Below are 109,864 nucleotides of genomic sequence, written 5' to 3' on the forward strand. Positions count from 1 at the left end.
GCCAAGATGGTCCGTCGCCACCCGCATGTATTCGGCGAGCGTACCGCCGACGCCGCCGCGGTTCGCGACAGCTGGGAAACCATCAAGGCTGGCGAACGCCGCGCCGCGTCCGACGACGCCAGCGCGCTGGCCGGTGTCGCGCTGGCCCTGCCGGCGCTGCTCCGCGCGGAGAAGCTGCAGAAGCGCGCCGCTCGCACCGGTTTCGACTGGCCCGACGCCGACGGCCCGCACGCGAAGATTCTTGAGGAACTGAGGGAAGTCGACGCGGCCGAGGACGACGCGGCGCGGGTTGACGAGGTCGGCGACCTCCTGTTCGCGGCGGTTAACTTCGCACGCCATCTGAATATCGACCCCGAAGCGGCCCTGCGCCGGGCGAATGCCAAATTCGAGCGGCGGTTCCGGGCGATGGAGGTGAACGCGGGACAGGCATTCAGTGCCTTGCCGCTGGAGGACAAGGAACGGCTGTGGGTTGCGGCGAAGGCGGCGGAGTAGACGCGCTGATGGATTGCCCTGGCCCTGCGGCGCGCGCCATGACAGCGAGTGAGCGGTTTTAAGACGCCTGTGCTGTCGTCCGGCCCGCCCGGCGGGCGTTGAAACGGTGCCAGTCGGCATCGGACAGGCGGACGTCAACATGGACGCGCGTATCGCTGGCGGTGCTGGCCAGCACTTCGCCATGGGCGTGAAGCCAGGCAAGCGCGGCGCCGTCTGCACTGTCGAGATCGACATGGCGGACACGGTTGGCGGCGGTCAGCCGGGTGCTGGCGGTTGCGCGAAGGGCGTCGACCCCGGCCCCGGTCAACGCCGAGACCAGCACGACATCATCCCGTCGCGCCGCGATGTTGGCCAGCGCCTCCGCCTGTTCCGGCGCCAACAGGTCGATCTTGTTCCACGCTTCGATCCGGGGCGCGCCCCCTTCCCCGCCGGCACCGATTTCGGTTAGAACCCGCTCGACGTCAGCAGCCTGCGCGTCGCTGTCCGGGTGCGACAGATCGCGGACATGGACAATCAGATCGGCGGAGATCACCTCCTCCAGCGTCGCGCGGAAGGCGGCGACGAGCTGGGTCGGCAGATCGGAGACGAAACCGACGGTGTCCGACAGGATCGCCTTGTCGATACCGGGCAGCGTGATCTGCCGCATCGTCGGGTCCAGCGTGGCGAACAACAGGTCTTGCGCCATGACGTCAGCGCCGGTCATCCGATTGAAAAGCGTTGATTTTCCGGCGTTTGTGTAGCCGACGAGCGCGATCACCGGCCAGGGCGCGCGCTGACGCCGGTCACGGTGCAGGCCACGGGTGCGAGCGACGGTTTCCAGTTCACGCCGGAGCCGCGCCATCCGGTCGCGGATCAGCCGCCGGTCGGCCTCGATCTGGGTTTCGCCCGGCCCACCGAGGAAGCCGAAGCCGCCGCGCTGCCGTTCCAGGTGGGTCCAGCTTCGCACCAGCCGGCCGGCCTGATAGTCGAGATGGGCGAGTTCGACCTGGAGCCGCCCTTCGGCGGTGGCCGCCCGTTCTCCGAAAATCTCGAGGATCAGGCCGGTGCGGTCGATGACCTTGGCACTAAACGCCTTTTCGAGGTTGCGCTGCTGGATCGGGGTGACGGCACCGTCGACGATGACCAGTTCCGCCTCCGCCATGCGTGCCAGCGTTGCAATCTGTTCGACCTGGCCGCTGCCGAACAGCGTTGCCGCCTTGGGCGCGCGCAGCCTGAGCGCGATGCGGTCGCGCACGTCGATACCGATCGCGGCGGCAAGGCCCGCGGCCTCGTCCAGCCGCGCGTCGGCGCCACGCCCCCCGCCCGCCCCGATATCGGGATAGGCTAGGATCGCGCGCGCGCCACGGGCGAAGTCATCGGCCTGCCGGTTGAATCCGCTCAATCGGCGTCCTCGCCCTCCGCCGCCAGATTCAGCGGATGGGCCGGTTGCACGGTGGAGATCGCGTGCTTGTAGACAAGCTGGGTCATGCCGTCGCGCTGGAGCAGCATGCAGAACAGGTCGAACGCGGCGATCACGCCCTGCAGCATCACGCCGTTGACGAGGAACATCGTCACCGGCTCATCGGAGCGGCGCACGGCGTTCAGGAAGACGTCCTGCAGCAGCACCGGTTTGCGCTGGCCGTCCTCGAACGCCTTTTCGATCGGCGCGAAGTCCATCGGCTGCGCCGGCATCACCGTCGAGATCGCATGTTTGTAAACGAGCTGGGCATTGCCGTCGCGGCGCAGGAGCACCGAAAAATTGTCGAACCAGGTGATGATTCCCTGCAGTTTGACTCCCTTGACCAGGAACATCGTCACCGGGGTTTTGGATTTTCTGAGGGAGTTCAGGAAAATATCCTGAAGATTGTTGGTCTTTTCGGCCACTGCCGTTGCTCCGGTTGTTGGCGAGCCTTTTGGCCCGCTGGGTCGCGTTTTCGTCAACGTCTTCGCCGGACGCAACGGTCCGGCCGCCCCTAGATAGGACGGCGGACCGGGTTCGTCACCCCGCCTTGCTATTCGTCGTCGCGCGGATCGGACAGGCCGAGGACCTTCAACTTGCGGTGGAGGGCGGAACGCTCCATGCCGATGAAGTGCGCGGTACGTGAGATATTGCCGGAAAAGCGGCGGATCTGGATGCGCAGATATTCGCGTTCGAACGTTTCCCGCGCTTCACGCAGCGGCGCGCCCATGATGGCGCTGGTTGTTGCGCCCCCGCTGATCTGCGGCTGATCGCCCATGATTTCCGGCGGCAGCATGTCGATGTCGATCCGGCCGATCCGGTCGCCCGGCGCCATGATGATCGTCCGTTCAACGATGTTGCGGAGCTGGCGGACGTTGCCCGGCCAGTCATAGGCCTGGAGGGCGGCGACCGCGTCGTCGGCGATGCCCGGTGTCGGCACCCGCCGTTCCGCCGCGTAGCGGGCGACGAAATGATCGACCAGCGGCGGAATATCCTCGCGCCGTTCGGTGAGCGGCGGCAGGCGGATCGGCACGACGTTCAACCGGTAATACAGGTCTTCGCGGAAGCGGCCGGCGCCGATCTCCTCCGCCAGCCCGCGCGCGGTGGAGGAGACGACGCGGACGTCGACCTTGACCATCCGTTGCCCGCCGACGCGCATGAAGCTCTGGTCGGTCAGCACGCGCAGGATTTTGCCCTGCGTCGGCAGCGGCATGTCGGCGATCTCGTCGAGGAACAGGGTGCCGCCATGGGCCTGTTCGAACAGGCCCGGACGGGACAGTTCGCCGCCCTCCTCCACGCCGAACAGTTCTTCCTCCACCCGTTCCGGGGTCATCCGCGCCGCGCTGACGACGATGAACGGCGCGTCCGCGCGTGTGCTCCACGAATGGAGCAGGCGCGCGGCGACCTCTTTGCCGACACCGGCCGGGCCGGTGATAAGCACCCGGCTGCCGGTTTGCGCCACGCGTTTCAGCGTCGCGCGGACGCTGTTGATCAGCGAGGAACTGCCGGTCAGTTCCTCCCCCAGCCCGATCTGCGCCTTCAGCGCCGCATTCTCGCGCTGCAGCCGTTCGGTTTCGGTGGCGCGACGGACCAGATGGAGTAGGCGTTCGGCCTCGAACGGCTTTTCGATGAAATCGGCGGCGCCCCGGCCGACGGCGGCAACGGCGGTGTCGATATTGCCGTGGCCGGAAATGACCAGAACCGGGATCGTCGGGTCGCGGCGCTTGATCTCTTCGAGCAGATCGAGCCCGTCGAGCTTCGAGCCTTGCAGCCAGACGTCGAGCAGCGCCAGCGATGGTCGGCGTTCGTCGATCGCGGCGAGTGCGGCATCGCTGTCCGCCGCCACGCGGGTGCTGTACCCTTCGTCTTCCAGCACGCCGGCCACAAGTTCGCGAATATCGCGCTCGTCATCGACTATGAGGATATCCAGGGCCATGGTTTCAATCCGCCTTCATACGCTGGTGACAGGGGTGTGATCGGGGGTGTCGTCGTCCGCCGTGGTGTTTGGCGCGGGGTCGGCCAGCGGTGCCAGCGTCGCCGGATCGAGCGAGATGACGACGATCGTGCCGCCCCCGTCGCGATCGGCGAAGGCGATCGTGCCGAAATGTTCCTCGACGATCTTCTTGACGATGGCGAGGCCGAGGCCAGTGCCGCGCGCCCGCGTCGTCACATAAGGCTCTACCAGCCGGTCGCGTTCGGTCGGCAAGCCGATGCCGTCGTCGGCGACGGTGATTTCCAGCCGATGCTGTGCGGTTTCGGCGATGGTCATCGCCACCATGCCGCTGGCCGGCGCCGCTTTCTGCTCGATCGCTTCGACCGCGTTCTTGACGATGTTGGTCAGCGCCTGGCCGAGCTGGCGCCGGTCGCAGACCAGCGCCGGGTGGACGGCCGGCGCGTCGAGCGAGAAGCGGACGCCGGGATGGGCGACCTCGTGCAGGAATAGCGCCTGCCGGGCGATGTCGACGATCGATTCCGGGCGGAAAACCGGTTTCGGCATCCGCGCGAAGGACGAGAATTCATCGACCATCCGCCGCAGGTCACCGACCTGGCGGACGATTGTTTCGGTCAGCCGGCCGAAGGTTGCCGGATCGCTTTGCACTTCCTTGCCGTAGCGGCGCTGGAGCCGCTCTGCGGCGAGCTGAATCGGGGTGAGCGGGTTCTTGATTTCGTGCGCGATGCGCCGCGCCACGTCGGACCAGGCGGCGCGGCGCTGGTCGAGCAACTGCTGGGTGATGTCGTCGAAAGTGAGAACATGGCCGCCCTTGTTGGCGACGCGCTTCACCGCCAGCGTGCGCGGCTCGCCACGACTGACCAACTGGACGATCGCGTCGCGTTCCGGCGCGTCCAGCATCTCGCCCAGTTCCGGCGCGACATCGGCGAGCGGCAGGCCGACCAGCGAATCATCCTCGGTATCGAGCAGGGCGCGGGCCGATCGGTTCATCAGCCTGATCCGGTGTTCGTCGTCGACCGCGACGACACCGGCGGAGACGCCGGACAGCACCGCCTCAGTCAATGCGCGGCGGCTGTCGAGCTGGCTGTTGGCGGCGACCAGCGCGCCGGTCTGCTCCTCCAGCCGGCTGGTCATGCGGTTGAACGCATTGGCGAGGGTGCCAACCTCGTCGCGCGCCCGCGGCTCCGCCACCCGCGCCGACAGGTCGCCATTGGCCACCTGCCGCGCCGCGCGCACCAGTTCGCCAACCGGTCGGACCAATCGATCGGCGACCTTCAGCGCGATCCATACCGCCGCGCCGACAATCAGCAGCGACATCAGCAGCAACGCCGCGTTGAAGCGCAATTGTAGCAGGCGCGAACGTTTGAGCAGCGCGTCATAGTCGGCGATCACCGCGTTGGCCCGGGTCAGCCCCTTCGGGTCGTAGAGGCGCGAGGCGTAGAGGTAGGTGCCGCTTTGCGCGTCGAGGCGGGTCACCGCTTCCACCCGGTCCCTGGTCTCGCTGATCACCACCGGGTCTTCGCGCAGGCGGGCGATAATCGCCGGGGTCACCCGCTGCTCGATCTCCCGCTCTTCCGGGTTGATGATCGCCAGGGTCAGCGGCGCTTCGCCGGAACGGACGGAAACGATCGCCGATTCGTTCAGTTTGCGGCCGACGACCTGATAGGCATAGCCTTCGCGGAACTGGATGCTGTCCGACCGCCATTGCGACAGGTAGCTTCGCAGGTCCGACGCCATCGTCACCGTTTCGTCCGCAACTTCGCGCTGCTGCTCGCTGTAGAATTCGCGCGCCAGTTCTCCGGCGTTTTCCAGCATCCCGCGTGCCCGGTCCGAAAACCAGAATTCGACGCCGTACTGGAACAGCAGCGAGGCGAAGATCACCACCAGCAGCATCGGCACCGCCGCGATCAGCGAGAACAGCGCGACCAGCCGGACATGGAGCCGTCCGTTGCCGCCGACCGGCGAGCGCGCGGCGCGGCCATGGGCAACGCGGCGACCGAGCAGCACCAGCAGTGCCATTGTCGGCACCAGATTGGCGACGAGCAGCAGCGCCACCACCGGCGGGCTGAGCAGCCGCGGCGCGTCACCGGTGTTGGCAATGGTGTGGTAGCTGAGTGTGGCGATGACGATCGCGACGAGGAAGGTCAGGATTTCCACCGCCGGCATGTAGCGCCCGCGCCGATAGATGACGGTCAGCGCACGGCGCCAACGCGGCTGGTTATGAGTAGGATTGGCGGTCTGGGCATCCATCGTTGCATCGATACAACAAACTCGTTGCAAGCAAAACACAGCTTTCGATCGATGACACCATGGCGTCGATCAGCGTCGGCGCCATTGCCCCGCCTCTATTGCATGGTCGGTCAGCTTTTTGCGCAGCGTGTTGCGGTTGAGGCCGAGAAGCTGCGCCGCGCGCACCTGATTGCCGCGTGTCGCCTGCAATGCAAGCCGCAGCAGCGGCGCTTCGACCTGGGCGAGCACACGGTCGTACAGCCCGTCTTCCGGCAAGCGATCACCATGGCTGGCGAAATAGCGAGCGAGGTGGAATTCCGCCGCATCGGTCAGGCTGGCGCCGCCGGTGGCGGTGTTGCTCCCTTCCCCGCCGCCGCTGTCCCTGCCGTGCTCGGCCAGTTGCCCGGCGACTTCCGCCGCGCCGATGACATCGTCGCGGCCGAGGGCGGCCATTCGCCGCATCAGATTTTCCAGTTCGCGCACATTGCCCGGCCAGTCATGGCTGGCCAGCCGCTCGATCGCCGCCGCGTCGAGCCGACGCCGGGGCAACCCCTCCTGCGCGGCACGATCGAGGAAGTGGCGGGCGAGCGCACCGGCATCGGCCAGCCGGTCGCGCAGCGGCGGCAACGCGACCGGAACGACGGCGAGCCGGTAATACAGATCCTCGCGAAAGCCGCCCGCGGCGACCAGCGCCGGCAGATCCTTGTGAGTGGCGGCGATGATACGGACGTCGCTGCGGATGGTGCGGGCACTGCCGACCGGGGTAAATTCGCCATTCTGCAGCACGCGCAGCAGCCGGGTCTGCGCCTCCAGCGGCATGTCGCCGATCTCGTCGAGGAACAGCGTGCCGCCCTGCGCCTGTTCGAAACGGCCGGCGGCGCGGGCCTGGGCACCGGTGAAGGCGCCGCGTTCATGGCCGAACAGGTCGGATTCAATCAGTTCGCGCGGGATTGCCGCCATGTTGACCGCGACGAACGGTGCGGCACGGCGCGGGCCGAGATCGTGGATCGCGCGGGCGACCAGTTCCTTGCCGGTGCCGGATTCGCCGAGGATCAGCACGGTCAGATCATTACCGACCAGCCGGGCGATCGTGCGGTAGACCCGCTGCATCGCCGGCGAACGGCCGATCAGCGGCAGGCCGTCGGTCACGTCCTCGCCATCCGGCACCGCGCCGCCGCCCGCGCGCAAGGCCGCCGCGACAGCGCCGGTCAGTTCGTCGAGATCGAACGGTTTGGGCAGATAGTCGAATGCGCCGCGCTCGGTCGCGCGGACCGCGGTGGTGAGGGTGTTCTGCGCCGACAGGACAATGAACGGCACCGCGAACGGCGCGGTCGCCAGCCGGTCCAGCGCATTACCGTCCGGCAGCATGACATCCGTCACCACTGCTTCCGGCACGAATCCGGCGAGCAGCCGTTCGGCGGCAGCGATGGTCCCGGCGGTACGGACTTCGTGGCCGGCGCGGCGCAGCGCGGTGGCGACGACGGTGCAGATCGCCGCATCGTCATCGACGACAAGGATACGCGCCATGCCTAACCCTCCGTCGCGCGCGGCAGCAACAGCCGGAACACGGTGCGTTCCGGCATCCCTTCACGGGCGTACTGGACCAGTCCGCCCATGTCGCGCACCAGTTTGTCGACCAGCGCCAGGCCGAGGCCCCTGCCCTCCGGCCGCCCGGAGACGAACGGATCGAACATGTGTTCGGCCAGTTCCGGCGGCGCGCCGGGGCCGTCGTCGATCACGCAGAGTTCGATCGGCAGCGGCCGTCGGCCGGGGCTGTTGTCTATGCTGACCGATACGCCGTGGCGGTAGCCGGTGGTCAACGTAATATGCCCATTTTTTCCAGTCGCTTCAGAAGCATTTTTTATCAGGTTTATTAAAATCTGAACCATCGCGTCGCGGTTCAGCATCGCCGGGGGCAGCGACGGATCATAGCGTTCATGGATCGCGACGCCGGCGGCGAAACCGCGCGCGGCGAGTTGCCGGACGTGGTCGAGGATCGGATAGATATTTTCCGCCGCGACCGGCAGCGGGCGGGTGTCCGTAAAGCCTTCCATCTGGTCGATCAGGGCGGCGATACGGTCGACTTCGGCCCGGATCAGCCGGGTCAGGCCCTGCGCGTCGGCGGGCACGTCCTGTTCCAGCAATTGCGCCGCGCCACGAATGCCGGACAGCGGGTTCTTGATCTCGTGCGCCAGCATGCCGGCGGCGCCGATCGCGGCGCGGATGCCGCCGCCGCGTTCCAGCCGATGGCCCATGCTGTGCCCAGCGCCAGCATAATGCAGGCTCAACAGGCTCCACCCCGGCCAGTCCGGCACAGTGGTCACGATGAAATCGGCGCGGAACCGCCCGCCCCGCACCGTCATCAGCGGCACGTCGTAGAGCGCGATCGCCGCGCCCGGTTCGCCCCGCTCAACATAGGCGGTCGGCAACACCAACGTGTCGGCCAGCATGCGGCCGCACAGGGCAGCACGGCTGTGGTTCAGCAGATTTTCGGCGGCGGGGTTGGCATCGCGGACCAGTCCGTCCGGATCTATGACGAGCAGCGCCGCCGATAGGGCGTTGAAAAGCTCGCCGGGCGCAGGCGGCCCCGGCGGCGCGGTCAGGCGGCGGCGCGCGACAACCACGGCGCGTAGAACTCGGCGAGCATCGCCAGCACCGTCCTTGCCTCCGGCACCTGCGTCACGCGATTGCGGAACTCGGCCGATCCGGGCAGGCCCTTGGTGTACCAGCCGATGTGCTTGCGGGCCATGTTGACGCCGGTCATCTCGCCATAATGGCTAAGCATCGCCTCATAATGCTCTACGATAACACGATATTGTTCGTCGATCGACGGATCGGGCAGGCGCGTGCCGGTGGCGAACCAGTGCATCATCTGGCGGAGCAGCCAGGGCCGGCCATAGGCGCCCCGGCCGACCATGATCCCGTCGGCACCGGACAGCGTCAACGCCTGTTCGGCATCGTCGATCGAGCAGATATCGCCATTGGCGATGACCGGGATCGATACCGCGTCCTTGACCGAGCGGATGAACGCCCAGTCCGCCTCGCCCTTGTACATCTGGCAGCGGGTGCGGCCGTGGACGGTGATCATGCGGACACCAATGTCTTCGGCGATCCGCGCCAGTTCCGGCGCGTTCAGGCTGGCATGGTCCCAGCCCATCCGCATCTTCAGCGTAACCGGAACCGACACCGCCTTGACCGTGGCCGCGACGATGTCCGTCGCCAGTTTCAGGTCGCGCATCAGCGCCGATCCGGCGTCGCCGTTGACCACCTTGCGGACCGGGCAGCCCATGTTGATGTCGATGATCGCGGCGCCGCGATCCTCGTTCAGCCTGGCCGCCTCGCCCATTTCGCGCGGGGTGCAGCCGACGAGCTGCATCGACACCGGCTCCTCGATCGGGTCCCACGCCGCCTTTTGCAGCGACTGGCGGGTCTCGCGGATCGCCGCCTGGCTGGCGATCATCTCGGTCACGTTCAGGCCGGACCCATAGCGCCGCACCACCCGCCGGAACGGCAGGTCGCTGACGCCGGTCATCGGCGCGAGCAGCACGGGGCTGTCGATCCGGAGCGGACCGATCTGGATCGGGTTGAGTGTCGCCATCGGGAATGTGCCTGAAATTTAGGCAGAGCCTTAACCGCAAAGCGGCTGGCGGGCAAGCGCGGGCTGGTCTAGGGCCGCCGGCGATGAGGGACAGACGGGTCATCGGGCTGGTCGTAGCCGCCGGCGCGGGCGAGCGTGCCGGCGGCGGCGTGCCGAAGCAGTACCGGAGGGTGGCCGGGCGCGCGGTGATCGCCCGCGCCTGCGACGGGCTGGCCGCGCACCCGGCGATCGACGCGGTGCATGTGGTGATCGGCGCCGGGCAGGAGGCGCTGCTCGCCGAGGCGTTTGGTGGCAATCCGCCGGCGTGGACGATCGGCGGGGCAACCCGCCGGGATTCGGTCCGCGCCGGGCTGGCGGCGATCGACGGTACCATTGTGCTGATCCACGATGCGGCGCGCCCGTTCCTGCCGGCGGCGGTGGTCGACCGGCTGCTCGCCGCGCTCGACGATGCAGACGGCGCCGTCCCCGCCCTGCCCGTTGCCGATACGCTGGCGCGCGGGGACGCGGCGCTGGGCGACACCGTGGCGCGCGCCGGCCTCAACCGCATCCAGACGCCGCAGGCCTTTCCGCTTCCGTTGATCCGCGCCGCCCATGCCGCCTGGCCGGAGGGTGAGGAAGCGACCGACGACGCGCAGGTCGCCCGCGCCGCCGGGCATGGCGTGGCGCTGGTCGCCGGGGATGCCGCGCTCGACAAGCTGACCACCGCCGACGACATCGCCCGTGCCGAGGCGCGGCTGGCGGCGAGGCTCGTCAGCCGCACCGGCAGCGGCTTCGATGTCCACCGGCTGGAAGCCGGGGCGGAATTGTGGCTGGGCGGGGTACGGATCGCGCATGACAAGGGGCTGTCCGGCCATTCCGACGCCGACGTCGCGCTGCACGCGCTGACCGACGCGATTCTCGGCGCGATCGGCGACGGGGACATCGGCAGCCATTTCCCGCCCAGCGACCCGCAATGGCGCGGTGCCCCGTCCCGCTTGTTCGTCGAACATGCGGCGGCGCTGGTCGCGGCGCGCGGCGGGGTGATCGACCATGTCGACGTGACGATCATCTGCGAGGCGCCGCGCGTCGGCCCGTATCGCGACAGCATCCGCGCGACGATCGCGGCGCTGTTGCGGCTGCCCGAACGCAGGGTTAGCATCAAGGCGACGACGACGGAGAGGCTGGGTTTCACCGGCCGGGGCGAAGGGATCGCGGCACAGGCGATCGCCACGGTCAGACTGTCGGAGGATCAGTGAGCGAGAAACAGGACAGCCTGCTGCCGGCCGCGCTCGTCGAGCGGGCGCGGGCGGTGATTGCGGCGAACCGCGCCGCCGGCCTGCGCGTCGCGGTGGCGGAAAGCTGCACCGGCGGGCTGGTCAGCGCGGCGCTGACCGAGATTCCCGGCTCGTCCGACGTGCTGGAGGCCGGCTGGGTCGTTTACGCCAACGAGGCGAAAACCGGCATTCTGGGCGTGAGCCTTGACGTGCTGGAGACGTTTGGCGCGGTGTCGATCGCCACCGCCTGGGGCATGGCGCAGAACGCGCTCGCCAAGAGCGACGCCGACGTCGCCGTCGCGATCACCGGCATTGCCGGGCCGGGCGGCGGCGACGAGAAGAAGCCGGTCGGGACCGTCGTGTTTGCGCGGGCGGAAAAGAACGCCAACCCCGACAAGATCGTCGCCGACCGCAAGGAATTCGGCGATCTGGGGCGCGGCGGCGTCCGGCTTCAGGCGGCGCTGTGCGCGCTCGACTTGCTGATGCCGGAATCGCCGGCGCCGTAGAGCGCCGCTGCCCGCGTTTCGAACGCGCCGATCATCCGGCGCAGCGCGGTGTCGAACACCTGACCGGCCAGCGCCTCGAACAGCCGGTTGCGGAACGCGAAGTCGACCGAGAAATCGACGAAGCAGCCCCCCGCCCCGTCCGAGCGGAACTGCCAGTCGTTGCGCAGGTGTTTCAGCGGGCCGTCGACATAATCGACATGGACCTCGTCCGGGCGCCGCTTGACGACGCGCGAGGTGAAGGTTTCGCGCAGGCCCTTGAAGCCGACGATCAGGTCGGCGAGCATTTCGGTGTCGCTGTTCGACCGCACCCGCACCGCCGCGACCCACGGCAGGAATTCGCCGTAGCGGACGACGTCGGCGACCAGGTCGAACATCTGTTCCGGCGACCAGGGTAAATGCCGGGTTTCGGCGTGACGTGGCATGTCAGCCCGCCAGCTTCGCCTCGCGCGCCGCGCGCAGGCGGGCGAAATCGGCATCGGCGTGGTAGCTGGACCGCGTCAGCGGCGACGAGGCGACGAGCAGGAAGCCCTTGGCCCGCGCGATCGCGGCATAGGCGCCGAAGCTCTGCGGGGTGACGAATTCCGCCACCTTGGCATGGCGCGGCGTCGGCTGGAGATACTGGCCCATCGTCATGAAATCGATGTCGGCGGAACGCATGTCGTCCATCACCTGATGGACTTCCAGCCGTTCCTCGCCCAGCCCCAGCATGATGCCGGACTTGGTGAAGATCGACGGATCGTGGCGCTTGACGCTTTCAAGCAGACGCAGCGACGCATAATAGCGCGCACCGGGCCGGATCGTCGGGTAGAGCCGCGGCACCGTTTCCAGATTGTGGTTGTAGACATCCGGCCGGGCGGTGACGATCGACTCGATCGCGCTTTCCGCCTTGTTGCGGAAATCCGGCGTCAGGATCTCGATCGTCGTCTGCGGCGTCGTCCGCCTCAGCGCCTCGATCACCTTGACGAATTGCGAGGCGCCGCCATCGGGGAGGTCGTCGCGATCGACGGAGGTGACGACGATGTGCTGCAGGCCAAGCTCTGCCGCCGCGTCGGCGACATGCTGCGGTTCCTGCGCGTCGACCATGCGCGGCATGCCGGTCTTGACGTTGCAGAAGGCGCAGGCGCGGGTGCAGGTGTCGCCCAGGATCATCACCGTCGCGTGCTTCTTGGTCCAGCACTCGCCGATATTCGGGCAGGCCGCCTCCTCGCACACCGTGGCCAGGTTGAGACGGCGCATCAGCGCCTTGGTCTCGGCAAAACCGGCGGAGGTCGGCGCCTTGACGCGAATCCAGTCTGGTTTGCGGGTCCGTGCCGGACGGAGAACGGGGTCTGCTTCGCTCATCGCGTGCAGATAGCGTCGATAGGCGGGACTTGCCACCCCTGCCCTTTCGGAGTCATGCGGGCGCCCGACACCAAAAACAGGAAACGGGGCGCGACTCATGACGGACTACACCAACCTGCTTGCCGGATACCGTCGTTTCCGCGCCAATGGCTGGGCAACGCAGCGCAGCCGCTGGGCGGAACTGTCGGAAGGGCAGCACCCGCGCACGATGATCATCGCCTGTTCGGACAGCCGCTGCGACCCGGCCGAAATCTTCGATACGTCACCCGGCGAGATCTTCGTCGTCCGCAACGTCGCCAATCTGGTGCCGCCCTACGAGGTCGGCGGCGGGCGCCACGGCGTGTCGGCGGCGCTGGAATTCGCGGTGATGGAGTTGGAGGTGCGCGACATCGTGGTGATGGGGCACGGCATGTGCGGCGGCTGCGGCGCCTCGCTCAGCCAGTCGTTCAAGGACGCGAAGCCGGGCGAAGGCGGCTTCATCGCCCACTGGATCGACCTGCTCGACGAGGCGCGCGAACGGATCGTCGCCGAGCATGGCGACGACATCCACGGCCCGGCTCGTCGCGCGATGGAGCATGAGACGGTGCGCGTCGGCCTCAACAACCTCCGCACCTTCCCCAACATCGCCCGGCGCGAGTCGCTGGGGCTGGTGACGCTGCACGGCGCCTATTTCGCCATTGCCGACGGGATTCTGCACCTGCTTGACGAACAGACCGGCGCGTTCGAACCTGCCTGAGCCTGAAGTCAGGCGCGGAGAGGAATGATGCCAAATCAATTTCAGGCCTGGGCGCCCAGGCTGCTGAGTATCCTGCGTATCGTCGCCGCGTTGCTGTTCATCGAGCATGGCACCCAGAAACTGTTCGGCTTTCCGGCGGCGGAGATGATGCCGCCGGCCGGCAGCCTGCTGTGGTTCGCCGCAATTCTGGAGGTGGGCGGCGGCGCGTTGTTGCTGCTCGGCCTGTTCACCCGACCGGTCGCTTTCCTGCTGTCCGGCCAGATGGCGTTCGCCTACTGGATCGCCCATGCGCCGGGATCGCCGTTTCCGGCGCTGAACGGCGGCGACGCGGCGATCCTGTTCTGCTTCACCTTCCTCTACATCGCCGCCGCCGGACCGGGGCCGTGGAGCATCGACGAGGGACGAAGGCGCTAGGATGTCCAACGGACGGAACGCGGCGAGCGGCAATATCGCCCTGCTGATCGACGCGGACAATGCGTCGCCCGATGCGCTTGATCCGGTTCTGACCGTGCTGGTCGAACTGGGGACGGTGAATGTCCGACGCGCCTATGGAAACTGGAGCAAGCCGCAGTTGAAGCGGTGGTCGGAGATGACCCATCGCTACGCCATCGAGCCGCAGCAGCAGTTCGATATCACCAAGGGCAAGAACGCCACGGACATGAAGATGACCATCGACGCGATGGACCTTCTGTTCGGCGGTCGCGTCGACGGCTTCGGAATCATGTCGAGCGACAGCGATTTCATGCCACTGGCGATGCGGATCCGCCAGGCGGGCCTGCCGGTCTACGGTTTCGGCAGCCAGAAGACACCGGAAGGATTCCGGCAGGCCTGCACCCGCTTCATCGATGTCGACGCGCTGGCGAGCGCCATCGAACCGGATGATGTCGACCCGGCCGACGGCGCAGACGCGCAGGCCGGGGGAAGCACCGGCGCCAAAGCAATCTTCGACGACGACCTGATCAACCTGCTCGGCGCCGCGTTCAAAGCGTCCAAACGGGACGAGCGCGGTTATGCCAGCCTGTCGGAACTGGGGCAGCGCGTCGGCAACCGGTCGTCGTTCGACGCCCGCAACTACGGCTATTCGCGCCTGTCCGATCTTATCGCGGCAATACCGAATTTCGCCGTCGAAAGGCGCGAGAGCGGATTGGTCTACGTGAAGCGGGTGCGATAAGGCGGCGCCGTCGAGCGACGGGGTTTGCCGCGTTCCCGTACGGATATCGAAACAGGGCACCCGCCATACGCCCGGTTGCGCAGGCGTATGGCGGACGAAATCAGCGCGTCAGTTTCTTGTAGCTGACCCGCGTCGGCCGGTCGGCGGCGTCGCCGAGGCGGCGCCGCTTGTCTTCCTCATAGGCTTCGAAATTGCCTTCGAACCACTCGACATGGCTGTCGCCCTCGAACGCGAGGATGTGGGTGGCGAGACGATCGAGGAAGAAGCGATCGTGGCTGATGACCACGGCGCAGCCGGCGAAATTCTCCAGCGCCTCTTCCAATGCGCGCAGCGTTTCGACGTCGAGGTCGTTGGTCGGTTCGTCGAGCAGCAGAACGTTGCCGCCCTTGCGCAGCATCTTGGCCATGTGGACGCGGTTGCGTTCACCGCCGGAGAGCTGGCCGACCTTCTTCTGCTGGTCGGTGCCCTTGAAGTTGAACGCGCCGACATAGGCGCGCGACGCGATCTCGTGCTTGCCGAAGCGGAAAATGTCGAGTTCGTCCGACACCTCCTGCCAGACGTTCTTGTTCGGATCGAGATGGTCGCGGCTCTGGTCGACATAGCCCAGGCGCACCGTCTCACCGACCTTGATTTCGCCGGAGTCGGGTTGTTCCTGACCGGTGATCAGCTTGAACAGCGTCGTCTTACCGGCGCCGTTCGGGCCGATCACGCCGACGATGCCGCCCGGCGGCAGGCTGAAGTTCAGATCGTCGAACAGCAGCTTGTCGCCGAAGCTCTTGCTCAGGCCTTTCGCCTCGATGACGCTGCTGCCCAGCCGTTCGGGGATCTGGATAAGGATTTGGGCGGCACCGGGGCGGCGGTCCGCCTGTTTTTCAACCAGTTCGTCAAATGCACGGATACGCGCCTTGGACTTGGTCTGCCGCGCCTTGGGCGACTTGCGAATCCACTCCAGCTCTTCCTTGATCGCCTTCTGCCGGCCTTCCTCCTCGCGGTCTTCCTGCTCCAGCCGCTTGGCCTTCTGTTCCAGCCAGTTGGAGTAGTTGCCCTCGAACGGAATACCGCGGCCGCGATCGAGTTCGAGCACCCAGCCGACGACATTGTCGAGGAAATAGCGGTCGTGGGTGACGAGGATGACGTTGCCGGGATAGTCGATCAGGTGCTTTTCCAGCCAGGCGACGCTTTCGGCGTCGAGGTGGTTGGTCGGTTCGTCGAGCAGCAGGATTTCCGGCTTTTCCAGCAGCAGGCGGCAAAGCGCCACCCGGCGCTTCTCGCCGCCGGACAGGTTCTCGACGCTGGCGTCGCCGGGCGGACAGCGCAGCGCCTCCATCGCGATTTCCAGTTGGTTGTCCAGCGTCCAGCCGTCGACGGCGTCGATCTTTTCCTGAAGCTCGCCCATCTCGGCGAGGAGCGCATCGAAATCGGCGTCCTCCGGCGGGTCCGCCATCAGCATGCTGATCTCGTTGAAGCGATCGAGCATGTCGGCGACCGGGCGGACGCCGTCCATGACATTTTCCTTGACCGTCTTCTTGGGGTCGAGCTGCGGCTCCTGCGCCAGATAGCCGACACGGATGCCTTCGGCGGCCCACGCCTCTCCGCTGTAATCGGTATCCAGCCCGGCCATGACCTTCATCAGCGTCGACTTGCCGGCGCCGTTGACGCCGATGATCGCGATCTTGGTGCCTGGCAGGAACTGAAGATGGATGTTGTTAAGCACCGGTTTCTGCGCACCGGGGAAGGTCTTGGTCAGGCCTTTCATGACGAAGCTGTACTGGACGGCCACTTGGTCGGCTCCACTTGCAAAGATTATGATCGGAAATCCGCGCCGCCACTAGCCGGTTGGCGGCACATTGGCAAACCGGCTGCGCGGGTGGCGCGCCAATCGACTCGACGTGCGTTTTCCCGTTCTCTGACGGCGGCCGGGGCCTGAGATGCCGGGCCGCGCGGCGCGGGCCGGCGTTTCTCCACCACCGTTTCGGTTGCCACGCGACCGGCAGGCCGATTGGCCGGGACGGCGCGGAATGGCGCGGCGCGGCCTCCTTCGCTCCCTCCGCAAAGCGCCGCTTGCGACACCCCGAGGCATCCGTTACAGCGGTTTTGCGTTGACCGTATTGCAAATCCCTTTATTGGGGGCCGCTCGCGACGGCATTTCGGGCCGGCGTGAAATTTTGAATTTTGGGAGCAACACGAATGAAGAAGATCTCCTTTGTTCTGGCTGCCGCCGGCCTGATGACCCTGGCCGCGTGCAACAGTTCGCCGGAAGCCGCCAACGTTGAAGCCGAAGGCGACAACGCTGCCGCGCTGGTCGAGAACGCTGCCGACAGCCTTGACGCGCTGGCCGACAACGCCGCCAACGCTTCGACCGAAGCGGCCCTCGACAACGCCGCCGCCAACCTGCACGACGCCGCCAGCAACGTTGCTGACGTTGCGTCGGACGCGGCTGACGCGGTCGCCAACAAGTAATTCCAACCGGCCGCGCACCGCGTGGCTGGCCGGAAACGGGAAAGGGGCGGTCCACCGGATCGCCCCTTTTACTTTGCCCGCTAGACAGCGGCGGAGCCTCTCCGCTATCGCCGGCCCGCGCATGGCGGGGCCTGTAGCTCAATGGTAGAGCCGGCCGCTCATAACGGCTTGGTTGCGGGTTCGAATCCTGCCGGGCCCACCAGCGCATTGCCGCATGGCAAGCCGGTGGCCGGTCATGTCGTCGGGGAGTAGCGCAGTCTGGTAGCGCATCTGCTTTGGGAGCAGAGGGTCGCAGGTTCGAATCCTGTCTCCCCGACCATTAAATCCCATCTCTGCCGCGAACGAGCGCGACCAGCGCGTCCGTCGACAGCCGTTCTCCCCCTTCGCGGGCGAGGAAGGTGAACATCGCGTCCCACCAGCGCCAGAATTCGGCAAGCGCCGCCAGCGTCCGATCAGGCTGGTGCCCAGCGGCACCGCGAACGGGGCCCGCCCATAATCGGCTGTCGAAATCGGTGAAGTCCGGCCCGCCTTCCGCCGCATAGCTGAACAGCGGCCGGACTGACAGATCGAGCGCTAATCCTTGGCGGATGAGCGCGTCGGTGCAGATCGCGCCCCGCTCCGGCGTTGGCGGGCAATCGAGCCGGCCGGCGGAGGCGGGATCGGCCACGCCCGGTGTCAGCCCCGATCCTCGCGTTCGACGACCTCGCGCGTAACGGTAGGCAGGGTCAGGACGAAGCGGTCGGCGGCGATATCGAGTCGCCCACCGGCTGCCTCGGCAAGATTGCGGACCAGCCGCAGCGTGAAGCCAAGCCCCAGGGTTGGCGCGTCCGGCCAGTCGCCGTCGGGACTGTAGCCGGGGTCGAGCAGCGCGCGTTCGCCCTGCCCGGCGATGGCCGCCGGCCGGTCGACGCTCAGGCAGATGCGGGCGCGATCGGCGCTGTCGACATCCACTGTTGCCGCGATCCGCTCGCCTTCCGTCGCCAGCCCGACGGTGGCGGCGAGCAGGCGCGACACCATCCGGTCCAGCGGGGCCTGGTCGACGGCGATCGGGGCCAGCCCCGGCGCGATGCGCAGCGCCAGGGCGACGCCGCGCGTTTCGGTCAACTGATCCAGCTCGGCGCCGATCGCGGCGATCCGCGCGGCGATGTCGCTGCTGCCGTCGTGAGCGCTGGCCTGGCGCTGGGCGCTTTCGACCCGCGCGGCGACGTCGAGATCGTCGACGGTGTCGAGCAGCCGGCGCGCATCGCCCAGGATTGCGCCCGCTCGCCCGCGATAGTCGGCCGCCGCCGGGCCAAGCACCTGCTGGTCGATCATTTCGGCAAAGCCGATGATCGCGTTCAGCGGCGTGCGAATTTCATGGACCAGCTGGCGCAGCGATTCCCCGCCTAGGGTGGAACCGTGCAGGCCGTGGCCGGCGGTTTCCGCCCGCTCGTCGGCGCGGGGGCGCCGGGCGCTGCCGCGAAAGCCTAGAAACCGGCCGGCACGTGGATCGAAGCACGGAACCGCTGAAATCCGCCAGTCGCCGGCGGCGCCCGCTTCGCCCGGCACCCGCAAGCGCGCATCGCGGAACGGTGCGCGGCGCCGGAAGGCCCCGGCGGCGTGGCCGTCGACGCCATGGTCCCCCTCCCCCGTATCGGCGATCGACAAGCCGACGAGCTGGGCACGGGGCGCCCCGCCGCAGAAGCTGATCGCGCCGTCGGTATCGGTTTCAAAGGTGAAGGCGTGGCAATCCGGCAGTGCCGCGGCGGTTTCCGGCTGGGGTTCCGGCGGGCGCCGGTCGCGACGGAAAGCCTCGATCCGGGCAACGAGTTCGGCCAGTTCGCTGCCGGCGAAAGCCGCCGTGGATGGAGTCGCCGTGTCGATCGGCACTATCTGGGCCGGCGGTGTGGCCGGTGCAATCGCGCCCGGCAGGACGAAATCGGTGGCGCCATAACTGGCAAGGGCGCGGCCGACGGCAGCGCCGAGATCGCGACGATGGCGCAGCAAGGCGCGCGCAACCGGCGACAGGCGCGGCACCAGCGCAACCCAGTCGGCATCGGTCAGGCGGGCGCCGCCGATGACCGGCGCGGTGATCGCGGCATCGTCTTCGGCGAAAAAGGTGACGAGGCGCGCAGGCACCCGGCGGCCGGCCAGCGCCGCCGCCGCCGCATGCCGCCGGTCGCGGGGGACGTCGGCGCGCCATTCGCGCAGCATCGCATAGGCATCATCGAGGCAGGACAGCGAGTCGTCCCCGGCGGTTTGCGCAACGAGGTCGACGAGCTGGCACCACATAGCGATCCGCGCCGCCGCATCGGCGGGCGGCTGGGCCATCACGGTCGCCAGCCTGTCATCAAAGCGCAACCGAATTCCTCCACTTCCGCGCACCCGACGCGCTACCACGCCATAGGTTCACGGTCCTTAAACCTGCGGTGATTGTCGCGACAGTGTTCTTTTCGGCACGTCGCAATGTGGGACAATTGCTTTTGCCTGCAACTTTATTATGTTACCCGGCAGGATATGAATGGAAAAATACAGAAACATGGCCGCCCCGCTGCTTGACTCGATCGACCTGCAGATTCTCGCGGCGCTCCAGCGCGATGGACGAATGACCAATGTCGACCTGGCGGCGGAAGTCGGGCTGACCGCTCCGCCCTGCCTGCGGCGGGTGAGAGCGCTGGAGCAGCGCGGGGTGATCCGTGGCTATCACGCGGCGCTCGACCCGATCGTTCTTGGCTATGGCATCAGCGTGTTCGCGCTGGTCAGCCTCCGCAGTCAGGCGGAATCGGACTTGCGGGCGTTCGAGGAGCATGTCGCGACGCTGCCCAATGTGCGCGAATGCCACATGCTGAACGGCGAAATCGATTTCATCCTGAAGATCGTCGCCGAAGACCTTCAGGCATTTCAGAGCTTCCTGACCTCGTCCCTGACCACCGCGCCGAATGTCGCCAGCGTCAAGACGTCGCTGACCATCCGCACGTCGAAGGACGATCCGGGGGTTCCGATACCCGACCGGGGCTGACTCCGGCGGAGCCAGCCCCGGTGCGGGCGGGTGGCGTCAGGCGCCGGTGACCGGCTGTTCCAGCCATTCGACCCAAAACTTGGCCAGGTCGGTGCGGGCGCCGTTGACCGCGGCGAACGCGGCCTTCGCCTCTTCCTTGCTGCCGGACAGCGCCAGCGCGATGCCGAGGCGGGTGTTGACGACGTTGGTGTCGACATTGCCCTTGGCCAGCGCCATTTTGTACAGTTCCGCCGCCTTGGCGTAGTTGCCGTAGCTCAGAAACGCCTCGGCGGTGCTCTGGGCGATCTTGCCGTCCTTGCCGGTGGCGGACGCTTTCTCCGATGCCGGCAGCGATGCCTTGTCGGCCGACAGCTTTTCGCTCGACGATTTGTAGACGTCGGAGATGCCCGGCGTCGCCTTGTTGAGCTTGCCGCTGGCGGCGCCCTCGTCGATGACCGCGACCGCCTCGCCCGGCAGGCCACGATCGGAAGCAAGCTGCGCGTATTCATAGAAATCGCGTTCGCTGGTGATCGCCTTGCTCGCCCGCATCAGCCGATAGAGGTCAAGCGTCGCCGGGCTGTCGAGCGTGCCGGTGTCGCGATAGATCAGCAGCGCGCTGCGCCAGTTTTCCGATGTCGGATAGGCGGCGACCTGAAGCCTGGTCCATTTCGCCACTTCCGGCATCTGCTTGGCTGAATAGGCGACCGACGCCGCCCGCTTGTACCAGTCTTCCGGCGCCTTGCGCCCGGCGGCGGTTTCGATCTGCACCGCGCGCTCGACATAGCCGAGGCCGGCGGGGATCTGGTCCTGCTTGAAATAGGATTCGGCGAGCAGCAGATAGACGTCGACATTCTGGTTGCCGGCCTGCTCCGCCTCGCTCAGCCGGCGGATCGCCGTCGGGTAATCCTTGTTCGAATACGCGGCCTGCCCCGAATAGAACAGCAGCTTTGCGCGGTTCGGCGCCGCGGCCTGCGAGCCGGATTCGAGCATGCCGTCGATGCCCTTGAACTGCAGCGCCTGATCCTTGGTTTCCTGACCGAGCTGCAGCTGGAAATTGGCGACGTAGAATTTCTCGTCGGGGAGTTTAGCGACGGCCGCCGCTTCGCTCAGCTTGGTCTGGGCGGTCGCAAAATCCTTGTCCTTCATCGCCTTGTCGACCGGAGCGATCGCGGCGCGGAATTCCTTGCTCAATTCCGGCTTGAAGCTGTTGGCGTCCTTCGGCTCCTCCTTCTTCTTGGCGAAGGCCGGGGACAAGAGCGGGCTGCTGACCATGCCGAGCGTCAGAGCGGCGCCAAGCAGCAGGGTTGAAATCTTCTTCATCATGCCTCCTCAAGCGATCCCGTGGCCGATCGTCCTGGCCCGGTCATCGTCCTATGGTTCTGTCCCAAAGCACGCAAGGCGGAACCGGTTCCACCATCGGCGTTCGGGCATGAACCGCTATTGAATAGCGTGTTCCCAAGGATTCCGGCCTAAACCCGTCGTTCCGGCGCCGCCATCTCAAGCCGCTGCAAACCGTCGCTCGCTTGGACCGGTTCGTCGCGCGGGCGGTCTTGCAGCGGGCGAGGCCATCCTGGGCTCGCGCGCGCGCACGCCCCCGCGCGGGGTGGTCATAAGCATGGCGATCCGCTAATGCCGTGCATTCCGCATCACAGTCCGAAAGCCCTGACGTTGACCGACGACGCGACCTTGCTCGCCGACCCTTCCGATATCTCTCCCGTCAATATCGTCGACGAGATGAAGACCAGCTACCTCGACTATGCCATGTCGGTCATAGTTTCTCGCGCGCTGCCCGATGTGCGCGACGGGTTGAAGCCGGTCCACCGCCGCATCCTTTATGGCGCGCACGAAGCCGGGTTCGTCGCCGGCAAGCCTTATCGCAAGTCCGCCCGCCTGGTCGGTGACGTGATGGGTAAGTATCACCCGCACGGCGACTCCTCGATCTACGACGCATTGGTCCGCATGGCGCAGGACTGGTCGCTGCGCGTACCGCTGATCGACGGGCAGGGCAATTTCGGCTCGATGGACCCGGACGAAGCGGCGGCGATGCGTTACACCGAGGCGCGGCTGGCCAAGGTTGCCACCGTCCTGCTCGACGATATCGACAAGGACACCGTCGATTTCCAACCCAACTATGACGGGTCAGAGCGCGAGCCGCAGGTGTTGCCGGCGCGTTTCCCCAACCTGCTGGTCAACGGCGCCGGCGGCATCGCCGTCGGCATGGCGACCAACGTGCCGCCGCACAATCTGGGCGAGGTGCTGAGCGCCTGCGTCGCCTATATCGACAATCCGGCGATCACCATCGACCAGCTGATCGAACATGTGCCCGGCCCCGATTTCCCGACCGGCGCGCTGATTCTGGGTCAGGGCGGCGCGCGGGCGGCCTATAACAGCGGGCGCGGATCGATCATGATGCGCAGCCGCCACACGATCGAGGAAGGGCGCGGCGACCGCCGGTCGATCGTGCTGACCGAGATTCCGTTTCAGGTCGGCAAGAACCGGCTGGTCGAGAGCATTGCCGAGGCGGCGAAGGACAAGCGGATCGAAGGCGTCAGCGACATTCGCGACGAGTCGAACCGCGAAGGCGTCCGCATCGTCATCGACCTGCGCCGCGACGCGACGGCGGAGGTGGTGCTGAACCAGCTGTGGCGACACACCCCGGCGCAGACCAGTTTCCCGGCCAACATGCTCGCCATCCGTGGCGGGCGGCCGGAAACGCTGACCCTGCTCGACATCGTCAGCGCCTTCATCAGCTTTCGCGAAGAGGTCATCACCCGCCGGTCCAAGTTCGAGCTGGCCAAGGCACGCGACCGCGCCCATCTGTTGCTGGGTCTGGTCATCGCGGTCACCAACCTGGACGAGGTGGTGCGGATCATCCGTGGGTCGGCCAGCCCGGCGGAGGCGCGCGCCGCCCTGCTCGCCCGCGAATGGCCGGTCGAAGAGATCGCGCCGTATATCCGGCTGGTCGAGGCGGTCGAGGATGTGACCGGCGGTGACAGCTACCGCCTGTCGGAAGCGCAGGTCCGCGCCATCCTTGACCTGCGCCTGCACCGGCTCACCGCGCTCGGCCGCGACGAGATCGGCGACGAGCTGAAACAGCTGGCCGACAGCATCGGCTATCTGCTCGCCATCCTCGGCGACCGGGTCAAGCTCTACGCGGTGATGCGCGAGGAGCTGGAAGCGGTGCGCGACGAGTTCGCCACCCCCCGCCGCACCACCATTGCCCCGGCCGCCGACGGCATCGACGACGAGGACTTGATCGAGCGCGAAGAGATGGTCGTGACCGTCACCCTCGACGGCTATATCAAGCGCACCTCGCTCGACACGTTCCGCGCGCAGCGGCGCGGCGGCAAGGGCCGGGCCGGCATGTCGACCAAGGACGAGGATGTCGTCACCGAGCTGTTCGTCACCTCGACACACACGCCGGTGCTGTTCTTCTCCACCGCCGGCAAGGTGTATCGGATGAAGGTGTGGCGCCTGCCGGAAGGCGGACCGGCGACGCGCGGGCGGCCGATGATCAACCTGTTGCCGCTCGACAAGGACGAGACGATTTCAACCGTGCTGCCGCTGCCGGAAGACGAGGCGGAATGGGGCAAGCTGCACGTCATGTTCGCGACGGCGAAGGGCAGCGTGCGCCGCAACAGCATGGACGCGTTCACCAACGTGCCGTCAAACGGCAAGATCGCGATGAAGTTCGAGGGCGAGGATGCGGACGACCGGCTGATTGGCGTTGCGCTGCTCAACGAGCAGGACGACGTGCTGCTCGCCACCCGCCACGGCAAGGCGATTCGCTTTGCCGGCGACGACGTGCGCGAGTTCCAGAGCCGCAATTCCACCGGTGTGCGCGGCATGCGGCTGGCCGACGGCGACGAGGTGATCTCGCTGTCGATCCTCCACCGTGGCGGCATGCGTGACCAGGATGAGCGCGAGGATTACCTGCGCCACGCGCCGTGGAAGGCGGAAAAGGACAGCGCCCCCCAGATGGATGCCGAACGTTTCGCGGAATTGCAGGCGAAGGAGCAATTCGTGCTCACCGTTTGCGCCAACGGCTACGGCAAGCTGTCTTCGGCCTATGAATACCGCCGCACCGGGCGCGGTGGCCAGGGCATTACCAACATCGACAATATCGCCCGCAACGGCCTGGTCGTCGCCAGCTTCCCGGCGATCCAGACCGATCAACTGATGCTGGTTACCGATCAGGCCAAGCTGATCCGCATGGGGCTGGACAGCTTGCGCGTCATCGGGCGCGGATCGGCCGGGGTGCGGCTGTTCGACGTTGCCGATGCGGAGCAGGTCGTTTCCGCCGCCCGGATCGGCGACAGCCAGGACGATGAGGATGGCGACGGCGAGGCGGACGTGGCGGCGGATGGCGGCACGGCGGCCTGACCGCCGCCGCTATGCCTTTGCCCCTAAGCCTCGCTACGTAAGCTTAGCGTCGACCGGACGCCGACCGCGATCAGGGCCTGCCCGACGAAATAGCTGAGCCAGATGGCAAGGCCGAGCGCGCCGCCGCCGCCGGAGAGCGGCCCCATGCGCGCGAAGATCAGCAGGTCGGACGCGAGGAACAGCATCGCGCCGATGCCGGTACGATAGCGCGGGAAGCGGCTTGCCCAGGCGCAGGCGGCCATCGCGGCGACGAACAGCGTATAGGCGGCGGCCGTCGCCGCCATCGTCCGGTCGGCGGGCAGCAGGAAGGCGACCAACACCGCCAACGGCACGGTCAGCAGCGCCAATGCCCGCTGGGTGACCGTCAGCGCAGCCCGGCGGTTGCGCCAGTATAGCCGGATCGCGACGCAGTGGCCGGCGACGAATGCGGTCGCGCCGAGCACCATGTCGCGCTCCAGCAGCACGTCACCAAGCGCGCCGAACGCCAGCACGACGACAAGCAGCCAGCCGTCGAGGCTGCGCGCCTCAGCCGCCGCCCACAGCGCGAGCAGGCCGACGCCCGCACCTTTCCACGCCAGGCTGGCCGCCGCCGGCAGGCCCAGTGCCCAGCCGAGCGGATAGCTGAGCCCGGCGATCACCGCCGCGACCAGCAGCAGCCGCGCGCCGCTCACGGATAAAGATCCACGACGGTGGTGCCGGGCACCGCCGCCTGCAGCAGGAAGGTGCGGTGGCAGCCGGCGGGTTCGCGTTCGTAGCAGAGCAGCGCCGCGCGGTGGCTGGCGACAAGGTCGCGCAGGATCGCCGCCTCGGCTTGCGCTTCGGGCAGTTCGAGTTGCTGGTCGTAGATGGCGTGCATCGTCGCGACATCTCCTTTGTGCGCGGCGTCCCGCCCCGCCTTTGGCGTGCCGAGCGCGCGCAGGTGGCGATAGCCGATACCGGCCTCGGCCAGTTCGGCGGCGAGCGCGGACTTGGAGAAACCGGGGCGGCGCGAACTGGTGATCGCCCGCACGTCGACCACCAGATCGACATCGGCGGCGGCGAGCGCGCCGATCAGTTCGGGCACGGTTGCCTTTTCGTAGCCGATTGTGAAGACCGTTTGCGCCAAAGCCCCTCGCCTCTCCCCCGCCCACCCTCTATCGCCTTTTGCCATGACCGACAAAATTGAAATTATCGGCGGCGGCCTCGCCGGTTCGGAAGCGGCATGGCAGCTGGCCGAAGCCGGGGTGCCGGTGCGCCTGTTTGAAATGCGCGGCAGCGGCGAAGGTACGCCTGCCCACCAGACCGACCATCTGGCCGAGCTGGTCTGCTCGAACAGTTTCCGGTCCGACGATGCAGAGCGCAACGCCGTCGGCCTCCTCCATGCCGAAATGCGCGCGCTCGGTTCGCTGATCCTGCGCGAGGCGGACCGGCACCGGGTGCCAGCCGGATCGGCGCTGGCGGTCGACCGAGACGGATTTTCCGCCGGCGTGACCGCCGCGCTTGCCGCCCACCCGAATATCGAGATCGTCCGCCGCCGGGTCGACGTGCTGCCGGAGAGTGGCGCGACCATCGTCGCCACCGGCCCGCTGACCGCCGCGCGGCTGGCGGAGTCGATCGGCGCGCATACCGGGGCGAACGCCCTCGCCTTTTTCGACGCGATCGCGCCGATCATCCACCGCGACAGCATCGACATGTCGGTCGCCTGGTTCCAGTCGCGCTGGAACAAGGGCGACGGCAAGGATTACATCAACTGTCCGCTCGACCGCGACCAGTATGCGGCGTTCCATCAGGGGCTGATCGACGGCGAAAAGACCGCGTTCAAGGAATGGGAACGCGACACCCCCTATTTCGACGGCTGCATGCCGATCGAGGTGATGGCGGAACGCGGTTTCGACACGCTGCGCTTCGGCCCGATGAAGCCGGTCGGCCTGGACGACCCGCGCACCGGCCGCTGGCCCTATGCCGTCGTCCAGTTGCGGCAGGACAATGCGCTGGGCACGCTGTGGAACATCGTCGGCTTCCAGACCAAGCTGAAACATGCCGAGCAGGTCCGCCTGTTCCGCACGATACCGGGCCTTGAGAACGCCGAGTTCGCCCGGCTGGGCGGGTTGCACCGTAACACCTTCATCAACGCGCCGGCGCTGCTCGACCCCTGGCTGCGGCTGGAAAGCCACCCGCATATCCGCTTCGCCGGGCAGATCACCGGCTGCGAGGGCTATGTCGAATCCGCCGCGATCGGCCTGCTCGCCGGCCGCTTTGCCTGTGCGGAGGCCGAAGGACGCGACGCCGCCCTGCCCCCGCGCGAAACCGCGCTGGGCGCGCTGCTCGGCCATATCACCGGCGGCGCCGACGCGGCGACCTACCAGCCGATGAACGTCAATTTCGGGCTGTTCCCGCCGCTGGACGAGCGCGCGCGCAAGGCCGACCGCAAGGGATTGATCGCCGCCCGCGCCCGCGCCGCGCTTTCCGCCTGGGCCTGACGCCTTAGCTCAGCCTTCGTCGCCGTCGACGGCGCGTGGCGGCGGGCAATCGCGGCGGACCGGCGTCTTGCGGACCACCCGCGTCGTCAGGAATTCGGCGCGGGTCAGCGCGTTGGAATGGTCGGCGTCCGCACGGGCGAATTTATCGGTGGTCTTCTTCGCCCATTCGTCGAAATCCAGCCGGCCGTCATGGTTCAGGTCGAGCCGGGCAAAGGCCTTGCGGCGGCTGGCGAGATATTCCTCGCGGCTGATCGCCTGATTGCGGTCCTTGTCGTAGCGGTCGAAGCGCTTCTGCTCGCGACTCCGCTCATCCGCCTGTGGCGGCATGGCGAGCGGCTCTGTCGCCAGCGCGGCCGGCGGGGCGTCCGGCCGATCCACCGTGTCGCGCTGCGCCGCCCCCTGCCACCAGAAGAATCCGGCGGCGACCAGCAGCAATGTCGATCCCACCCCCGCCAGAAACCGCCCCATGCCGAACGCCCCCGCTCGTCGACTCAGCTAACGGCCTGATATAGCATGCCAAAGGCCACGGATCACGCGCCGGGGTGCACCCGGCCTTGGTCGGTGCGCCAGCCCGGCGCCGGCATCGCGGCGAGCGAGCACGGTCAGCAGACCAAGCGCGCGTAACGCGGAAGGCCAGCGGCGCGGCACCTGGGTGGAAACCACCCGTGCGGCCGTGATCGCCCGCTCTGCGGTCACCGGATCGCTGATGTGAAACGCTAGGTCGACCAGCGCCCATAGCTGCCCGGCGGCGTCGATCCCGTCCGGTGGATCGACGCCGATCAACGCGGCGGCGGCGCGGAACTGCCCGCCCCCCCTGCCCCGCGCATAGTCATCCAGCGCGTCAGGCTTCAACGGCAGTGGATCGAGCAGCGCTTCCCAGCCGTCGATCAGCGGAGTCAGCCGCGCCGGCGGCACACCGCGTTCCGGCAGGATGTCGGCGAACAGGGCGAGCAGCGGCTCGGCCGCCGGCGGCCCGTCATCCAGCGCGAGCAACGCATCGTACCACCAGGTCAGCCGCATCCGGCCGATCGTCGGCTCGGTCGTGGTGCGCACGACATCGGCCAGTGTCGCGTCCAGCCGCCACAGTGTCAGCAGCGCTCCACGCGCCCCTTCCGGCGCGTAGGCGACGGCGAGGCGGCGCTCCGGATCCACGGCTGCGGCTTCTGCGCTCATTTCGCAATTCGCGGGAAATGTGGAAAATGCGGCATTAACCGTCCCATTTCAGCCGTCATTAGCTGCGGATGGGGCATGGGGGCCCATTCAGGAAGAATTGCCTTCCCAGGGGTGGGGCTCATTCGCATGGCGTATGGACGGACAGATACACGGACGAAGCGCCGGCTCGGCAGGCTGATCTTCGACACCAGTGGCAATACCCTCGCGATCATGGCCGCGGCGATCTTTCCGGTGATGGGGATCGTCGGGTCGGCCTTCGATATCAGCCGCATGTACATGGTCAAGAGCCGCCTGCAACAGGCGTGCGACGCCGGTGCGCTGGCCGCCCGCCGGGCGATGACCAAGACCACGCTGGACGGCGCCGCCGAAACGCAGGCCCACAACTTCTTCAATTTCAACTATCCGACCGACAGCTTCGGCACCACCGGTATCGTGTTCACGCCGCAGGCGACGAACGAGGGCCAGGTGACCGCCGTCGCCGCCGCTGATGTGCCGATGACGTTGATGCGGATGTTCGGTGCCCCCACCAAGACCATTCAGGTCAGTTGCGATGCCAAGCTGGAAGTACCGAATGCCGACGTGATGTTCGTGCTCGACGTGACGGGATCGATGGATGGCACGATGCCCGGCGACAGCCGATCGAAGCTGGAGGCGCTGAAATCGGCGGTGGTCGGATTCTACGACATTCTGAACAATGCGGTCACCTCGAACGCGCGGCTGCGCTTCGGTATCGTTCCCTATTCGGCCGGGGTCAATGTCGGCGGATTGCTGCCGGCCGAGTTCCTCGCCGATTCGTGGACCTACCAGTCGCGCCGACGTATCCCTAACGGCACCTACACGACGTCGATTTCGTCCGATGGCTGGCCGGCCATCCCCAGCCCGACCGGATCGTGGACGACCTATTCCACCACCTACAATGTGCGCGAGAACAACTGTAGGTCGCCGAACGACTCGACGTCGGAAAGCAACAATACGACCAACTGGGGCGCGCCCACCGTGGATGCAGATGGCGTGCGCGTGTCGGGCGGCACGGAAACGCGGACGGTGACGGTCACCGAATATCGCGACAACTGGACGAGGACCGGCAACGACAGTCGCGGCCGTGCAATCGGCACCTGTGAGCTTCAGCGTCGCAGCGTGACCGAAACCCAGCAGCGTTCGACGACCAAGACGGAAACGCCGAATTATACCTGGTCCTACGAACCGGTGACGTTCGACACCAGCCGGTTCAAGCTGGGCGACACCGTCCAGACGCGGACCGGGAACAATTACACGATGCGCGACAGTTCGTGGAACGGCTGCATCGAGGAACGTCAGTGGGTGACGCAGGCGACGTTCTCCAACCCGGTCGAATCGACCGCGCCGAATGCGTTCGACCTGAACATCGATTCCGTTCCGAACTCGGAAGAGACGCGGTGGAAGCCGTCCTGGCCGGACATCATTTATGCCCGTTCCGGCACGCCGCAGGTCACCAACAGCAACAACAGCCGCCCGTCATCGGTTTGCCCGAAGGCAGCGATCAACCTGGACGAGATGACCCACTCGCAGATTTACAACTATGTCAACGCGTCGAACTTCACCGCCAGTGGCAACACCTATCACGACATCGGGATGATCTGGGGCGCGCGGCTGATTTCGCCGACCGGCATCTTCGGCGCCCGCAACGCGAGCGCACCGAACGGGCGGCCGATCAACCGGCACATCGTGTTCATGACCGACGGCAAGATGGAGCCGAGCACTTCGGTCTATGGCACCTACGGTTATGAGACGCTCGACCAGCGCGTATCCGGCGGCGACCTGAATTCGAGCAGGCTGGCCGATCGCCATACATCCCGTTTCCTGGCGGTGTGCGCGGCGGCGCGGGCGCGCAACATCACGGTGTGGACGGTTGGTTTCGGCACCGCCAACGCCGACAACGCGAAACTTGCCCAATGCGCCGATCCGGGCAAGGCGCTGACCGCGAAGAGCGACGAGGACCTGCAGATCACCTTCCGCCAGATCGCGACCAAGATCGCCGAACTGAGGCTGGCGAAGTGATCGCCCGGTTCCGTACTCTGCTGCGCCACGATGGCGACGACCGGGGGGTGACGATCATCGAATTCGCGGTGATCCTGCCGGTGATGCTGCTGCTCCTGATGGGTATCATCGAGCTGACCTACCAGGCCTATGTCCGGTCCACCCTGCAGGGGGCGCTGAACAAGGCCGGGCGCGATTCGACGCTGGAGAGCGCGACGTCGAGCGTTGACGAGATCGACGGCAAGGTGATCGCGATGGTCCGGCAGATCGCGCCCAGCGCGACATTCCAGACGACGCGGATGAGCTACGCCAGCTTCAGCGACGTTGGCAAACCGGAGGCGTTCAACGACGCCAACGGCAACGGCGTCCGCGACAGCGACGAATGCTTCGAGGATGTGAACGGCAATGGCAGCTGGGATACCGATCGCGGCAAGCAGGGGCTGGGCGGCGCCGACGACATCGTCAGCTACACCACCACCGCGAGCTACTCGACGCTGTTCCCGTTCATGGTCGCCGCCGGCTTCCCCGAAGTGCAGCAGGTGACCGCGACTACCGTGCTGCGCAACCAGCCGTTCGGGCAGCAGCAGGTTTCATCGAAAGTGATTTGTCCATGATGATGGCATCCCTCACCCGCCTGCGCGACGGCGCCGCAAGGTTGCGGCGTTGCGAATCCGGCGTCGCGCTGGTCGAGTTCGCTTTTTCGATGCCGATCATCCTCGGCATGGGGATGTATGGGCTGGAAGTGACCAACTATGCGATGACCCACATGCAGGTCAGCCAGATCGCGCTGGGGCTGGCCGACAACGCATCGCGGATCGGCCAGGACAGCGCGCTGTCGCTGACCCAGTTTCGCGAATCCGATGTCAACGATACGTTCGAGGCGGCGAAGAAGCAGGCCGGGAAGATGGACATTACCACCCATGGCCGGATCATCCTGTCCAGCCTGGAACGCAATGCCGACGGCGGCCAGTGGATTCACTGGCAGCGCTGCATCGGGCTGCGCCAGTATGATTCGAGCTATGGCGTCGAGGGCGACGGCGCCACCGGCACATCCTTGCCCGGCATGGGGCCGGCGACGGAACGGATCACCGCGCCCGACAAGAACGCGGTGATGTTCGTCGAGATCAGCTACGACTATCAGCCGCTGATCAGCGACACGCTGATCGGCAAACCGAAGATCCGCTACACGGCGGCATTCATCGTCCGCGACGAGCGCGATCTGTCAAAAATCTATAATCCGGCGCCGGAAGCCACGAAGGCAACCTGCAACAAATACACCACCTGATCCGGCGTTGCGGCCGGATCAGCGATAGCAGACCGCCCGTGCCGCCGCGACGACCCGCGCCGGGTTGACCAGCGCCAGCTTTTCCAGATTGGCGGCGTAGGGCATTGGCACGTCTTCGTTGGTCACGCGCAGCACCGGGGCGTCGAGATCGTCGAAACCCTCGGTCATCGCGATCGTGACGATTTCGGACGCGATCGAGCAGACCGGCCAGCCTTCCTCGACGACGACCATGCGATTGGTCCGCGCGAGCGAACCCAGCACCGTCGCCTTGTCCAGCGGGCGCAATGTGCGCAGGTCGACGACTTCCGCTTCGATCCCTTCCGCCGCCAGCGTTTCGGCCGCCTCCAGCGCCATGCCGACACCGATCGAGTAGCTGACGAGGGTGATGTCGCGACCAGGGCGGACGATCCGCGCCTTGCCGATCGGCTCGACATGGTCGTCGAGCTTCGGCACGTCGAAGCTGCGGCCGTAAAGCAGCTCGTTTTCCAGGAACACCACCGGATCGGTGCTGCGGATCGCAGCCTTCAACAGCCCCTTCGCATCCGCCGCGTCATAGGGCGAAATGACGATCAGACCGGGAACGCTGGCATACCATGGCGCGTAATTCTGGCTGTGCTGGGCGGCAACGCGGGCGGCGGCGCCGTTGGGACCGCGAAACACGATCGGGCAGCGCATCTGACCACCGGACATGTAGTTGGTCTTGGCGGCCGAATTGATGATGTGGTCGATCGCCTGCATCGCGAAGTTGAAAGTCATGAACTCGACGATCGGGCGCAGGCCGCCCATCGCCGCGCCGGTGCCGACGCCGGCAAAGCCGTATTCGGTGATCGGCGTGTCGATCACCCGCTGCGGGCCGAATTCGTCGAGCAGCCCCTGCGTGACCTTGTAGGCGCCCTGATATTCGGCGACTTCTTCACCCATCACGAACACGCGGTCGTCGGCGCGCATTTCCTCCGCCATCGCATCGCGCAGGGCTTCACGCACCGTCAGCCGGACCATTTCCGTCCCTTCCGGGATCGGCTGCGCCACCGGCGCCGGTACTGCCGCGGGGCGCGCCGGAGCCGGGGCTGGTGCCGGTGCCGCTTCAGGCGTTTCCGCCACCTGCGCTGTCGCCGGGGCGGCGGCCTTCGGCGCGGAATCACCCGCCGCCTCACCCTCGCCGGCGATCGTCGCGATCACCGTGCCGACCTTCACATTGTCGGTGCCCTCGGCGACCAGAATGCTGGCGATCGTACCTTCGTCGACTGCCTCGAACTCCATCGTCGCCTTGTCGGTCTCGATTTCGGCGAGGATGTCGCCGGACTGGACGGTGTCGCCCTCCTTGACCAGCCATTTGGCGAGGGTGCCCTCCTCCATCGTCGGGGAGAGGGCGGGCATCTTAAGCTCGATCGGCATCAGTAGGTGTCCACCACAACGTCGGTGTAAAGTTCGCCCTCGGGCGGCTCGGGTGTCGATTCGGCATAATCGGCGGCTTCGGCGACGATCGCGCGGATTTCCTTGTCGATTTCTTTCAGGGCGTCTTCCTTGAGCCCCATCGCCTCAAGCTCGCGCTTGGCATGTTCGATCGGGTCGGACTTGTCGCGCACCGCCTGCACTTCCTCGCGCGAGCGGTACTTGGCCGGGTCCGACATCGAATGGCCGCGATAGCGGTAGGTCTTCAGTTCCAGCAGCACCGGCCCCTTGCCCGCCTTCACCCATTCGCGCGCCGTTTCCGCCGCGCCGCGCACCGCCAGCACGTCCATCCCGTCGACTTGCAGGCCGGGGATGCGGAAGCTTTCGCCGCGCCGGTAGAGCTGGTCTTCCGCCGAGGAACGGTTGACGCTGGTGCCCATCGCATACTGGTTGTTCTCGATGACGAAGATCACCGGCAGCTTCCACAACTCCGCCATGTTGAAGCTTTCGTAGACCTGCCCCTGATTGGCGGCGCCGTCACCGAAATAAGCCAGGCACAGCCCGCCGTCATTGCGGTATTTATGCGTGAAGGCGAGGCCGGTGCCGAGCGGCACCTGCGCGCCGACGATGCCATGGCCGCCGTAGAATTTATGTTCGGTCGAGAACATGTGCATCGACCCGCCCTTGCCCCGGCTGATTCCCGCCTGCCGCCCGGTCAGTTCCGCCATGATGATCTTCGGGTCGATGCCGTAAGCCAGCATGTGGCCATGGTCGCGGTAGCCGGTGATGACCGAATCCTTGCCCGGCTCCAGCGCCGACTGCAGGCCGACCGCCACTGCTTCCTGCCCGATATAGAGGTGGCAGAAACCGCCGATCAGGCCGAGGCCGTACAGCTGCCCCGCCCGTTCCTCGAACCGCCGGATCAGCAGCATCTGGCGATAGAATTCCAGCAGCTGGTCCTTGCTGGCCTCGAACCGCTGCGGCTCGGGCGGCCGCTCGCGGTTGGGGGTGGCCGGCGTTGCGGCTCCCTTGGCGGCCTTGGCGGTCGATGCTCTTGCCAAGCTCTGCTCTCCATTCAGAAATGCGGTTCGGAACGTTTCCCCGCCTATAGGCGCACGCCGTTCGTTGAGGCAACATGTCGGGCGTGGGTGCGCCCCCGCCGATCAGTCGAGCGGAATGATGATCTCGTCGGGGTGGGCGACGCCCAGTTCCTTGCGGACCAGTTCGTCGACCATGTCGGGGTTGGCCTTCTTCGGGTCGAGCAGCGCAACCTTTCTGGTCAACGCGTCATGGCGCGCCTTCGTTTCCGCCAGGACCGCCTGCCGCTCGGTCAGTGCGCGGCTGTAGTCGCCATAGGCCAGTACCCCGTTGGGGCCGACCAGCGCATAACCACCGAAAAACGCGATCACCAGCGTACCGACCGCCGGGCCGGCGGCCGATCGCAACAGCGAACGGATTTTCGATTTCTGCGCCACGCCTCGTTGAATCACAGCGGAGTCGCCGAATCAAGCGCGATTTTGGCGGAATATCGCGCGCCCTGCATAACGCGCGACATCGCCCAGTTCCTCTTCGATCCGGATCAACTGGTTATACTTGGCCAGCCGGTCCGACCGCGCCAGGCTGCCGGTCTTGATCTGCCCGCAATTGGTGGCGACGGCGAGGTCGGCGATCGTCGCGTCCTCGGTCTCGCCGGAACGATGCGACATCACCGCCGTATAGCCGGCGCGCTGGGCGATGCTGACCGCCTCCAGCGTTTCGGTCAGCGTGCCGATCTGGTTGACCTTGACCAGCAGCGAGTTGGCCAGCCCGCCGGCAATGCCGTCGCTCAGCCGCTTCGGGTTGGTGACGAACAGGTCGTCGCCGACCAGCTGAACCTTGTCACCGATCCGGTCGGTCAACAGCTTCCAGCCGGCATAATCCTCTTCCGCCATGCCGTCCTCGATCGACGCGATCGGGTAATGCGCGACGAGATCGGCAAGGTAATCGACCATATCAGCGGAGGAGCGGACCTTGCCCTCGCCGGTCATCTGATAGGCGCCGTCGCGGAAGAATTCGGTCGAGGCGCAATCGAGGGCGAGCAGCACGTCGTCGCCCGGCGTGTAACCGGCGGCGGCAATCGCCTCCATGACGAAATCGAGCGCGTCGGTGGTCGAGCCGAGATTGGGCGCGAAGCCGCCCTCGTCGCCGACCGCCGTCGCCAGCCCCTTGGCATGGAGCGCCGCCTTCAGCGTGTGGAAGATCTCCGCACCGCAGCGCACCGCTTCCGCCAGCGTCGGCGCGCCGACCGGCATCACCATGAATTCCTGAAAATCGATCGGGTTGTCGGCATGGACGCCCCCGTTGACGATATTCATCATCGGCACCGGCAGGACATGCGCCGACACCCCGCCGACATAGCGGTAAAGCGGCAGGCCGCGCGCATCCGCCGCCGCCTTCGCCACCGCCAGGCTGACGCCCAGAATAGCGTTGGCGCCCAGCCGCCCCTTGTTGTCGGTGCCGTCGAGCGCGATCAGCGCCGCGTCCACTTCGCCCTGATCTTCCGCGTCGAAGCCGAGCAGCGCGTCGGCGATTTCCTCGTTGACCGCGTCGACTGCCGCCTGCACCCCCTTGCCCAGCCAGCGGGCTTTGTCGCCGTCGCGCTTCTCCACCGCCTCGAACGCGCCGGTCGACGCGCCGGACGGCACCGCCGCGCGCCCGAAGCTGCCGTCTTCCAGCGAAACATCGACCTCGACGGTGGGGTTGCCCCGGCTGTCGATGATCTGCCGGCCGTGGATGTCGAGAATCGCGGTCATGGAGGAGGCTTCCCTTGTGGACGGAACGTGGCTCGCGCTCTATCGAGGGGAGGCGCGCGAGGCAATGGAACCCGCGCGCCACGGCGATTGTTCATGACGCGTAACAGCACGTGTCTGAGGAAGGACTGGCATGACCGACGTACCCAGCAAGCAGGATGCTGCCCGACCGGCCCGACCGGTGAAGAAGGCGGCGACGCGCAAGGCGCCGGCGACCAAGCCGGCAAGCAAGCGCGCGACTGGCACCGCGACCAAGGCCGCTGCCAAGCCACGCAAGGCCGCCGCCGCCGCGACCGGCAAGGTGCGGGCGGAAGCGGCGCGGCTGACCGGCGAAGCAGGCAGCAAGGCGCGCAGCTACGCCAATCAGGGCAAGGATCGGGCGACCGATGCGCTCGACAATGTCGCGCGGATGATGACGGACGCCGCCTCGCAGGTCGATGACCGGATGGGCGAGCAATATGGCCGTTACGCCCGCACCGCCGCCGATGCGATCGCCGGGCTGGCCGGCAACCTGCGCAAGAAGGATGTCGACGAACTGATGGACGAGGCGCGCGATCTTGTCCGCAACAGCCCGGCCGTCGCCATCGGCGCGGCTGCCGCGATCGGCTTCGTGCTTGCCCGGCTGATCAAGGCGGGCGGCCCGGACCAGTCGGCCTGAACGGCGCGGAGCCGGGGGTGAGCGATAACGCGCCGGACACCGAAAGGCCGCCGATCGGCGAACTCTTCGCCGGACTGATCGAGGATACGGAGCGTTACGTCCGCGCCGAGCTGACGCTGCAGCGCGCGAAGCTGGTCGACCGGCTGCTGATGTCGCGTGCGGCGCTGGCGATGGCCGTCGGCGCGATTATTCTCGTCCAGGCGGCGATCAGCGCGTTGCTGGTCGGCATCGTTCTGGCGTTGGCGCCGCGACTGGGTGCGCTGGGCGCCGCGCTGCTCGTTACTGTGATCGCGCTGGCAATCGCCGGGGCGTTGCTCGCCGCCGCCTTTCGCTGGTTCGATCGGGCGACGCAGATCGCGGAGGAGCCATGATCGACCGCAAGCAGGTGCTGGACCGGGCGGAACGCCGCGCCCACGCCGCACGCGAGCGGCTGACCAGCCGCCTGGTCGAGATCCAGCAGCGCCTCGACCCCCAGACATTGATGATCGAGGCGGGGCGCGAGTTGCGCCAGCGCGCCGGCGAATGGGTAAACGACAGCGTCGATGCCGCACGGCGCAACCCCGCCGCTGCGTTCGCCACCGGCGCTACCGCCCTTGCCTGGTTGCTGCGCAAGCCGATTGCGCGCTGGATCATCCGGTTTTTCACCGAGGACAGGACCGTCCCGTCGGCAGAAGCGTTGACCGCGCAGGCGATCAGCGCCGCCGCGAACCGGCCCCCTGCCCCGTCATCATCGAGGAGCGAACAGCATGACGACGAACTCCAGCGGAAGCCCACGCGCCGCCGACGCCGCCCAGCGCCTGAAGGACAAGGCGGCGGCGGTGCGTGACAGTGCCGAGGGCACGGTCGAGGAAGCGCGCCACAAGGTTTCCGCCGCCTATTCCGCTGGCCGGGCGAAGGCCAGCCGCGTCGGTGAGCGGGCCAGTGGCGGTATCGAAAAGAATCCGCTGTCGATGCTTATCGGCGGTTTGGCGATCGGCGCGGCGATCGGGGCGCTACTGCCCCGCACCCGCAAGGAAGCCGACGCGCTCGGCGGTGTCGGCCGCAGCATTCGCGATGCTGCCGGCGAAGCGGCCAGGGCAGCCAAACGCGCAGGTTCCGAAACGCTCGATTCGCTTGGGGTCAACACCGACGCCGCGCGTGAACAGGCGCGCAAGCTGCTCGACAACGCGGTCAGCGCCGCGACCAACGCCGGAGAGGCGGCGGTGAAGACCGTACGCCGCAAGCAGGATTGACGCTGCCGCGCGGCTCGGCTGAAAGGGCGCCATGAGCAAGCTTCATCTCGTGTTCGGCGGCCGTGTCCGCGACCCGCAAACCCTGGAATTCAAGGACCTCGACACGATCGATATCGTTGGCCTGTTCCCTGACTACACGTCGGCGGAAGAGGCATGGCGCGCCGCCGCGCAGCGCACGGTGGACGATGCGGAGATGAAATACGTCGTCGTCCATCTCCACCGCCTGCTGGAGCCCGGCCTGACCGGCCCCGGCGGCGGCGAGTAACGGTGTCTGATCGGCGGGGCGGTTGCGCCCCGCCCCGCCATTTCCGTCAGTACGCGCGGCCGACGAGTACGCGCTCGACGGCCGGCGCGCCGGTGAATACGCAAACCCCGGCCGCCGGCGCCGCATCGAGCGGCACATTGCGCAGCGTCAGCTTCAGCGCCTTCAGCCGTTCGATCACCTGATCCAGTTCGGCGCCCGTCGGGCGCGCCCACTCGACTTCCAGCCAGCCCGGCCGGACCACCCCTTCCGCAAAGAACGCCTCGACTCCGGCAAAGTCGGTGACGTCGCGGCGAATCGCCACCTCCAGCCGCGCCTTGGCTTCGCCGTGGAGATTGGTCTGGATTTCCTCCAGCGTCGCAGCCACGCTGGCGGCAAACGCGTCACGGGCAACAATGGCCGAGGCCAGTTTGCCTTCCGGGGTGTACAGCCGGTCGCGGCGCAGCGCCGACACATTGCCGGCGGCCAGATCCCGGCCGCCGACTTCGACGATGATCGGCGCGCCCTTCTTCACCCAGCCCCAGCGTTTGCCGGCCGCCTTGGTCGCCTTGGTGTCGACCAGCACGCGCACCGGCTCGCCGAACGCGCTTTGCCGCGCCACGTCGGCGGCGATCGCCTTGCAGTAATCGAGGACCGCCTCGTCCTCGTCATTGTCGCGCAGCATCGGCACGATCACCACCTGGCGAGGCGCCACAACCGGCGGCAGGCGCAGGCCGTCGTCGTCGCCATGCACCATGATGATGCCGCCGATCATCCGAGTCGACAGGCCCCAGCTCGTCGTCCACGCAAAGGCGGTCTGGCCGTCCTTGTCCTGAAAGCGGATGTTCTGTGCGGTCGCGAAATTCTGGCCGAGGAAATGGGACGTGCCGGCCTGCAGCGCCTTACCGTCCTGCATCATCGCTTCGATCGAATAGGTGACGACGGCGCCGGGAAAACGCTCGTTTTCCGGCTTTTCCCCGGCAATGACCGGCATGGCCAGCGCGTCTTCGGCAAAGCTGCGATACATCTCCAGCGCCATCCGGGTCTCCGCCTCCGCCTCGTCGCGTGTGGCGTGGGCGGTATGTCCTTCCTGCCACAGGAATTCGGAGGTGCGCAGGAACATCCGCGTCCGCATTTCCCAGCGCACGACATTGGCCCACTGGTTGATCATCAACGGCAGGTCGCGCCACGACTGGGTCCAGCGGGCGAAGGCGGTGCCGATCACCGTTTCCGACGTCGGCCGCACGACCAGCGGTTCTTCCAGCTTCGCGTCGGGGTCGACGACCAGCCGGCCCGCTTCCCCTTTCAGCCGGTGGTGGGTGACGACCGCCATCTCCTTGGCGAAGCCCTCGACATGCTCCGCTTCCTTTTCGAAATAGGACAGCGGGATGAAGATCGGAAAATAGCAGTTTTCGTGCCCGCTCGCCTTGATCCGCGCGTCGAGCAGGGCCTGGATGCGTTCCCATATGCCATAGCCCCACGGCCGGATGACCATGCAGCCGCGCACCCCCGAATCCTCCGCCATGTCGGCTTCGGTGATGACGGCCTGATACCAGGCGGCGAAATCCTGCTCGCGGGTGACGGAAAGGGCGTGTTTCATGGCTACTCCCCCCTTCCATTTGGCGGAAGGGGCCGGGGGTGGTCGGAACCGGGGCGCGGCGGTGCCTTGCCCCGCGCCTCCTTGAAAGCGCCGGGCGCCGTCCGTCAACCCTTCCAGCCCGGCAGGCCGCCGTTTACTCCCCGCGCCAATGCCGCGATAAGCCGCGCATGAATCGGCGGGCGCATCGGGCAGCGGCACGAACGGCGGCAGGCGCATGAGGCGGGATACGCGCCTGGCCGGGATCGCCGCGCGCCTGTTTTCCATCCTTTGCCTGTCGATCATGCTGGCGCTGGTCAAGCTTCTCGCCATGCGCGGCGTGACGCTGTTCGAAAGTGTTTTCTACCGCCAGGCTCTTGCCCTGCCCCTGGTGCTCGGCTGGATCGTCGCCGGCCCCGGCCTCGCCTCCGTCCGCACCAGCCGGATCGGCGCCCACGCCTGGCGCACCGGCCTCGGCATGGTCGGCATGGTGCTGAACTTCGCGACCTTCATCCTGCTGCCGCTGGCGGAGGCGACGACGATCCTGTTCTCCGTGCCGATCTTCGCGACGATCCTGTCGGCGCTGGTCCTGCGCGAACCGACCGGCATCCACCGCTGGCTGGCGGTCGTCGTCGGTTTCGCCGGCGTCGTCATCGTCGCCCAGCCCGCCGGCACCCACCTGTCGCCGCTTGGTATTGGCGTCGGCCTGCTCGCTTCCATCGCGATCGCCGGGGTCAGCATCACCCTGCGCCAGATCGGGCGGACGGAGGACGCGACTACGACGGTGTTCTGGTTCACCATCCTGTCCACCGTCCCGCTTGCCTTCGCCCTACCCTTCGCCGGCCACGCCCACGACGCGGTCACCTGGGCGATGCTGCTGGCGCTCGGCCTTACCGGGGGTCTGGCCCAGTTTGCCCTGACAACCTCGCTGAAACTGGCGCCGGTGTCGGTGGTCCTGCCGATGGACTATTCCAACCTGCTCTGGTCGACGCTGCTCGGCTTTCTGCTGTTCGATACACTGCCGACGATGGCGATGTGGCTGGGCGCGCCGCTGATCATCGCCAGCGGCCTCTACATCGTCTATCGCGAGCGAATCCGCCGACAGGAGAACACCGCCGCCGCCGGGGCCGACGCCTGACCGTCACTCCGCCCGATCGCGAACCTTCGCGTTCAGGAAATTCTCTATCGTCGTATAGAGGTGGACACTGATCCCCGGCCCGGCGACGCGGTGCCCCTGCCCGGGATAGACCATGGTCTCGAACGGGATCGCCGCCGCCTGCAACTTCGCCATCAGCGCGGTTGAGTTGTCGAACACGACATTGTCGTCCGACATGCCGTGGACCAGCAGCAGCGGATCGGCGATCCGGTCCGCATCGGTCAGCGCGTCCGACCGCTGGTAGGGCGCCGGGTCGGTCGCCGGATTGCCCATGTAGCGTTCGGTGTAATGGGTGTCGTAGAGTTCCCACTTCGTCGGCGGTGCGCCGGAAACGCCGGCGGCAAAGGTGCCCGGCGCCGCAGCCAGCAGCTTCAGGGTCATGTAGCCGCCGTAGGACCAGCCGAACACGGCGATCCGTTTCGGATCGACGTCTGCCCGCGCCTTCAGCCAGGCGACACCGGCAAGCTGATCGGCAACCTCGACACCGCCCATTGCGCGGTGGATCTGGTCCTCGAACGCCTTGCCCCGGTCCGGCGTACCGCGATTGTCGAGCGAAAAGACGATCCATCCCTTCGAGACGAAATATTCCTGCAGCGGATTGACCCAGTCGTGCGTCACCTGCCGCCCCGCCCCCGGCCCGCCATAGACCTGCAGCAGCACCGGGCGCGGCCCGCTAAACCCGGTCGGCCGCATCAGCTTGTAATGGAGCGCGGAACCGTCCGCCGCCGCGATCGTGCCGAATTCCGGCACGACATGCGCCGCCATGTAGGGCGCATAGGGGTGGTCGCCGGCGACGCGATTCTCCTCGATCCACGCGATCCGCTGGCCGTCGGCGCCGGCCAGATAGGATTGTGGCGGCTGGCTGGGGCTGGAACGGGTGACGATCAGCCGGCTGGCCGCCCGGTCCATGACCGCGGCGTTGGTGTAGCCCGGTTCGGTCAGGCGGTTGACCTGCCCCGGCCGCACGATGTCGACGCTGTAGAGCTGCCATTCCAGCGGCGTGTCGCGATTAGCGGTGAACCACAGGCGCCCTTTCGCCTCATCGACGCCGACCAGATCCTTCACCTGCCACGGCCCCTTGGTCAGCTGGGTCCATTTTCCCGCTTTCCACAAAAAGAGGTGGCTGTACCCGTCACGTTCGGACGACCAGAGCAGCCGCCCGTCCTTCAGCGGCCGCAGGTTGTCGTTCAGGTTGATCCAGCTCTTCGCCGTTTCGCTGAACAGCACCGCCGCCTTGCCGGTCGCCGGGTCGACGCGCAGCACATCCAGCCGGGTCTGGGCGCGGTTCTGGCGCTGGACGAGCAGCGCGGAGCCGTCGGGCAGCCAGTCGACCCGCGCCAGATAGATATCCGTGTCGGCGCCAAGGTCGACTTTCACCGGCGCGGCGCCGTCCAGCGTCATGACATACAGGTCGACCCGGGCGTTGGGAGTGCCGGCCTTCGGATAGCGCTGGGCATATACCTTGGTGCCGTCGGCGCCGATCGCCGCGCGGGTGACGACGGCGACCGGGCTTTCGTCGACCCGCGCGACCGCGATCCGCCGGTCGTCCGGCGACCACCAGTGGCCGCGCCGCCGGTCCATTTCCTCCTGCGCGACAAATTCGGCGACGCCCCAGCTGAGCGTGTCGCCGCCGTCGCTGGTCAATTGCCGCTCCGTGCCGGTCGCGAGGTCGAGCACCACCAAATTCTGGTCGCGCACGAACGAGACATAGCCGCCCTTGGGGCTGGTCGTGCCGTCCAGTTCGCTGGTCGGCGTGTCGGTCAGCCGCCTGACCGAGCCGTCGAGCGCGGCGAGATAGAGGTCGCCGTCCAGCGGCACGAGCAGCGTCTTGCCGTCGGCGCTCCAGCTATAGGAGACGATGCCCTTGAAGTCGGCGATGCGCGCCCGCTCGCGCTGCATCTTCTCCGCCTCCGACAATTCCGCGCCGCTGCCCAGCTTGCCGGAATCGACCAGCATATGCGCGGCGCCGCTGGCGGTATCGACCGCCCACAGGTCGTAGCGTTCCTTCTCGTCGGCGCGGTTGCGCAACGAGGTCAGCCATTTGCCGTCGGGCGACAGGGCGACGGCGCGCGGCGTCGGGCCGGACAGCGCCGGGTTGCCGAAGATGCGTTCAAGGGTGAGCGGGGTCTGGGCTGTTGCGGGCATGGCGGAGACGAGCAGCGCGGCTGCAGCAAGGAAGTGACGGGTCATGGCCACTTATGTTGCCGCTGCCGCAGCAGATCAAGCGCGGACGATCACCCGGTGGATCAGCGTGCGGCGGAAGGCGAAGCCGAGCGACGCGTAGAGCGCGACGGTCGGGAGATTGTCGGTATAGACGTGCAGGAACGGCTGTTCGCCTCGTGCCAGAATGCGCATCGCGATCAGCCGCGACAGCCCGCCGGCATAGCCCCGCCCGCGATAATCGGGGTGGGTGCAGACGCCGCTCACCTCGACGAATCCGGGCACGCGCAGCCGTTCCCCGGCCATCGCCACCAGCCGCCCGCCGTCGCGCACGCCGATAAAGCCGCCGAGCCGGTTGGTCCGCCGCGCGACCGGGCCGGGTTCGGTGAGTTGCGCCAGCGCCAGCATCTCCCCCGCATCGGCATCGGTCAGCTCGACGGTTTCAAATGTCGGCGCCGCACCGTGGACTGCCTCGGCGATCATCTGGTCGCAGCTCGCCTCGAACGCGACGGCGGTGCCCGGCGGCAGCGGCCATGGCTCCCCCTCCAGCATCGACAGCCTTTCGCCGGGCGCGACCAGCGCGGCGGCGGCGGTAAGGCATTCTTCGGTCGGCTCGGCGGCGGCGAGGAACACGCCGTAATCGGCGTTCAGCCGCACGGCCCGCCCGCCCCCCTCGGCAAAGGCGGCAAGCCCGGTATTGAGCGCGGTCCAGAGCGGGCGGTCGAGCAGGTGCGATCCGGTCATCCCGGCGCTCTACGGCGGAGCGGGCACGCAAGGCCAGACTTTTGTGCATGAAAAGGGCGCGGAAGCTATTGCTTCCACGCCCCTTCTTGCCTGGTGGAGGACAGAGCCGCTTAGTCGGCCTGCGTCTCGCGGGTCTCGCGCCGCTCGGCGATACGGGCGGACTTGCCGCGCCGACCGCGCAGATAATAGAGCTTGGCGCGGCGGACGACGCCCCTACGCACAACTTCAATCGAATCGATGTTCGGCGAATACAGCGGGAAGACGCGCTCGACGCCCTCACCGAACGAAATCTTGCGGACGGTGAACGACGAACCCATGCCGCGATTGGCGCGGGCGATGCACACGCCCTCATAAGCCTGCACGCGGGTGCGTTCGCCTTCGACGACCTTCACGCCGACGCGCAGCGTGTCACCGGGGCGGAATTCCGGAATCGTCTTGCCGGTCTTGATCTGCTCGATCGCCTCGGCCTCGAGCGTCTGGATGAGGTTCATTTACCTCTCGTCCTTCCTTTTCGCCTGCGCGCCAGAGGGCGACTGGTCCCGAGCGCCACTGTAGCGCTCCCAAAGGTCCGGCCGCCGTGACCGTGTATCATCCTCCGCCTGCCGTTTCCGCCAGGCGGCGATTTTCGCATGATCCCCCGATCGCAGCACTTCAGGGATCGTGCGCCCTTCCCATTCAGCAGGTCGGGTATAATGCGGATATTCGAGGAGGCCGCTTTCGAAGCTTTCCTCGTCCCCGCTGGAAGCCGCGCCCATTACGCCGGGCAGCAGCCGAATGCAAGCGTCGAGCAGCACGATCGCCGCCGTCTCGCCCCCCGACAGCACATAGTCGCCGATCGACACCGGCTCGACCGCCCGGGCGGCGAACAGCCGCTCGTCGATCCCCTCGAAACGACCGCACAGGATGATGGCGCCGGGTCCGGCGGCCAGCGCACGTACCCGTGCCTGGGTCAGCGGCGCGCCACGCGGCGTCATCGCCAGGAGCGGCCTTGTGTCGGCGACGCTGTCGACCGCCGCCGCCAGCACGTCCGCGCGCATCACCATCCCCGCGCCGCCGCCGGCCGGCGTATCGTCGACCGAGCGGTGCTTGTCGGTCGCGAAATCGCGAATCTGCACCGCTTCGCACCGCCACACCCCGTCGCGCAGCGCCCGCCCGGCCAGCGACGTGCCGAGCGGCCCGGGAAACATTTCCGGATAAAGGGTCAGCACGGTGGCGGCGAAGGTCAAAGCGGCAGCGTCCAGTTCTCGATCTTCAGGCCGGGGATATCGGCGAAATCGGCTTCGTTGTTGGTGATGACTGTCGCATCCAGGCTCAGAGCATGCGCGGCGAGCAAGCGATCGAAGCGCCCCCGCCGAAACGGCAATCCGGCATAGGCCCGCCCGGCAGCGTAATCAAAAGGTAAAACCGGTACTTGACCGACAAACGCGGCCAGCCCGGCTAGGTCCGGCGATTTGCCGTGTGCCGTGCCGAGCGCGACCTCGGCATAGACGATCGCCGATATCGCCACCTCGCCGACTGCACACCGTTCAACCCGCGCCGTCAGCGCCGGGTGGCTTCCTGCCAGAAGGTAGATGCAGCAATTGGTATCGAGCAGATACTGCATGTCAGCCGGCGGCTGGCCGATCGGCTTGATCCCAGGTGCGTGGCGGGTCGTCGAAATCCTCGCGTGGCAATGGCTTCAGACCCGGCATCGAACCTGCGATTCCGGTCAGGTCGATCCTGCGACGGACAGGCCGCAAGCGAACGCCGTCCGCTTCCTTGACCAGTTCCACCTCGGTACCCGGAGCGAAACCAAGGTCCTTCGGCAAGCGGACAGCCGCCGAATTCCCCGCTTTGAAAACCTTGGTGACAATCGACATCATGCGCTCCGTATATACGTACGTATATATTACGCAGCGAACAGAGCGTCAACGACCAGCGCTTCGGCATCCCATGCCGGCACCGCGTCGGCGCGCATCGGCACCATGAAGCGGCGGCCGTCGGGGCGTTCGATCTCGATCACGTCGCCGGCGCCGAAATTCTCGACCGCGACGCAGTGGCCGAGCGCCTCGCCCGCCGTGGACACCGCCGGCAGGCCGATCAGGTCGGCATGGTAATATTCGCCGTCGCCCAGCGGCGGCAGGGCGGAGCGCGGCACGGTGAGCGCCACGCCGCGCAATGCCTCGGCCGCGTCACGATCGGCGATCTCGGCGAAGCGGGCGATCGCGCCGTTGCTGCCCGGCCTGATCGTCTTCAGCGTCAAGGCCCGTCCGCCGGCATCGAAAGCCGGATAGGCCTTCAGATTATCCGGCGCGTCGGTGAACAGCTTCAGGCGGACCTCGCCCGTCACCCCGTGCGCGCCGATCACGGCGGCCAGGGTCACGGGCCGGTCCGCCCCTCCCGCGGGCGGGAGGGGCTTGGCCATGCTCAGCCCTCGGCCGGGGCCGGGGCGGCATCGCCCTCGGCGGCGGGGGCTTCCTCAGCCGCCGGGGTTTCAGCGACCTCGGCCGGGGCGGCATCGCCCTCGGCGGCGGGGGCTTCCTCAGCCGCCGGGGTTTCAGCGACCTCGGCCGGGGCAGCTTCGGCTTCCGGCGCGGCTTCCGCTACTTCAGCGGGGGCTTCGACTTCCGGCTCCGGCTGGGCTTCGGCGGCCTTGCGCGCTTCCTCGGCGTCGGCGGCCTTCTTGGCGCGCTCTTCGATGCGCTCCTTGGCCTTTTCGCCCATCTCGCCCTTCTTCGGGTTGTTGCGCGCGGCGCGCTCCTTGACGCCCAGCGCGTCGAGGAAGCGGGCGACACGGTCGGTCGGCTGCGCGCCGACGCCCAGCCAGTGCTTGGCGCGATCGGCGTCCAGCTTCACCCGGTCCGGCGAATCCTTGGCGAGCAGCGGGTTGTAGGTGCCGATCTTCTCGATGAAGCTGCCGTCACGCGGCGAACGCGCGTCGGCAACGACGATCCGGTAATAAGGGCGCTTCTTGGAACCGCTGCGCGACAGGCGAATGGAAACTGCCATATTTTCTTCCTTTGCTTGAACCTATTTCTTCTTCAAAAAATTCTGGAAACCGGGCGGTAGCTTGGGCATCCCCGGCCCGCCGGGCAGACCCGGCAAGTCCGGCATGCCACCGGGCAGGCCGCCCATGCCGCCGGCACCGGCGCCGGGCATGCCCCCGCCCTTGCCGAACATCGCCGCCAGCCCCTTCAACCCGCCCATCTTGCGGATCTTCTTCATCGTCGTCGCCATTTCCTGATGCATCTTCATCAGGCGGTTGACGTCCTGCACCGTGGTGCCGCTGCCCTTGGCGACGCGGATCTTGCGCTTGGCGTTCATCAGTTCGGGGCGGGCGCGTTCCTTCGGCGTCATCGACGAGATCATCGCGTCCATACGCAACAGCACCTTGTCGTCGACCGCGCCGGCGGCCATCGCCGCCTGCGCCTTCTTCATGCCCGGGATCATGCCGGCCAGCGCGCCCAGCCCGCCCATCCGCCGCATCTGGTTCAACTGGCTGCGCAGGTCGTCCATGTCGAACTGGCCCTTGGCCATCTTGGCGGCGAGCTTTTCCGCTTCGTCCTGCTGGATCGTCTCGGCGGCGCGTTCGACCAGCCCGACGACATCGCCCATGCCGAGGATGCGCCCGGCGACCCGGCCGGGGTGGAACGGCTCGATCGCGTCCAGCTTTTCACCGACACCGGCGAACTTGATCGGCTGGCCGGTGACCGCGCGCATCGACAGCGCCGCGCCACCGCGGGCGTCACCGTCCATCCGGGTCAGCACCACGCCGGTCAGCGGCACCTGTTCCGAAAAGCTTTTGGCGACGTTGACCGCGTCCTGGCCGGTCAGCGAGTCGACGACGAGCAGGATTTCCTGCGGCTGCGTCACATCAGCGACGGCGCGCATTTCATCCATCAGCGCCTGATCGACGTGCAGCCGCCCGGCGGTATCGAGCAGCAGCACGTCATAGCCCTGCAGCTTCGCCGCGTTCAGCGCCCGGCGGGCGATGTCGACCGGCTGCTGCCCCGCGACGATCGGCAGGGTCGCGACGCCGATCTGGGTGCCAAGCGTCGCCAACTGCTCCTGCGCCGCCGGGCGATTGACGTCGAGCGACGCCATCAACACCTTCTTGCGGTCCTTGTCGACCAGCCGCCTGGCGATCTTGGCCGTCGTCGTCGTCTTACCCGACCCTTGCAGGCCGACCATCATCACGATGGCGGGCGGTGCGACGTCGAGTTGAAGCTCGCTGGCCTCGGCGCCCAGCATCGCGACCAGCGCGTCGTTGACGATCTTGACGACCTGCTGGCCGGGCGTGACCGATTTCAGCACCTGCGCGCCGACCGCCTGCTCGGTCACCGTATCGATGAACTCGCGGACCACCGGCAGCGCGACGTCCGCTTCGAGCAGTGCGATGCGAACTTCGCGCATCGCCGCGCGCACGTCTGCCTCGTTCAGCGCGCCACGGCCGCGCAAGCGGTCGAAAACGCCACCAAGCCGATCGCTCAGACTGTCGAACATCCACGCACTCCATCGTTTCCCGGCGGGCGGCCGTAACGCAAAAAACGCCGGTGGGCGAAACCTCGCCGACCGGCGGGCACCCGACGGGTGCACCTGCATCAGACCGCTTCCGAATGAAACGTGCCGGGGCACCTAGCGGATCGGCGCAGCCCGCGCAACCCGCCCGGCCGCCTATTAACAGGTTGTAGAGCGGTTCCTGCGATAACGCTCGCACCAATTTGGTGGAAACGGGGCCAATTATGCACGACGACGACCTGCCTGAACGGGCCGCTGGCTGGACGTCGGTGACCTCGGCCAAGCGCGACATTATCGCCGGCGGCATCGTCGTTGCGGCAATCCTGATGTTCATTGGCACCGGCGGCGCCGTCATCCCGTCCGTGATCGGTTTCATCGGCGGCACCGGCGCCAATGCCGACCATGTTCTGACCACCGCGTTGATCCTCAACATCGCCCTGCTGCTGTTCGGCTGGCGGCGCTATGCGGACCTGTCGCGCGAGGTGCGTGAGCGGGTTGTAGCTGAAGCACTGGCCCAGCGTCTGGCGGCGAGCGACACGCTGACCGGCCTGCCCAACCGGCGCAGCTTCCTCGATCGCGCCGCAACGCTGATCGACAAGGCGGACAAGCGCGGGCGCTCCGTTGCTGTGCTGGTTCTCGACCTCGACCATTTCAAGACGGTCAACGACGTCAACGGCCACGCGATCGGCGATGCGGTGCTCTGCGCCGCCGCCCGGCTGATCAGCGAAGTCATGCCGGCGGATTCGGTGACGGCGCGGCTCGGCGGGGATGAGTTTGCCTGCGCGATGCCGTTCGACGCCGCGGCGCCGGAAGCGGTCGACATCGTCGCGGAGGGCATCGTCGCCCGCTTCGCCCGGCCTGTGGAGGCAGGCGGCGTCCAGACCCATGTCAGCATTTCCGTCGGCGTCGCCCGCATCGAGAACGATTGTTCGACCGTTGACGCCCTCATCCGCCGCGCGGACATTGCGATGTATGTGTCCAAGAACCAGGGGCGCGGCCGCTACAACTGGTTCGACGGGTCGATGGAACGGGAACTGCAGACCCGCAACGCGATCGAACTCGGCATCCGCAACGGCATACCGCGCGGCGAATTCGTTCCCTATTACGAACAGCAGATCGACCTGACCAGCGGCCGGCTCCACGGGTTCGAGATGCTGGCGCGCTGGAACCACCCGACCAAGGGGCTGGTGCCTCCGGACATCTTCATCCCGATCGCCGAAGAGGCGGGAATGATCGGCGCCCTGTCGCTGGCGGTCATGCGGCAGGCGTTTGTCGAGGCGCGGAACTGGGACCCGACGCTCACCCTGTCGGTCAACATCTCGCCGACCCAGTTGAAGGACCCCTGGCTGGCGCAGAAGATCGTCAAGCTGCTGGTCGAAACCGGCTTTCCGCCGCAACGGCTTGAGGTGGAGATCACCGAAAGCTCGCTGTTCGAGAATCTTGGCCTTGCCCAGTCGATTGTCGGCAGCCTGAAGAACCAGGGCATCCGTATCGCCCTCGACGATTTCGGCACCGGCTATTCCAGCCTCGCCCATCTGCGCGCGCTGCCGTTCGACCGGATCAAGATCGACCGCAGCTTCGTGTCGTCGATCAACGACAATTCGGAGAGCGCCGCGATCGTCAACGCGATCGCCAAGCTTGGCGAAAGCCTGAACCTCCCCATCACCGCCGAGGGAATTGAGGACGAAATGATCGGCGAACGGCTGCGCGCGCTTGGCTGCAACGAAGGGCAGGGCTGGCATTTCGGACGACCGATGGAGATCACCGAAGTCCGGTCATTGCTGGCCGGCAAGGGGCTGCTGCCGTCGGCGCGGGCGACCGACCCGTCGGCCGAACCGGCCGCGCCGCCGCCGGTCGCCGAAGATCGCACCCGCCTCGCCGGCTAGGCGCCCGGCGACGCCGGGTGTAGCGGCGCGATGGACTTCCGGCCCCGCCGCCCCTAGATCGCGCGCCATGCGCTTCGCGTTCCACAAGATGCACGGGTTGGGCAACGACTTCGTTGTCGTCGACGCGCGCGTGACTGCGTTTCCGGTCGATGCCGCGCTGGCACGTGGCATCGCCGACCGCCACCGCGGCATCGGCTGCGATCAACTGATCCTGCTCGAACCGGCCCGCGACGCCGACCTGACGATGCGGATATTCAACGCCGACGGCAGCGAGGTGGAGGCGTGCGGCAACGCCACGCGCTGCGTCGCCGCGCTGGTTGGCGGGGATGTCGCGATCGCGACGGCCGGGGGCCTGCTCCACGCCAGCGCGGCAGGCGGCGGCGCCAACGTCGACATGGGTGGACCCCGCTTCGACTGGGATGGGATCCCCCTCGCCTACGCGATGGATACGCTGACCATGCCGGTCGGCTGGGAGGGACTGGCGCAGCCGGCGGCGGTCAATGTCGGCAACCCGCACGTCATCTTCTTCGTGCCCGATCTCGACGCGGTCGATCTGGCGCGGCTCGGCCCGCTGATCGAGCATGACCCGCTGTTTCCGCAGCGGATCAACGTCAACGTCGCGCAAATGCTCGCCCCAGACCATATCCGGCTGGCGGTGTGGGAACGCGGCGCCGGACTGACCCGCGCCTGCGGAACCGGTGCCTGCGCCACCGCCGTCGCCGCGATCCGGCGCGGGCTGGCCAGCGGGCCGCTGACCGTGACCCTGCCCGGCGGGCCGCTGGTTATCGACTGGGTGCCCGGTGGACGTATCCTGATGCGGGGGCCGGCCACGCACGTTTTTTCCGGCGAGGCCGACACGGACGCTTTTCGATGAGCGTCGAGACGATCACCCTCGGTTGCCGGCTGAACATCGCCGAGAGCGCGGCGATGCGCGCGGTTGCCGCCGATGCGGGCGATCTGGTCATTATCAACAGTTGTGCCGTCACCCAGGAAGCCGTGCGCCAGACCCGCAAGGCGATCCGCCGGGCCCGGCGCGATCACCCCGCCGCCCGCCTGTTCGTCACCGGTTGCGCGGCGGAGCTGGACCCGCAGAGCTTTGCGGCGATGCCGGAGGTGTCGCGCGTGCTGGGGCTGGCCGACAAATTCCGGCGCGACAGCTATACTTCGGAGCCCCTGCCCGCGCCTTTCGCCCCGACGGTGCCGGCCGACAGCGACCATGCCCGCGCCTTCGTCGCGGTGCAGAATGGCTGCGACCACCGCTGCACCTTCTGCATCATTCCCCATGCGCGTGGCCCGGCGCGCTCGTTGCCGGCCGGGGCGGTGATCGATACGATCCGCGAGCTGGTCGCCAGCGGGCGGCGGGAAGTCGTCCTGACCGGCGTCGACCTGACCAGCTATGGTGCCGATCTGCCGGGCCAGCCGACGCTCGGCGCGCTGGTCGCCCGCATTCTGAAACTGGTCCCGGAGCTGCCGCGCCTGCGCCTCTCATCGTTGGACCCGGTCGAGATCGATCCGCTGCTGCTCGACCTGATCACCGGCGAGCCAAGGCTGATGCCCCATCTTCATCTGTCGTTGCAGGCCGGCGACGATATGATCCTGAAACGGATGAAGCGGCGCCACGCCCGCGCCGACGCCGTCGCGCTGGTCGCACGGGTCAAGGCCGCCCGGCCGGAGGTGGCGATCGGCGCCGACATCATCGCCGGCTTCCCGACCGAGACCGAGGCGATGTTCGCCAACAGCCTGGCGCTGGTTGCCGACTGCGCGATCGTTTTCGGCCATATCTTCCCCTATTCGCCGCGCGCCGGCACCCCGGCGGCCCGGATGCCGCAAGTCGCGCCGGAAGTGGCGCGCGCCCGCGCCGCCCGGCTGCGCGCGGCCTGCGACGCCCAGCGCGCGGTTTGGCTCGACGAACTGGCCGGCACCACCCAGGCCGTGCTGGTTGAGCGCGACGGTATGACGGGCCATGCCGGCAATTTCGCGCGACTGCGTCTCGATCGTCCCGCGCTGCCCGGCACAGTCGTGGCTGTAACGGTCGACGGGCGCGATGGAGACACGCTGTTGGTACGGGAAGCGGCATGAGCGGATTACGCTGGCATGAGAAGCTGATCGGCGGGTTCCGGCGCACGTCGGACCGACTGGGTGAGAACCTGACCGGTCTGTTCACACGGACGACGCTGGACAAGGATACGCTCGACGAGATCGAAGAGGCGCTGATCGTCTCCGACCTTGGCCCGGCCACCGCCGGCAGGATCCGCGATCGGCTGGCCGACGACCGCTTCGAGCGCGGGCTGGACGAGGCCGGCGTGCGCCAGGTCGTTGCCGACGAGATCGCCAAGGTACTGCGCCCGGTCGCCGAACCGCTGGAGGTCGACGCCTTTCCCCGGCCGCAGGTGATCCTGGTCATCGGCGTCAACGGGTCCGGCAAGACGACGACGATCGCCAAGCTCGCCCACCTGTTCCTGGAACAGGATTACGGGGTGATGCTCGCCGCGGGCGACACCTTCCGCGCCGCCGCGATCGGTCAGCTCAAGGTCTGGGCGGAACGGATCGGCGTGCCGATCGTCACCGGGCCGGAGGGCGGCGACGCCGCCGGGCTGGTGTGGGACGCGGTCAAGCAGGCGACGGCGACCGGCATCGACGTGCTGATCGTCGACACCGCCGGCCGTTTGCAGAACAAGCGCGAACTGATGGACGAGCTGGCCAAGATCCGTCGCGTTCTCGGTCGGATCAACCCGGAGGCGCCGCACGATGTCGTCCTCGTCCTCGACGCGACGACCGGCCAGAACGCGCTGTCGCAGATCGAGGTGTTCCGGGAAGTCGCCGGGGTCACCGGGCTGGTGATGACGAAGCTGGACGGCACCGCGCGCGGCGGCGTGCTGGTCGCGGCGGCCGAGAAATTCCAGTTGCCGATCCACGCGATCGGTGTCGGCGAAGGCATGGATGACCTGCGGCCGTTCGATGCCGACGAACTGGCGCGGGCGATCGCCGGCGCCGATCCCCAGCCAGCCGGCAAAGCCAGCGGCTGATCCGCGTGGAGCTTTCGGCCGCGTCGGCGGTTGCCGCCCCATTCCCCCGTTCAAGGAGCCAGTCTTGACCACGCCTACCCAGAAGGACCCGATCTCGCCCGGTCTGCGCATGGCGCTGGACTTCGGGCCGCTGGCGACCTTCTTCATCGCCAACGCGCTGGCGCCGGAGCCAAAGGTCATGAAGGTGCTGGTCGCGACCAGCGCGTTCATGGTCGCGACCGTGGTCGCGATGCTGGTGTCGTGGATGAAGGCGGGCCGTATTTCGCCGATGCTGTGGATTACCGGCGCGCTGGTCGTCGTGTTCGGCGGGCTGACCGTTTGGTTTCACGACGAGACGTTCATCAAGGTCAAGCCGACGATCGTCTACACGATGTTCGCCGTCATCCTGGGCTACGGCCTTGCCACCGGCCGCCCGCTGCTGCGAATGCTGCTGGAAAGCGCTTATCCGGGGCTGGATGATACCGGCTGGCGCAAGCTGACCATCAACTGGGCGCTGTTCTTTCTCGCGATGGCGGTGCTGAACGAAGCCGTTTGGCGGACCCAGAGCTGGGATTTCTGGGTGGCGTTCAAGCTGTGGGGTGCGGTACCGCTGACCCTGCTGTTCGCGATCGCCAACATTCCGATGCTGCTGAAACACGGCTTGCGTGAGCCGGATACGAAGGCGCCGCCGCTACCGCCGGAAGGCTGATCGGCAAAAAAGACGGGCCGGGGAAGGCGGTGTCCGCCCTCCCCGGCCCGCGTTCTTCGTTCAGCCCTGCTGGTCGGCGCGGCTGACGCCCTTGCCGTCCAGATTTTCCGCGACGAAGTCCCAGTTGATCGCGTTGGCGAGCAGCGCGTCGACATAGCCTGGCCGGGCGTTCTGGTAGTCGAGGTAGTAGGCGTGCTCCCACACGTCGAGGGTGAGCAGCGGGGTCAGTCCGTGGACCAGCGGCGTGTCGGCGTCATGCAGCGACGTGATCTTCAGCGCGTCGCCGTCCAGCACCAGCCAGGCCCAGCCGCTGGCGAAATGGCCGACTGCTTCGTCCTTCAGCGCGGCGCACAGCTTTTCGGTCGACCCGAACGATGCGTCGATCTTCTTCTGCAGATCCGCGTTCGGCGTCTTCTTCTCCGGGCTGAGGCCCAGCCAGTAGAAGCTGTGGTTCCAGATCTGCGCCGCGTTATTGAACAGGCCCTTATTGCCCTTGTCCTTCGCCGCCTTGATCACGTCCGACAGCGACGCGCCGGTCAGACCGGCATCGCCGACCAGGCTGTTCGTCTTGTCAACATAGGCCTTGTGATGCTTGCCGTGATGGAAATCGAAGGTCTTCTCCGAAATCACATCGCCGAAAGCGGTCTTGGCGTAGGGAAGGTCCGGAAGGATGAAAGCCATCGTCTGATCTCCTGTCATCTGGCTGGCGGGCGAGTCCGCGTTCGTCATCGCTGCTAACGCATCGGGCCGCGAAATGTCCCGTGCTATCTTTGCGAACGGGTCGCAGATACGGCGGCGTTACGATGCCGCTTCGGTGCCGCTTAGCGCGTGCTTGCGCATCGCGTGGCGTAGCTGGTCATAGGTCAGCGCCAGCGTCTTGGCGGTCAGCCGCTGATTGTACCGGCAGCGTTGCAGCGCCGCGCTCAGAATCTTCTTTTCGTAGGCATCGCAGGCGGCGCGGAAATCGCCGATTTCATCGATCGTGATGTTCATTTCGACCGCCGGGGCGGCCGCCCCGTCCGTGGGTGCCGGGCCACCGCCTTGCGGGCGGGCGGCGGCGCCCTCCGGCGCCCAGGGAGAATCGAACGGATCGAACTGGATCGCGTCGATCGCCCGTTCGGGATGATCCCAGCGATAGGCGGCGCGCTCGACGACGTTGCGCAATTCGCGGACATTGCCGGGCCAGCGATGCGCCTGCAGCGTCGCCATCGCCATGTCGGAGAAGCCGGGCCAGCGCGACCAGCCGAGTTCGGCCGCCATCCGCCGCCCGAAATGTTCGGCCAGCACCGGCACATCGCCTTCGCGAGCGCGCAATGGCGGCAGGGTCACCACCTCGAACGACAGGCGGTCGAGCAGGTCAGCGCGAAACCGGTTCTGGGCGACAAGCGCAGGCAGATTTTCGTTGGTCGCGGCGACAATGCGTACATCGACCCGTACCGGCCGCGACGCCCCGATCCGCGTCACCTCGCCATATTCGACCGCGCGGAGCAGGCGTTCCTGCGCCGCTGCCGACAGCGTGCCCAGCTCGTCCAGAAAAAGCGTGCCGCCATGCGCTTCCTCGAAACGCCCCGCCCGCGCCCGCGCCGCGCCGGTGAAGGCGCCCGCCTCATGCCCGAACAGTTCCGCTTCGATCAGCGTTTCGGGTAGCGCGGCGCAGTTCATAACCACAAGCGGCCCGTCCCAGCGCGGACTGAGGCGGTGAAGGCGCTCGGCAACCAGTTCCTTGCCGGTGCCGCGCTCGCCGATCACCAGCACCGGCCGGTTGAGCGCAGCCGCCCGGCTCGCCCGCTCGACGGAGTCCAGGAAGGGCAGCGACTGACCGATGAACGCGTCTTTCCGATCCATGCCGGGATATGGTGACATTTCCCAACTATTGGCAACAAAAATTCATCGCTCTCACGATTCAAACATAAAAAACGGCGGAAATCCGTGCGCGCCCAATTCTGGCACGGCCAATGCTTAGAACAGGTCGAACCGCCTGGGCGACCGGCGGCACCAAACACAGGGAGACCGATAATGTTCAAGGGTTATGAGATCAGCAAAGCCACATCCGTCCTGCTCTGCACCGTGCTGTTCAGCGCCACCTGCGTGCTGAGCGCGGTCGGCCCGGCCGGTGCCGCCGGTGCGGCGGCGATCGATGCCGCCCATGCATCCCCTGTCGTCGCGCCGCTGGCATGACGACAGGCCCCGCCGGGATGAGCGTGATGCCCCCCTCACGCGCGCTCATCCCGGCACCCCGCCTGCACAGGGCGGATACCCCGCAACCCCAACCGCGTTTCAGTTTCAGGAGCCATACGATGGGAATCTTCTCGCGCACCCGTGACATCATCGCCGCCAACGTCACCGATCTGCTCGATCGGGCGGAGGACCCGGCGAAGATGATCCGCATGATCATCATCGAGATGGAGGAGACGCTGGTCGAGGTTCGCGCTTCCGCAGCGCGGACGATCGCCGACCAGAAGGAGATGCGCCGCCATATCGTCAAACTGGGCAGCCTGCAGGACGGCTGGACGGAGAAGGCGGAACTGGCGCTGTCCAAGGGCCGGGAAGACCTGGCAAAGGCCGCGCTGGTCGAAAAGCAGAAGGCCCGCGACATGGCCGAACAGATGGAAGCGGAGATCAAGCTGCTCGACGATGCGCTGCACGCGTCGGAAACGGACATCGCCAAGCTTCAGGCCAAGCTGCGCGAGGCGCGCGCCCGCCAGAACGCGATCGTCACCCGCATGGAAAGCGCCCACAACCGGCTGAAGCTACGTGAGGCTTATGCCGGGCCGAAGATCGACGAGGCATTCAGCCGCTTCGAACTGCTCGAACGCCGCGCCGACCTGGCCGAGGGGCGCGCCGATGCCGCCGGTTTCGGCGCCGCGCCAAAGAGCCTGGAGGAGGAAATCTCCGAGCTGCGCTCCAACGACAAGGTCGAGGCAGAGCTGGCCGCGCTGAAGGCCAAGGCTGCCGGCCAGCCGCAGGAGGGCTGATACGATGGAGGATATTCTCGTTCCGATCTTCGTCTGCGGCTTCCTGTTCGTGGCGATGCCCTGGCTGATCCTCCACTACGTGACACAGTGGAAAAAAGCCGGCGGCATCACCCGTGAGGACGAGCAGTTGCTCGACGAACTGCACGAAATGGCCCGCCGGCTCGATGAGCGGATGAACTCGATCGAGCGGATCGTCGCCGCCGACAATCCCGGCATCGACCTGCGCCGGCCCGCGCCGGATTATCTCGAAACCAAGATCAGGGGAGACCTGTGATGAGCGCCAGCCGCACCAAATTCTATCTCGACAAGCAGAACGCCAAATGGCTGGGCGTCTGCGCCGGGATCGCCGACTATACCGGCATAGACGTGATGTGGGTGCGTATCGGCACGGTGCTGCTCACCCTGATGGGCGGCTTTCCGTGGACGCTGCTTGCCTACTGGCTAGCCGCCTGGATGGGCACGCCGAAACCGCTCGGCCTGTACAGTACGGCGGAGGAGGCGAAGTTCTGGCAGGGGGTCCGCACCTCGCCGGCCCGCTCCACCCGCGACGTTCGCGCCCGCTTCCGCGATATCGACCGGCGGCTGGCCGACATGGAACTGTACTACACCAGCCGTAACAGCCGGCTCGCCGACGAGATCGACAGCCTGCGCTGATCGAAGCGGCCCGGCGGTTCGTCGAAACCGGATCGCCGCCGCCGCGAAGCGGCTGACAAGAAACAGGGAAAGCCCATGACCGACAAACTTCTTTTTCTCCAGCAAATGGCCCCGTTCATTGCGGTCATGACCGCGCTGTGCGTCGGCGGCTGGGCACTCACCACCTGGCTGCGCGTCCGCCACGGCTATCCGCTGGAAAACAGTTGGGGCAAGGCGATCTACCCGCGCAAGGATGAGGAAACGCAGGAGCGGATCAAGCTTCTCACGCAGGAGAACGCCCAGCTCCGCGCCGAGTTGGGCGCGATCAAGGACCGGCTCGCCAATGTCGAGCGGATCGTCACCGATAGCGCCCATAGCCTTGCCCACGAGATCGAGGGGTTGCGCGGCATCGCCAACTGATCCGCGAACCGACAGGGAGAAGACCCATGAATCCGTTCGAAATGGTCGTGCTGATCGTCGCGATCACCGCCGTCGCCAGCGTGTTGCGCGCCCGATACGGCATCGGCAGATCGCGCGGCGGCCGGCAGGATATAGCCGTGCCGGATGCGGAGGCCAGCCGGATGCGCGATGAGATCCGCGCGTTGAAGGACCGCGTCGCCGTTCTCGAACGGCTGGCGACCGACGACAACAACAGCCTGGAGCGCGAGATCGAACGCCTGCGCGACAAGGCCTGACCCCGTCCCGATTTACCCGATCACGAGCAGAGGCCCATGCCATGAACGATCCCGTGATTCTCGCCACCATCGCCGCCAGCAGCCTGGCCGGGCTGGGGCTGGTTGCCACCGCCGCGCTGCGCGGCTGGCGCGGCTGGCTTGACCTGAAACGGATGGAAATTCAGCACCGCGCCGAAGCGACGTCGCCACCCACCGCCGGCTCACGCATCGAGATCGCCGACCTGAAGGAGCGCATCCGCAAGCTGGAAGCGATCGCCGCCGGCGTCGACCTGTAACCTTCGTCCATTGCCACGGTGGGGGTGACGACGGCGGCGGCCAGCGCTAAATGCGCCGACATGACCACCCTGCCCGATGTGCTCGCCGACTACGAGCTGCTCGAACCGGACGACCGCTATCGCCAACTCATCGACCTCGGTCGTGCGCTGGAGCCGATGCCGGAGCCGCTGAAAACCGACGCGACACTGGTGCGCGGGTGTTCGGCGGCGGTGTGGGTCTACCCGACCCGCCTTGCCGACGGGCGGCTGCATTTCCTGGCCGACAGCAACGCCGCGATCACCAAGGGTATCATCGCGCTGGTCCTGCTAACCGTGCAGGACCGCGCACCGGCAGAGATCGCCGCGACCGACATTGCCGCCGTGCTGGCGCCGTTCGACCTGCGCAACCAGCTCAGCTCCAATCGAACTCAGGGCATTCCCAACATGATCATGCTGATTCAGGCGACGGCGCAGCGCTACCTCTGATCCGGCCGCCCGGCGACAAGCGCGGCGATATCGGCGCCGGGCCGCACCAGCAGCCATTCGCCCGGCCGACGTGTGTCGACCACGGTCACCGCGCCCTTCGGGCAAACGCCAAGGCAGCAGGTCTCGACCACGCCAAGTGGCGCTTTACGCCCTTTGCCACCGATCGCCTTGCGCAACAGCTTTGCCAGCCGCGCCTCGCCGCGCGGGCCGAAACCGCCGTCCAGCCGCTTCGAACATTTGCGACAGACCAGCAGCGCGCCCTGCCAGTCGGAACGGACCGACGCCTTCACGCCGGTCGGCGCTCCTCTGCCCGACGCAGCACCTCATAGGCTGCCTGGATTGCCTGAAAACGGACCGCCGCCTCGGCGTCGCCGGGGCGGATATCGGGGTGATTCTCTTTGGCCAGCCGCCGCCACGCCGTCTTCACCGCTTCGAAATCGGCGTCGACTTCCAGATCGAGGGTATCGAGGGCCCGCATCTCGTCGCGGGACCGGCTGCCGTCGCCCGGCCCGGCCCAGCCGTGATGCGCGCTCTGCCGGTATCCACCGGCGTCGCGGCGCTCGTCCGCTTCGCGCGCGGCAGCTTCCTCGGCGCTCAAGCCCTGAAAATAGTCCCAGCCGGCATTGTATTCGGCGGCGTGACGTTCGCAGAAATACCAGCGTTCGCGGCTGTTCGGGGCCTTGGGCGCCGGCCGGTCGCCCGGTTCCTCGCAACCAACGCGATCGCACAGGCGAACCGTCGCCGCTTCGCGCTCCGAACCATAGGCGCGCCAGCGGGGAAAACCCCAGTCGAGGGATCGGGTTGAGCGTGGGGAACGGGCCATGACCCGCAAATAGGTGCCACGCCGCGCTGCGCAAGCCAAGGGTGGTGCCGATTCCGCCTGAAGCGGACAAACTCTAGCGACCGAACGGCACCACCTTGTTGGCGCTGTCATGGCCGATGTCGGCGCGGCCGAGGAACGGGATGCCGGATACCCGGCACCAATGCTCCGCGATCGCTACTTCGTCCATGCCGAAATCGACGTCATTTTCCGGGATCTGGCTGCACCGGCCCAGACGGATTCCGGCGACGCGGCGGATGCCGGGGTGGGCGGTGATCTGTGCCAGCGCCCGGTCAATCCGGTAATGATACTCGCTCACTTCTTCCAGCAGCAGGACATGACCGCTCAGCTCCGGTTGCCACGGCAGGCCGATCAGATGAGCGAGGATGGTGATGTTGAACGCCGCCTTGCGACCGGGCGATGGTTCGCAGGCGGCCGCGCGTCCGTCGACCAGCCAGTCGAGCGCGCGGGCCACCGCTGCCTCCCCGCCCCGCCGGTTCAGATCCGCCGGCATCGGGCCATGGGCGACGCGGCTGCATCCTTCGGAATAGAGCGCGCCAAGCAGGGTGCCGGCATCGCTATAGCCCATCCACTGCTTGTCGCGGGCGACGCCGGACAGGCGGGGCAATACCGCCTCGACGATCCGGCAGGCGCCATAGCCGCCGCGCGCGAACCAGATCGCGTCGATTGCCGGGTCGTTGGCATATTCGACCAGCGCGTCTGCCCGCGCCGCATCCGGCCCGGCGAAATGGCCGTGCGTCAGGTAGCATTGCGGGTGGATACGCAACTCCGCCCGACCGCCGACCAGTTGATGGAGCTGTTCCGCCATCTCCGGGGTGATCGGGCAACTGGGTGCCACAATTCCGATCCGCATCGCCGCTCCCGCGCTTGTCTGCTTCCGCGAAATCCGTGATAGCGCGGCGATGAGCGCACACAAATCCTACTTTTTCTGCGGCATCGGCGGTAGCGGCATGCTGCCGCTCGCGCTGATCCTGCGCGCCGCCGGCCACCGGGTCAGCGGCTCCGACCGGGCGCTCGATCAGGGCCGCACCGCGCCGAAATTCGCCTTCCTCCGCGCTCAGGGCATCGCCCTGTTTCCGCAGGACGGCAGCGGCGTCACCGACGCGGAGCAGATCGTCGTCGCCTCCGCCGCGGTCGAGGATACGGTGCCGGACATCGCCCGCGCGGTGGCGCTCGGCTGCGCGCGGCTGACCCGCGCCGCCTTGCTGTCCGACCTGTTCAACGCCAGCGCGCAGGGCATCGCCGTCGGCGGCACCAGCGGCAAGTCGACAACGACCGGAATGATCGGCTGGATCTTCCACGCCCTCGGCCGGCGACCGACGGTGATGAACGGCGCGGTGATGAAGAATTTCGTCACGCCCGACGCGCCGTTCGCCAGCGCCCTTGTCGGGGATGGTGACACGTTTGTCAGCGAGGTCGATGAAAGCGACGGCTCGATCGCGCTCTATGCCCCTGCGATCGCGGTGCTGAACAACATTTCGCTCGACCATAAGTCGCTCGACGAGCTGCACGTGCTGTTCGGCGACTTCACCCGTCGTGCCCGCCGGGCGGTCATCAACCTGGACGATGCCGGAGCGGCGGCGATCGCGGCTGAGATGCACGCCGACGCGCTGCTCGGCGTCGGCTTCCACGCGCCCGCCGCCCGTCTCGCCGCCAGCGCGCTGGTCGAGGAGCCGGCCGCCGTCAGCTTCACCGTCACCGACCGGGAAACCGGCGTAAGCGCCGCCGTCCACCTCGCCGTCCCCGGCCGTCACAACGCCCAGAACGGCCTGTGCGCGCTCGGCGCCGCCGTCGCCGCCGGCATATCGCTGGCCGACGCCGCCGGGGCGATTGCCGACTTTACCGGCCTCAGCCGGCGGATGGACATCGTCGGCACCGCCAACGGCGTTACCGTCATCGACGATTTCGGGCATAATCCGGACAAGATCGCCGCTACCCTGTCGGCGCTCCACGCCTTTCCCGGCCGACTATTGCTGTTCTTTCAGCCGCACGGCTACGGGCCGCTGCGCCTGATGGGCGACGCGCTGGTCGATACCTTCGTCAACCATATGGGCGGTGACGACGTGCTGCTGCTGTGCGATCCAGTCTATTTCGGCGGCACCGTCAACCGCGACGTCGGCAGCGAAGCGATCGTCGACGCCGTCAGCACCCGCCGCCGTACTGCCGAATACCATTCCAGCCGCGCCGCCTGCGGTGACCGACTCGTCGCCCTCGCCCGCCCCGGCGACCGTATCGTGGTAATGGGCGCGCGCGACGACACGCTGTCGGCCTTCGCCGCCGATCTGCTGCGACGGGTCGGCGGGAAGGAATAGGCCAGAGGGTCTGTAAGCCGGGTTCTGTCCACCCCTTGCGGGGATGGGCGACCATTCCTCTAGGACCGGCATTGCTGCCGGCCTCAAGCAACCAACCCGGACGGCGGGCCGGAACAGGCCCGTATGCCATCCCTATTCGGTTTTGCTCCCGGTGGGGTTTGCCCTGCCGTTCCCGTTGCCGGGCCCGCGGTGCGCTCTTACCGCACCCTTTCACCTTCGCGTGGCCGAAGCCGTCGCGACCTGCTCTCTGTGGCACTGTCCCTGGGGTCGCCCCCGCCGGGCGTTACCCGGCACCGTCGTTCCGTGGAGCCCGGACTTTCCTCCCGCGTGCAAGCACGCCGGCGGCCGCCCAACCCTCTGGCCCGGCCCTTCTAGTCGTCGCCGCGCGGCTTGGGAAGCAGCAAGGCGAGCAGGATGGCGCGGCATTCGCCGTCGATCTCGCCGTCGATCAGTTCGGGGCGGAACCGCCGCTGGAACGCCACCACCGCCGCCAGCTTGTCGGTCACGTCATAACCGAACCGCTCCAGCGCAAGCAGGAAGCCGGCCTCGGTCCAGTTCGGGTCCATCAGGTTCTTCGTCGGCCGGGGTAGCGCCAGCCGCAGCCGTGCCAGCCGTGCCCATGGAAACAGCTCGCCGGGGTCTTGCTTGCGGGTTGGCGCGATGTCGGAATGGCCGACGACATTGCCGCGCGTGATCGCATACCGGTCCTTGATCCCGGCGACCAGCGGGATCAGCGCGTCGATCTGCTCCTCGGGAAACGGACGATAGCCGAATTCATGGCCGGGATTGACCAGTTCGATGCCGACGGAGGCGCTGTTGATGTCCGAAACCCCGCGCCAGTGCGATGCGCCGGCATGCCATGCGCGCTTGTCCTCGGTGACCATGCGCAGCACCTGCCCGTCCTCAGTCACCAGATAATGCGCGGAAACCTTGGCCGTCGGGTCACACAGCCGCGCAATCGCCGACGCGGCATCGGCCATGCCGGTATAATGCAGCACGATCATTGAAACAGGCAGCGTGCGATCGTCGAAATTCGGTGACGGCGTCTCGATCACGTCAACCACGCGCCCTGTTCTCCCTCGCCCGTTCTTGCCCCCGGGGCACCCGCCGCACAAACGGGGGCTACGTCAAGTCTTTCCTGCGCAGCTCAGGCCGCCCGCGTCGCCGCCTGCGGACCGGACGGGCGGTACAACCCCCTGATTTCAGGGTCGGAAACGAACGTATCGGTCTGGCCGACCACGGTTTCCCCGGCGCCGAGCATCAGCAGCCCGTCCGGCGCGATCGCCGCGTGAAGCCGGTCGAACGCCACGCGCCTGCGCTCTGCGTTAAAATAGAACAACAGGTTGCGGCACAGGATGATGTCGGCTTTGCCGGCCAGCGGCGCCGGGTCGAGCAGATTGTGTTCGCGAAAGCGGATGCGCCCGGCCAGCTCGCGCCTCACCCGCCAGTGCGCGCCGTCCTGCTCGAACCAGCGTAACATCTGGCCGACCGGCAGGCCGCGCTGGATTTCGAACTGGCTGAACCGGCCGTCACGGGCCTGGGTAACGGCGCCATGGGAAATGTCGGTCGCCAGCAGGTCGATCCGCCACCCGTCCCATCGCGTCCGCGCCTCGGCGAACTGGATCGCCAGCGAATATGCCTCCTGCCCGGTGGAGCAGCCCGCACACCAGATGCTCAGCCGTCGTTCGGCCGCACGCCGCGTCCGCATCCGGTCCAGCCCGGCGGTCGCCAGCAGTTCGAATACCGCGCGGTCACGGAAAAAGGATGTTTCGTTGTTGAGCAGCGCCTCGACAACCAGCCCGGCAAGCCGTTCGTCCCGTCGGCCGATCAGCGCGGTCACCAGTTCGGCGAGGCTGCCAAGGCTCCGTTCGCGCAGCAGTGGCTTCAGCGCGGTTTCCACCCGCCACAACCGGCTTTCGGCCATCTGCTGCCCGCTATGCTGTTCCAGCAGGTTGGCGAGGAAACGCAGCGTGGCGGGGGCCGCGCTCATGCGGTGACCGTGGCGGCGCGCGCGCGCCGGACCAGCGTTTCAGCGATCTGAGCCGGCGGCAGAATCGCGCAGGCCAACCCCGCAGCGGCGGCGGCACCGGGCATTCCCCAGACGACGGCGGTGTCGCGGTTCTGAACCAGCAGATCGGCGCCGGCATCGGCCAGCACCCGGCCGCCGACCACACCGTCGCGCCCCATGCCGGACAGCACGACACCGACGGCAGCCGCGCCATAGGCGGCGGCAACCGAATCGAACATCGGGTCGACAGACGGCATGCAGCCGCTGTCGGCCGTACCGTCGACGATATGCGCGGCGGCGCGGCCGGATGTCAGACGAATACCCAGATGCCCTTCGCCCGGCGCGATAAGGATTTCGCCTCGGCGCAAGCGGCGCCCTTCGGCGGCGACGGCGGCGGGCCGCCCGGCAATCTCCTCGATCTGCGCGGCGAAGAAGCTCATGAACGCCGGCGGCAGGTGCTGGGTGATCAGGATCGGTGCGTCGAAATCGGCCGGCAGCGCCCGCAGCAGATCCGACAGCGCATGCAGCCCTCCGGTCGATGCGCCGATCGCGACGCAGGCGACCGGCCCGGAAGACAGCGGCCGCATGACCAGCGGCACTTCCGCCACCCCGTCGGTCAGGCCATGGCCGGTGCGCGCCGGGGGCCGGGCGTGACCGATACGGATCAGTCGTTCCGCCAGCACCTCGGCGAAGCGCCCGCCGAACGACCCGGCACCGGGCTTGGCCAGTGTATCGGCGGCGCCCAGGGTCAGCGCCCGTATCGTCGCCACCGCGCCTTCTTCGGCCGATGACGAGACGATCAGCACGCGCGCCCCCCTGCTCGCGGCAAGCACGGCGGGCAGCGCGGTCAGCCCGTCCATGCCGGGCATTTCGATATCGAGCAGGATGATGTCGACCCACGCGCCCGACAGATAGGCGAGCGCGCCGTCGGCGCTCGACACGGTCGCGGCGATTTCGAATTCCGGCCGTGCCGCGATCATCCGGGTGAACACCGCGCGGGCAACGGCGGAATCGTCGACGATCAGCAGGCGGATCGGCCGTTGGCCGCGCAAACCGGTGGGGCCGGTGCCGGATGCCGCCGCAAGCGCCATGTCCGGATCAGGCCAGGCCGACGATCTGCAGCTTGCTGGCGAGCGTATCGCGGTCGAACGGCTTCATCACATATTCGTCCGCCCCGGCCTCGATCGCGGCCTTGATGTGGGCGATGCCATTCTCGGTAGTGCAGAAAACGACCTTGGGGCGCCGCACGATGACGTTGCTCTGGCCCAGCGCCTGCAGAAATTCCATTCCAGTCATCACCGGCATGTTCCAGTCGAGCAGCACGACATCGGGCGGTGTCGCCTCGCAATGGGTCAGCGCCTGCTGGCCGTCCTCAGCCTCCGCCACCTCGAAGGACAGCGTTTCGAGGATATGGCGGGCGACCTTCCGGATCACCTTGGAATCATCGACAACCAGACATGTCTTCATGGTATCAGCCCGCGCCCCGTCATCTTTATGCCTTTCGTTTTAAACGGCGTGTGTAAGCGTGGCGTTAAGACGCCTGGGCGAGCGCATCCTCTTCCGGGCCGCCGATCAGCCGCTCCGGATCGACGATCAGCAACGCCTCGCCTTCGAAATCCACCATCCCGGTTACCACCCGCGCCCAGCCGGGCTCCAGCCGGGCACGAACTGGCACCGGCTCCTGTTCGATCACCCGGGCGTCGTCGATCGAACCGACAAGCAGGCCGTAGGGGTGGCCATCGACGGTGACCACAACGGCGCGTGACGTCGGCTTGGCAGGGGGCGGCAGGCCCAACGCCCGGTTGCAGCAGATGATCGTCAGCAGGCGGCTACGGAGCGCCGCCAACCCGATGACATGCGGTGGCGCCAGCGGCACCGGCGCGATCGGGCCGATATCGACCACAGAATCGACCTGGACGGCACGGATCGCAGCCGGTTGCCCGGCGATAGTGCAGAGCAGGAACAGCTTGTCCATCACGCCCTCCGTGCGGCCGAAATGCTGGTCTGGAGCGCCGCGAGCAGTCCGGGGCGATCATAGCGGTAGATGCTGTCGTCCCCCGCCCCGGCCACCGCCGGGCTGGCGCGCAGACGGACGACTGGCGCAGACTGGCCGGTCGGCGCCGGCCCACCCGCCTCGGCGATCACCACGTCGGCGTCGGCGGCGCCGCTGTCACCCGCCAGCGCAACCCGATAGCCCGCCGCCTCGACCAGCGGCCGCAGAATTTCCCGCATCCACGGATTGTCGGCATCGGCAAGCACGCAGAGCGGCGCTGCCTTCGGCGCCTTCCCGCCGCCGTCGATCCCGGCGAACAGCCAGTGCGGGTCGAGCAGTTCGACCGGCTCACCGTCAACCAGCGCGACCCCGGCGACCGGCCCGACGCCTGCCGCCGCCTCTATCCGCGCCGGCAGAGCAACGATGTCCAGAACATCGGCGATCGCATAGGCCAGCTCGGCGGTGCCGTCGTTCAGTCGCAACAGTTTCAGCAACGCCCCGTCCGGCGCCGTGTCCAGCCCCGCCAGCGGCAACAGCCGCCCGTCGATCGCCACCCGCATCCGCCCGGCGGAAAAGCGCACCTGTTCCCCGGCGACATCCTCTACCCGCTCGACCACCGCCAGCCGGATGCCGCGTCGCCCGCCGTCGGTGCCGATGAACAACAGCGTCGGCACGGTATCGATCGTATCGGCCACCTCGACCGGCTCCTCGGCCGCCTGGGCGACGCCGTCCTCCGCCGCAACCCCGGCAACGGCGGCGACGCCGCCGACATCGAGCAGCAGCATCGGCACGCCGTTGTCCGGCAATGATTTTCCGGCATAGACGCCAGTTGCCGCGACCGGAGGCGACGCCGGCTTGATCACCAGTTCCTCATGATCGTGTACCGCCGCCACCCCTAGTGCATAGGTGCTGCCACTGCTCCCCCGCAGCACAATCAGCGTGCGACCGCGCGGCGCGACCTGCCCGTCAAGCCGCAGGACGTCTTCCAGGTTGACCAGCGGCAGGGCACGGCCACGGATTGTCGCCACCGATGCGTTGGCGACCCGGTCGATGCGAATTGTCTCGTTGCTTTCGTGGACGATTTCCTTGATCGCCGATCGCGGAATGGCAAAGGTCTGATTGCCCGCCGTCACTGTCAGCGCCGCGATGATCGTCAGGGTCAGCGGCACGCGAATGGTCAGTTTGAGGCCGTGTCCGGGCTGATTGTCCAGCTCGATCACGCCGCCGATCCGCTCGATATTCGCGCGGACGACATCCATGCCGACGCCACGGCCCGAAATCTCCGTCACCGTCTCGGCGGTGGACAGGCCAGCGGTGAACACCAGCGCGCAGCGTTGCGCCGACGCCATTGCATCCACCCCTTCCGCCGTCACCGCGCCGAGCGCGATCGCCCGCGCCGCCAGCCGGGCCTCGTCGATGCCCTGCCCGTCGTCGGCCACTTCGATGACGATCTGATTGCCGGACTGGCGGGCGCTGACCGTCAGCCGCCCGGTCACCAGCTTGCCCGCGACGCGCCGCCGTTCCGGCGCCTCAATGCCATGATCGATCGCGTTGCGGACGATGTGGGTCAGCGGATCGCGGATCAGTTCGATCATCTCGCGGTCCAGTTCGACGTCGCTGCCCTCGATCCTCAGATCGACCGCCTTGCCCAGTTCCGCCGCCGTGTCGCGCACCATGCGCGGCAAGGCGGAAAACAGCCGGTCGATCCGCTGCATGCGAGTGCGGGTGATCGAATCCCGCATCTCGGCGACGCAACCGGAAAGCCGTTCGAACGCGCCTTCCAGCGCCGGGTCGCCATCGACCTCGCGCAAGCGGCGCGCCAGTTCGTTGCGCGCCAGCACCATGTCGGACACACCGCTCATCATTCGATCGAGCAGGTCAAGCGGCACGCGAATGCTGCGGGCGGGCGCATGGGGCGCGGTGGCAGTCACCGGGCCTTGCGCCGGCGCCACCGGTGCCGCTGTGCCGTCCAGCGCGGCGATCAGCACCATGTCGTCGCCGTCCGGCTCCGCCTCGCCGCTGTCGAGCGCCTCGACCAGCTCGCCGATCCTGTCGATAATGCCGAGGACCGCGCTGACCAGCGCCACGTCGGCAACCCGGTTGCCGGATCGGACAGCGGCCAGCGCGTCCTCCGCCGCATGGCTGAGCCGCGCGAAACGTGGCAGATCCAGAAAACCGCAACTGCCCTTCACCGTGTGGACGAAGCGGAAGATCGAATCCAGCCTGGCCCGGTCACCCGGCTCGGCTTCCCATGCGACGATTTCCCCCGACAGCGCTTCCAGCGTCTCGCGGGTCTCGGCAATGAATTCAACGAGAAGGTCGTCCATGCGGTCCGTCCAGGAAGAACGGCCCGTTGTCGGTTACAACCGGTTAAGGCGAAGTTTACCCGGCTACCGGGGCATCGGCGCGCAGCAACGCACCGAACAGCAGGACCGGCTCCGTCGCGTCCGACACCCGGACATAGCCGCCGCTGGCATGGGCGAGCCGGTGGACCAGCCATGCGGCGGCCGCGCGCGGGGTCAGCGCGTTTTCGTCAACCTCACCTTGCAGGGCGGTCCGCAATTCCGGGTCGAGGACAAGGCGCGGCCCTTCCGCGCGGACGACGATCTCGGTGCCGTCCGGGCCATTTTCCGCGCCAACATCCAGCCGGCCGCCACGGACCAGCGCGTCGCCGCCGATCAGCGCCAGATTGAGCAGAATCTTGATCGCGGTCTTGCTCAGCGTCGGCTCGCCGACCATCCAGCCGATCTCGACCCGCCCTTCCTTGCCGAACAGCCCCTCGATCGCGGTCCGCGCCTCGCGCGTGTCGACCATCTCGCCGAAACCGCCGGCCGCACCAAAGGCGAGACGGAAGAATTTCAGCTTGTTGGCCGATGCACGCGCGCTTTCGCCCAGCAGGTCCAGGCAGCGTGCCCGCATTTCAGGGTCATGCTCGTCGGCAAGCAGTTCGATGCCGTTGTTGAGCGCGCCGACCGGGCTCAGCAGGTCATGGCACAGGCGCGAACACAGCAGGCCGGCGAAATCGACTGGGTTGATGGTCATTCTGATCCCGATAATCCCGCTCGTTGGCCGCTCTTCTGGCGAATACGGGCGCGACATGCAAGGCGGCGGCGTTCAGACCTTCGGCGAGGCACACTCGGCCCGAAGCACGCTCTTCTGCACCTTTCCCATGCTGTTGCGCGGCAGGGCGTCGACGAACAGGATCGTCTTGGGCAGCTTGAACCGTGCCAATCGGGCGGCCAGTGCCTGCCCGATAGCCGCCTCGCTGACCTCTGCCCCCGGCTCGCGGACGATGATTGCGGTCACCGCTTCGCCGAAATCGGGATGCGGGACGCCGATCACCGCCGATTCCACCACCCCGTCCAACGCGTCGATCGCGCTTTCCACCTCCTTGGGGTATACATTCAGCCCGCCGGTGATGATCAGGTCCTTGCCGCGCCCGACGATCTCGACATAACCGTCGGCGCTGATCCGGCCCAGGTCGCCGGTGGTGAAATAGCCGTCGGCGTGCAGTTCCGCCGCCGTCCGCTCCGGCATCTGCCAATAGCCCTTGAACACGTTCGGGCCGCGCACCTCGATCATGCCCACACTGTCGGCGGCGAGCGGGGCGCGGCTTTCCGGGTCGACGACGCGCACCGAAACGCCGTGCAGCGCCGGGCCGACCGTGCCCGGCCGCCGCTCCCCGTCATAAGGGTTGGACGTGTTCATGCCAGTTTCGGTCATGCCGTACCGTTCGAGGATGCGGTGGCCGGTCGCCGCTTCCCACGCCCTGTGAGTGTCGGCCAGCAGCGGAGCGGAACCGGACACGAACAGCCGCATGCCCGCGGTTGCCGCGCGGTCGAGGCGCCGGTCGGCAAGCAGCCGGGTGTAGAATGTCGGCACGCCCATCATCACCGTCGCCCCCGGCAGGGCGGCGAACACCGCGTCCGGGGTGAAACGGGGCAGCAGGCGGACGGCGGCACCGGCGAGCAGCGCGACGTTGATCGCCACGAACAGGCCGTGGGTATGGTAGATCGGCAGTGCATGCAGCAACACGTCGTCGGCGCTGAACCGCCACAGCGCCGCCAGCGCCTCTGCATTGGACAACAGGTTGCGATGGGTCAGCATCGCGCCTTTGGAGCGCCCCGTTGTTCCCGATGTGTAGAGAATTGCCGCCAGATCGCCTCCGGTGCGGACAACATCGGTGAAATCGGCGCTCATCCGTTCAATCCCGGCGGTCAGGCTGCCGCCGCCATCGGCGTCCAGCGTCGCCACCGCCGCCCCGGCTTCGCCGGCCAGCGCCATCGCCTGCGCCTCCGCCGCCGGATCGACGACCAGCAGGCGCGGGCGCGCATCATTCAGAAAATAGCTGACCTCGGCCGGGGTGTAACCGTCGTTCAGCGGCAGATAGACCGCACCGACCCGCAAACTGGCGAGATAGAGCATCACCGCCTCGGCGCTCTTGGCGACCTGCACCGCAATCCGGTCGTCCGGCCCCACGCCCAGCGCGACCAGCCGGTTGGCCAGCCGCCCGCTCGCGGCATGCAGCGCCGCGTAGGACAGTTCCGCCTGCCCCGGACGGTCGAACGCCACCGCCCCACCGGTCTTGCCCGCCCACAACGCCTCGAACAGATTGCCGCTCACCCGCGCGCCCTTTCCATATCCATCCAACCGCTTGCCGTCCGTTACACGACGACCAGCGCCACCGCCACGAAACCGTCGGCCTCCGCCCGCCACAACCGCGCCTCGCCGCCGCCGACGATCAGCCACAGCCGCCCGTCGCCCGCCGCCGCCGCCCGGTCCCGCGCCGACGGAACGGCGCTGCCGGACGGGTGGGAATGGTAATAGCCGGCAATCGGCGGCCCGCCCGCCCGTTCGGCACGGATCGCCGCGAACAGCGCCACCGGATCGATCTCGAAACTGTCGTGCGGTTCGGCGGCGACATTGGCAGTGGGGACATGGGCGGATATGCGGTCCGCGCCGGTCAGAATGCCGCAGACTTCCCGATCCGGCTCCGCCGCCGCCCGCGCGCGAATGTCGGCCAGAACAGCGCTTGAAATCGTCACCGTCATGCCCACCTACATGGACGATGGTTCCGGGGGTTTCCACGCTGAAAGCGGTAATCGCGCACGATGCCGACGGATGGCGGCTCGACCGTGCGCTTGCCCACGCCCTCCCCACCCTGTCCCGCGAACGGCTGAAGGTGCTGATCGCGTCGGGCCAGGTCACCCGCGACGATGCTGCTATCGTCAGAGATCCCGCCGCCAAGGCGCTCGGCGGACAGAATTTCTCGGTTGTGGTGCCCCTTCCCGCGCCCGCCCACAATGTGCCGCAGGCGATCGCGCTTACCATCGCCTATGAGGACGATCATCTGATCGTTGTCGACAAGCCGGCCGGTCTGGTCGTCCACCCCGCCGCCGGCAACCTTGACGGCACGCTGGTCAACGCGCTGCTCCATCACTGCGCCGGCAATCTGTCCGGCATCGGCGGGGTTGCCCGGCCCGGCATCGTCCACCGGATCGACAAGGACACGTCGGGCCTGATCGTCGCCGCCAAGACCGATCGCGCCCATGAAGGGCTGGCGAAGCAGTTCGCCGCTCACAGCATAGAACGCCGCTACAAGGCGATCGTATCAGGGTTGCCGAATCCGGCCGCCGGCTCGGTCGACGCCCCGCTCGCCCGCAGCGCGCACGATCGCAAGAAAATGGCGGTGGTCCACGCCGATCGCGGCAAGCGCGCGGTGACGCATTATCGCCTCATTCAGCCGCTAAAACAGGCGGCGATGGTCGAATGCCGGCTGGAAACCGGCCGCACCCATCAGGTGCGGGTCCATATGGCGTCGATCGGCCATCCGTTGCTCGGCGACCCGGCCTATGGCCGGACGGGCGCGTCGCACCGCCCGGTGCTGAAACAGCTTGGCTTCGCCCGGCAGGCCCTGCATGCCGCCCGGCTTGGCTTCGTCCACCCGGTCAGTAGCGAAACTTTGACCTTTGATAGCGAATTACCTGACGACATGCAGGAACTGTTCAGGGCACTTATCGTATAGACTATGGAAAGAACCGGGGCTCCCCTCGCCCCGGTCAGGGAGATAACCGACGATCATGGCAAAAGGCAGCAATGTCCCGGCGACCATCCCCGCGCTGGGCGGCGAGGCGAGCCTCAATCGCTATCTCGCCGAGATCAAGAAATTCCCGATTCTGGCGCCCGAGCAGGAATATATGCTCGCCAAGCGTTTCCAGGAGCATCAGGACCCGGAGGCGGCGGCGCAGCTCGTCACCAGCCACCTGCGCCTCGTCGCGAAGATCGCGATGGGCTATCGCGGCTATGGCCTGCCGGTGTCGGAACTGATTTCCGAAGGCAATATCGGCCTGATGCAGGGCGTGAAGAAATTCGAGCCGGATCGCGGCTTCCGCCTCGCGACCTACGCGATGTGGTGGATTCGCGCGTCGATCCAGGAATTCATCCTGCGGTCGTGGAGCCTTGTCAAAATGGGCACCACCGCGGCGCAAAAGAAGCTGTTCTTCAACCTGCGGCGGATGAAGAACCGCCTCGACGCGTTCGAGGACGGCGACCTCAGCCCGGAACATCTGAAGAAGATCGCCGAAGACCTTGGCGTGACCGAGGCCGAGGTGACGTCGATGAACCGGCGCATGGCAATGGGGGGCGATACGTCGCTCAACGTGCCGATGCGCGAGGACGGCGAAGGGCAGTGGCAGGACTGGCTGGCCGATGAAGGCCCGTTGCAGGATGAGCGCATCGCCGAAGCCGAAGAGCGCGACGTGCGCCACGCCCTGCTGATCGAGGCGATGGACGACCTGAACGACCGCGAGAAGCATATTCTCTCGGAACGCCGCCTCGTCGACGAACCGAAGACGCTGGAGGAACTGAGCCAGGTCTACGGTGTCTCGCGCGAGCGGGTCCGCCAGATCGAGGTGCGTGCCTTCGAAAAGCTGCAGCGCGCGATGCTCCGCATTGCCGGCGCCAAGCGGCTGCTGCCCTCTCCGGCCTGATCGGAGCAGGCGACGTGGCGCTTGTCCTGGAGACGGCGATCGCGGAGCAACTGGCACGGCTCGGCCCCGAACAGCCGAGCCGCCTGACCGGCGCGGTCCGCGCTATGTCGGCCGATCTTGCTCGCGACGATATCCGGCCGACGCTAGGTCAGATGGTTGCGTCCGGCGCGCTGTTCCGCTTCGGCACGATTTATGGCCTGCCCGAACAGCGCGCCGCGTTCATCACAAGCCAGCGCAGGTTGTTGCAAGAGGCCCGGGCGAAATCCCGCCAAACTCCCGACGGTTCGGTTCGGCTCCAGCGGGCATGGGCGGCGCTGGAAGATTTTGCCGCTCGCTCTGTTTAATCCGCCGCTGCGCGACGTTTTACAAATCACCCATTGCCAGGAATTTGCGTCGACGGTCGGCGCGCAGTTGATCGCCGGTCATGCCGGACAGCGAATCGAGCGTGCCGCCGATCGCTGCGCCCAGCGCGGCGATCGCCGCCGCCGGGTCGCGGTGGGCGCCACCGACCGGTTCCGGTACGATCTCGTCAATCACCTTTAGCCGCATCAGGTCCGCGGCCGTCACTTTCATCGCCTCGGCCGCATCGGGCGCCTTGTCTGCCGTCCGCCACAGGATCGACGCGCAGCCCTCCGGCGAGATCACCGAATAGACGGCATGTTCGAACATCAGCACCCGGTTGGCGGCGGCGATGCCGACCGCCCCGCCGGACCCGCCCTCGCCGACAATCGCGGCGACCATCGGCACGCCAAGCGCCAGACACGCCTCTGTCGACCGGGCGATGGCCTCGGCCTGGCCCCGCTCCTCGGCCTGCACGCCGGGAAAGGCCCCGGAGGTGTCGACCAGACTGACCACCGGCAGGCCGAACCGGTCGGCAAGCTGCATCAGGCGAATCGCCTTGCGGTAGCCCTCCGGCTTGCCCATGCCGAAATTGTGTTTCAGCCGGCTGGCGGTGTCGTCGCCCTTCTCATGGCCGATGACCAGCACCCGCCGCCCGCCGAGCCGCCCCAGCCCGCCGAGAATCGCCTGATCGTCGGCAAAGGCGCGGTCGCCGGCCAGCGGCATGAAATCTTCGACCAGTCCGGCGACATAATCCTTGAAATGCGGGCGTTGCGGGTGGCGGGCGACCTGCGTCTTCTGCCAGGGCGTCAGCTTCGCATAGGCGTCGCGCAGCATGCGGTCCGACTTGGCCTGAAGCTTGGCGACTTCCGGCTCGATGTCGATGGTGCCGCCGTTCGCGGTCTCGCGCAGTTCGGCGATCCGCGCCTGAAGCTCGGCGACGGGCTTCTCGAAATCCAGATAGGTTCTCATCAGGGTTAGGGGGGTTAAGCGCGGCGCCGGGCGGCGTCAACGAGGGGATGGCGGCTGTTGACCAGCTCGACCAGCCGCCGCGCGTCGACATGGGTGTAGATCTGCGTCGTCGCGATATCGGCATGACCCAGCATCGCCTGCAATGCGCGCAGGTCCGCCCCGCCTTCCAGCAGGTGGGTGGCGAAGGCGTGGCGCAGCACATGCGGCCCGACCCGGTCGGGCGGCACCCCGGCCTCCGCCGCCAGCGTCTTCAATATCTGATACAGCCTGATCCGGCTCAGATGTTTCGCGCCGGACGGGAACAGCCAGGCGCTGTCCGCCGGCACGTGCGCGCGCCAGCGGGCGACGGCGGCCCGTGCCTTGTCCGAAATCGGCACCAGCCGCTCGCGCCCGCCCTTGCCCTTCAGGATCAGGAACGGCCTGTCCCCGGCTATGGCGGCGCGCGGCAGCGATACCAGCTCCGTCGCGCGCAGGCCGGAGCCGTACAGCAGCTCGATCAGCGCCGACAGCCGCAGGTCGAGCGGCCGGGGCGCGGCGATACCGACGCGCGCATCCACCGCCGCGAACAGCCGGTCGACATCGGCATGGCTCAATATCTTCGGCAGCGGTCGCGCCTGCGCCGGGCGGGGCAGTGCCTTGCCGGGGTCGTCCGCCCGCAATCCTTCATCAGCCAGAAACGCATAGAACCGGCGCAATGCCGCCGCCTTGCGCGCCACCGTTGCGCGCGCCAGCGGCAACCACGCCGCGCCCAGCGCCGCCAGATCGTCCTCGTTCGCCACCGCCAGCCGCCCGCCAAGCAGCGCGGAGGCGCCATGCAGGTCGGTGCCGTAGGCGATGATCGTGTTCCGCGCCGCGCCGGCTTCCGCCGCCAGCATCTCGAGGAAACGCTCGATCAGCCGGCGGTCGTCACTCATGCCCGGGTAATCGCCTCGGCCGCGATCATCCGCGCTTCCGGCGCCCTGCCCACGGCGTTCAGCGCCGCGACGATGTGATACAGATAGGCCGGCGGCACCGCCCGCCATTCCCGCGTCTGCATGCCGACGGCGGCGAGCAGCGCCACCGTCGCCGGTTGGCGCGCGCGCGCCGCCCGGTCGATCGCGCGGGTCCAGTTGTCCTGCCGGCCGACCGGTACGTCGAAATCGCGGGCCAGCGTTTCGGCGTCGCTCGCCGGCAGGCGGCCCAGCCCGGCCAGCGCGGCGATCAGGAACCGCGCCTTGGCGGTTTCCGCGCCGCGCAGCGTCCCGGCATAATCGCGCACCCGCGCGGCGGTGACCGGCACCGCCTGCCCCGGCGCGCCGACGGCGAGCAGCGCCCAGGCGTCGCCCCCGGCACGGGTCGCCACCTCGCCCCATCGGGCGGCGGTGGTGTCGTAACCGGCGGTCAGCATCGCCGCGATAAGCCGTCCGGCGTCATCCTCGAACGCGCGGTCGGGGGCGACAAATGCCGCCGCGCGTGCGGTCAGGATCAGCCGAGCGAAGCGTTCGCGCGGGTCGCCAGACCCGTCCCACAGGTCGCGCAGCGCCGCAACCCGCGCTTGCGGCTCATCGGCAGCGGCCGCGCGGGCCAGTGCCTCGGCCACCGTCACCGGCGCCGAACCGACATCGCCGCTGTCGAGCACCGCGCCATACAGGTCGGCATAGGCGGCGGCGGAAAACACGCCGAGCGTCGCCGCCCACGATGCCGGGCCGACCCGCGCGGCCGGCTCCAGCATCGGCAGCCGCGCCTGCCAGGCGCGAACATGCGGGCCGACGCTGGCCATCAGCGGCTCCGGCACCGCCAATCCGGTCGCGCCCGCCAGGCCGAACCGCCAGGCGGTCAACTGGTTGACCCCGTCCCATTGGATATTGACCGCGCGCCGGCCGTTGACCCCCGCGCCGACCACCTTCTCCGCCAGCAACAGGTCGATGCCGCGCGCGCGTCCACTGCGCCGCGTCGCGTCGATGATCGCGCCCGCCGGCCCCGGTTCCGCCTGTAACGCCGCGCACATCGCCCGCGCCAGGTCCCACGATACCGTCTTGCCATAGGCTGTGCCCGGCTCGACCACCGGGCACAGCGCTGCCGGGTCGGCATTGGCCAGCGCCGCCTGCATCGCGATTTCGTACAGTTTTGGAGTGTATTTGTCGGAATCGATCCCGGCAACCAGCATCCGCGCCGGGTCCGCCTCGCCCATCCGCAGCAGCAGCCAGGCGCGCTCCGCCACCCAATCGGCTCCATCGATGCCGATTGGCGCCGGTGTCCGGCTTAGCAGCGCCCGCCGCAGAGTGATCGATGCCCAGCGCGAAGCGACTGGCGCCCGCGTCCCCCGCATCAGCCGTGCCAGAAACACCCCGTCGGCGCGGCCCCATGCGGCCGGGCCAAAACCACCGTCGCCACGGCCGAGCGGCCCGACGAAGGCGGGGTTGCGCTGCGCCTCCGGCGGCATGTCATAGGCGATCGCGCTATTGGTTTCGTCTTCTTCCGCCAGCGGGTCGGCGCCATTGGCCAGCGCCTCCGCATCGGCGGCCTGCTGGACCGACGACGGCAACAGGTCGGCGGGCGTCGGCGCGGTCGGGGTTGGCGCGGCGGCCGGCGCCGGGGTCGGTGCAGGGGCGGGCAGTGGATCGCCGAACCCGGAGGGCAGAATCGATTCGGGGGCTTTCTGGCCGAGCGCGGGCAGCGCCAGCGCGGCCAGCCCGGCCGTCGCCAGCAGCGCCGCCGCGACGCGGCTAGCGCGCCAGCTTGTCATCGGCCACCGGCTTCTCGACCCGGGTCAACGGCTTCTCGCTATCGACCCGCGACAGGGCGAACATCGTCGCGACAACAACGGCGAGGAGGATGAGGAGGGTAAGGGCATAACGGGACATGGCCTGACGCGAACCTTCTTGCTTCGCCGCCGGATTGCTGCGGCTCGTGGGCCTTTTGCCCGATGGCGGCCCTTTCTGTATAGCCCCGGCGCACATGAACCGGCCCGCATCCTCCCCTGATCCCCGCCCGACCCTGCCGATCGTGCTCGTCGGGCTGATGGGCGTCGGCAAGTCTACGGTCGGCAGGCGGCTGGCCTACCGGCTGCGCCTACCGTTCATCGATGCCGATCATGAAATCGAACGCGCCGCCGGCATGACGATCGCGGAAATGTTCGACCGCTATGGCGAAGCGCATTTCCGCGACGGAGAGCGACGGGTAATCGCCCGGCTGATCGACGGCCGGCCGAAAGTGGTGGCAACCGGCGGCGGCGCGTTCATGAACGAAGAGACCCGCACCCTGATTCTCGATCACGCGATAGCGGTCTGGCTGGATGCCGACATCAACGTGCTGGCGGACCGGGTGTCGCGCCGGGCCGGAACCCGGCCGCTGCTGCGCGATGGCGATCCCCGCGCCAAGCTGGCGGCGCTGGCGGCGGAGCGCAACCCCGTCTATGCGCTGGCGCCCATCCATGTGCGGAGCAACCCGGCGCCGCACGAAACCACCGTCAACGCGATCATCGAGGCTTTGAAGGCATGATCAGCATCCCGGTCGCGCTCGGCGCGCGCAGCTACGACGTGCTGATCGAGGACGGCGCGCTCGACAGTGCCGCCGATCATCTCGACCCCTGGCTGCACGGCCCGGCCGTCGTCGTCACCGACGAACACGTCGCCGCGCGCCAGCTTCCACGCCTTGCCGCATCGCTCGATATCCGCCCGGTCATCCTGCCCGCCGGCGAAGGCACCAAGAGCTGGTCCGGGCTGGAAAACCTGCTCGACCAGTTGCTCACCCTCGGTCTTGAGCGCGGCGACCATGTCATCGCGCTCGGCGGCGGCGTGATCGGCGACCTTGTCGGCTTCGCCGCGTCGATCCTGAAACGCGGCTGCAACTTCATCCAGATACCGACCAGCCTGCTCGCCCAGGTCGACAGTTCCGTCGGCGGCAAGACAGCGATCAACACCGTCGCCGGCAAGAATCTGGTTGGCAGCTTCCATCAACCGTCTTTCGTGCTGATCGACCCGACGGTGCTCGACACACTGCCGCCACGTGAATTGCGCGCCGGTTATGCGGAAGTGGTGAAATACGGGCTGATCGACGATTTCGCCTTCTTCGAATGGTGCGAGGCCAATGCCGCCGCGCTGCTCGCCGGCGATTCCGCCGCGCGGGCGGAAGCGATCGGGCGCAGCATCGCCGCCAAGGCGGCGATTGTCGCCGCCGACGAACGCGAAACGCTCGACCGGCGCGCATTACTCAACCTCGGCCATACCTTTGGCCATGCGCTGGAAGCGGAAACAGGCTTTTCGGACCGGCTGCTCCATGGCGAAGCGGTTGCCGCCGGGATCGCCCTCGCTTTCGCCTTCTCCGCCGAACGCGGGCTGTGCGCGGGGCAGGAGGCCACACGCGTCGCCGCCCATCTCGCCGCCGCCGGGCTGCCGACAACGCTGGCCGCCGCCGGTGTCTCAGCCAGCGGGGCGGCGCTCGTCGCGCATATGGCGCATGACAAGAAGATGAGCGGCGGGCGCCTGCCCTTCCTTCTCGCCCGCGGCATCGGGCGGACCTATGTCGACAAGACCGTCGATCTCGCCGACGTCGCCGCCTTCCTCGATCGCGCCGTCTGAAACGGGTAAACGCTAGCGCCGCAGCGCCACCCACAGCCAGCCGGCGATCATCGCCGCGCCGCCGATCGGGGTAATCGCGCCCAGCCAGCGCGGCGCGCCGAACGCCATCGCATACAGCGTCGCCGCGAACAGCGTCGCCCCGGTCAGCAGCAGCGCGCCCGCGCCCCGCGAGCGCCCGGTCAGCGCGATCACCGCGACGGCATGGACCAACTGGTAGAACGCGCCGGTCCGCAGCCATTCCGCCGCCGCACCATGCGCACCGTGCGCGCCATAGGCACCGGCCGCCCCGCCGACAATGCCGCCAGCGAGATCAGGCCGCCGCCCCGCCGCCTCATGCGCTTCCCGGCCGGAACATCATTTCCGCTCCTGCATATAAGTCTCCCGTCGCCGCCTGCGCCTGCATCCGTGCCACATCCCCTTGCCGGTATTTGTCCTCTGCGCGGTCGATTTCGTCCTCGTCGATGTCGAGGGCGGACAGCGCCAGCCGTGCCATGCGGATCGCCGAATCATGCACCTCGCGCACCACACCGGCGACCGGGGCGCCATCCAGCCGCAGCACCATCCGCCGATCGAATGCACGGACGAAGATCCGCGCATCTGGAAACGCCTCGGCCACCTCGGCGATCTGCGCGGCATCGGTCTCGCGGTCGTCATGGCAGAACAGGATCAGTTGCGCGTCCGCCGCGCCCGCCAGCCGCAGCAGGTCGACGCGCCGGCCGTCGCCGAAATAGACCTTGACCGCGAACGCGGCCGACACGTCGATCTGCTCGGCCTCCCAGTCGATCAGGGTCACGGTCAGCCCCTGCGCGGTCAGCATCTGCGCGACCGTCTGGCCGAACCGGCCATAACCGACAACGATCGCCGCCGCCCCGTCCGATCCGTTCGGCCCCTCGCGGGTGTCGCTGGTCGGCGGGGCGTTGCGCAGCCGCTTGCTCGCCATCATCAGGAATGGCGTCGCGGCCATCGACAGGGTGACAACCGCGCCGAACAAGCTGGCGGCGCGCGGTTCGATCAGCAGCGCCGACTGCGCCTGCGCGAACAGCACGAACGCGAATTCTCCGCCCTGGCTAAGCAGCAGCCCAAGCCCCAGCGCCGGTCGCCACGCCATGCCGAACAGCCGGATCAGGCCAAAGATGATCGCGGTTTTGGCCACGATCAGCGCCGCCGCCATGCCCAGCACGAACAGCGGCCGTTCAAAGACCACATGCAGGTCGAGCATCATGCCCACCGCGACGAAGAACAGGCCGAGCAGCACCGCGCGGAACGGGTCGATATCCGCCTCCAGCTCGTGCCGATACGGCGAATCGGCCAGCATCACCCCGGCGATGAACGCGCCGAGCGCGGTCGACAGGTGCAGCGCCTGCATCACCGTCGCGCTCGCCAGCACGCAGAACAGCCCGGCGGCGATGAACAGCTCGCGCTCGCCCAGCCCGCCGATCAGCCGGAACAAGGGGTTGAGCAGGTAACGCCCGGCCAGCACCAGCCCGATGATCGCGCCTACCGTGTAAACCGCCAGTACCCAGCCCGGCGGCGCCCCAGGGTCGGGCGGCGCGCGCGAAAGGGCGGCGATCACCGTAATCATCGGGATCAGCGACAGGTCCTGCAGCAGCAAGATCGAAAACGCCCGCTCTCCGACCGGCGTGTGCAGCCGCCCGGCCGATTGCAGCATCGGCAGCACCTGCGCTGTCGACGACAGCGCCAGCGGCATGCCGAGGGCGATCGCCGCGGCCAGCGTGAATTCCGATCCGCCCCAGACGACCAGGCTCAACGCCACGCCGCACAGCACCACCTGCGCCACGCCCAGCCCGAATATGTCGCGCCGCAGCCGCCACAGCCGTGCCGGGCTCAGCTCCAGCCCGATCAGGAACAGCAACAGGGTAATGCCAAGCTCCGCGATGCCCAGCTTGCCCTGCGGGTCGCCGACCAGGCCCAACGCATGCGGGCCGATCGCCGCGCCGGCGACGATATAGCCCAGCGTCGCGCCCAGCCCCAGTCGACGAAAGAGAATCACGCACGCCAGCGCGGCGGTCAGCATCACCACGCCGTCGATGATCGCGCCGCCGTGCATCAGCCCGCCCGTGTCGCCAGCCGCGCCGCCTCCGCCGCCGCCTCGAACGCAAGGCGGATGGAGGCGTGGCGGCCACTGTGCGGCCGTGCCGGGGCAAGCACCGCCATGCCCGGCCAGTCCGGCGCCGCCTCGCTCTCCCCGGCCAGCCAGGCGGCCAGTGCATTGCGAACCGCGGCCAGCGCCGCCGCATCCCGCCCGATTGCGTGGCTCGCCATCAGGTTGGCGGATGCCTGCCCCAGCGCACAGGCGTTGACCAGCAAGCCCAGCCGCGCCACCCGCCCGGCATCGTCCAGGGCAATATCCACGGTCACCCGGCTGCCGCAGACCGGCGAGTATTTCTCGCTCGTCGCCTGCGGTTCGGCCAGCCGCCCGGTATGCGGAATTGTCGCGGCGAGCCGCAGGATATCAGCGTTATAAAGCGGCGCGTTCACGCCCGGTCCACCGGCAGGTCTGGCGGCGCCAGCCGCCGCTGGTTCATGTAATCGACCATCGCCTTGCCCGACGCGTTCAGCAGCGGGTAGCTGTGAGAGCTGCGCACCCATTCCGGCCGCCGCGTCGCGCCGCCGTTGATCGTGTCGAGCACCATCACCGCGACAAGGAAGATCAGCGTCGCGAAGATCAGTCCCTTCAGCGCGCCAAAGCCAACGCCGAGCAAGCGGTCGAACGCTCCGAGCACCGATTGCCGCGTTCGCGCACCGATCGCCCGCGCCAGATATTTTCCGACCAGAAATGTCACGCCGAACAGAACGGCAAACGCCAAGGTCGCGGCGCCGGCGCTGGTCCCGACCCAGTCGAGCATTCTTTCGGTCACCGGCGTGTGGAAGAATTTGACCGCCAGTATCGCCAACACCCACGCGAACAGCGACAGCGCCTCGGTCACGAAGCCGCGCAGCCCGCCGAGCACGGCGCCGCCGCCGACAAGCAGGATGACGATAATGTCGAGCGCTGTCATCGCCGTTCCACCTGTTCCTCTGCCGGGGCCGGCCCCATAGCCGCCGACCCGGCACCAAGTCGAGAGAGCAACATCGCCACCTATCCGCGCCCCAGCATATGGTCGACCAGCCCGCCCAGCGTCGTGAAGCGGGACAGCGCCATGCCGCCCGCCTCCGCCTGCACCCCCGCCGGCGCCAGCGCACGGGAAAAGCCCAGCTTCGCCGCCTCGCGCAGCCGCAGCCCGGCATGGGCGACCGGCCTGATCTCGCCGGACAGCGCCACCTCGCCGAACGCCACCGCATCGGACGGCAGCGGCCGCTCGGCCAGCGCTGAAACCAGCGCCGCCGCAACCGCCAGGTCGGCGGCCGGGTCGGACAGGCGGTATCCGCCAGCGACGTTCAGATAGACTTCGGCGGTCGAAAAACTCAGCCCGCACCGCGCCTCCAGCACCGCCAGCACCATCGCCAGCCGCCCGGAGTCCCAGCCGACGACCCCGCGCCGGGGCGTCGCCCCGCTCGCCAGCCGCACGGTCAGCGCCTGAATCTCGACAAGCACCGGCCGCGTTCCCTCCAGCGCCGGGAAAACCACCGCGCCGGTCACCGCCTCGCCCCGGTCGGTCAGGAACAGGGTCGACGGGTTGGTCACCTCCTCCAGCCCGGCGGCGGCCATCGCGAACACGCCGATCTCCTCGGTGCCGCCGAACCGGTTCTTGATCGCGCGCAGAATGCGGTACTGGTGGCTGCGCTCGCCCTCGAAGGAAAGGACGGTGTCAACCATATGCTCCAGCACCCGTGGCCCGGCGATCGTCCCGTCCTTGGTGACATGGCCGACCAGAACCAGCGCGGTGCCGCTCTCCTTGGCGTAACGGATCAGTTCCTGCGCGGATGCGCGCACCTGGCTTACGGTGCCCGGCGCGCCTTCGATCAGGTCGCTGTGCATCGTCTGGATCGAATCGATGACCAGCAGCGCCGGCGCCGTCCCCTGCCCCAGTGTCGTCAATATGTCGCGGACCGACGTCGCCGCCGCCAGCGCCACCGGCGCCTTGCCCAGCCCCAGCCGCTGCGCGCGCAGCCTTACCTGATCGGTCGCTTCCTCGCCGGACACATAGGCGATCTGCCCCCCGGCCAGCGCCAGCTTCGCCGCCGCCTGCAACAGCAGGGTCGACTTGCCGATACCGGGGTCGCCGCCGATCAGCGTCGCCGATCCACTGACAAATCCGCCGCCCAGCGCCCGGTCCAGTTCGGCAATGCCGGTGACCATCCGTTCCGGCAGCGCGATTTCCGCGTCCAGCCCGACCAGCGCGAACGGCCTGCCGCCCGACTGCAGGTTGTGCCGTGCCTGAAACGGCGTCACCACCGCACCGGCATCCTCGACCAGCGTGTTCCATTCCCCGCAATCGACGCATTGTCCCGCCCATTTGGGCGATACCGATCCGCACGCCTGGCAGACATAACGCTTCTGGGGCTTGGCCATCCTCGCGATGTATGCCGTCCGGCCGCGAAGCCCAAGCCCCTTCCGCGGTAATACGACGGAAACTCCGCCCGGCCGTTGCGTTCCTTGGCCATGCCCCTATGCATCCTTGTCGCATGATCCGCGTCGCCAGCTACAATATGCGCAAAGCCATCGGCACCGATCGGCGCCGCTTGCCGGCGCGGACAATCGACGTGCTGCGCGAAATCGGCGCCGACGTGGTCGCGCTTCAGGAAGCGGACCGGCGCTTCGGCGCGCGGCTCAGCGCGATCCCGCACTATCTTCTGGATGACCAGAGCGACCTGCGCGCCGTCGATTTCGGCGTCCGGCCGGACGGAATGGGCTGGCATGGCAATGCGATACTGGTCAGGAAGTCGGTCGAGGTCATCGACCGTGCCGTCATCCATATCCCGACGCTGGAACCGCGCGGCGCGGTACGGGCCGATCTGCGGGTGCGCGGCCAGCACATCCGCGTCGTCGGCATGCATCTCGATCTGTCGGGCCTGCGCCGCCGGCGGCAGGCAAGGGCGATCATCGCTCATCTCGAATCGCTCGACGGTACGCTCCCGACCGTGTTGATGGGTGACCTGAACGAATGGAGCCCGGAAGGCGGCTGCCTGCGCGACTTTGCCGATCATTACGGCTTCGTCCCCTGCGGACGCAGTTTTCACGCGCGCCGCCCGGTCGTGGCGCTCGACCGGATCATGGTCAGCCCGGACGTCACGGTCGAGGCATGCGGCGTCCACCGCTCGCCTGCCGCGCGGCTCGCGTCGGACCATCTGCCGATCTGGGCTACGGTGGAGCCGCAATGATCCGCGAGAAGGAACTGCGGCTGGCGCTGGTCTGCTACGGCGGCATCAGCCTCGCGGTCTACATGCACGGCGTCACCAAGGAAATCTGGCGCCTCGCCCGCGCCAGCCGTGCCTTCCACGATGGTGAGGCTGCCGCCGGCGGCAGCCAGGGCGTCTACCGCGGCCTGCTCGAACGGATAGAGGTGGACGCCGGGCTGCGGCTGACCGTGTTCACCGACATCATCACCGGCGCCAGCGCCGGCGGCATCAACGGCGTTTTTCTCGCTCAGGCGATCGACACCGGCCAGTCGCTCGATCCGCTGACCGACCTGTGGCTTGAAGTCGCCGATGTCGAACGGCTGCTCGACCCGGCGGCGCGCGCCGCCTCGCGGCTCAGCAAGATCTGGGCGGCGCCGCTGGCGATCATGGCCGCCCGGCGCGGCGCCTCGGTCGACGATGTCGATCCCGAAGTGCATGATGAGGTTCGCGCCAAACTCAGCGCCTTTGTCCGGTCGCGCTGGTTCGCGCCGCCGTTTGGCGGTCCCGGCTTTACCGGCCTGCTGCTCGACGCATTGCAGGCCATGGCCGAAACCCCGGCCGGTCCGCGCCTGCTGCCCCCGACCCAGCCGCTTGACCTGACCGTCACCGTCACCGATTTCCACGGCCACCCGGAACGGGTGCGGCTGAACAGCCCGGCTGAAATCGTCGAAACCGAACACCGGCTGTCCATCGGTTTCACCTGCCCGGCCGGTGGCGGTCATTTCGCGGCGATCCCCGACCTCGCCTTCGCCTGCCGGGCAACCGCCAGCTTCCCCGGCGCCTTTCCCGCCTTCACGGTTACCGAGATCGACGGTGTGCTTGCCGACCGCGACATCGCCTGGCCGGAACGTGACGCCTTCCTCGCCCGTGCGCTGCCCGCGCACAGCGCGGCGGGGGCGGCAGAGCAGGCCGTGCTGATCGACGGGTCGGTGCTGGCCAACGCGCCGTTCCGCCCGGCGTTCGACGCGCTGAAAAACCGCCCGGCCCGGCGGGAGGTCGACCGACGCTTCGTCTATATCGATCCGAAGCCGGGCGTCCGCAGCGTCAAGCTGCTCGGCGGCGGCGACACCGTGCCCGGCTTTTTCACCACCATTCTCGGCGCCTTGTCGGACATCCCGCGTGAGCAGCCGATCCGCGACACGCTGGAGGCGATCGCCGGCCGCTCGGCGCGGATCACCCGCACCCGGCGGATCATCGATTCGCTCCAGGGCGAGGTGGAGGAGACGATCGAGGCGCTTTACGGCCGCACCTTCTTCCTCGACCGGCCGACACCGGCGCGGCTCGCCGGCTGGCGGGCCAAGGCGCAAACGGCGGCCGCCAAACAGGCCGGTTCCGCCTACGCCGCCTACGGCCATCTGAAGGTCGCCGGGATCATCGAGGAAATCGCCTCGCTGTTCGAACGGATCGGCTGGCGGGGCGAGCGCACCACCCTGCGCGATGCGCTGTGGGATCATTGCCAGGCGGCGGGGCTTGAACGGGTTTCGGGCACCGGCGGCGGCGCAACCCCTGCGGCGATCGCCTTCTTTCGCGCCCATGATCTTGGCTTCCGTATCCGCCGCCTGCGCTCGCTTGCCGCCCGGCTCGCTACCCTGTCGGAAGGCGGCGACCCCGCGATCGAGGCGATGCGGACGGAGGTGTTCACCCTGCTGTCGCCCTATCTCGACCGCGAGACGCCGCAATTCTACGCGCCGACGCTGGCGGAACTGCTGCGCGCGAAGGATCTGCCCGCCGCGCTCGACAGCCTCGCCGCCCAGCGCGCGCTGAGCGCCGTCGACACGGAAACCGATGCCCGGCTGGCGGCGGCGATGGCCGGCCTGCCCCGCGGCCAGCGGCGTGAAATGCTGCTCGCCTATCTCGGCTTCCCCTTCTACGACATCGCCACCCTGTCGTTGACCCAGGGGGAAAGCGGCGGCGAGTTCGACCCGGTCAAGGTCGACCGGATCGCGCCCGACGACTGTACCTCGATCCGCGCCGGCGGGGCGGAAGCGACGCTGAAGGGCATCCGCTTCAACAGTTTCGGGGCCTTCTTCAGCCGCGCCTATCGCGAAAACGACTATCTGTGGGGCCGGCTTCACGGGGCGGAGCGGGTAATCGACCTGCTTGTCTCCACCCTGCCGCCCGGAACGACGCTGCCGCCGGGGGCCGTCGCCACCTGCAAGCGCGAGGCGTTTCTGGCCATCCTCGATGAAGAAGAACCCCGCCTCACCGCCGTTCCGCAGCTCTTCACCCAGCTCCGCCGGGAAATCGGCAGCCCCTGACCGCCCGCCCGGACTCGCCTTTTCCCGCCATTCTGCATAGAGTGGCGCCCGACCGGAAGCAGACGGAACCGACCATGCAATTCCTGAAAACCCTGTTCTGGGCCGTGCTCGCCGTGCTCATCGCCCTGTTCTGCTACAACAACTGGGTGGTGGTGCCGGTCAACCTGTGGGACGGGCTGATCCTCGAAACCAAGCTGCCGATGCTGCTGCTCGTCGCCTTCCTCGCCGGGCTGCTGCCGGCGCTGCTGCTCCACGGCGCATCGCGCTGGCGCTGGCGCCGCCGGCTGGACGCCAGCGAGCGCGCCCTTGCGGACGAACGCGCCGCCAACGCGCCGCCGGTTCCCGCGCCAGCTGCGCAGACCATCGCCCCCGGCACCCCCGTCGACATGGCGCCGCTGCCATGAGCAGTTGCATCTACGTCGCGCTCGACACCCCCGATCTCGATCAGGCGATGGCGATCGCCCAGCGCGTTTCCAGCCATATCGGCGGCATCAAGCTCGGCCTTGAATTCTTCTCCGCCAACGGCCGTGCCGGGGTGCGTGACATGGCCTCGCTCGGCCTGCCGATCTTCCTCGACCTGAAACTGCACGACATTCCCAACACCGTCGCCAAGGCGATCCAGGCGCTGCGCCCGCTGAAACCGGCGATCCTGACCGTCCACGCCGCCGGCGGCCGGGCGATGATGGAAGACGCGAAGGCCGCCGCCCCGGCCGGCACCCGGGTTGTCGCCGTCACCGTGCTGACCAGCCTCGACAATCGCGACCTCAGCCGCATCGGCGTGCCCGACGGCTCCGCCGCACAGGTGGAACGGCTGACCCTGCTCGCCCGCGACGCCGGTCTGGACGGCGTCGTCTGCTCCGGCGCCGAAGTCGCGGCGGCGAAGGCGTTGTGGCCGGACGGTTTCTTCGTCGTCCCCGGCGTCCGCCCGGCGGACGGCAGCAGCGGCGACCAGAAACGGGTGGTCACCCCCCGCGCCGCCCTCGACGCTGGCGCCTCGATCCTGGTCATCGGCCGCCCGATCACCCAGGCCCCCGACCCCGACCAGGCCGCCCGCGCGATCAAGGCCACGCTCTAAGGGGGTGCGTCCCTCGACTACGCTCGGGATGGACGGAGGATTAAAAAGAGAACACCTCTCCATCTCCGTCCATCCCGAGCGTAGTCGAGGGACGCACCAACCCCGGAAGCGCCCGGTTCCCTTCCACCGCCATACCGCCTAAAGCCCCCCGATGCCCGCCACCGCGAAAATCTGCGGCCTGACCACGCCCGCCACCCTTGATGCTGCCATCGCCGGGGGCGCCAGCCATGTCGGCTTCGTGTTCTTTCCGCCCAGCCCCCGCCATCTGGCGCTGGACCGGGCGCCGTCGCTCGCCGCGCGGGTGCCGGATCGCATCCACCGCACCGGCGTGTTCGTCGACCCAGACGATGCGCTGCTCGACGCCGCCATCGCCGCCGCGCGCCTTGCGGTGCTGCAATTGCACAAGACCGCACCGGCCCGGGTCGCCGCCATCCGCACGCGCTTTCCCGCCATTGCGCTGTGGCCGGTCGTTGCCGTCCGCACCCGTGCCGACCTCGACGCCGCCCGCCCCTTTGCCCCGCTCGCCGAGCGCATCCTTTATGACGCCAAGACGCCGGACGCGGCGGCGCTGCCCGGCGGCATGGGCCTGCGCTTCGACTGGCGGCTGCTCGACGGCTTCGTCCACCCGCGCCCCTGGCTGCTGTCGGGCGGGCTGGACGCCGGCAATGTCGGCGAGGCGATCGCCGCGACCGGCGCCGATCTGGTCGACGTGTCCTCCGGCGTCGAAACCGCGCCCGGCATCAAGGATGTGGACAAGATCGCCGCATTCCTTAAAGCCGTTCGCCTGTCATGACCCTGCCCAACACGCTCAGGAACCAGCCCGACGAAACCGGGCATTTCGGTCCGTTCGGCGGCCGCTACGTCGCAGAGACGCTGATGCCGCTGATCCTCGATCTGGAACGCGAATACCGTTCGGCCAAGGCGGACCCCGCCTTCGACGCGGAATTTCGCGACCTGCTGAAACAATATGTCGGCCGCCCCAACCCGCTCTATTTCGCCCGGCGGCTGACCGAGGAATTGGGCGGCGCGAAAATCTACCTGAAGCGCGAGGAACTGAACCACACCGGCGCGCACAAGATCAACAACTGCATCGGCCAGATCCTCCTCGCCCGGCGGATGGGCAAGGGGCGGATCATCGCCGAAACCGGTGCCGGCCAGCACGGCGTCGCGACGGCGACGGTCGCGGCGCTGTTCGGCCTGCCCTGCACCATCTTCATGGGCGCGGTCGACGTCGCCCGCCAGCAGCCGAACGTGTTCCGCATGAAACTGCTCGGCGCCGATGTCGTCGCGGTGGAAAGCGGCGCACAGACGCTGAAGGACGCGATGAACGAGGCGCTGCGCCACTGGGTCGCCAACGTCCACGACACCTTCTACATCATCGGCACCGCCGCCGGCCCGCATCCCTATCCGGAACTGGTCCGCGATTTTCAGTCGGTGATCGGCCGCGAAGCGCGCGAACAGATTCTGGCGGCGGAAGGTCGCCTGCCCGACATGCTGATCGCTCCGGTCGGCGGCGGATCGAACGCAATCGGCCTGTTCCACCCGTTCCTCGACGATGAAGGCGTCGAGATCGTCGGGGTAGAGGCGGCGGGCGACGGCCTGTCGACGGATCGCCACGCCGCGAGCATCGCCGGCGGCAGCCCCGGCATCCTCCACGGCAACCGCACCTATCTGCTGCAGGACGCCGACGGCCAGATTACCGAGGCGCACAGCATCTCCGCCGGGCTCGACTATCCCGGCATCGGCCCGGAACATAGCTGGCTGCACAGCATCGGCCGCGTCCGCTACGAACCGGCGACCGATGCGGAGGCGCTCGCCTCGTTCCAGCGGCTGTGCCGGCTGGAAGGGATCATCCCCGCGCTCGAATCCGCCCACGCCCTGGTCGTCGCCGAACGGCTGGCCCCGGCGATGGCGAAGGACAAGATCATCATCGTCAATCTCTCCGGCCGGGGGGACAAGGACATCTTCACCGTTGCCGACGCGCTTGGGGTGAAGCTGTGACCGCCCGCCTCTCCGCCGCGTTCGCCAAGGGGCGCCCGGCGCTCGTCACCTTCGTCACCGGCGGTGATCCGACCCCGGCGGATACCGGCGCGATCCTCGACGCGCTGGTCGCCGGTGGCGCCGACGTCATCGAACTCGGCATGCCGTTCACCGATCCGATGGCGGACGGCCCCGCGATCCAGAAGGCCAATCTGCGCGCGCTTGCCGCCGGCACCACCACGGCGGACCTGCTGGCGATCGCCACCGCCTTTCGCGGCCGCCACCCGGACGTGCCACTGGTGCTGATGGGCTATGCCAACCCGATGCTGCGGCGGGGCGCCGACTGGTTCGCCGAACAGGCCGCCGCCGCCGGAGTCGACGGCGTGATATGCGTCGACATCCCGCCGGAGGAGGATGCCGTGCTCGGCCCCGCCCTGCGCGCTGCCGGCATTTCGCCGATCCGGCTGGCAACGCCGACCACGGACGCCGCCCGCCTGCCCGCCGTGCTCGCCGGCGCCGGCGGCTTCCTCTATTACGTCTCGGTCGCCGGCATCACCGGCCTGCAACAGGCCGCACAGGCCAGCATCGACGCCGCCGTTACCCGGCTGAAGGCGGAAACCGGCCTGCCGGTCGCCGTCGGCTTCGGCATCCGCACGGCGGAGCAGGCCGCCGCCGTCGCCCGTGTCGCCGACGGCGTCGTCGTCGGTTCGGCGCTGGTCGACATCATCGCGCGCGACGGCGCCAAAGCGCCCGCCGCCATTACCGCCTATACCGCCGATCTCGCCCGCGCGATCGCCGGAACTGCCTGAGGAGACCGCCGCATGAGCTGGCTCAACCGCGTCCGCAACGCCCTGCCCTTCATCGCCAAGCGCGAAACGCCCGACAATCTGTGGCACAAATGCGGGTCGTGCGGGCAGTTGATCTTCGCGCGCGAGTGGGAAGAAAATCTCAACGTCTGCCCGAAATGCGGCCGGCATGACCGGATCGGCGCGCGCACCCGTTTCCGCCAGGTCTTCGACGAAGGCTACACGCTGCTGCCCAACCCGAAGGTGGCGGAAGACCCGCTGAAATTCCGCGATTCCAAACGCTATGCCGACCGGCTGAAACAGGCCCGTGCCGACACGCAGGAACCGGACGCGCTGCTCAACGCGCGCGGCACCATCGACGGCGAACGCGCGGTCGTCGGCGTGCAGGATTTCGGCTTCATGGGCGGGTCGATGGGGCTTGGCGTCGGCGCCGCCTTCGTCGCGGGCGCCCAGGCGGCGATTGCTGACAAATGCCCCTATATCATCTTCACCGCCGCTGGCGGCGCGCGGATGCAGGAAGGCATTTTGTCGCTGATGCAGATGCCGAAAACCACCGTCGCCATCGCCGAACTGCGCGAGGCCGGCCTGCCCTACATCGTCGTGCTGACCGACCCGACGACCGGCGGCGTCACCGCCAGCTACGCGATGCTCGGCGACGTCCAGATCGCCGAACCGAACGCGCTGATCGGCTTCGCCGGCCAGCGGGTGATCGAAAGCACGATCCGCGAAAAGCTGCCGGAGGGGTTCCAGCGCGCCGAATATCTGCTCGATCACGGCATGCTCGACATGGTCGTCGTTCGAAAAGACATGAAGGCCACCCTCGCCCGCCTGATCGCCTACCTCGCCCCGGTCCCGGCCTGAGGCTCGCACCGATCGCCCGTCATCGCGAGGCGCGCAGCGCCGCGGGCGATCCGGCACGGGTGCAAAACCCGCCGCTTCCATCGCACTCATCGCCGTTCTAGAGCCATCTTCTCCGCGCTCCCGCTAAGGCAGGGGCCCAGGGGCACCGGCGCACCGCTCCATGCCTCGAAGGGCTCCCGCTCCCGCGGGCGTGCGGTGCCGCAACCGCAACCGGACAGAGCCGAGCCGCCACCCGCATGGATTTCGCCCATTCCGCCGACCCGGCCGTTCAGCGCCAGCTCGACCGCCTGACCCTGCTGTCGCCGGGGCGCGACATCCTCGGCCTGCAACGCATCACAACCCTGCTCGCCCGCCTCGGCGACCCGCAATTGCGGCTGCCGCCGGCGTTCCATGTCGCCGGCACAAACGGCAAAGGCTCGACCTGCGCCTTCCTCCGCGCGATGCTGGAGGCGGCCGGCAAGCGCGTCCACGTCTATTCCAGCCCCCATCTCGTCCGCTTCAACGAACGCATCCGCCTCGCCGGCCGCCTGATCGACGATGCGCTGCTGGCGCCGCTGCTCGAAGAGGTGCTGGCCGTCGCCGGTGATCTTCAGGCGAGCTTCTTCGAGGTGACGACCGCCGCCGCCTTCCTCGCCTTCGCCCGCACCCCGGCCGACGCCTGCGTGATCGAGGTCGGGCTTGGCGGCCGGCTCGATGCGACCAACGTCATCCCGGCGCCGGTCGTCTGCGGCATCGCCCAGCTCGGTATCGATCATCAGGCGTTCCTTGGCGACAAAGCGGAACAGATCGCCGCCGAAAAGGCCGGGATCGTCCGTGCCGGCGTGCCGCTCGTCACCCTCGCTTATTCCGCCAGCGTCGCCGACTCGGTCCGCACCGTCGCGGCCGCCGCCGGGGCGCCGGTCCACAGCCTTGGTGAAGGATGGACGATCGACGAACAGCCTTTCGCCTATCGCGACCCGTTCGGCACCGTCCCCCTGCCAGAACCGGGCCTTGCCGGCGCCCACCAGCACCTGAACGCCGCCCTCGCCGTCGCGATGGTGCGCCACCAGCAGGCGATCGCGGTGTCCGACTCGGCGATCGCCACCGGCATTGCCGCGACCCGCTGGCCGGCGCGCCTCCAGCCGCTCGACCACGGCACCCTCGCCGCCATGCTGCCGCCCGGCACGACGCTGCTGCTCGACGGCGGCCACAATCCGGCGGCGGCCGAGGCGCTGGCCATCCATCTCGGCGGCCAGCATGTGACGATGATCCTCGGCATGCTCGCCAACAAGGACGCCGAAAGCTTCCTCGGTCTACTCGCGCCGATGATCGCCCGGCTGGTCGCCGTGCCGGTGCCGGATCACGATCATCATCCCCCGGCCACCATCGCCGCCACCGCCGCCGCGCTCGGCATCCCGGCCACCACCGCCGCCGACCTCCCCGCCGCCCTCACTATCGCCGCGTCTCCGACGACTGGCGCAACGGCAGAATCGCGCGAGCGCTCCGGCGCGCGCCCGGTCGCGAACGCACGCCCGGCTGCCCACATGCCCCCCGTTGCCGGCACGATCCCGGCCGATAGCGCGGCCCCGAACGGCTACGCGCCCCCTGACGACGGCGTTGCCGCGATAGGCGGCGCGATTCAGACCGGCAGCACGGCCCAGTCGAATACGAGGCCCCCAGCAGACTTATCGGCCCCGGCAGCCAGCACGGCTCCCGCCACCGCCACACCTCCCGCCACCAGCACGGCCCCTGCGGCCCGTACGGCTTTCGCCGCCAGCACCGGCCCCATGGCCCGCACGGTCCTGATCGCCGGCTCGCTCTATCTCGCCGGTGTCGCCCTCGCGCTCAACGGTACGCCGCCCGACTGAAATTATTGCGATTGACTTGCAATAGCGGTCTATGGTGTGATTTGACCCTGATAACCAAGGAGTCACCCATGCCCGCTGCCGCCGACTTCTCGACCATGCTGCCGCACCCGATTCCCGCTGACGACCGGGCGCGGCTGCTGCTGTTCGCGATCCGGCGCATGGCGGCGGGCGGCCTTGCCGACGCCCACGCCGCCGCCGCCTTCCTCGGCGCCTTCGGCAAGAGCTACCGCCGCCCCCTCGTCCTGCTGCGCGCGCTGATGGCGGAGATGGCGCGCGCCGCCGCCAACCCGATCGTCGTCGCCCCCTGCTGCTGCCCGCGGATGACCGAGGGGGAAGCAACGCTGTTGACCGCGATCGCGACATCGGAAGCCAACCCGCGCGGCGCCCGGCGGCATCTGGGCGCACTGTTGCCGAGCAGTCAGTCGCTTGGTGCCCTGTCGAGCGCGCAGGCGGTCAGCCGGGCCTTCGCCGATCTAGGCCGGCCGCTCCCCGCCTGAATCGGTCCCCGCCGTACCGATCGACCCATCGATCAGCCCGGACCGCATCATCAGCCAGAACAGCAGAATGCCCGGCACCGCCGCCAGCGTGGTCATCAGATAGAAATTCACATAGCCGAAGCTTTCGAGCAGCGCCCCGGCCGTCGTCCCGGTCAGGAACCGCCCGACGACGCTCGCCGCTGCGGAAATCAGCGCATATTGCGCGGCGGTGAACCGCAGGTCGGTCAGCGCTGAGAAATAGGCGACGACCGTCACCCCGCCGACCCCGCTGGCGAAATTCTCGAATCCGATCGCCACCGCCATGCCGATATTGCTGTGCCCGGCCGCCGCCAGCGCCGCGAAACTGAGGTTGGATACCGCCATCAGGATCAGGCTGAGCAGCACCGACCGCTTCATCCCCATCCGGGCATAGACGATGCCGCCGACGAAGATGCCGATCAGATAGGCCCAGAAGCCAAGGCCAACGTCGTAAAGCGCAATCTCGTCGTTGGTGAAGCCAAGCCAGTCGAACAACAGCCGCAACGTCAGGTTGGCAAGCGTGTCGCCGATCTTGTGGAGCAGGATGAACAGCAGGACGAGGAACGCCCCCTGCCTGCGGAAAAATTCGACCAGCGGCCCCGAAATCGCCTGCCAGCTTTCCGCCAGGCCGCGCTTGCCGCCCGGCGCGCGATGGCGCTCCGGCTCTCCGGCGATCAACCCGGCCAGCATCGCCGGCAGCGCCAGCGCCGCGCAGGCGAGATAGGCCGCCTCCCATCCGACCCGCGCCGCGACGACCAGCGCAATCGCCCCGGCCCCCGCCGACCCGATCCGCCAGCCATATTGCGACATGCCGGAACCGACGCCCAGTTGCTCCGGCTTCAGCAATTCGATCCGGTAGGCATCGATGACGATGTCGAACGTCGCGCCGGCAATGCCGACCAGAACCGCGGCATACGCCGTCTGCAACAGACTGGTTTGAGGGTCGACCAGTGCCAGATTGGCGACCGCCGCCATAACAAGCACCCCGGCGAAAATCAGCCAGGATACACGCTGGCCCAGCCGCCCGATTAGCGGCAACCGCACGCCGTCCACCACCCACGCCCACAAAAACTTCAGATTGTAGACCAGGAAGGCCAGGCTGAACGCGGTAACCGCTTTCTTGTCGATGCCGTCCTGTGCCAGCCGCGTGGTCAGCGTCGCGCCGATCATCGCGTAGGGGAAACCGGACGATATGCCGAGGAACAGCGCCGCCAGCGGCGCCTTCTCCAGATAGGGCTTCACCGACTCGATCAGGGATGGCCGCGCGGCCTGCGGGGGAATGGACGCCATCGGCGGAAGTGAGCGGCCCCACCCCGCCCCGTCAAGCCGGAACCGCCCTTGCCGTTCACGTCAACAGGAGTCATCCTGTTGGCCATGATCATGTCCACGCCCACTGCCGGACAGCTCGCGCTCGCGGATCGTATCGCCCATGGCGGTCCGGCACCCGTCGCGGCGATCAGCCATGTCGCCGCCGCCGCTTATACCGACCCGGCGCGGTGGGCGGCGGAGAAGACCGCGCTTTTCGACCGGTTGCCGCAGGTCATCGCCCCATCGGCGCTGCTCCCCCGACCGAACACGGCCGTGCCGCACGACGGTTTCGGCAAGCCGTTGCTGATCACCCGCGATGCCGACGGCCGTGCCCATGTCTTCATGAATGTCTGCCGCCATCGCGGCACGCGGCTGGTGGAGGGGATGGAGGCACAATACGCCCCGCGCCTCGTCTGCCCCTATCATGCCTGGAGCTACGCGCTCGATGGAAAGCTTGTCGGCCTGCCCCGCGCCGACAGCTTCCCCGGCCTCGACAAGACAAGCTACGGGCTGGTCGAGTTGCCGAGCCGCGAAACCAGCGGGCTGATCTGGTTCGCCTTCGCCACGGATGCGGATTTCACCGCCGCCAGCGCAGTCGGACCGGATTTCGACGCCTTCGGGCTTGGCGGACTACATCTGTTCAGGCGCCACACCCACGACGTCGCCGCGAACTGGAAACTGATCATGGACGCTTTCCTGGAAAGTTATCACGTCCAGCGGCTGCATGCCGGCACGATCGGGCCATTTTTCAAGGACGGGGTCACCGCCGCCGACAAGATCGGGCCGCACCAGCGATCGGCGGTCGGACGCGTGGCGGAACTGGCGGCGCTTCCCCCCGGCGACTGGCCGGCGCTACGCGCCGCGGTTACCTTCGCCTACCAGTTGTTTCCTGCGACGGTGATCGTCGTCAGTCCGGATTATGTGAACCTGATGGTGCTGATGCCGCGTGGTCACGATCGCGTTCTGGTTGAGGATTTCATGCTGATCCCGGAAGCACCGGCAACGGAAAAGGCGCGCGACCACTGGCAACACAGCTGGGACCTGCTCGACACCGGCGTGTTCGGTGGCGAGGACTTTCGCGCTGCCACCCTGGGCCAACAGGGCCTGGAATCGGGCGCGATCGAGTGGCTTACGCTGGGGACGCTGGAAAGCGGCGTCCGCCATTTCCACGAGGAAATCGAGTCGCGACTCAATACAGGCTGAGGCCGGCGGGTATGTGTTCCGGCGCTTCGCCTCGCATCACCGCCTGCACCGCATCGATCACCTGCCGCAACTGGCGGTGCCCATAGGGCTTCATAAGGCAACCAACAGCGAATTGCCGTGCTTCCGGCGGGCAGGCGCCGGTGACGAACAGCGTGGCGATTCCACGTGCATGCGCCGCCCGCGCCACCGCCATCCCATCACCATTGTTCGACAATGCGACATCGGCCAGCACCAGATCGATCGGTTCTGTTTCGATCACGGCCAGCGCCTGCGCCACGCTGTCGACAGTCGCCACCACATGATAGCCCTGTTCGATCAGAAAATGCTCGCTGTCGAATGCGATCAGCGGCTCGTCCTCGACGATCAGGACCCGCTCGATCATTCGTGTCTTTCGGTCAAACAGCATTGCCGCTCCGTCCCGTTTGGGCCATTGCCGCGCTTGTCAGCCTTGCGCGCCATTGCCCACCGGGGAAGACAACGCCGCAGGCGCCGGTTCGGCTCAACAGCGTTCCGGCACCATGTGATTTTTTCGAAGGACCAAGGTCGATGCCGCCGCCCCGCCGCCCGTACCCCGCCCAACCACGCCGATCCGCTACAGACAGCGGCGATCAGCGCATCGCCAAGCTGCTGGCCCGCGCCGGCATCGCGTCGCGGCGAGAGGTGGAGCGGATGATCGCGGACGGCCGGATCGCGCTTGACGGCAAACCGGTCGAAACGCCCGCCACGATTCTCCCCTCGCTGAATGGCGTCACGGTCGACGGCAAACCAGTGGCGCCGGCAGAGCCTACCCGCCTGTTCCGCTACCACAAGGCAGCGGGTCTGCTGACGACGGAGCGCGACCCGAAGGGGCGGCCGACGATTTATAGCCGCCTGCCCGCCGGCCTGCCCCGGATCATGCCGGTCGGCCGGCTCGACCTCAGCACCGAAGGGCTGCTGCTGCTAACCACAGACGGCGGCCTGAAACGGCAACTGGAGCTACCGGCGACCGGGGTCGAGCGGACCTATCGTGCCCGCGCCTACGGCCAGATCAGCCAGGCGGCGCTGGAGGAGTTGATCGAGGGGGTGACGATCGACGGCGTCCGATACGGATCGATCGACGCGAATCTGGAGCGCCGAACCGGGGCCAATGTCTGGATCGAGCTGAAGCTGCGCGAAGGCAAGAACCGCGAAGTGCGGCGCGTTCTGGAGCATCTGGGCCTGAAGGTGTCGCGCCTGATCCGCACCGCTTATGGCCCATTCCCACTGGCCGATCTGCCGATCGGCGCGGTGGACGAAGTGCGCCCACACGATCTCGCCGTGTTCCGGAAGACGCTGCGCTGATGCGGATCATCGCCGGCATCTGGCGCGGCCGTCCGCTGACCGCTCCCGCCGGCCATGCCACCCGCCCGACCAGCGACCGCACCCGCGAGGCGCTGTTCTCCATGCTGGCGAGCCGGCTCGGCACGTTCGAGGGGCTGCGTGTCGTCGATCTGTTCGCCGGCAGCGGCGCGCTTGGTTTCGAAGCGTTGTCGCGCGGGGCCGCCCATTGCACCTTCGTTGAGCAGGATAGCGCGGCGATCGCCGCAATCCGCGCCAACGCCGCAAAACTTGGCGCGACGGCGGACATCCGCACCCAGTCGGCTACCGTATTTGCCGGCGGGCCGTTCGACCTGATCTTTGCCGACGCGCCATATGGCAGCGGCCTTGGCCAGCAGGCGCTGGCACGGGTGGCGCTGGCGCCGGGCGGCTGGGCCAGCATCGAAACCGCGCGCGATGAAGCCGTTACCGTTCCGGGCTTCGTCGTTGCCGCCGAGCGGGTGCACGGCAAGGCCCGGCTGACCCTGCTGCAACCGGCGTGATCGGACCGGGCGGTGCCGTCCGTCGACGTTGCGCTTGCCGTTTCTGTTCCCTAACTGTTCACCGATGACCCTTCCCGCCCCCTCACCGGACGATCCGCCTTATCTGGCTGGCCTCAACGCGCCGCAGCGGCAGGCGGTGCTGACCACCGACGGCCCGGTTCTGGTGCTGGCCGGCGCCGGCACCGGCAAGACAGCGGCGCTGACTGCGCGCCTCGCCCACCTGCTCTACACCCGTAAGGCGTGGCCGTCTGAACTGCTTGCCGTCACCTTCACCAACCGCGCGGCGCGGGAGATGCGCGAGCGCGTCGGCCGGCTGGTCGGCGACGCGGTGGAGGGTATGCCCTGGCTTGGCACTTTCCACGCGATCTGCGCGAAGATGCTCCGCCGCCACGCCGAGCTGGTCGGGCTGGAAAGCAATTTCACCATTCTCGACACCGACGATCAGCTGCGGCTGATGAAGCAGCTGATCCAGGCCGCGAACATCGACGAGAAACGCTGGCCGGCGCGCCAGCTGGGCGGCCTGATCGACCGATGGAAAAACCGGGGGTGGACCCCGGCGGATGTTGACGCTGGTGAAGCGGCGGGCTTTGCCGATGGCGCCGGCCAGCGCCTCTACGCCGCCTATCAGGACCGGCTTCGCGCGCTGAACGCCTGTGATTTCGGCGACCTTCTGCTCCACATGCTGACAATCCTGAAGCGCGACCGGGCGGTGCTCGCCCAGTATCAGGAGCGGTTCCGCTACATTCTGGTCGACGAATATCAGGACACCAACAGCGCCCAGTATCTGTGGCTCCGCCTGCTCGCGCAGGAGCGGAAGAACATCTGCTGCGTCGGCGACGACGACCAATCGATCTATTCCTGGCGTGGGGCGGAGGTCGCCAACATTCTGCGGTTCGAGCAGGATTTTCCCGGCGCGGCGATCATCCGGCTGGAACAGAATTACCGTTCCACCCCGCATATCCTTGCCGCCGCATCCGCTGTCATCGCCCATAACGGCAGCCGCCTCGGCAAGACGTTGTGGACCGAAGCCGACGCCGGCGAAAAGGTGCGGGTGCTGGGCGTGTGGGACGGGCCGGAGGAAGCGCGCCGTGTCGGCGAGCTGATCGAGGACGGTCAGCGCCGCGGCGAGCCGCTTGACCACCACGCCATCCTCGTCCGCGCCCAGCACCAGACCCGCGAGTTCGAGGACCGGTTCATCTCGATCGGCCTGCCTTATCGCATCGTCGGCGGCTTCCGCTTCTACGAGCGTGCCGAGATCCGCGATGCCCTCGCCTATCTCCGCCTCGTCAATCAACCGGCGGACGATCTGGCGTTCGAACGGGTGGTCAACGTGCCGAAGCGCGGCCTTGGCGCCAAGGCGGTCGAGACGATCCACCGCGCCGCGCGCGCCGAGCACATGCCGCTGACCGCCGCGGCCGCCCAGTTGCTCGACAGCGACGAACTGACGGCCGCCGCTCGCCGTTCGCTCGGCAGCTTCGTCGCGGCGATCGCCCGCTGGCGGGACATGGCGCAGGGCCTGCCGCACCCGGAACTGGCACGACAGATATTGGAGGAATCGGGCTATACTGCGATGCTGCAGGCCGATCGCACCGCGGAATCAGCGGGGCGGCTCGAAAACCTGACCGAACTGGTCCGGGCGATGGAAGAATATGAAACGCTCGGTGCCTTCCTGGAACATGTCAGCCTGGTCATGGACAATGACGCCCGCGCCGATGAGGCGAAGGTGACGATCATGACCATCCACGCCGCCAAGGGTTTGGAGTTTCCGACCGTCTATCTCGCCGGGTGGGAAGAGGGGATTTTCCCGTCGCAGCGCGCGCTCGACGAAGGCGGTCTGCCCGCGTTGGAGGAGGAGCGCCGCCTCGCCTATGTCGCGTTGACCCGGGCGCGGCGTCAGGCTGTCATCCTCCACGCCGCGAACCGCCGCATCTACGGCCAGTGGACCAGCGCGATCCCGTCGCGCTTCATCGACGAACTGCCAGCCCCCCATGTCGAGACCGAATCGAGCATGACCGGCGGCGAAAGCTTGTGGCGCGCCAACTGGTCGGAGCGCGCCGACCCGTTCGCCAATGTCGCGCGCGGCACCGGCCGTGGCCCCGGCTGGCAGCGCGCCGTGACCGGCGGCCTCGACCGGTCGCCGACCCGCATTGTCGAAGCCCGCGCAAGCGCCGTCAGCCTCGGCAACAAAGGGCGCGGCGATCTTGCGGTTGGCATGCGCGTGTTTCATCAGAAATTCGGCTATGGCCGGATCGACGCGATTGAGGGTAACAAGCTGGAGATCCGGTTCGAACAGGCCGGATCGAAACGGGTGATCGACAGTTTCGTTACGATCGCCTGATCTGTAGAGAGTTCCGATCGACCTTGCCGTTGGGCGCCGCTTCCGTGAACCCAATTCCCCATCCCTTCGCCTTCCCGGCCTTTCGTGCCTATTTCGTCGCGCGACTGACGGCCACGCTGGCGCAGATGGCTATGGTGATCGTCATCGGCTGGCAGGTGTACGACATCGCCCGCGGCAAGCTGGGCATGACGCCGAAGGAGGCGGCATTTCAGCTGGGATTGGTCGGTGTGGCGCAGTTCCTGCCGCTGCTGCTGCTGACGCTGGTGGTCGGCTGGGTAGCGGACCGGATCGACCGCCGCTGGATCGCCCGTGCCGCCGTTTGCCTGGAACTGTGCTGCGCGCTGGCGCTGATGCTGCTGACCTGGACCGACACGATCAACCTGCCGGCGATCTTCGTGGTCGCGGCGCTGCTGGGTGTCGCCCGCGCCTTCGCCGGCCCGGCGTTGCAGGCGCTCGCACCCAATCTGGTGCCGCCACCGGTACTGCCGACCGCGATCGCGATGAGTTCCATCGCCTGGCAGGCGGGTGCGGTCTTTGGCCCCGCGCTCGGCGGCCTGCTCTATGCGCGCTCCCACGCGCTGCCTTACGAGATGTCGGCGCTGCTGTTCACCGCATCGTTCATCGCGTTGATGCTGATCGGCCGGGTCCGCCTGCCAACGCTGGTCGCCGATTCGCCCTGGCGCCAGATGATCGACGGGTTGCGCTATGTCAGGCATAACCGGCTGGTCCTCGGCGCTATCTCGCTCGACCTGTTCGCGGTGCTACTCGGCGGCGCGACGGCGATGCTGCCGATCTACGCGCGCGATATCCTGCATGTCGGCGCGCAGGGCCTGGGCGAATTGCGCGCGGCCCCGGCGGTGGGCGCGGTGCTGACCGCCCTCTGGTTTTCGTGGCGCCCGCTCAAACACAATGTCGGGGCCAAGCTGCTGGTGGGTGTCGCGGTGTTCGGCGCCGCGACGGTAGTGTTCGGGTTTTCCCGGTCCATGCCGCTGTCGCTGGCGATGCTAACCTTGCTTGGCGCCGCCGACATGCTGTCCGTTTATGTCCGCCAGTCGCTGATCCAGATCTACACCCCGGACGCGATGCGCGGCCGGGTAGGCGCCGTGTCCACTCTGTTCGTTTCCGGGTCTAATGAACTGGGCGAAGCGGAATCCGGCTTTCTGGCCGCAGCGATCGGCCCGGTCCCTGCGGTTGTCGCCGGCGGAGTGGGCGCAATAGCGGTTGCCATTTTGTGGGCCCGCTGGTTTCCCGAACTGCGCAACGCCTATACATTCGACCCGCCCGCGTCCCTGGAGGACGTTCCGATCAAGGAGACCGTTACATGAAGGCCGAGAGCATTCTCGACACCATCGGCAACACCCCCCATGTCCGCATGCGCCGGCTGTTCGGCGACGCGGAGGTGTGGATCAAGTCGGAACGCACCAATCCCGGCGGTTCGATCAAGGACCGCATAGCGCTCGCGATGATCGAGGATGCGGAGCGTTCCGGCGCGCTGAAACCGGGCGGCACGATTGTCGAGCCGACCAGCGGCAACACCGGCATCGGCCTGGCGATGGTCGCGGCCGTCAAGGGCTACCGCCTGATTCTGGTGATGCCCGAAAGCATGTCGCTGGAACGACGGCGGCTGATGCTGGCTTACGGTGCGAGTTTCGACCTGACGCCGCGCGACAAGGGGATGAAGGGCGCGATCGAGCGCGCGCTGGAACTCGTCGCGGCGACGCCCGGCGCGTGGATGCCGCAGCAGTTCGAGAACCCGGCGAATGTCGCGGTTCACGCCCGCACGACGGCCGAAGAAATCCTCGCTGACTTCCGTGACACCCCGATCGACGCGATCATAACCGGGGTCGGCACCGGTGGCCACATCAGCGGGGTTGCCGAACGGCTGAAGCCGGAATGGCCGAACCTCAAGGTTTTCGCCGTAGAGCCGGCTTTGTCGCCGGTGATCTCCGGCGGCCGACCCGGCCCGCACCCGATCCAGGGGCTTGGCGCCGGGTTCATCCCGGACAACCTTCACACCAAGGCGATCGATGGCACCATTTTGGTCGACGCCAATGACTCGAAGGAAATGGCCCGTCGCGCAGCGCGCGAGGAAGGTATGCTGGTCGGCATTTCGTCCGGTGCAACGCTGGTCGCGATCGCCCAGAAGCTGAAGGACCTGCCCACCGGCAGCCGCGTTCTCGGCTTCAATTACGATACCGGCGAACGCTATCTGTCGTTGCCCGACTTCTTGCCGGAGGCGTAAGCGGTCGCACCGCAGTGCAACGGTCGCGCGCTCTTTTCCCGCCGGCAGCATGGGTGATCGTGACGATCCTTCTGCTCGCAGTGGGATTGGGTGCGGCAAGCTGGATGAAGGCGCGCACCGCCTCGGCGACGGGCGGTGCGCGCCCACCGCCCCGTCCCGCGCCGCCCCCGCCGCCCGTCGAACCGCTGGAGTTGCGCGCTCTCAGTCGGGATGCAGCGGTCGCGATCAACGCCGCCGTGCCGTTTGCGCGCGGCCCGAACCCGGCGGCCCGACCATTCCGATTGAAGGATAGCGGCGCCGACCGGGCAAGGGCGATCGACTGTCTGGCGGCGGCGATGCTGTACGAAGCCGGTGCTGCCGACGCCGACGGCCAGCGGGCCGTCGCGCAGGTCGTCATCAACCGACTGCGTCACCCTGCCTTCCCCAAAACGATCTGCGGCGTGGTCTTTCAGGGCCAGGAGCGGTCGACCGGGTGCCAGTTCACCTTTACCTGCGACGGCGCGCTGGCCCGTGTGCCGCCGCGACCAGCCTGGCGGGCGGCGCAGCAGCGGGCAGAACGGGCGCTTTCGGGCACGGTGTTCAAGCCGGTCGGCTATTCAACCCATTACCATACCGACTGGGTCGTGCCCTACTGGAGCGCGAGCCTGGACAAGGTGGCCGCGGTGAACAGCCATCTGTTTTTTCGCTGGGCCGGATGGTGGGGCACGCCGCCCGCCTTTCGCTTCAATTCAACCGGGCCGGAACCGACGATCGCCAGGATCGCCTTCCTATCGACCGTGCACCGGCCAATACCGTTGCCGACTCCATCACCCGGCGCCACCGGAGTTGCCGCGCTGGCCGTGCTACCCGCCAGCAAGCCGCGGCGCGTGACCACGGTCTCGGCGGCGCGCGACACATTTCTCGTGGTCCTCGATCCGGGCGCTTCGCCCGACAGCTACCCGGCGCTGGCGCTGGAAACATGCGGCGACCGATCGTTCTGCAAATTCGTCGGCTGGACCGATGTGGCGAAGGCGGCGGAGGCCCTGCCGCTCAGCGACGCGCATGTTGCCAATCAGGCGTTCAGCTATTTGCGCAACCGCGCAAACAGCTTCGAAAAAATGCTGTGGAACTGCGCGCAGTTCAAGCGCCCTCACCCGGACCAGTGCATGAAGGCGCCGCCGCCAGTGCCCAGCCCGTCGCCCGCAACTACGCCGCGAACTGCCCCGGCTCCAGCGCCATCAGCGTCTCCGCACCCGCTTCGATCTCCCGCCTGAGCGCGCCCGCCTGAGGCATCATCCGGGCGGCGAAGAAGCGGGCGGTCGTGCGTTTGGCCTGTGCGAAATCGCTGTCGTCGCCGCTGACCGCTCGCACCGCGCGCAACCACATCAGGCCCAGCGCGACGATGCCCATCAGGTGCAGGTACGGCGTTGCCGCCGCACCGGCATTATTCGGGTTGGTCATGCCGTGCTGCACCAGCCACATCGTCGCGGCCTGCAACTGGCCCAATGCCTTTTCCAGCGCCGCCGCGACTTCGGCGGCATCGGCATCGTCCCTGGCGTCGGCCGCTTCTGCCGCGACAAGCGCGAAGAAAGCCTGGATCGCCCGACCGCCGTTCTGGGCCAGCTTGCGCCCGACCAGATCCATCGCCTGGACACCGTTGGCGCCTTCGTAGATCATCGCGATCCGGGCATCGCGGACATATTGTTCGACACCGGTCTCGACGATGTAGCCGTGGCCGCCGAACACCTGTTGGGCGTTGGTGGCGATGCGGTAGCCCATGTCGGTGCCATAGCCCTTAATCACTGGAGTCAGCAGCGAGATCAGGTCGTCGGCCGCCTGCCGCTCCTCCTCTCTCTCCGCCTTGTGGCTCAGGTCGACCTGAAGCGCGCCCCACAGACACAGCGCCCGCAGCCCTTCGGTCAACGCCTTGCCTTCCATCAGGGTGCGGCGAATGTCGGGATGGACGAACAGCGTGTCCGCCTTTTCGTCCGGCTCGGCCGCGCCGGTCAGCGCCCGGCCCTGCCGCCGCTCGCCGGCATAGGCGACCGCGTTCTGATGGGCGATCTCGCCCTGCGCCAGCCCCTGCAGTCCAACGCCGAGGCGCGCCGCGTTCATCATGATGAACATCGCCGCCAGCCCCTTGTTGGCCTCTCCGACCAGATAGCCGGTCGCCCCATCATAATTCATCACGCAGGTGGCATTGCCGTGAATGCCCATCTTGTGCTCGATCGAGCCGCAGGACACGCCGTTGCGCGCGCCAAGGCTGCCGTCGTCGTTGACCAGATGCTTCGGCACAATGAACAGCGATATCCCTTTCACGTTATCCGGCGCACCGCTGATCTTGGCGAGGACCAGGTGGATGATGTTGCTGGTCAGGTCGTGCTCGCCGGCAGAAATGAAAATCTTGGTGCCGGTGATACGATAGCTGCCGTCTTCCGCCGGCTCGGCCCGCGTGCGGATCAGCCCCAGATCGGTGCCGCATTGCGGCTCCGTCAGGTTCATCGTGCCGCCCCATTCGCCGGAGACCATCTTCGGGACGTACAGCGCCTTCTGCTCGTCCGATCCCTTGGCAAGGATGGCGGCGACCGCTCCCATCGTCAGCCCGTTATACATCGCAAAGGCCATGTTGGCCGAACACAAATACTCTTCAAAGGCAGTGGCGACGACATGCGGCATGCCCTGCCCGCCAAATTCCTCTACCCCGCCCAGCGTTCCCCATCCGGCCGCGACGAACTGGTCATAAGCGCCCTTGAACCCCGCCGGGGTCGTCACCGCTCCGTCCGCATGGCGGGTGCACCCCTCGGCGTCTCCGCTTTGGTTCAGCGGGAACAGCACTTCTTCAACAAATTTCGCGCCTTCGGTCAGCACCGCGTCGATCACGTCAGGCGCGGCGTTCTGGAAACCGGCAAGGTTGCTGTAACGTTCGAGCCCCAGCATCCGGTCGAGAACGAAGCGTGTATCGCGGATCGGCGCGGTGTAGATCGGCATGTCCAGACTCTCTCCAGAAGAACGGCGGGCTAAGATCAGTCGGCGGCGTCGACCTGGGCGACCGCATCAACGAAACGTCGCAACTCGTCGATCGTCGCATCGATGTCCCGCTTTTGCGCCTCCAGCATCTTCACCCGGGCGGAGCATTTCTCGATCGTCACGCGCCGCTGTTCCTGGCGGCCGTCGCCGATGTCGTAGAGATCGATCATCTCGCGGATTTCGCCGAGCGAGAAACCGACACGCTTGCCGCGTAAAATCCACGCCAGCCGGGCGCGATCACGCTTCGAGTAGATCCGGGCGGTTCCGCGCCGCTGCGGCGCGATCAGCCCTTCGTCCTCATAGAAGCGCAAGGCGCGGGCAGTGACGTGAAACTCCTCCGACAGATCGGAGATCGAATATTGATGCCGGTTGCGCGTATCCGGCGTGTCAACTGTCGCGTGATGCTGCGTAGCCATACGCCATCATAGATTGACGTTTACGGAATGATCAATTGACAATATTGACAGCAACGCCGCGCGACCCTCAGTCGCGCACCAGCCCGTCTCCGTCGATCCGTCGGTAAAAACAGCTTCGTTCGCCGGTATGGCAGGCAGGGCCGGCTGCGTTTGCCTGCAACCATATCGCATCCTGATCGCAGTCGATCCGCATGTCGACGACGCGGAGTATATTGCCGGACGTTTCGCCTTTTTTCCATAAACGCCCGCGGCTTCGCGACCAGAAATGCGCCTCGCCGGTCGAACGGGTCAGCGCCAGCGCCGCCGCGTTCATGTGTGCGACCATCAGCACCGTTCCATCGGCCGCGTCAGTCACGACCGCGGTGATCAGACCTGCCGCGTCGAATTTCGGCGCCAGCACGACGCCCTGCTCATGATCGTCGCTCATGCCCCACTGGCTAGCCCCGGTTACGAATCGCGTCCAGCCGTTCGTGACCAAGCCATTATGTGACAAGAGGGCGACAAACCGGCCCGGCGTTCCTATATGGCGGGCAACGTGCATCCGTGGGCCGGGATTCGATGCTGACGACCAATCCGTTCGACGACGACAAACTGCATGAGGAATGCGGTATTTTCGGTATATGGAATGCCGAGACCGCGTCGGCGATGACCGCCCTTGGCCTTCATGCGCTCCAGCATCGCGGCCAGGAAGCCGCGGGCATCACCAGCTGGGACGGCGAACATTTCCACACCCATCGCGCAATGGGCCATGTTGCCGGCAACTTCGACCGCGACGAAGTGATTCGCGGCCTGCCCGGCCGGGTCGCCTGCGGCCATGTCCGCTATTCGACAACCGGCGAAACGGCGCTGCGCAACGTCCAGCCGCTCTATGCCGACCTCGCCAGCGGCGGCTTCGCCGTCGCCCATAACGGCAATATCTCCAATGCGCTGAAGCTGCGGCGGGAACTGGTTCGGCGCGGCAGCATTTTCCAGTCGACCTCCGACACCGAAACGATCATCCATCTTGTCGCGACCAGCGCCTATCGGACGCTGCTCGACAAGTTCATCGATGCGCTGCGCCAGGTCGAAGGCGCTTACTCGCTGATCTGCCTGACGCCGGAAGGGCTGATCGCCTGCCGCGATCCGCTCGGCATCCGCCCGCTGGTCATGGGCAAGCTCGGCGATGCCATCATCTTCGCTTCCGAAACCGTCGCGCTCGACGTTGTCGGCGCGGAATATGTCCGCGCCATCGACCCAGGCGAGATCGTCATCGTCACCGAGGGGGACATCCGCTCGATCCGCCCGTTCGCGCCGATGAACCCCCGCCCGTGCATTTTCGAGCATGTCTATTTCTCGCGGCCTGATTCGATTGTCGACGGCGCGTCCGTCTATACCGTGCGCAAGGCGATTGGCGCCCAATTGGCCACGGAAGCGCCGGTTGACGCCGATCTGGTCATTCCCGTCCCGGATTCCGGTGTGCCCGCCGCGATCGGCTATGCGCAGCAATCGGGCATCCCTTTCGAACTGGGCATCATCCGCTCCCACTATGTCGGGCGCACCTTCATCCAGCCGGGCGACAAGGTCCGTCACCTTGGCGTCAAGCTGAAGCATAACGCCAACCGCGCCCTGATCGCCGGGCAGCGTATCGTGCTGATCGACGACTCGATCGTGCGTGGCACCACTTCGCTCAAGATCGTGCAGATGATGCGCGATGCCGGGGCGAAGGAAGTGCATATGCGCATCGCCAGCCCACCGACCCGGCATAGCTGCTTCTACGGTGTCGACACGCCGGAACGCGCCAAGCTCCTCGCCGCGAAGCTCGATGTGCCGGGTATGAACGACTATATCCACGCCGACAGCCTGGCATTCGTGTCGATCGACGGACTCTACAAGGCACTTGGCCAGGAACGCCGCGCCGCCGTCCGCCCGCAATTCTGCGATGCCTGCTTTACCGGCGACTATCCGACGACCCTGACCGATCAGGACGACCTTGGCGCGTCCACCGACCAGCTTTCGCTGCTCGCCGAACGGGTGATCTGACCGCCCCGCCTGCCGTCGTTCCCAAACGAGACCCGCCATGACCGATACAAAACCCCTTGCCGACCGCCTTGTCCTGGTAACCGGCGCCAGCCGCGGCATCGGCGCCGCGACCGCCGAGGCCCTGGCCCGCGCCGGCGCCCATGTCCTGCTCACCGCCCGCACCAGCGGCGGACTTGAGGAGGTGGAAGAACGGATTCACGCCGCCGGTGGTAGTGCGACGATCGCGCCGATGGACCTCGTCGACAGCGACGGCGTCGCCCGTCTGGCCGCCGCGATCGCCGAACGCTGGACGGCGCTCGATGCGCTTGTTCTGAATGCCGCGATGCTTGGCAGTCTGGGGCCGGTCCAGACGATCGACCCGAAGGAATTTGCGCGGCTACTGACGCTCAACATTACGGCGCAGCAGGCGCTGATCGCAGCGTTCGACCCAATGCTGCGGGTGGCGCAGGGTGGCGGCAGCGTCATAGCCGTCACATCCAGCGTCGGCCGGGCGCCGCGCGCCTTCTGGGGCGCCTATGGTGCGTCCAAGGCCGCACTCGAAACGTTGGTTGGCGCCTATGCGGAGGAACAGCGCAACCTCGGCAAGGTGCGCGTCGCGATCGTCGATCCCGGCGCCACGCGGACGCGGATGCGCGCCAACGCTTTCCCCGGCGAGGATGAGACGTCCGTCAAGCCGCCGGAAGTCGTTGGTGATCGTATCGCAGCGCTGCTGACCGCCGGGTTCGAAACCGGCCATTTCGAACGGATCGCCGGCTGAACGAGGCGACTCGGCTACACCGCGAACGTCACCTCAACCGGCGGAACTCCCGCGATCTCACCGCGCACCGTTTCTCCGCGCCGGATCGGCCCGACGCCGGACGGCGTGCCGGTGAAGATCAGATCGCCGGGGGCAAGCGCGACCCAGGTCGACAGCCCGGTGATGATCTCCTCGACGCTCCAGATCATCCGGTCGATGTCGGAGTCCTGACGGACAGCGCCGTCGATGCTGAGGCTGATCCGGCCCGACCGCGGCGGCATACCCCGTACGATCGCGCCGACCGGGGCCGAATTATCGAAGCCCTTCGCCATGTCCCACGGCTCACCCGCCGCCTTCGCGGCCGCCTGCAGATCGCGCCGGGTCAGGTCCAGCCCGGCGGCATGCCCGAAGACCAGCGCCCCCGCGTCGGCGACGGTGACGTTTTCACCGGCCGCGCCGATCGCGATGACCAGTTCTATCTCATGATGCAGATTGTCTGTCCGACTGGGAAAGGGCAGCACCGCGCCACTCGCGACTACCGCGCTCGCCGGCTTTGAGAAGAAGAACGGAAACTCCCGATCCGGATCGACACCCATCTCGCGGGCGTGGTCGGCGTAATTCCGCCCGACGCAATAGATACGCCGAACTGGAAACCGCTCAATTGTACCCTCGATTGCAATCGTCACCGGGTCCAGCGTGAACATCGCCAACGCCCTTTCCTCCATAAACCTTTCAGGCCGTGGCGCCGTAGCGCCGACGCGGGCATATACACGCGATGACGACGGAACACAGCCATGCCACGCCAGCCTCGATCGCCGACGCGATCGGACAGGCGCTCGCCACCGCCATCGCCGAACGCGGCACGGCATTGATCGCGGTTTCGGGTGGCCGCTCGCCGATCCCGATATTCCACGCTCTACGCAGCCGGCCGCTGGACTGGAGCCGGGTAACCGTAGCGCTTGTCGATGAACGCTGGGTCGCGCCGGATCATCCTGACAGCAACGAGCGCCTGGTCCGCAGCGAACTGCTTGTCGATCGTGCCGCAGCGGCCGCGTTCGTGCCGATGAAAAATGCGGCGGCGGACGCGCGCGGAGGTCAGCCCGGCTGCGAAGCGGCCTACCGCGCCCTGCCCCGCCCATTAGACATCATTCTGCTCGGCATGGGCGAGGACGGGCATACCGCATCGCTGTTTCCCGACGCGCCAGAACTGCGCGCCGGGCTGGAAACGGATGCGCTGACCATCGCGGTCACCCCGCCGGCGGCACCGCATCAGCGCCTGTCACTCACCCTCTCCGCCATTCTGGCGAGCCGGCGGATCATCCTGCCGATCAGCGGCGCGGCGAAAAGGGCGACCTATCAGGCCGCCCTCTCTCCTGGGCCGGTGGAAGCGATGCCGATCCGCGCCGTCCTTCGACAGGGAGGTACGCCGGTCGAACTGTGGATCAGCGATTGACGCCGTGCGTCAGGCGACGCGCGGCGCGGACTGGCGTACGCCGTCGTCGACATGCGCCTCGAACTGGGCGAAGTTGGCGATGAACTGATCGAC

The 109,864-nt window shown here is 67.6% G+C and carries 119 protein-coding genes, 2 tRNA genes and 1 other RNA gene (2 of these 122 cut by a window edge); 60 read left to right on the top strand and 62 right to left on the bottom strand.

The window, feature by feature from the left end; translation table 11 throughout:
* Positions 1-492, top strand: the 3' portion of a protein-coding gene (gene mazG, locus ACMT1E_RS06675; RefSeq protein ID WP_414902895.1) for a nucleoside triphosphate pyrophosphohydrolase. The gene continues 282 nt to the left of window position 1, outside the view; the window shows 492 of its 774 coding nt (coding positions 283-774); its start codon lies off the left edge, out of view; it ends in the stop codon at positions 490-492.
* 58 nt (positions 493-550) lie between these two features.
* Here mazG and hflX read toward each other — a convergent pair whose 3' ends face one another.
* The 7 genes from hflX to dusB form a co-directional block, all read right to left on the bottom strand.
* On the bottom strand, positions 551-1,873 hold the full coding sequence (gene hflX, locus ACMT1E_RS06680) for a GTPase HflX (RefSeq protein WP_414902897.1): 1,323 nt from the start codon (positions 1,871-1,873) through the stop codon (positions 551-553).
* On the bottom strand, positions 1,870-2,355 hold the full coding sequence (gene hfq, locus ACMT1E_RS06685; RefSeq protein ID WP_414902899.1) for an RNA chaperone Hfq: 486 nt from the start codon (positions 2,353-2,355) through the stop codon (positions 1,870-1,872). The genes hflX and hfq overlap by 4 nt, the downstream gene beginning before the upstream one ends.
* Before the next feature lie 128 nt (positions 2,356-2,483).
* Positions 2,484-3,866, bottom strand: a complete 1,383-nt coding sequence (locus ACMT1E_RS06690; RefSeq protein WP_414902901.1) for a sigma-54-dependent transcriptional regulator — start codon at positions 3,864-3,866, stop codon at positions 2,484-2,486.
* A gap of 15 nt (positions 3,867-3,881) precedes the next feature.
* Positions 3,882-6,131, bottom strand: a complete 2,250-nt coding sequence (locus tag ACMT1E_RS06695; protein ID WP_414902902.1) for an ATP-binding protein — start codon at positions 6,129-6,131, stop codon at positions 3,882-3,884.
* Positions 6,132-6,200: 69 nt separating this feature from the next.
* Positions 6,201-7,637 carry a nitrogen regulation protein NR(I) gene (ntrC, locus tag ACMT1E_RS06700; protein WP_414902904.1) on the bottom strand — a complete coding sequence of 479 codons (1,437 nt, stop codon included), beginning with the start codon at positions 7,635-7,637 and terminating at the stop codon, positions 6,201-6,203.
* A 2-nt stretch (positions 7,638-7,639) separates the two neighbouring features.
* Positions 7,640-8,734: a two-component system sensor histidine kinase NtrB gene (locus ACMT1E_RS06705; protein WP_414902906.1), complete on the bottom strand. Its 1,095-nt coding sequence runs from the start codon at positions 8,732-8,734 to the stop codon at positions 7,640-7,642.
* Positions 8,710-9,708, bottom strand: a complete 999-nt coding sequence (gene dusB / locus ACMT1E_RS06710) for a tRNA dihydrouridine synthase DusB (protein WP_414902908.1) — start codon at positions 9,706-9,708, stop codon at positions 8,710-8,712. The genes ACMT1E_RS06705 and dusB overlap by 25 nt, the downstream gene beginning before the upstream one ends.
* Positions 9,709-9,791: 83 nt before the next feature.
* Between dusB and ACMT1E_RS06715 the strand changes: the two genes are divergently transcribed.
* Positions 9,792-10,943: a bifunctional 2-C-methyl-D-erythritol 4-phosphate cytidylyltransferase/2-C-methyl-D-erythritol 2,4-cyclodiphosphate synthase gene (locus tag ACMT1E_RS06715; RefSeq protein ID WP_414902910.1), complete on the top strand. Its 1,152-nt coding sequence runs from the start codon at positions 9,792-9,794 to the stop codon at positions 10,941-10,943.
* The gene (locus ACMT1E_RS06720; protein ID WP_414902912.1) at positions 10,940-11,467 is read left to right on the top strand and encodes a CinA family protein; all 528 of its coding nucleotides are present in this window, start codon (positions 10,940-10,942) and stop codon (positions 11,465-11,467) included. Before ACMT1E_RS06715 ends, ACMT1E_RS06720 begins: the two co-directional genes overlap by 4 nt.
* Here ACMT1E_RS06720 and ACMT1E_RS06725 read toward each other — a convergent pair.
* Positions 11,413-11,889, bottom strand: coding sequence for a type II toxin-antitoxin system RatA family toxin (locus tag ACMT1E_RS06725; RefSeq protein WP_414902914.1), 477 nt, complete (start codon positions 11,887-11,889; stop codon positions 11,413-11,415). The two genes, ACMT1E_RS06720 and ACMT1E_RS06725, sit on opposite strands and share 55 nt — an antisense overlap.
* 1 nt (position 11,890) lies before the next feature.
* Positions 11,891-12,808, bottom strand: a complete 918-nt coding sequence (gene lipA / locus ACMT1E_RS06730) for a lipoyl synthase (protein ID WP_414903300.1) — start codon at positions 12,806-12,808, stop codon at positions 11,891-11,893.
* Positions 12,809-12,905: 97 nt separating this feature from the next.
* Here lipA and ACMT1E_RS06735 point away from each other — a divergent pair, with 97 nt between their 5' ends.
* The 3 genes from ACMT1E_RS06735 to ACMT1E_RS06745 are packed head-to-tail and all read left to right on the top strand — an operon-like array spanning position 12,906 to position 14,715.
* Positions 12,906-13,544 (top strand): carbonic anhydrase, encoded by a 639-nt coding sequence (locus ACMT1E_RS06735; protein WP_414902916.1) that lies wholly within the window; start codon positions 12,906-12,908, stop codon positions 13,542-13,544.
* A 27-nt stretch (positions 13,545-13,571) separates the two neighbouring features.
* Entirely contained in the window at positions 13,572-13,958 is a 387-nt protein-coding gene (locus ACMT1E_RS06740; RefSeq protein ID WP_414902918.1) for a DoxX family protein, read from the top strand.
* 1 nt (position 13,959) lies between these two features.
* The gene (locus tag ACMT1E_RS06745; protein WP_414902920.1) at positions 13,960-14,715 is read left to right on the top strand and encodes an NYN domain-containing protein; all 756 of its coding nucleotides are present in this window, start codon (positions 13,960-13,962) and stop codon (positions 14,713-14,715) included.
* 100 nt (positions 14,716-14,815) lie between these two features.
* On the opposite strand, the gene ettA is transcribed toward ACMT1E_RS06745, so the two are convergent.
* Positions 14,816-16,495, bottom strand: coding sequence for an energy-dependent translational throttle protein EttA (ettA, locus tag ACMT1E_RS06750; RefSeq protein ID WP_414902921.1), 1,680 nt, complete (start codon positions 16,493-16,495; stop codon positions 14,816-14,818).
* A 407-nt stretch (positions 16,496-16,902) separates the two neighbouring features.
* Between ettA and ACMT1E_RS06755 the strand changes: the two genes are divergently transcribed.
* From ACMT1E_RS06755 to ACMT1E_RS06765, 3 genes are all read left to right on the top strand, one after another.
* Positions 16,903-17,175: a hypothetical protein gene (locus tag ACMT1E_RS06755; RefSeq protein ID WP_414902923.1), complete on the top strand. Its 273-nt coding sequence runs from the start codon at positions 16,903-16,905 to the stop codon at positions 17,173-17,175.
* A gap of 127 nt (positions 17,176-17,302) precedes the next feature.
* A tRNA-Ile gene (locus ACMT1E_RS06760) sits at positions 17,303-17,377 on the top strand.
* Positions 17,378-17,417: 40 nt separating this feature from the next.
* Positions 17,418-17,494 (top strand) — tRNA-Pro (locus ACMT1E_RS06765).
* On the opposite strand, the gene ACMT1E_RS06770 is transcribed toward ACMT1E_RS06765, so the two are convergent.
* Positions 17,495-17,842, bottom strand: a complete 348-nt coding sequence (locus ACMT1E_RS06770) for a hypothetical protein (protein ID WP_414902925.1) — start codon at positions 17,840-17,842, stop codon at positions 17,495-17,497.
* An 8-nt stretch (positions 17,843-17,850) separates the two neighbouring features.
* Entirely contained in the window at positions 17,851-19,485 is a 1,635-nt protein-coding gene (locus ACMT1E_RS06775; protein WP_414902927.1) for a sensor histidine kinase, read from the bottom strand.
* 208 nt (positions 19,486-19,693) lie between these two features.
* Here ACMT1E_RS06775 and ACMT1E_RS06780 point away from each other — a divergent pair, with 208 nt between their 5' ends.
* Positions 19,694-20,173 (top strand): Lrp/AsnC family transcriptional regulator, encoded by a 480-nt coding sequence (locus ACMT1E_RS06780; RefSeq protein WP_414903301.1) that lies wholly within the window; start codon positions 19,694-19,696, stop codon positions 20,171-20,173.
* A gap of 36 nt (positions 20,174-20,209) precedes the next feature.
* On the opposite strand, the gene ACMT1E_RS06785 is transcribed toward ACMT1E_RS06780, so the two are convergent.
* Positions 20,210-21,472, bottom strand: coding sequence for a tetratricopeptide repeat protein (locus ACMT1E_RS06785; protein WP_414902929.1), 1,263 nt, complete (start codon positions 21,470-21,472; stop codon positions 20,210-20,212).
* Between the two features lie 414 nt (positions 21,473-21,886).
* On the opposite strand from ACMT1E_RS06785, the gene gyrA reads away from it, so the two are divergent.
* Positions 21,887-24,535, top strand: a complete 2,649-nt coding sequence (gyrA, locus tag ACMT1E_RS06790; RefSeq protein WP_414903303.1) for a DNA gyrase subunit A — start codon at positions 21,887-21,889, stop codon at positions 24,533-24,535.
* A 23-nt stretch (positions 24,536-24,558) separates the two neighbouring features.
* Here the strand turns inward: gyrA and ACMT1E_RS06795 are convergent, their stop codons facing one another.
* Together ACMT1E_RS06795 and ACMT1E_RS06800 are read right to left on the bottom strand one after the other, a co-directional pair.
* Complete coding sequence (locus ACMT1E_RS06795) at positions 24,559-25,206, bottom strand: lysoplasmalogenase family protein (protein WP_414902931.1); 648 nt, start codon at positions 25,204-25,206, stop codon at positions 24,559-24,561.
* Positions 25,203-25,640 carry a DUF488 family protein gene (locus ACMT1E_RS06800; RefSeq protein WP_414902933.1) on the bottom strand — a complete coding sequence of 146 codons (438 nt, stop codon included), beginning with the start codon at positions 25,638-25,640 and terminating at the stop codon, positions 25,203-25,205. Before ACMT1E_RS06800 ends, ACMT1E_RS06795 begins: the two co-directional genes overlap by 4 nt.
* Before the next feature lie 43 nt (positions 25,641-25,683).
* Here ACMT1E_RS06800 and trmFO point away from each other — a divergent pair, with 43 nt between their 5' ends.
* Positions 25,684-26,994: a methylenetetrahydrofolate--tRNA-(uracil(54)-C(5))-methyltransferase (FADH(2)-oxidizing) TrmFO gene (gene trmFO / locus ACMT1E_RS06805; protein WP_414902935.1), complete on the top strand. Its 1,311-nt coding sequence runs from the start codon at positions 25,684-25,686 to the stop codon at positions 26,992-26,994.
* Positions 26,995-27,003: 9 nt separating this feature from the next.
* On the opposite strand, the gene ACMT1E_RS06810 is transcribed toward trmFO, so the two are convergent.
* Together ACMT1E_RS06810 and ACMT1E_RS06815 are read right to left on the bottom strand one after the other, a co-directional pair.
* Entirely contained in the window at positions 27,004-27,462 is a 459-nt protein-coding gene (locus ACMT1E_RS06810; RefSeq protein ID WP_414902937.1) for a histidine kinase, read from the bottom strand.
* Between the two features lie 27 nt (positions 27,463-27,489).
* Complete coding sequence (locus ACMT1E_RS06815) at positions 27,490-28,146, bottom strand: squalene/phytoene synthase family protein (protein WP_414902939.1); 657 nt, start codon at positions 28,144-28,146, stop codon at positions 27,490-27,492.
* A 147-nt stretch (positions 28,147-28,293) separates the two neighbouring features.
* On the opposite strand from ACMT1E_RS06815, the gene ACMT1E_RS06820 reads away from it, so the two are divergent.
* From ACMT1E_RS06820 to ACMT1E_RS06830, 3 genes are read left to right on the top strand one after another with little or no spacing between them, the layout of a single operon-like run.
* On the top strand, positions 28,294-30,204 hold the full coding sequence (locus ACMT1E_RS06820) for a pilus assembly protein TadG-related protein (RefSeq protein ID WP_414902941.1): 1,911 nt from the start codon (positions 28,294-28,296) through the stop codon (positions 30,202-30,204).
* A complete protein-coding gene (locus ACMT1E_RS06825; RefSeq protein ID WP_414902943.1) occupies positions 30,201-30,797 on the top strand; it encodes a TadE/TadG family type IV pilus assembly protein in 597 nt (198 codons plus the stop codon). The genes ACMT1E_RS06820 and ACMT1E_RS06825 overlap by 4 nt, the downstream gene beginning before the upstream one ends.
* A complete protein-coding gene (locus ACMT1E_RS06830) occupies positions 30,794-31,468 on the top strand; it encodes a TadE/TadG family type IV pilus assembly protein (RefSeq protein WP_414902945.1) in 675 nt (224 codons plus the stop codon). Before ACMT1E_RS06825 ends, ACMT1E_RS06830 begins: the two co-directional genes overlap by 4 nt.
* A gap of 18 nt (positions 31,469-31,486) precedes the next feature.
* Here the strand turns inward: ACMT1E_RS06830 and ACMT1E_RS06835 are convergent, their stop codons facing one another.
* The 4 genes from ACMT1E_RS06835 to eno form a co-directional block, all read right to left on the bottom strand.
* Complete coding sequence (locus ACMT1E_RS06835; RefSeq protein WP_414902947.1) at positions 31,487-32,863, bottom strand: pyruvate dehydrogenase complex E1 component subunit beta; 1,377 nt, start codon at positions 32,861-32,863, stop codon at positions 31,487-31,489.
* Complete coding sequence (gene pdhA, locus ACMT1E_RS06840) at positions 32,863-33,921, bottom strand: pyruvate dehydrogenase (acetyl-transferring) E1 component subunit alpha (protein ID WP_414902949.1); 1,059 nt, start codon at positions 33,919-33,921, stop codon at positions 32,863-32,865. The genes ACMT1E_RS06835 and pdhA overlap by 1 nt, the downstream gene beginning before the upstream one ends.
* Before the next feature lie 102 nt (positions 33,922-34,023).
* A complete protein-coding gene (locus ACMT1E_RS06845) occupies positions 34,024-34,335 on the bottom strand; it encodes an FtsB family cell division protein (RefSeq protein ID WP_414902950.1) in 312 nt (103 codons plus the stop codon).
* A 30-nt stretch (positions 34,336-34,365) separates the two neighbouring features.
* Positions 34,366-35,652: a phosphopyruvate hydratase gene (eno, locus tag ACMT1E_RS06850; protein ID WP_414902951.1), complete on the bottom strand. Its 1,287-nt coding sequence runs from the start codon at positions 35,650-35,652 to the stop codon at positions 34,366-34,368.
* Between the two features lie 130 nt (positions 35,653-35,782).
* Between eno and ACMT1E_RS06855 the strand changes: the two genes are divergently transcribed.
* Genes ACMT1E_RS06855 through ACMT1E_RS06875 form a run of 5 tightly spaced genes read left to right on the top strand, consistent with a single transcriptional unit; the run spans position 35,783 to position 37,804 of the window.
* Positions 35,783-36,307 (top strand): hypothetical protein, encoded by a 525-nt coding sequence (locus ACMT1E_RS06855; protein WP_414902953.1) that lies wholly within the window; start codon positions 35,783-35,785, stop codon positions 36,305-36,307.
* A 17-nt stretch (positions 36,308-36,324) separates the two neighbouring features.
* Positions 36,325-36,678: a phage holin family protein gene (locus ACMT1E_RS06860; protein WP_414902955.1), complete on the top strand. Its 354-nt coding sequence runs from the start codon at positions 36,325-36,327 to the stop codon at positions 36,676-36,678.
* On the top strand, positions 36,675-37,133 hold the full coding sequence (locus ACMT1E_RS06865) for a hypothetical protein (RefSeq protein WP_414902956.1): 459 nt from the start codon (positions 36,675-36,677) through the stop codon (positions 37,131-37,133). The genes ACMT1E_RS06860 and ACMT1E_RS06865 overlap by 4 nt, the downstream gene beginning before the upstream one ends.
* Positions 37,054-37,539, top strand: a complete 486-nt coding sequence (locus tag ACMT1E_RS06870; RefSeq protein ID WP_414902958.1) for a hypothetical protein — start codon at positions 37,054-37,056, stop codon at positions 37,537-37,539. Before ACMT1E_RS06865 ends, ACMT1E_RS06870 begins: the two co-directional genes overlap by 80 nt.
* 31 nt (positions 37,540-37,570) lie before the next feature.
* Positions 37,571-37,804 carry a DUF4170 domain-containing protein gene (locus ACMT1E_RS06875; RefSeq protein ID WP_414902959.1) on the top strand — a complete coding sequence of 78 codons (234 nt, stop codon included), beginning with the start codon at positions 37,571-37,573 and terminating at the stop codon, positions 37,802-37,804.
* Between the two features lie 46 nt (positions 37,805-37,850).
* Here ACMT1E_RS06875 and proS read toward each other — a convergent pair whose 3' ends face one another.
* Positions 37,851-39,380 carry a proline--tRNA ligase gene (gene proS, locus ACMT1E_RS06880; protein WP_414902960.1) on the bottom strand — a complete coding sequence of 510 codons (1,530 nt, stop codon included), beginning with the start codon at positions 39,378-39,380 and terminating at the stop codon, positions 37,851-37,853.
* Between the two features lie 214 nt (positions 39,381-39,594).
* On the opposite strand from proS, the gene ACMT1E_RS06885 reads away from it, so the two are divergent.
* Complete coding sequence (locus ACMT1E_RS06885) at positions 39,595-40,494, top strand: DMT family transporter (RefSeq protein WP_414902962.1); 900 nt, start codon at positions 39,595-39,597, stop codon at positions 40,492-40,494.
* 3 nt (positions 40,495-40,497) lie between these two features.
* On the opposite strand, the gene ACMT1E_RS06890 is transcribed toward ACMT1E_RS06885, so the two are convergent.
* The 9 genes from ACMT1E_RS06890 to ffh all read right to left on the bottom strand — a co-directional run bounded on the left by ACMT1E_RS06890 (position 40,498) and on the right by ffh (position 47,898).
* On the bottom strand, positions 40,498-42,702 hold the full coding sequence (locus tag ACMT1E_RS06890; protein WP_414902964.1) for a DPP IV N-terminal domain-containing protein: 2,205 nt from the start codon (positions 42,700-42,702) through the stop codon (positions 40,498-40,500).
* Between the two features lie 30 nt (positions 42,703-42,732).
* Positions 42,733-43,416, bottom strand: a complete 684-nt coding sequence (locus tag ACMT1E_RS06895) for a GNAT family N-acetyltransferase (protein WP_414902966.1) — start codon at positions 43,414-43,416, stop codon at positions 42,733-42,735.
* A gap of 110 nt (positions 43,417-43,526) precedes the next feature.
* On the bottom strand, positions 43,527-43,907 hold the full coding sequence (rplS, locus tag ACMT1E_RS06900) for a 50S ribosomal protein L19 (RefSeq protein WP_414902968.1): 381 nt from the start codon (positions 43,905-43,907) through the stop codon (positions 43,527-43,529).
* Entirely contained in the window at positions 43,908-44,642 is a 735-nt protein-coding gene (gene trmD, locus ACMT1E_RS06905) for a tRNA (guanosine(37)-N1)-methyltransferase TrmD (RefSeq protein ID WP_414902969.1), read from the bottom strand.
* On the bottom strand, positions 44,639-45,019 hold the full coding sequence (locus ACMT1E_RS06910; RefSeq protein WP_414902971.1) for a type II toxin-antitoxin system VapC family toxin: 381 nt from the start codon (positions 45,017-45,019) through the stop codon (positions 44,639-44,641). The genes trmD and ACMT1E_RS06910 overlap by 4 nt, the downstream gene beginning before the upstream one ends.
* Position 45,020: 1 nt before the next feature.
* Positions 45,021-45,275 (bottom strand): antitoxin, encoded by a 255-nt coding sequence (locus ACMT1E_RS06915; RefSeq protein WP_414902973.1) that lies wholly within the window; start codon positions 45,273-45,275, stop codon positions 45,021-45,023.
* 29 nt (positions 45,276-45,304) lie between these two features.
* A complete protein-coding gene (gene rimM / locus ACMT1E_RS06920) occupies positions 45,305-45,820 on the bottom strand; it encodes a ribosome maturation factor RimM (RefSeq protein WP_414902975.1) in 516 nt (171 codons plus the stop codon).
* Positions 45,821-45,822: 2 nt separating this feature from the next.
* Entirely contained in the window at positions 45,823-46,404 is a 582-nt protein-coding gene (rpsP, locus tag ACMT1E_RS06925; RefSeq protein WP_414902976.1) for a 30S ribosomal protein S16, read from the bottom strand.
* Between the two features lie 21 nt (positions 46,405-46,425).
* Positions 46,426-47,898 carry a signal recognition particle protein gene (gene ffh, locus ACMT1E_RS06930; RefSeq protein ID WP_414902978.1) on the bottom strand — a complete coding sequence of 491 codons (1,473 nt, stop codon included), beginning with the start codon at positions 47,896-47,898 and terminating at the stop codon, positions 46,426-46,428.
* A gap of 239 nt (positions 47,899-48,137) precedes the next feature.
* Between ffh and ACMT1E_RS06935 the strand changes: the two genes are divergently transcribed.
* The 5 genes from ACMT1E_RS06935 (at position 48,138) to ACMT1E_RS06955 (ending at position 53,513) form a co-directional block, all read left to right on the top strand.
* On the top strand, positions 48,138-49,799 hold the full coding sequence (locus ACMT1E_RS06935) for a putative bifunctional diguanylate cyclase/phosphodiesterase (RefSeq protein ID WP_414902980.1): 1,662 nt from the start codon (positions 48,138-48,140) through the stop codon (positions 49,797-49,799).
* A 67-nt stretch (positions 49,800-49,866) separates the two neighbouring features.
* Positions 49,867-50,673: a diaminopimelate epimerase gene (gene dapF / locus ACMT1E_RS06940; RefSeq protein WP_414902982.1), complete on the top strand. Its 807-nt coding sequence runs from the start codon at positions 49,867-49,869 to the stop codon at positions 50,671-50,673.
* Complete coding sequence (gene mtaB / locus ACMT1E_RS06945) at positions 50,670-51,878, top strand: tRNA (N(6)-L-threonylcarbamoyladenosine(37)-C(2))-methylthiotransferase MtaB (RefSeq protein ID WP_414902984.1); 1,209 nt, start codon at positions 50,670-50,672, stop codon at positions 51,876-51,878. Before dapF ends, mtaB begins: the two co-directional genes overlap by 4 nt.
* Entirely contained in the window at positions 51,875-52,825 is a 951-nt protein-coding gene (gene ftsY / locus ACMT1E_RS06950; protein ID WP_414902986.1) for a signal recognition particle-docking protein FtsY, read from the top strand. Before mtaB ends, ftsY begins: the two co-directional genes overlap by 4 nt.
* 109 nt (positions 52,826-52,934) lie before the next feature.
* Positions 52,935-53,513 (top strand): septation protein A, encoded by a 579-nt coding sequence (locus ACMT1E_RS06955; RefSeq protein ID WP_414903304.1) that lies wholly within the window; start codon positions 52,935-52,937, stop codon positions 53,511-53,513.
* 60 nt (positions 53,514-53,573) lie between these two features.
* On the opposite strand, the gene ACMT1E_RS06960 is transcribed toward ACMT1E_RS06955, so the two are convergent.
* Together ACMT1E_RS06960 and pspF are read right to left on the bottom strand one after the other, a co-directional pair.
* Positions 53,574-54,194, bottom strand: coding sequence for a superoxide dismutase (locus ACMT1E_RS06960; RefSeq protein ID WP_414902988.1), 621 nt, complete (start codon positions 54,192-54,194; stop codon positions 53,574-53,576).
* A 117-nt stretch (positions 54,195-54,311) separates the two neighbouring features.
* Complete coding sequence (gene pspF, locus ACMT1E_RS06965; RefSeq protein WP_414903306.1) at positions 54,312-55,358, bottom strand: phage shock protein operon transcriptional activator; 1,047 nt, start codon at positions 55,356-55,358, stop codon at positions 54,312-54,314.
* Between the two features lie 171 nt (positions 55,359-55,529).
* On the opposite strand from pspF, the gene ACMT1E_RS06970 reads away from it, so the two are divergent.
* The 8 genes from ACMT1E_RS06970 to ACMT1E_RS07005 all read left to right on the top strand — a co-directional run bounded on the left by ACMT1E_RS06970 (position 55,530) and on the right by ACMT1E_RS07005 (position 58,556).
* Positions 55,530-55,691 carry a hypothetical protein gene (locus ACMT1E_RS06970; RefSeq protein ID WP_414902989.1) on the top strand — a complete coding sequence of 54 codons (162 nt, stop codon included), beginning with the start codon at positions 55,530-55,532 and terminating at the stop codon, positions 55,689-55,691.
* Between the two features lie 119 nt (positions 55,692-55,810).
* On the top strand, positions 55,811-56,488 hold the full coding sequence (gene pspA, locus ACMT1E_RS06975; protein ID WP_414902991.1) for a phage shock protein PspA: 678 nt from the start codon (positions 55,811-55,813) through the stop codon (positions 56,486-56,488).
* A gap of 4 nt (positions 56,489-56,492) precedes the next feature.
* Entirely contained in the window at positions 56,493-56,762 is a 270-nt protein-coding gene (gene pspB / locus ACMT1E_RS06980) for an envelope stress response membrane protein PspB (protein WP_136161584.1), read from the top strand.
* Complete coding sequence (gene pspC / locus ACMT1E_RS06985) at positions 56,762-57,142, top strand: envelope stress response membrane protein PspC (protein ID WP_414902993.1); 381 nt, start codon at positions 56,762-56,764, stop codon at positions 57,140-57,142. The genes pspB and pspC overlap by 1 nt, the downstream gene beginning before the upstream one ends.
* 75 nt (positions 57,143-57,217) lie before the next feature.
* Entirely contained in the window at positions 57,218-57,541 is a 324-nt protein-coding gene (locus ACMT1E_RS06990) for a hypothetical protein (RefSeq protein ID WP_414902995.1), read from the top strand.
* Between the two features lie 26 nt (positions 57,542-57,567).
* Complete coding sequence (locus ACMT1E_RS06995; protein ID WP_414902996.1) at positions 57,568-57,816, top strand: hypothetical protein; 249 nt, start codon at positions 57,568-57,570, stop codon at positions 57,814-57,816.
* Between the two features lie 41 nt (positions 57,817-57,857).
* A complete protein-coding gene (locus ACMT1E_RS07000; protein ID WP_414902998.1) occupies positions 57,858-58,091 on the top strand; it encodes a hypothetical protein in 234 nt (77 codons plus the stop codon).
* A gap of 60 nt (positions 58,092-58,151) precedes the next feature.
* Positions 58,152-58,556: a SufE family protein gene (locus tag ACMT1E_RS07005; RefSeq protein ID WP_414903000.1), complete on the top strand. Its 405-nt coding sequence runs from the start codon at positions 58,152-58,154 to the stop codon at positions 58,554-58,556.
* On the opposite strand, the gene ACMT1E_RS07010 is transcribed toward ACMT1E_RS07005, so the two are convergent.
* From ACMT1E_RS07010 to ACMT1E_RS07020, 3 genes are all read right to left on the bottom strand, one after another.
* Positions 58,547-58,846 (bottom strand): (2Fe-2S) ferredoxin domain-containing protein, encoded by a 300-nt coding sequence (locus ACMT1E_RS07010; protein WP_414903002.1) that lies wholly within the window; start codon positions 58,844-58,846, stop codon positions 58,547-58,549. The genes ACMT1E_RS07005 and ACMT1E_RS07010 overlap by 10 nt on opposite strands.
* Complete coding sequence (locus ACMT1E_RS07015; protein ID WP_414903004.1) at positions 58,843-59,379, bottom strand: J domain-containing protein; 537 nt, start codon at positions 59,377-59,379, stop codon at positions 58,843-58,845. The genes ACMT1E_RS07010 and ACMT1E_RS07015 overlap by 4 nt, the downstream gene beginning before the upstream one ends.
* Before the next feature lie 73 nt (positions 59,380-59,452).
* Positions 59,453-60,250 carry an LD-carboxypeptidase gene (locus tag ACMT1E_RS07020; protein ID WP_414903006.1) on the bottom strand — a complete coding sequence of 266 codons (798 nt, stop codon included), beginning with the start codon at positions 60,248-60,250 and terminating at the stop codon, positions 59,453-59,455.
* Between the two features lie 49 nt (positions 60,251-60,299).
* On the opposite strand from ACMT1E_RS07020, the gene ACMT1E_RS07025 reads away from it, so the two are divergent.
* Positions 60,300-61,709 carry a glutamate ligase domain-containing protein gene (locus ACMT1E_RS07025; protein ID WP_414903008.1) on the top strand — a complete coding sequence of 470 codons (1,410 nt, stop codon included), beginning with the start codon at positions 60,300-60,302 and terminating at the stop codon, positions 61,707-61,709.
* Here ACMT1E_RS07025 and rnpB read toward each other — a convergent pair.
* The 10 genes from rnpB to ACMT1E_RS07075 form a co-directional block, all read right to left on the bottom strand.
* Positions 61,707-62,070: RNase P RNA component class A (gene rnpB, locus ACMT1E_RS07030), an RNA gene on the bottom strand. The genes ACMT1E_RS07025 and rnpB overlap by 3 nt on opposite strands.
* A gap of 10 nt (positions 62,071-62,080) precedes the next feature.
* A complete protein-coding gene (locus tag ACMT1E_RS07035) occupies positions 62,081-62,713 on the bottom strand; it encodes an N-acetylmuramoyl-L-alanine amidase (protein ID WP_414903308.1) in 633 nt (210 codons plus the stop codon).
* A 143-nt stretch (positions 62,714-62,856) separates the two neighbouring features.
* Positions 62,857-63,699 carry a CheR family methyltransferase gene (locus tag ACMT1E_RS07040; protein ID WP_414903010.1) on the bottom strand — a complete coding sequence of 281 codons (843 nt, stop codon included), beginning with the start codon at positions 63,697-63,699 and terminating at the stop codon, positions 62,857-62,859.
* Entirely contained in the window at positions 63,696-64,808 is a 1,113-nt protein-coding gene (cheB, locus tag ACMT1E_RS07045) for a chemotaxis-specific protein-glutamate methyltransferase CheB (protein WP_414903012.1), read from the bottom strand. The genes ACMT1E_RS07040 and cheB overlap by 4 nt, the downstream gene beginning before the upstream one ends.
* 7 nt (positions 64,809-64,815) lie before the next feature.
* Positions 64,816-65,184: a response regulator gene (locus tag ACMT1E_RS07050; RefSeq protein ID WP_414903014.1), complete on the bottom strand. Its 369-nt coding sequence runs from the start codon at positions 65,182-65,184 to the stop codon at positions 64,816-64,818.
* A gap of 64 nt (positions 65,185-65,248) precedes the next feature.
* A complete protein-coding gene (locus ACMT1E_RS07055) occupies positions 65,249-65,692 on the bottom strand; it encodes a chemotaxis protein CheW (RefSeq protein WP_414903016.1) in 444 nt (147 codons plus the stop codon).
* On the bottom strand, positions 65,692-68,037 hold the full coding sequence (locus tag ACMT1E_RS07060; protein ID WP_414903018.1) for a chemotaxis protein CheA: 2,346 nt from the start codon (positions 68,035-68,037) through the stop codon (positions 65,692-65,694). The genes ACMT1E_RS07055 and ACMT1E_RS07060 overlap by 1 nt, the downstream gene beginning before the upstream one ends.
* Before the next feature lie 55 nt (positions 68,038-68,092).
* Positions 68,093-68,752, bottom strand: coding sequence for a histidine phosphotransferase family protein (locus ACMT1E_RS07065; protein ID WP_414903020.1), 660 nt, complete (start codon positions 68,750-68,752; stop codon positions 68,093-68,095).
* Between the two features lie 72 nt (positions 68,753-68,824).
* Entirely contained in the window at positions 68,825-70,333 is a 1,509-nt protein-coding gene (locus ACMT1E_RS07070) for a malonate--CoA ligase (RefSeq protein WP_414903022.1), read from the bottom strand.
* A 41-nt stretch (positions 70,334-70,374) separates the two neighbouring features.
* Positions 70,375-70,761 carry a Mov34/MPN/PAD-1 family protein gene (locus tag ACMT1E_RS07075; RefSeq protein ID WP_414903023.1) on the bottom strand — a complete coding sequence of 129 codons (387 nt, stop codon included), beginning with the start codon at positions 70,759-70,761 and terminating at the stop codon, positions 70,375-70,377.
* A gap of 17 nt (positions 70,762-70,778) precedes the next feature.
* On the opposite strand from ACMT1E_RS07075, the gene ACMT1E_RS07080 reads away from it, so the two are divergent.
* From ACMT1E_RS07080 to ACMT1E_RS07090, 3 genes are read left to right on the top strand one after another with little or no spacing between them, the layout of a single operon-like run.
* A complete protein-coding gene (locus ACMT1E_RS07080; protein WP_414903025.1) occupies positions 70,779-71,735 on the top strand; it encodes an RluA family pseudouridine synthase in 957 nt (318 codons plus the stop codon).
* Between the two features lie 55 nt (positions 71,736-71,790).
* Complete coding sequence (gene rpoH, locus ACMT1E_RS07085) at positions 71,791-72,699, top strand: RNA polymerase sigma factor RpoH (RefSeq protein ID WP_414903027.1); 909 nt, start codon at positions 71,791-71,793, stop codon at positions 72,697-72,699.
* 14 nt (positions 72,700-72,713) lie between these two features.
* Complete coding sequence (locus tag ACMT1E_RS07090) at positions 72,714-73,043, top strand: hypothetical protein (RefSeq protein WP_414903028.1); 330 nt, start codon at positions 72,714-72,716, stop codon at positions 73,041-73,043.
* Between the two features lie 19 nt (positions 73,044-73,062).
* Here ACMT1E_RS07090 and ACMT1E_RS07095 read toward each other — a convergent pair whose 3' ends face one another.
* From ACMT1E_RS07095 to ACMT1E_RS07110, 4 genes are read right to left on the bottom strand one after another with little or no spacing between them, the layout of a single operon-like run.
* Positions 73,063-74,010, bottom strand: a complete 948-nt coding sequence (locus ACMT1E_RS07095) for an acetyl-CoA carboxylase carboxyltransferase subunit alpha (RefSeq protein WP_414903029.1) — start codon at positions 74,008-74,010, stop codon at positions 73,063-73,065.
* A 14-nt stretch (positions 74,011-74,024) separates the two neighbouring features.
* Positions 74,025-74,924 carry a tyrosine-type recombinase/integrase gene (locus ACMT1E_RS07100; protein WP_414903031.1) on the bottom strand — a complete coding sequence of 300 codons (900 nt, stop codon included), beginning with the start codon at positions 74,922-74,924 and terminating at the stop codon, positions 74,025-74,027.
* Complete coding sequence (locus ACMT1E_RS07105; RefSeq protein ID WP_414903033.1) at positions 74,921-76,735, bottom strand: hypothetical protein; 1,815 nt, start codon at positions 76,733-76,735, stop codon at positions 74,921-74,923. Before ACMT1E_RS07105 ends, ACMT1E_RS07100 begins: the two co-directional genes overlap by 4 nt.
* Positions 76,716-76,853: a hypothetical protein gene (locus ACMT1E_RS07110; RefSeq protein WP_414903035.1), complete on the bottom strand. Its 138-nt coding sequence runs from the start codon at positions 76,851-76,853 to the stop codon at positions 76,716-76,718. Before ACMT1E_RS07110 ends, ACMT1E_RS07105 begins: the two co-directional genes overlap by 20 nt.
* Positions 76,854-76,947: 94 nt before the next feature.
* Here ACMT1E_RS07110 and ACMT1E_RS07115 point away from each other — a divergent pair, with 94 nt between their 5' ends.
* Both ACMT1E_RS07115 and aroB read left to right on the top strand, forming a co-directional pair.
* The gene (locus ACMT1E_RS07115; RefSeq protein WP_414903037.1) at positions 76,948-77,490 is read left to right on the top strand and encodes a shikimate kinase; all 543 of its coding nucleotides are present in this window, start codon (positions 76,948-76,950) and stop codon (positions 77,488-77,490) included.
* Positions 77,487-78,569, top strand: a complete 1,083-nt coding sequence (gene aroB, locus ACMT1E_RS07120; protein ID WP_414903038.1) for a 3-dehydroquinate synthase — start codon at positions 77,487-77,489, stop codon at positions 78,567-78,569. The genes ACMT1E_RS07115 and aroB overlap by 4 nt, the downstream gene beginning before the upstream one ends.
* Positions 78,570-78,581: 12 nt before the next feature.
* Here the strand turns inward: aroB and ACMT1E_RS07125 are convergent, their stop codons facing one another.
* From ACMT1E_RS07125 to radA, 5 genes are all read right to left on the bottom strand, one after another.
* Positions 78,582-78,866 carry a DUF423 domain-containing protein gene (locus ACMT1E_RS07125; protein ID WP_414903309.1) on the bottom strand — a complete coding sequence of 95 codons (285 nt, stop codon included), beginning with the start codon at positions 78,864-78,866 and terminating at the stop codon, positions 78,582-78,584.
* Between the two features lie 34 nt (positions 78,867-78,900).
* A complete protein-coding gene (locus tag ACMT1E_RS07130) occupies positions 78,901-80,637 on the bottom strand; it encodes a cation:proton antiporter (protein ID WP_414903039.1) in 1,737 nt (578 codons plus the stop codon).
* Positions 80,637-81,068, bottom strand: a complete 432-nt coding sequence (locus ACMT1E_RS07135; protein WP_414903041.1) for an iron-sulfur cluster assembly scaffold protein — start codon at positions 81,066-81,068, stop codon at positions 80,637-80,639. Before ACMT1E_RS07135 ends, ACMT1E_RS07130 begins: the two co-directional genes overlap by 1 nt.
* Positions 81,065-81,589, bottom strand: a complete 525-nt coding sequence (locus tag ACMT1E_RS07140) for a CvpA family protein (RefSeq protein ID WP_414903042.1) — start codon at positions 81,587-81,589, stop codon at positions 81,065-81,067. Before ACMT1E_RS07140 ends, ACMT1E_RS07135 begins: the two co-directional genes overlap by 4 nt.
* Positions 81,590-81,669: 80 nt before the next feature.
* Positions 81,670-83,043, bottom strand: coding sequence for a DNA repair protein RadA (radA, locus tag ACMT1E_RS07145; protein WP_414903044.1), 1,374 nt, complete (start codon positions 83,041-83,043; stop codon positions 81,670-81,672).
* Positions 83,044-83,156: 113 nt separating this feature from the next.
* On the opposite strand from radA, the gene ACMT1E_RS07150 reads away from it, so the two are divergent.
* From ACMT1E_RS07150 to ACMT1E_RS07195, 10 genes are all read left to right on the top strand, one after another.
* Positions 83,157-83,852 carry an endonuclease/exonuclease/phosphatase family protein gene (locus ACMT1E_RS07150; RefSeq protein WP_414903046.1) on the top strand — a complete coding sequence of 232 codons (696 nt, stop codon included), beginning with the start codon at positions 83,157-83,159 and terminating at the stop codon, positions 83,850-83,852.
* A complete protein-coding gene (locus ACMT1E_RS07155) occupies positions 83,852-86,128 on the top strand; it encodes a patatin-like protein (RefSeq protein WP_414903311.1) in 2,277 nt (758 codons plus the stop codon). The genes ACMT1E_RS07150 and ACMT1E_RS07155 overlap by 1 nt, the downstream gene beginning before the upstream one ends.
* Positions 86,129-86,202: 74 nt before the next feature.
* Positions 86,203-86,532 (top strand): lipopolysaccharide assembly protein LapA domain-containing protein, encoded by a 330-nt coding sequence (locus ACMT1E_RS07160; protein ID WP_414903047.1) that lies wholly within the window; start codon positions 86,203-86,205, stop codon positions 86,530-86,532.
* A complete protein-coding gene (gene pyrF, locus ACMT1E_RS07165; protein ID WP_414903049.1) occupies positions 86,529-87,203 on the top strand; it encodes an orotidine-5'-phosphate decarboxylase in 675 nt (224 codons plus the stop codon). The genes ACMT1E_RS07160 and pyrF overlap by 4 nt, the downstream gene beginning before the upstream one ends.
* 151 nt (positions 87,204-87,354) lie before the next feature.
* Entirely contained in the window at positions 87,355-87,996 is a 642-nt protein-coding gene (locus ACMT1E_RS07170) for a phosphoribosylanthranilate isomerase (protein ID WP_414903051.1), read from the top strand.
* The gene (gene trpB / locus ACMT1E_RS07175; RefSeq protein ID WP_414903053.1) at positions 87,993-89,204 is read left to right on the top strand and encodes a tryptophan synthase subunit beta; all 1,212 of its coding nucleotides are present in this window, start codon (positions 87,993-87,995) and stop codon (positions 89,202-89,204) included. The genes ACMT1E_RS07170 and trpB overlap by 4 nt, the downstream gene beginning before the upstream one ends.
* A complete protein-coding gene (gene trpA, locus ACMT1E_RS07180) occupies positions 89,201-89,992 on the top strand; it encodes a tryptophan synthase subunit alpha (RefSeq protein WP_414903054.1) in 792 nt (263 codons plus the stop codon). Before trpB ends, trpA begins: the two co-directional genes overlap by 4 nt.
* Positions 89,993-90,004: 12 nt before the next feature.
* On the top strand, positions 90,005-90,850 hold the full coding sequence (accD, locus tag ACMT1E_RS07185; protein WP_414903056.1) for an acetyl-CoA carboxylase, carboxyltransferase subunit beta: 846 nt from the start codon (positions 90,005-90,007) through the stop codon (positions 90,848-90,850).
* A gap of 236 nt (positions 90,851-91,086) precedes the next feature.
* Positions 91,087-92,697 carry a glutamate ligase domain-containing protein gene (locus ACMT1E_RS07190; RefSeq protein WP_414903058.1) on the top strand — a complete coding sequence of 537 codons (1,611 nt, stop codon included), beginning with the start codon at positions 91,087-91,089 and terminating at the stop codon, positions 92,695-92,697.
* Positions 92,698-92,765: 68 nt separating this feature from the next.
* On the top strand, positions 92,766-93,194 hold the full coding sequence (locus ACMT1E_RS07195; RefSeq protein ID WP_414903060.1) for a DUF6628 family protein: 429 nt from the start codon (positions 92,766-92,768) through the stop codon (positions 93,192-93,194).
* On the opposite strand, the gene ACMT1E_RS07200 is transcribed toward ACMT1E_RS07195, so the two are convergent.
* Positions 93,171-94,502: an AmpG family muropeptide MFS transporter gene (locus tag ACMT1E_RS07200; protein ID WP_414903062.1), complete on the bottom strand. Its 1,332-nt coding sequence runs from the start codon at positions 94,500-94,502 to the stop codon at positions 93,171-93,173. The two genes, ACMT1E_RS07195 and ACMT1E_RS07200, sit on opposite strands and share 24 nt — an antisense overlap.
* A gap of 90 nt (positions 94,503-94,592) precedes the next feature.
* Here ACMT1E_RS07200 and ACMT1E_RS07205 point away from each other — a divergent pair, with 90 nt between their 5' ends.
* Positions 94,593-95,723: an aromatic ring-hydroxylating oxygenase subunit alpha gene (locus ACMT1E_RS07205; protein WP_414903063.1), complete on the top strand. Its 1,131-nt coding sequence runs from the start codon at positions 94,593-94,595 to the stop codon at positions 95,721-95,723.
* On the opposite strand, the gene ACMT1E_RS07210 is transcribed toward ACMT1E_RS07205, so the two are convergent.
* Positions 95,710-96,105: a response regulator gene (locus tag ACMT1E_RS07210; protein WP_414903064.1), complete on the bottom strand. Its 396-nt coding sequence runs from the start codon at positions 96,103-96,105 to the stop codon at positions 95,710-95,712. The genes ACMT1E_RS07205 and ACMT1E_RS07210 overlap by 14 nt on opposite strands.
* 164 nt (positions 96,106-96,269) lie before the next feature.
* On the opposite strand from ACMT1E_RS07210, the gene ACMT1E_RS07215 reads away from it, so the two are divergent.
* The 6 genes from ACMT1E_RS07215 (at position 96,270) to ACMT1E_RS07240 (ending at position 103,394) form a co-directional block, all read left to right on the top strand.
* Positions 96,270-97,043 carry a pseudouridine synthase gene (locus ACMT1E_RS07215; RefSeq protein ID WP_414903066.1) on the top strand — a complete coding sequence of 258 codons (774 nt, stop codon included), beginning with the start codon at positions 96,270-96,272 and terminating at the stop codon, positions 97,041-97,043.
* Positions 97,043-97,561, top strand: coding sequence for a 16S rRNA (guanine(966)-N(2))-methyltransferase RsmD (gene rsmD / locus ACMT1E_RS07220; protein WP_414903068.1), 519 nt, complete (start codon positions 97,043-97,045; stop codon positions 97,559-97,561). Before ACMT1E_RS07215 ends, rsmD begins: the two co-directional genes overlap by 1 nt.
* A gap of 64 nt (positions 97,562-97,625) precedes the next feature.
* Entirely contained in the window at positions 97,626-99,899 is a 2,274-nt protein-coding gene (locus ACMT1E_RS07225) for an ATP-dependent helicase (protein ID WP_414903070.1), read from the top strand.
* 44 nt (positions 99,900-99,943) lie between these two features.
* The gene (locus ACMT1E_RS07230) at positions 99,944-101,224 is read left to right on the top strand and encodes an MFS transporter (RefSeq protein ID WP_414903072.1); all 1,281 of its coding nucleotides are present in this window, start codon (positions 99,944-99,946) and stop codon (positions 101,222-101,224) included.
* On the top strand, positions 101,221-102,141 hold the full coding sequence (gene cysK / locus ACMT1E_RS07235) for a cysteine synthase A (protein ID WP_414903074.1): 921 nt from the start codon (positions 101,221-101,223) through the stop codon (positions 102,139-102,141). The genes ACMT1E_RS07230 and cysK overlap by 4 nt, the downstream gene beginning before the upstream one ends.
* 59 nt (positions 102,142-102,200) lie before the next feature.
* The gene (locus ACMT1E_RS07240) at positions 102,201-103,394 is read left to right on the top strand and encodes a cell wall hydrolase (protein ID WP_414903076.1); all 1,194 of its coding nucleotides are present in this window, start codon (positions 102,201-102,203) and stop codon (positions 103,392-103,394) included.
* Here ACMT1E_RS07240 and ACMT1E_RS07245 read toward each other — a convergent pair.
* The 3 genes from ACMT1E_RS07245 to hisI form a co-directional block, all read right to left on the bottom strand.
* Positions 103,327-105,108 carry an acyl-CoA dehydrogenase C-terminal domain-containing protein gene (locus ACMT1E_RS07245; protein WP_414903078.1) on the bottom strand — a complete coding sequence of 594 codons (1,782 nt, stop codon included), beginning with the start codon at positions 105,106-105,108 and terminating at the stop codon, positions 103,327-103,329. The two genes, ACMT1E_RS07240 and ACMT1E_RS07245, sit on opposite strands and share 68 nt — an antisense overlap.
* Before the next feature lie 35 nt (positions 105,109-105,143).
* Complete coding sequence (locus ACMT1E_RS07250; protein ID WP_414903080.1) at positions 105,144-105,563, bottom strand: MerR family transcriptional regulator; 420 nt, start codon at positions 105,561-105,563, stop codon at positions 105,144-105,146.
* A gap of 67 nt (positions 105,564-105,630) precedes the next feature.
* On the bottom strand, positions 105,631-105,990 hold the full coding sequence (gene hisI / locus ACMT1E_RS07255) for a phosphoribosyl-AMP cyclohydrolase (protein WP_414903312.1): 360 nt from the start codon (positions 105,988-105,990) through the stop codon (positions 105,631-105,633).
* A 131-nt stretch (positions 105,991-106,121) separates the two neighbouring features.
* Between hisI and purF the strand changes: the two genes are divergently transcribed.
* On the top strand, positions 106,122-107,582 hold the full coding sequence (purF, locus tag ACMT1E_RS07260) for an amidophosphoribosyltransferase (protein WP_414903082.1): 1,461 nt from the start codon (positions 106,122-106,124) through the stop codon (positions 107,580-107,582).
* 37 nt (positions 107,583-107,619) lie between these two features.
* On the top strand, positions 107,620-108,339 hold the full coding sequence (locus ACMT1E_RS07265; protein ID WP_414903084.1) for an SDR family NAD(P)-dependent oxidoreductase: 720 nt from the start codon (positions 107,620-107,622) through the stop codon (positions 108,337-108,339).
* Positions 108,340-108,353: 14 nt separating this feature from the next.
* Here the strand turns inward: ACMT1E_RS07265 and ACMT1E_RS07270 are convergent, their stop codons facing one another.
* Positions 108,354-109,022: a fumarylacetoacetate hydrolase family protein gene (locus tag ACMT1E_RS07270; RefSeq protein ID WP_414903314.1), complete on the bottom strand. Its 669-nt coding sequence runs from the start codon at positions 109,020-109,022 to the stop codon at positions 108,354-108,356.
* 71 nt (positions 109,023-109,093) lie between these two features.
* Here ACMT1E_RS07270 and pgl point away from each other — a divergent pair, with 71 nt between their 5' ends.
* Positions 109,094-109,771 (top strand): 6-phosphogluconolactonase, encoded by a 678-nt coding sequence (gene pgl, locus ACMT1E_RS07275; RefSeq protein ID WP_414903086.1) that lies wholly within the window; start codon positions 109,094-109,096, stop codon positions 109,769-109,771.
* A 9-nt stretch (positions 109,772-109,780) separates the two neighbouring features.
* Here pgl and ACMT1E_RS07280 read toward each other — a convergent pair whose 3' ends face one another.
* A protein-coding gene (locus ACMT1E_RS07280; protein WP_414903087.1) for a phosphoenolpyruvate carboxykinase crosses the window boundary here: on the bottom strand, positions 109,781-109,864 show its 3' portion. The gene runs 1,515 nt beyond the window's last position; only the last 84 of its 1,599 coding nucleotides appear in the window; the start codon falls outside the window, past its right edge; the stop codon is at positions 109,781-109,783.

It is taken from the genome of Sphingomonas flavalba (assembly GCF_047553045.1).
In the GTDB taxonomy this organism is placed as follows: domain Bacteria; phylum Pseudomonadota; class Alphaproteobacteria; order Sphingomonadales; family Sphingomonadaceae; genus Sphingomonas_L; species Sphingomonas_L flavalba_A.

Coding starts and splice junctions, on each gene's coding strand:
- ACMT1E_RS06690 (WP_414902901.1), bottom strand. CDS start 3,866: ATGGCCCTGGATATCCTCATAGTCGATGACGAGCGCGATATTCGCGAA.
- ACMT1E_RS06695 (WP_414902902.1), bottom strand. CDS start 6,131: ATGGATGCCCAGACCGCCAATCCTACTCATAACCAGCCGCGTTGGCGC.
- ntrC (WP_414902904.1), bottom strand. CDS start 7,637: ATGGCGCGTATCCTTGTCGTCGATGACGATGCGGCGATCTGCACCGTC.
- dusB (WP_414902908.1), bottom strand. CDS start 9,708: ATGGCGACACTCAACCCGATCCAGATCGGTCCGCTCCGGATCGACAGC.
- ACMT1E_RS06715 (WP_414902910.1), top strand. CDS start 9,792: ATGAGGGACAGACGGGTCATCGGGCTGGTCGTAGCCGCCGGCGCGGGC.
- ACMT1E_RS06725 (WP_414902914.1), bottom strand. CDS start 11,889: ATGCCACGTCACGCCGAAACCCGGCATTTACCCTGGTCGCCGGAACAG.
- lipA (WP_414903300.1), bottom strand. CDS start 12,808: ATGAGCGAAGCAGACCCCGTTCTCCGTCCGGCACGGACCCGCAAACCA.
- ACMT1E_RS06735 (WP_414902916.1), top strand. CDS start 12,906: ATGACGGACTACACCAACCTGCTTGCCGGATACCGTCGTTTCCGCGCC.
- ACMT1E_RS06740 (WP_414902918.1), top strand. CDS start 13,572: ATGCCAAATCAATTTCAGGCCTGGGCGCCCAGGCTGCTGAGTATCCTG.
- ACMT1E_RS06745 (WP_414902920.1), top strand. CDS start 13,960: ATGTCCAACGGACGGAACGCGGCGAGCGGCAATATCGCCCTGCTGATC.
- ACMT1E_RS06755 (WP_414902923.1), top strand. CDS start 16,903: ATGAAGAAGATCTCCTTTGTTCTGGCTGCCGCCGGCCTGATGACCCTG.
- ACMT1E_RS06775 (WP_414902927.1), bottom strand. CDS start 19,485: ATGGCCCAGCCGCCCGCCGATGCGGCGGCGCGGATCGCTATGTGGTGC.
- ACMT1E_RS06780 (WP_414903301.1), top strand. CDS start 19,694: ATGGCCGCCCCGCTGCTTGACTCGATCGACCTGCAGATTCTCGCGGCG.
- ACMT1E_RS06785 (WP_414902929.1), bottom strand. CDS start 21,472: ATGAAGAAGATTTCAACCCTGCTGCTTGGCGCCGCTCTGACGCTCGGC.
- gyrA (WP_414903303.1), top strand. CDS start 21,887: ATGAAGACCAGCTACCTCGACTATGCCATGTCGGTCATAGTTTCTCGC.
- trmFO (WP_414902935.1), top strand. CDS start 25,684: ATGACCGACAAAATTGAAATTATCGGCGGCGGCCTCGCCGGTTCGGAA.
- ACMT1E_RS06810 (WP_414902937.1), bottom strand. CDS start 27,462: ATGGGGCGGTTTCTGGCGGGGGTGGGATCGACATTGCTGCTGGTCGCC.
- ACMT1E_RS06820 (WP_414902941.1), top strand. CDS start 28,294: ATGGCGTATGGACGGACAGATACACGGACGAAGCGCCGGCTCGGCAGG.
- ACMT1E_RS06830 (WP_414902945.1), top strand. CDS start 30,794: ATGATGATGGCATCCCTCACCCGCCTGCGCGACGGCGCCGCAAGGTTG.
- ACMT1E_RS06835 (WP_414902947.1), bottom strand. CDS start 32,863: ATGCCGATCGAGCTTAAGATGCCCGCCCTCTCCCCGACGATGGAGGAG.
- eno (WP_414902951.1), bottom strand. CDS start 35,652: ATGACCGCGATTCTCGACATCCACGGCCGGCAGATCATCGACAGCCGG.
- ACMT1E_RS06855 (WP_414902953.1), top strand. CDS start 35,783: ATGACCGACGTACCCAGCAAGCAGGATGCTGCCCGACCGGCCCGACCG.
- ACMT1E_RS06865 (WP_414902956.1), top strand. CDS start 36,675: ATGATCGACCGCAAGCAGGTGCTGGACCGGGCGGAACGCCGCGCCCAC.
- ACMT1E_RS06870 (WP_414902958.1), top strand. CDS start 37,054: ATGACGACGAACTCCAGCGGAAGCCCACGCGCCGCCGACGCCGCCCAG.
- ACMT1E_RS06875 (WP_414902959.1), top strand. CDS start 37,571: ATGAGCAAGCTTCATCTCGTGTTCGGCGGCCGTGTCCGCGACCCGCAA.
- proS (WP_414902960.1), bottom strand. CDS start 39,380: ATGAAACACGCCCTTTCCGTCACCCGCGAGCAGGATTTCGCCGCCTGG.
- ACMT1E_RS06885 (WP_414902962.1), top strand. CDS start 39,595: ATGAGGCGGGATACGCGCCTGGCCGGGATCGCCGCGCGCCTGTTTTCC.
- ACMT1E_RS06890 (WP_414902964.1), bottom strand. CDS start 42,702: ATGACCCGTCACTTCCTTGCTGCAGCCGCGCTGCTCGTCTCCGCCATG.
- ACMT1E_RS06895 (WP_414902966.1), bottom strand. CDS start 43,416: ATGACCGGATCGCACCTGCTCGACCGCCCGCTCTGGACCGCGCTCAAT.
- rplS (WP_414902968.1), bottom strand. CDS start 43,907: ATGAACCTCATCCAGACGCTCGAGGCCGAGGCGATCGAGCAGATCAAG.
- ACMT1E_RS06910 (WP_414902971.1), bottom strand. CDS start 45,019: ATGCAGTATCTGCTCGATACCAATTGCTGCATCTACCTTCTGGCAGGA.
- ACMT1E_RS06915 (WP_414902973.1), bottom strand. CDS start 45,275: ATGTCGATTGTCACCAAGGTTTTCAAAGCGGGGAATTCGGCGGCTGTC.
- rimM (WP_414902975.1), bottom strand. CDS start 45,820: ATGGCCAAGCCCCTCCCGCCCGCGGGAGGGGCGGACCGGCCCGTGACC.
- rpsP (WP_414902976.1), bottom strand. CDS start 46,404: ATGGCAGTTTCCATTCGCCTGTCGCGCAGCGGTTCCAAGAAGCGCCCT.
- ffh (WP_414902978.1), bottom strand. CDS start 47,898: ATGTTCGACAGTCTGAGCGATCGGCTTGGTGGCGTTTTCGACCGCTTG.
- ACMT1E_RS06935 (WP_414902980.1), top strand. CDS start 48,138: ATGCACGACGACGACCTGCCTGAACGGGCCGCTGGCTGGACGTCGGTG.
- dapF (WP_414902982.1), top strand. CDS start 49,867: ATGCGCTTCGCGTTCCACAAGATGCACGGGTTGGGCAACGACTTCGTT.
- mtaB (WP_414902984.1), top strand. CDS start 50,670: ATGAGCGTCGAGACGATCACCCTCGGTTGCCGGCTGAACATCGCCGAG.
- ftsY (WP_414902986.1), top strand. CDS start 51,875: ATGAGCGGATTACGCTGGCATGAGAAGCTGATCGGCGGGTTCCGGCGC.
- ACMT1E_RS06955 (WP_414903304.1), top strand. CDS start 52,935: ATGGCGCTGGACTTCGGGCCGCTGGCGACCTTCTTCATCGCCAACGCG.
- ACMT1E_RS06960 (WP_414902988.1), bottom strand. CDS start 54,194: ATGGCTTTCATCCTTCCGGACCTTCCCTACGCCAAGACCGCTTTCGGC.
- pspF (WP_414903306.1), bottom strand. CDS start 55,358: ATGGATCGGAAAGACGCGTTCATCGGTCAGTCGCTGCCCTTCCTGGAC.
- ACMT1E_RS06970 (WP_414902989.1), top strand. CDS start 55,530: ATGTTCAAGGGTTATGAGATCAGCAAAGCCACATCCGTCCTGCTCTGC.
- pspA (WP_414902991.1), top strand. CDS start 55,811: ATGGGAATCTTCTCGCGCACCCGTGACATCATCGCCGCCAACGTCACC.
- pspB (WP_136161584.1), top strand. CDS start 56,493: ATGGAGGATATTCTCGTTCCGATCTTCGTCTGCGGCTTCCTGTTCGTG.
- pspC (WP_414902993.1), top strand. CDS start 56,762: ATGAGCGCCAGCCGCACCAAATTCTATCTCGACAAGCAGAACGCCAAA.
- ACMT1E_RS06990 (WP_414902995.1), top strand. CDS start 57,218: ATGACCGACAAACTTCTTTTTCTCCAGCAAATGGCCCCGTTCATTGCG.
- ACMT1E_RS06995 (WP_414902996.1), top strand. CDS start 57,568: ATGAATCCGTTCGAAATGGTCGTGCTGATCGTCGCGATCACCGCCGTC.
- ACMT1E_RS07000 (WP_414902998.1), top strand. CDS start 57,858: ATGAACGATCCCGTGATTCTCGCCACCATCGCCGCCAGCAGCCTGGCC.
- ACMT1E_RS07005 (WP_414903000.1), top strand. CDS start 58,152: ATGACCACCCTGCCCGATGTGCTCGCCGACTACGAGCTGCTCGAACCG.
- ACMT1E_RS07015 (WP_414903004.1), bottom strand. CDS start 59,379: ATGGCCCGTTCCCCACGCTCAACCCGATCCCTCGACTGGGGTTTTCCC.
- ACMT1E_RS07020 (WP_414903006.1), bottom strand. CDS start 60,250: ATGCGGATCGGAATTGTGGCACCCAGTTGCCCGATCACCCCGGAGATG.
- ACMT1E_RS07025 (WP_414903008.1), top strand. CDS start 60,300: ATGAGCGCACACAAATCCTACTTTTTCTGCGGCATCGGCGGTAGCGGC.
- ACMT1E_RS07035 (WP_414903308.1), bottom strand. CDS start 62,713: ATGATCGTGCTGCATTATACCGGCATGGCCGATGCCGCGTCGGCGATT.
- ACMT1E_RS07040 (WP_414903010.1), bottom strand. CDS start 63,699: ATGAGCGCGGCCCCCGCCACGCTGCGTTTCCTCGCCAACCTGCTGGAA.
- cheB (WP_414903012.1), bottom strand. CDS start 64,808: ATGGCGCTTGCGGCGGCATCCGGCACCGGCCCCACCGGTTTGCGCGGC.
- ACMT1E_RS07050 (WP_414903014.1), bottom strand. CDS start 65,184: ATGAAGACATGTCTGGTTGTCGATGATTCCAAGGTGATCCGGAAGGTC.
- ACMT1E_RS07055 (WP_414903016.1), bottom strand. CDS start 65,692: ATGGACAAGCTGTTCCTGCTCTGCACTATCGCCGGGCAACCGGCTGCG.
- ACMT1E_RS07060 (WP_414903018.1), bottom strand. CDS start 68,037: ATGGACGACCTTCTCGTTGAATTCATTGCCGAGACCCGCGAGACGCTG.
- ACMT1E_RS07065 (WP_414903020.1), bottom strand. CDS start 68,752: ATGACCATCAACCCAGTCGATTTCGCCGGCCTGCTGTGTTCGCGCCTG.
- ACMT1E_RS07075 (WP_414903023.1), bottom strand. CDS start 70,761: ATGACGGTGACGATTTCAAGCGCTGTTCTGGCCGACATTCGCGCGCGG.
- ACMT1E_RS07080 (WP_414903025.1), top strand. CDS start 70,779: ATGGTTCCGGGGGTTTCCACGCTGAAAGCGGTAATCGCGCACGATGCC.
- rpoH (WP_414903027.1), top strand. CDS start 71,791: ATGGCAAAAGGCAGCAATGTCCCGGCGACCATCCCCGCGCTGGGCGGC.
- ACMT1E_RS07095 (WP_414903029.1), bottom strand. CDS start 74,010: ATGAGAACCTATCTGGATTTCGAGAAGCCCGTCGCCGAGCTTCAGGCG.
- ACMT1E_RS07100 (WP_414903031.1), bottom strand. CDS start 74,924: ATGAGTGACGACCGCCGGCTGATCGAGCGTTTCCTCGAGATGCTGGCG.
- ACMT1E_RS07105 (WP_414903033.1), bottom strand. CDS start 76,735: ATGACAAGCTGGCGCGCTAGCCGCGTCGCGGCGGCGCTGCTGGCGACG.
- ACMT1E_RS07110 (WP_414903035.1), bottom strand. CDS start 76,853: ATGTCCCGTTATGCCCTTACCCTCCTCATCCTCCTCGCCGTTGTTGTC.
- ACMT1E_RS07115 (WP_414903037.1), top strand. CDS start 76,948: ATGAACCGGCCCGCATCCTCCCCTGATCCCCGCCCGACCCTGCCGATC.
- aroB (WP_414903038.1), top strand. CDS start 77,487: ATGATCAGCATCCCGGTCGCGCTCGGCGCGCGCAGCTACGACGTGCTG.
- ACMT1E_RS07130 (WP_414903039.1), bottom strand. CDS start 80,637: ATGCACGGCGGCGCGATCATCGACGGCGTGGTGATGCTGACCGCCGCG.
- ACMT1E_RS07140 (WP_414903042.1), bottom strand. CDS start 81,589: ATGACAGCGCTCGACATTATCGTCATCCTGCTTGTCGGCGGCGGCGCC.
- radA (WP_414903044.1), bottom strand. CDS start 83,043: ATGGCCAAGCCCCAGAAGCGTTATGTCTGCCAGGCGTGCGGATCGGTA.
- ACMT1E_RS07150 (WP_414903046.1), top strand. CDS start 83,157: ATGATCCGCGTCGCCAGCTACAATATGCGCAAAGCCATCGGCACCGAT.
- ACMT1E_RS07160 (WP_414903047.1), top strand. CDS start 86,203: ATGCAATTCCTGAAAACCCTGTTCTGGGCCGTGCTCGCCGTGCTCATC.
- pyrF (WP_414903049.1), top strand. CDS start 86,529: ATGAGCAGTTGCATCTACGTCGCGCTCGACACCCCCGATCTCGATCAG.
- ACMT1E_RS07170 (WP_414903051.1), top strand. CDS start 87,355: ATGCCCGCCACCGCGAAAATCTGCGGCCTGACCACGCCCGCCACCCTT.
- trpB (WP_414903053.1), top strand. CDS start 87,993: ATGACCCTGCCCAACACGCTCAGGAACCAGCCCGACGAAACCGGGCAT.
- accD (WP_414903056.1), top strand. CDS start 90,005: ATGAGCTGGCTCAACCGCGTCCGCAACGCCCTGCCCTTCATCGCCAAG.
- ACMT1E_RS07190 (WP_414903058.1), top strand. CDS start 91,087: ATGGATTTCGCCCATTCCGCCGACCCGGCCGTTCAGCGCCAGCTCGAC.
- ACMT1E_RS07195 (WP_414903060.1), top strand. CDS start 92,766: ATGCCCGCTGCCGCCGACTTCTCGACCATGCTGCCGCACCCGATTCCC.
- ACMT1E_RS07200 (WP_414903062.1), bottom strand. CDS start 94,502: ATGGCGTCCATTCCCCCGCAGGCCGCGCGGCCATCCCTGATCGAGTCG.
- ACMT1E_RS07205 (WP_414903063.1), top strand. CDS start 94,593: ATGTCCACGCCCACTGCCGGACAGCTCGCGCTCGCGGATCGTATCGCC.
- ACMT1E_RS07210 (WP_414903064.1), bottom strand. CDS start 96,105: ATGATCGAGCGGGTCCTGATCGTCGAGGACGAGCCGCTGATCGCATTC.
- ACMT1E_RS07215 (WP_414903066.1), top strand. CDS start 96,270: ATGCCGCCGCCCCGCCGCCCGTACCCCGCCCAACCACGCCGATCCGCT.
- rsmD (WP_414903068.1), top strand. CDS start 97,043: ATGCGGATCATCGCCGGCATCTGGCGCGGCCGTCCGCTGACCGCTCCC.
- ACMT1E_RS07225 (WP_414903070.1), top strand. CDS start 97,626: ATGACCCTTCCCGCCCCCTCACCGGACGATCCGCCTTATCTGGCTGGC.
- cysK (WP_414903074.1), top strand. CDS start 101,221: ATGAAGGCCGAGAGCATTCTCGACACCATCGGCAACACCCCCCATGTC.
- ACMT1E_RS07245 (WP_414903078.1), bottom strand. CDS start 105,108: ATGCCGATCTACACCGCGCCGATCCGCGATACACGCTTCGTTCTCGAC.
- ACMT1E_RS07250 (WP_414903080.1), bottom strand. CDS start 105,563: ATGGCTACGCAGCATCACGCGACAGTTGACACGCCGGATACGCGCAAC.
- hisI (WP_414903312.1), bottom strand. CDS start 105,990: ATGAGCGACGATCATGAGCAGGGCGTCGTGCTGGCGCCGAAATTCGAC.
- purF (WP_414903082.1), top strand. CDS start 106,122: ATGCTGACGACCAATCCGTTCGACGACGACAAACTGCATGAGGAATGC.
- ACMT1E_RS07265 (WP_414903084.1), top strand. CDS start 107,620: ATGACCGATACAAAACCCCTTGCCGACCGCCTTGTCCTGGTAACCGGC.
- ACMT1E_RS07270 (WP_414903314.1), bottom strand. CDS start 109,022: ATGTTCACGCTGGACCCGGTGACGATTGCAATCGAGGGTACAATTGAG.
- pgl (WP_414903086.1), top strand. CDS start 109,094: ATGACGACGGAACACAGCCATGCCACGCCAGCCTCGATCGCCGACGCG.